The sequence below is a fragment of the Thiorhodococcus drewsii AZ1 genome (genome assembly GCF_000224065.1).
GTDB lineage: Bacteria > Pseudomonadota > Gammaproteobacteria > Chromatiales > Chromatiaceae > Imhoffiella > Imhoffiella drewsii.
The window spans coordinates 1-107,239 of the sequence record NZ_AFWT01000019.1; the positions used below are offsets into that span (position 1 = coordinate 1).

93 protein-coding genes and 1 pseudogene are annotated in these 107,239 nt (G+C 62.4%); 40 read left to right on the forward strand and 54 right to left on the reverse strand.

Annotated features, from left to right (window positions below; genetic code table 11):
* The 4 genes and pseudogenes from THIDRDRAFT_RS24645 to THIDRDRAFT_RS13720 form a co-directional block, all read right to left on the reverse strand.
* Nucleotides 1–139: pseudogene (locus THIDRDRAFT_RS24645) on the reverse strand (transposase); the annotation flags it as partial.
* A 290-nt stretch (nucleotides 140–429) separates the two neighbouring features.
* Complete coding sequence (locus THIDRDRAFT_RS13710; RefSeq protein WP_007041458.1) at nucleotides 430–2,745, reverse strand: hydrogenase maturation protease; 2,316 nt, start codon at nucleotides 2,743–2,745, stop codon at nucleotides 430–432.
* On the reverse strand, nucleotides 2,738–4,255 hold the full coding sequence (locus THIDRDRAFT_RS13715) for a nickel-dependent hydrogenase large subunit (protein WP_007041459.1): 1,518 nt from the start codon (nucleotides 4,253–4,255) through the stop codon (nucleotides 2,738–2,740). Before THIDRDRAFT_RS13715 ends, THIDRDRAFT_RS13710 begins: the two co-directional genes overlap by 8 nt.
* Nucleotides 4,256–4,258: 3 nt before the next feature.
* Nucleotides 4,259–5,194 (reverse strand): NADH-quinone oxidoreductase subunit B family protein, encoded by a 936-nt coding sequence (locus tag THIDRDRAFT_RS13720; RefSeq protein WP_007041460.1) that lies wholly within the window; start codon nucleotides 5,192–5,194, stop codon nucleotides 4,259–4,261.
* A gap of 299 nt (nucleotides 5,195–5,493) precedes the next feature.
* Between THIDRDRAFT_RS13720 and petA the strand changes: the two genes are divergently transcribed.
* Complete coding sequence (petA, locus tag THIDRDRAFT_RS13725) at nucleotides 5,494–6,087, forward strand: ubiquinol-cytochrome c reductase iron-sulfur subunit (protein ID WP_007041461.1); 594 nt, start codon at nucleotides 5,494–5,496, stop codon at nucleotides 6,085–6,087.
* A gap of 9 nt (nucleotides 6,088–6,096) precedes the next feature.
* Here petA and THIDRDRAFT_RS13730 read toward each other — a convergent pair whose 3' ends face one another.
* From THIDRDRAFT_RS13730 to nifE, 11 genes are all read right to left on the reverse strand, one after another.
* Nucleotides 6,097–6,735, reverse strand: a complete 639-nt coding sequence (locus tag THIDRDRAFT_RS13730; protein WP_007041462.1) for a flavin prenyltransferase UbiX — start codon at nucleotides 6,733–6,735, stop codon at nucleotides 6,097–6,099.
* 12 nt (nucleotides 6,736–6,747) lie between these two features.
* Nucleotides 6,748–8,112: a UDP-N-acetylmuramate:L-alanyl-gamma-D-glutamyl-meso-diaminopimelate ligase gene (gene mpl / locus THIDRDRAFT_RS13735; protein WP_007041463.1), complete on the reverse strand. Its 1,365-nt coding sequence runs from the start codon at nucleotides 8,110–8,112 to the stop codon at nucleotides 6,748–6,750.
* Nucleotides 8,113–8,171: 59 nt separating this feature from the next.
* Nucleotides 8,172–8,687, reverse strand: a complete 516-nt coding sequence (locus THIDRDRAFT_RS13740; RefSeq protein WP_007041464.1) for a hypothetical protein — start codon at nucleotides 8,685–8,687, stop codon at nucleotides 8,172–8,174.
* Between the two features lie 93 nt (nucleotides 8,688–8,780).
* Nucleotides 8,781–10,298, reverse strand: a complete 1,518-nt coding sequence (gene lnt / locus THIDRDRAFT_RS13745; RefSeq protein ID WP_007041465.1) for an apolipoprotein N-acyltransferase — start codon at nucleotides 10,296–10,298, stop codon at nucleotides 8,781–8,783.
* A 168-nt stretch (nucleotides 10,299–10,466) separates the two neighbouring features.
* Nucleotides 10,467–10,781, reverse strand: a complete 315-nt coding sequence (gene fdxB, locus THIDRDRAFT_RS13750) for a ferredoxin III, nif-specific (RefSeq protein ID WP_007041466.1) — start codon at nucleotides 10,779–10,781, stop codon at nucleotides 10,467–10,469.
* A gap of 56 nt (nucleotides 10,782–10,837) precedes the next feature.
* On the reverse strand, nucleotides 10,838–11,056 hold the full coding sequence (locus THIDRDRAFT_RS13755; protein ID WP_007041467.1) for a CCE_0567 family metalloprotein: 219 nt from the start codon (nucleotides 11,054–11,056) through the stop codon (nucleotides 10,838–10,840).
* A 101-nt stretch (nucleotides 11,057–11,157) separates the two neighbouring features.
* Nucleotides 11,158–11,631 (reverse strand): NifX-associated nitrogen fixation protein, encoded by a 474-nt coding sequence (locus THIDRDRAFT_RS13760; RefSeq protein WP_007041468.1) that lies wholly within the window; start codon nucleotides 11,629–11,631, stop codon nucleotides 11,158–11,160.
* A 43-nt stretch (nucleotides 11,632–11,674) separates the two neighbouring features.
* Nucleotides 11,675–12,178 carry a SoxR reducing system RseC family protein gene (locus tag THIDRDRAFT_RS13765; protein WP_007041469.1) on the reverse strand — a complete coding sequence of 168 codons (504 nt, stop codon included), beginning with the start codon at nucleotides 12,176–12,178 and terminating at the stop codon, nucleotides 11,675–11,677.
* Nucleotides 12,175–12,606, reverse strand: a complete 432-nt coding sequence (locus THIDRDRAFT_RS13770) for a NifB/NifX family molybdenum-iron cluster-binding protein (RefSeq protein ID WP_007041470.1) — start codon at nucleotides 12,604–12,606, stop codon at nucleotides 12,175–12,177. The genes THIDRDRAFT_RS13765 and THIDRDRAFT_RS13770 overlap by 4 nt, the downstream gene beginning before the upstream one ends.
* Nucleotides 12,607–12,734: 128 nt before the next feature.
* Nucleotides 12,735–14,132 carry a nitrogenase iron-molybdenum cofactor biosynthesis protein NifN gene (gene nifN / locus THIDRDRAFT_RS13775; RefSeq protein WP_007041471.1) on the reverse strand — a complete coding sequence of 466 codons (1,398 nt, stop codon included), beginning with the start codon at nucleotides 14,130–14,132 and terminating at the stop codon, nucleotides 12,735–12,737.
* The gene (nifE, locus tag THIDRDRAFT_RS13780) at nucleotides 14,125–15,597 is read right to left on the reverse strand and encodes a nitrogenase iron-molybdenum cofactor biosynthesis protein NifE (protein WP_007041472.1); all 1,473 of its coding nucleotides are present in this window, start codon (nucleotides 15,595–15,597) and stop codon (nucleotides 14,125–14,127) included. Before nifE ends, nifN begins: the two co-directional genes overlap by 8 nt.
* A gap of 269 nt (nucleotides 15,598–15,866) precedes the next feature.
* On the opposite strand from nifE, the gene THIDRDRAFT_RS13785 reads away from it, so the two are divergent.
* The 3 genes from THIDRDRAFT_RS13785 (at nucleotide 15,867) to THIDRDRAFT_RS25645 (ending at nucleotide 17,374) form a co-directional block, all read left to right on the forward strand.
* Nucleotides 15,867–16,109 carry a type II toxin-antitoxin system Phd/YefM family antitoxin gene (locus THIDRDRAFT_RS13785; RefSeq protein ID WP_007041473.1) on the forward strand — a complete coding sequence of 81 codons (243 nt, stop codon included), beginning with the start codon at nucleotides 15,867–15,869 and terminating at the stop codon, nucleotides 16,107–16,109.
* A complete protein-coding gene (locus tag THIDRDRAFT_RS13790) occupies nucleotides 16,106–16,369 on the forward strand; it encodes a Txe/YoeB family addiction module toxin (protein WP_007041474.1) in 264 nt (87 codons plus the stop codon). Before THIDRDRAFT_RS13785 ends, THIDRDRAFT_RS13790 begins: the two co-directional genes overlap by 4 nt.
* Nucleotides 16,370–16,882: 513 nt before the next feature.
* A complete protein-coding gene (locus THIDRDRAFT_RS25645; RefSeq protein WP_139058740.1) occupies nucleotides 16,883–17,374 on the forward strand; it encodes a hypothetical protein in 492 nt (163 codons plus the stop codon).
* Here THIDRDRAFT_RS25645 and THIDRDRAFT_RS13795 read toward each other — a convergent pair.
* Nucleotides 17,354–18,448, reverse strand: a complete 1,095-nt coding sequence (locus tag THIDRDRAFT_RS13795) for an IS4 family transposase (protein ID WP_007041475.1) — start codon at nucleotides 18,446–18,448, stop codon at nucleotides 17,354–17,356. The genes THIDRDRAFT_RS25645 and THIDRDRAFT_RS13795 overlap by 21 nt on opposite strands.
* A gap of 426 nt (nucleotides 18,449–18,874) precedes the next feature.
* Between THIDRDRAFT_RS13795 and THIDRDRAFT_RS13800 the strand changes: the two genes are divergently transcribed.
* The 3 genes from THIDRDRAFT_RS13800 (at nucleotide 18,875) to THIDRDRAFT_RS13810 (ending at nucleotide 22,300) form a co-directional block, all read left to right on the forward strand.
* The gene (locus THIDRDRAFT_RS13800) at nucleotides 18,875–20,113 is read left to right on the forward strand and encodes an SLC13 family permease (RefSeq protein WP_040844909.1); all 1,239 of its coding nucleotides are present in this window, start codon (nucleotides 18,875–18,877) and stop codon (nucleotides 20,111–20,113) included.
* A 140-nt stretch (nucleotides 20,114–20,253) separates the two neighbouring features.
* The gene (locus THIDRDRAFT_RS13805) at nucleotides 20,254–20,880 is read left to right on the forward strand and encodes a TetR/AcrR family transcriptional regulator (protein WP_007041477.1); all 627 of its coding nucleotides are present in this window, start codon (nucleotides 20,254–20,256) and stop codon (nucleotides 20,878–20,880) included.
* A gap of 43 nt (nucleotides 20,881–20,923) precedes the next feature.
* On the forward strand, nucleotides 20,924–22,300 hold the full coding sequence (locus THIDRDRAFT_RS13810) for an MFS transporter (protein WP_159105415.1): 1,377 nt from the start codon (nucleotides 20,924–20,926) through the stop codon (nucleotides 22,298–22,300).
* 209 nt (nucleotides 22,301–22,509) lie between these two features.
* Here the strand turns inward: THIDRDRAFT_RS13810 and der are convergent, their stop codons facing one another.
* The 8 genes from der to ndk all read right to left on the reverse strand — a co-directional run bounded on the left by der (nucleotide 22,510) and on the right by ndk (nucleotide 30,617).
* Nucleotides 22,510–23,901, reverse strand: a complete 1,392-nt coding sequence (gene der / locus THIDRDRAFT_RS13815; RefSeq protein WP_007041479.1) for a ribosome biogenesis GTPase Der — start codon at nucleotides 23,899–23,901, stop codon at nucleotides 22,510–22,512.
* A 5-nt stretch (nucleotides 23,902–23,906) separates the two neighbouring features.
* Complete coding sequence (bamB, locus tag THIDRDRAFT_RS13820; protein WP_007041480.1) at nucleotides 23,907–25,193, reverse strand: outer membrane protein assembly factor BamB; 1,287 nt, start codon at nucleotides 25,191–25,193, stop codon at nucleotides 23,907–23,909.
* A gap of 20 nt (nucleotides 25,194–25,213) precedes the next feature.
* Nucleotides 25,214–25,840 (reverse strand): YfgM family protein, encoded by a 627-nt coding sequence (locus tag THIDRDRAFT_RS13825; RefSeq protein ID WP_007041481.1) that lies wholly within the window; start codon nucleotides 25,838–25,840, stop codon nucleotides 25,214–25,216.
* A gap of 147 nt (nucleotides 25,841–25,987) precedes the next feature.
* Nucleotides 25,988–27,262: a histidine--tRNA ligase gene (gene hisS, locus THIDRDRAFT_RS13830; protein ID WP_007041482.1), complete on the reverse strand. Its 1,275-nt coding sequence runs from the start codon at nucleotides 27,260–27,262 to the stop codon at nucleotides 25,988–25,990.
* Between the two features lie 51 nt (nucleotides 27,263–27,313).
* A complete protein-coding gene (locus THIDRDRAFT_RS13835) occupies nucleotides 27,314–28,273 on the reverse strand; it encodes a helix-turn-helix domain-containing protein (protein WP_007041483.1) in 960 nt (319 codons plus the stop codon).
* A gap of 14 nt (nucleotides 28,274–28,287) precedes the next feature.
* Complete coding sequence (gene pilW, locus THIDRDRAFT_RS13840; RefSeq protein WP_007041484.1) at nucleotides 28,288–29,082, reverse strand: type IV pilus biogenesis/stability protein PilW; 795 nt, start codon at nucleotides 29,080–29,082, stop codon at nucleotides 28,288–28,290.
* On the reverse strand, nucleotides 29,079–30,176 hold the full coding sequence (gene rlmN / locus THIDRDRAFT_RS13845; protein WP_007041485.1) for a dual-specificity RNA methyltransferase RlmN: 1,098 nt from the start codon (nucleotides 30,174–30,176) through the stop codon (nucleotides 29,079–29,081). The genes pilW and rlmN overlap by 4 nt, the downstream gene beginning before the upstream one ends.
* Before the next feature lie 12 nt (nucleotides 30,177–30,188).
* Complete coding sequence (gene ndk, locus THIDRDRAFT_RS13850) at nucleotides 30,189–30,617, reverse strand: nucleoside-diphosphate kinase (RefSeq protein ID WP_007041486.1); 429 nt, start codon at nucleotides 30,615–30,617, stop codon at nucleotides 30,189–30,191.
* A gap of 271 nt (nucleotides 30,618–30,888) precedes the next feature.
* Between ndk and THIDRDRAFT_RS13855 the strand changes: the two genes are divergently transcribed.
* The gene (locus THIDRDRAFT_RS13855) at nucleotides 30,889–31,848 is read left to right on the forward strand and encodes a hypothetical protein (RefSeq protein ID WP_007041487.1); all 960 of its coding nucleotides are present in this window, start codon (nucleotides 30,889–30,891) and stop codon (nucleotides 31,846–31,848) included.
* 14 nt (nucleotides 31,849–31,862) lie between these two features.
* On the opposite strand, the gene THIDRDRAFT_RS13860 is transcribed toward THIDRDRAFT_RS13855, so the two are convergent.
* The 6 genes from THIDRDRAFT_RS13860 to THIDRDRAFT_RS13885 all read right to left on the reverse strand — a co-directional run bounded on the left by THIDRDRAFT_RS13860 (nucleotide 31,863) and on the right by THIDRDRAFT_RS13885 (nucleotide 40,432).
* Nucleotides 31,863–32,417 (reverse strand): L,D-transpeptidase, encoded by a 555-nt coding sequence (locus tag THIDRDRAFT_RS13860; protein WP_007041488.1) that lies wholly within the window; start codon nucleotides 32,415–32,417, stop codon nucleotides 31,863–31,865.
* Between the two features lie 69 nt (nucleotides 32,418–32,486).
* Complete coding sequence (locus THIDRDRAFT_RS13865) at nucleotides 32,487–33,758, reverse strand: alpha-amylase family glycosyl hydrolase (protein ID WP_007041489.1); 1,272 nt, start codon at nucleotides 33,756–33,758, stop codon at nucleotides 32,487–32,489.
* Between the two features lie 58 nt (nucleotides 33,759–33,816).
* The gene (gene glgA / locus THIDRDRAFT_RS13870; RefSeq protein ID WP_425358442.1) at nucleotides 33,817–35,511 is read right to left on the reverse strand and encodes a glycogen synthase GlgA; all 1,695 of its coding nucleotides are present in this window, start codon (nucleotides 35,509–35,511) and stop codon (nucleotides 33,817–33,819) included.
* Nucleotides 35,512–36,242: 731 nt separating this feature from the next.
* Nucleotides 36,243–37,865, reverse strand: a complete 1,623-nt coding sequence (locus tag THIDRDRAFT_RS13875) for a DUF4214 domain-containing protein (RefSeq protein ID WP_007041491.1) — start codon at nucleotides 37,863–37,865, stop codon at nucleotides 36,243–36,245.
* 174 nt (nucleotides 37,866–38,039) lie between these two features.
* Nucleotides 38,040–39,884: an Hsp70 family protein gene (locus tag THIDRDRAFT_RS13880; protein WP_007041492.1), complete on the reverse strand. Its 1,845-nt coding sequence runs from the start codon at nucleotides 39,882–39,884 to the stop codon at nucleotides 38,040–38,042.
* Entirely contained in the window at nucleotides 39,881–40,432 is a 552-nt protein-coding gene (locus THIDRDRAFT_RS13885) for a DUF2760 domain-containing protein (protein WP_007041493.1), read from the reverse strand. The genes THIDRDRAFT_RS13880 and THIDRDRAFT_RS13885 overlap by 4 nt, the downstream gene beginning before the upstream one ends.
* Before the next feature lie 205 nt (nucleotides 40,433–40,637).
* Here THIDRDRAFT_RS13885 and THIDRDRAFT_RS13890 point away from each other — a divergent pair, with 205 nt between their 5' ends.
* The 6 genes from THIDRDRAFT_RS13890 to THIDRDRAFT_RS13915 all read left to right on the forward strand — a co-directional run bounded on the left by THIDRDRAFT_RS13890 (nucleotide 40,638) and on the right by THIDRDRAFT_RS13915 (nucleotide 49,676).
* The gene (locus THIDRDRAFT_RS13890) at nucleotides 40,638–40,874 is read left to right on the forward strand and encodes a DUF2934 domain-containing protein (protein ID WP_007041494.1); all 237 of its coding nucleotides are present in this window, start codon (nucleotides 40,638–40,640) and stop codon (nucleotides 40,872–40,874) included.
* Nucleotides 40,875–41,308: 434 nt separating this feature from the next.
* Nucleotides 41,309–43,087, forward strand: a complete 1,779-nt coding sequence (locus THIDRDRAFT_RS13895) for a GumC family protein (protein ID WP_007041495.1) — start codon at nucleotides 41,309–41,311, stop codon at nucleotides 43,085–43,087.
* Nucleotides 43,075–43,926: a CpsD/CapB family tyrosine-protein kinase gene (locus THIDRDRAFT_RS13900; protein ID WP_007041496.1), complete on the forward strand. Its 852-nt coding sequence runs from the start codon at nucleotides 43,075–43,077 to the stop codon at nucleotides 43,924–43,926. Before THIDRDRAFT_RS13895 ends, THIDRDRAFT_RS13900 begins: the two co-directional genes overlap by 13 nt.
* Nucleotides 43,927–44,012: 86 nt before the next feature.
* Entirely contained in the window at nucleotides 44,013–46,208 is a 2,196-nt protein-coding gene (recQ, locus tag THIDRDRAFT_RS13905; protein WP_040844897.1) for a DNA helicase RecQ, read from the forward strand.
* Between the two features lie 152 nt (nucleotides 46,209–46,360).
* Nucleotides 46,361–47,518, forward strand: coding sequence for an alcohol dehydrogenase-like regulatory protein ErcA (ercA, locus tag THIDRDRAFT_RS13910; RefSeq protein ID WP_007041498.1), 1,158 nt, complete (start codon nucleotides 46,361–46,363; stop codon nucleotides 47,516–47,518).
* Nucleotides 47,502–49,676: a putative bifunctional diguanylate cyclase/phosphodiesterase gene (locus THIDRDRAFT_RS13915; protein ID WP_007041499.1), complete on the forward strand. Its 2,175-nt coding sequence runs from the start codon at nucleotides 47,502–47,504 to the stop codon at nucleotides 49,674–49,676. Before ercA ends, THIDRDRAFT_RS13915 begins: the two co-directional genes overlap by 17 nt.
* Before the next feature lie 54 nt (nucleotides 49,677–49,730).
* On the opposite strand, the gene THIDRDRAFT_RS13920 is transcribed toward THIDRDRAFT_RS13915, so the two are convergent.
* Nucleotides 49,731–50,621: a phosphoribulokinase gene (locus tag THIDRDRAFT_RS13920; RefSeq protein ID WP_007041500.1), complete on the reverse strand. Its 891-nt coding sequence runs from the start codon at nucleotides 50,619–50,621 to the stop codon at nucleotides 49,731–49,733.
* 140 nt (nucleotides 50,622–50,761) lie between these two features.
* On the opposite strand from THIDRDRAFT_RS13920, the gene THIDRDRAFT_RS13925 reads away from it, so the two are divergent.
* Entirely contained in the window at nucleotides 50,762–52,873 is a 2,112-nt protein-coding gene (locus THIDRDRAFT_RS13925) for an ATP-binding protein (RefSeq protein WP_007041501.1), read from the forward strand.
* Here the strand turns inward: THIDRDRAFT_RS13925 and THIDRDRAFT_RS13930 are convergent.
* The 6 genes from THIDRDRAFT_RS13930 to rsxA form a co-directional block, all read right to left on the reverse strand.
* Complete coding sequence (locus THIDRDRAFT_RS13930; protein ID WP_007041502.1) at nucleotides 52,855–53,568, reverse strand: electron transport complex subunit E; 714 nt, start codon at nucleotides 53,566–53,568, stop codon at nucleotides 52,855–52,857. The two genes, THIDRDRAFT_RS13925 and THIDRDRAFT_RS13930, sit on opposite strands and share 19 nt — an antisense overlap.
* Nucleotides 53,568–54,218 carry an electron transport complex subunit RsxG gene (gene rsxG, locus THIDRDRAFT_RS13935; RefSeq protein ID WP_007041503.1) on the reverse strand — a complete coding sequence of 217 codons (651 nt, stop codon included), beginning with the start codon at nucleotides 54,216–54,218 and terminating at the stop codon, nucleotides 53,568–53,570. The genes THIDRDRAFT_RS13930 and rsxG overlap by 1 nt, the downstream gene beginning before the upstream one ends.
* Nucleotides 54,215–55,255 (reverse strand): electron transport complex subunit RsxD, encoded by a 1,041-nt coding sequence (gene rsxD, locus THIDRDRAFT_RS13940; RefSeq protein WP_007041504.1) that lies wholly within the window; start codon nucleotides 55,253–55,255, stop codon nucleotides 54,215–54,217. Before rsxD ends, rsxG begins: the two co-directional genes overlap by 4 nt.
* Nucleotides 55,256–55,350: 95 nt before the next feature.
* Entirely contained in the window at nucleotides 55,351–56,916 is a 1,566-nt protein-coding gene (rsxC, locus tag THIDRDRAFT_RS13945; RefSeq protein WP_007041505.1) for an electron transport complex subunit RsxC, read from the reverse strand.
* A gap of 15 nt (nucleotides 56,917–56,931) precedes the next feature.
* Nucleotides 56,932–57,501, reverse strand: coding sequence for an electron transport complex subunit RsxB (gene rsxB / locus THIDRDRAFT_RS13950; protein WP_007041506.1), 570 nt, complete (start codon nucleotides 57,499–57,501; stop codon nucleotides 56,932–56,934).
* 11 nt (nucleotides 57,502–57,512) lie between these two features.
* Nucleotides 57,513–58,094, reverse strand: a complete 582-nt coding sequence (gene rsxA / locus THIDRDRAFT_RS13955; protein ID WP_007041507.1) for an electron transport complex subunit RsxA — start codon at nucleotides 58,092–58,094, stop codon at nucleotides 57,513–57,515.
* 495 nt (nucleotides 58,095–58,589) lie between these two features.
* Between rsxA and THIDRDRAFT_RS13960 the strand changes: the two genes are divergently transcribed.
* Nucleotides 58,590–60,710, forward strand: coding sequence for a TonB-dependent receptor plug domain-containing protein (locus THIDRDRAFT_RS13960; protein WP_007041508.1), 2,121 nt, complete (start codon nucleotides 58,590–58,592; stop codon nucleotides 60,708–60,710).
* 54 nt (nucleotides 60,711–60,764) lie between these two features.
* Nucleotides 60,765–61,322, forward strand: a complete 558-nt coding sequence (locus THIDRDRAFT_RS13965; protein WP_139058742.1) for a hypothetical protein — start codon at nucleotides 60,765–60,767, stop codon at nucleotides 61,320–61,322.
* A gap of 330 nt (nucleotides 61,323–61,652) precedes the next feature.
* Here the strand turns inward: THIDRDRAFT_RS13965 and metG are convergent, their stop codons facing one another.
* Nucleotides 61,653–63,698, reverse strand: coding sequence for a methionine--tRNA ligase (gene metG / locus THIDRDRAFT_RS13970; protein ID WP_007041510.1), 2,046 nt, complete (start codon nucleotides 63,696–63,698; stop codon nucleotides 61,653–61,655).
* A 181-nt stretch (nucleotides 63,699–63,879) separates the two neighbouring features.
* Between metG and cysD the strand changes: the two genes are divergently transcribed.
* The 7 genes from cysD (at nucleotide 63,880) to THIDRDRAFT_RS14005 (ending at nucleotide 71,809) form a co-directional block, all read left to right on the forward strand.
* Complete coding sequence (cysD, locus tag THIDRDRAFT_RS13975) at nucleotides 63,880–64,794, forward strand: sulfate adenylyltransferase subunit CysD (RefSeq protein WP_007041511.1); 915 nt, start codon at nucleotides 63,880–63,882, stop codon at nucleotides 64,792–64,794.
* Nucleotides 64,794–66,686: a sulfate adenylyltransferase subunit CysN gene (gene cysN, locus THIDRDRAFT_RS13980; RefSeq protein ID WP_007041512.1), complete on the forward strand. Its 1,893-nt coding sequence runs from the start codon at nucleotides 64,794–64,796 to the stop codon at nucleotides 66,684–66,686. Before cysD ends, cysN begins: the two co-directional genes overlap by 1 nt.
* A gap of 49 nt (nucleotides 66,687–66,735) precedes the next feature.
* Nucleotides 66,736–68,505: an SLC13 family permease gene (locus THIDRDRAFT_RS13985; RefSeq protein WP_007041513.1), complete on the forward strand. Its 1,770-nt coding sequence runs from the start codon at nucleotides 66,736–66,738 to the stop codon at nucleotides 68,503–68,505.
* A gap of 254 nt (nucleotides 68,506–68,759) precedes the next feature.
* Nucleotides 68,760–69,851, forward strand: a complete 1,092-nt coding sequence (gene apbC, locus THIDRDRAFT_RS13990) for an iron-sulfur cluster carrier protein ApbC (protein ID WP_007041514.1) — start codon at nucleotides 68,760–68,762, stop codon at nucleotides 69,849–69,851.
* A gap of 199 nt (nucleotides 69,852–70,050) precedes the next feature.
* Nucleotides 70,051–70,614: a dCTP deaminase gene (dcd, locus tag THIDRDRAFT_RS13995; RefSeq protein ID WP_007041515.1), complete on the forward strand. Its 564-nt coding sequence runs from the start codon at nucleotides 70,051–70,053 to the stop codon at nucleotides 70,612–70,614.
* 88 nt (nucleotides 70,615–70,702) lie between these two features.
* A complete protein-coding gene (locus tag THIDRDRAFT_RS14000) occupies nucleotides 70,703–71,479 on the forward strand; it encodes a queuosine precursor transporter (RefSeq protein WP_007041516.1) in 777 nt (258 codons plus the stop codon).
* Nucleotides 71,480–71,572: 93 nt separating this feature from the next.
* Complete coding sequence (locus THIDRDRAFT_RS14005; RefSeq protein ID WP_007041517.1) at nucleotides 71,573–71,809, forward strand: hypothetical protein; 237 nt, start codon at nucleotides 71,573–71,575, stop codon at nucleotides 71,807–71,809.
* Between the two features lie 38 nt (nucleotides 71,810–71,847).
* Here THIDRDRAFT_RS14005 and THIDRDRAFT_RS14010 read toward each other — a convergent pair whose 3' ends face one another.
* Nucleotides 71,848–73,098, reverse strand: coding sequence for a glycosyltransferase (locus THIDRDRAFT_RS14010; RefSeq protein WP_007041518.1), 1,251 nt, complete (start codon nucleotides 73,096–73,098; stop codon nucleotides 71,848–71,850).
* Nucleotides 73,099–73,181: 83 nt separating this feature from the next.
* Here THIDRDRAFT_RS14010 and THIDRDRAFT_RS14015 point away from each other — a divergent pair, with 83 nt between their 5' ends.
* The 7 genes from THIDRDRAFT_RS14015 to THIDRDRAFT_RS14045 all read left to right on the forward strand — a co-directional run bounded on the left by THIDRDRAFT_RS14015 (nucleotide 73,182) and on the right by THIDRDRAFT_RS14045 (nucleotide 79,783).
* The gene (locus THIDRDRAFT_RS14015; protein ID WP_007041519.1) at nucleotides 73,182–73,586 is read left to right on the forward strand and encodes a hypothetical protein; all 405 of its coding nucleotides are present in this window, start codon (nucleotides 73,182–73,184) and stop codon (nucleotides 73,584–73,586) included.
* Nucleotides 73,587–73,761: 175 nt separating this feature from the next.
* The gene (locus THIDRDRAFT_RS14020) at nucleotides 73,762–74,802 is read left to right on the forward strand and encodes a substrate-binding domain-containing protein (RefSeq protein WP_007041520.1); all 1,041 of its coding nucleotides are present in this window, start codon (nucleotides 73,762–73,764) and stop codon (nucleotides 74,800–74,802) included.
* Nucleotides 74,803–74,896: 94 nt separating this feature from the next.
* Nucleotides 74,897–76,288 (forward strand): phosphate ABC transporter permease subunit PstC, encoded by a 1,392-nt coding sequence (gene pstC, locus THIDRDRAFT_RS14025; protein ID WP_007041521.1) that lies wholly within the window; start codon nucleotides 74,897–74,899, stop codon nucleotides 76,286–76,288.
* Nucleotides 76,281–77,594 (forward strand): phosphate ABC transporter permease PstA, encoded by a 1,314-nt coding sequence (gene pstA / locus THIDRDRAFT_RS14030; protein WP_007041522.1) that lies wholly within the window; start codon nucleotides 76,281–76,283, stop codon nucleotides 77,592–77,594. Before pstC ends, pstA begins: the two co-directional genes overlap by 8 nt.
* A gap of 39 nt (nucleotides 77,595–77,633) precedes the next feature.
* Nucleotides 77,634–78,497 (forward strand): phosphate ABC transporter ATP-binding protein PstB, encoded by an 864-nt coding sequence (pstB, locus tag THIDRDRAFT_RS14035; RefSeq protein WP_007041523.1) that lies wholly within the window; start codon nucleotides 77,634–77,636, stop codon nucleotides 78,495–78,497.
* Nucleotides 78,498–78,518: 21 nt separating this feature from the next.
* On the forward strand, nucleotides 78,519–79,277 hold the full coding sequence (gene phoU / locus THIDRDRAFT_RS14040; protein WP_007041524.1) for a phosphate signaling complex protein PhoU: 759 nt from the start codon (nucleotides 78,519–78,521) through the stop codon (nucleotides 79,275–79,277).
* Nucleotides 79,278–79,495: 218 nt separating this feature from the next.
* The gene (locus THIDRDRAFT_RS14045; protein ID WP_007041525.1) at nucleotides 79,496–79,783 is read left to right on the forward strand and encodes an encapsulin-associated ferritin-like protein; all 288 of its coding nucleotides are present in this window, start codon (nucleotides 79,496–79,498) and stop codon (nucleotides 79,781–79,783) included.
* Nucleotides 79,784–79,856: 73 nt separating this feature from the next.
* On the opposite strand, the gene THIDRDRAFT_RS14050 is transcribed toward THIDRDRAFT_RS14045, so the two are convergent.
* The 4 genes from THIDRDRAFT_RS14050 to ppk1 form a co-directional block, all read right to left on the reverse strand.
* Nucleotides 79,857–81,557, reverse strand: a complete 1,701-nt coding sequence (locus THIDRDRAFT_RS14050; RefSeq protein ID WP_007041526.1) for an FAD-dependent oxidoreductase — start codon at nucleotides 81,555–81,557, stop codon at nucleotides 79,857–79,859.
* A 199-nt stretch (nucleotides 81,558–81,756) separates the two neighbouring features.
* Complete coding sequence (locus THIDRDRAFT_RS14055) at nucleotides 81,757–84,183, reverse strand: ArsR family transcriptional regulator (RefSeq protein WP_007041527.1); 2,427 nt, start codon at nucleotides 84,181–84,183, stop codon at nucleotides 81,757–81,759.
* Nucleotides 84,184–84,205: 22 nt separating this feature from the next.
* Entirely contained in the window at nucleotides 84,206–85,411 is a 1,206-nt protein-coding gene (locus tag THIDRDRAFT_RS14060) for a hypothetical protein (protein WP_007041528.1), read from the reverse strand.
* A 357-nt stretch (nucleotides 85,412–85,768) separates the two neighbouring features.
* Complete coding sequence (ppk1, locus tag THIDRDRAFT_RS14065; protein WP_040844899.1) at nucleotides 85,769–87,991, reverse strand: polyphosphate kinase 1; 2,223 nt, start codon at nucleotides 87,989–87,991, stop codon at nucleotides 85,769–85,771.
* Nucleotides 87,992–88,124: 133 nt separating this feature from the next.
* Between ppk1 and cmoA the strand changes: the two genes are divergently transcribed.
* The 3 genes from cmoA to THIDRDRAFT_RS14080 are packed head-to-tail and all read left to right on the forward strand — an operon-like array spanning nucleotide 88,125 to nucleotide 90,446.
* The gene (gene cmoA / locus THIDRDRAFT_RS14070; protein WP_007041530.1) at nucleotides 88,125–88,856 is read left to right on the forward strand and encodes a carboxy-S-adenosyl-L-methionine synthase CmoA; all 732 of its coding nucleotides are present in this window, start codon (nucleotides 88,125–88,127) and stop codon (nucleotides 88,854–88,856) included.
* On the forward strand, nucleotides 88,847–89,827 hold the full coding sequence (gene cmoB / locus THIDRDRAFT_RS14075; RefSeq protein WP_007041531.1) for a tRNA 5-methoxyuridine(34)/uridine 5-oxyacetic acid(34) synthase CmoB: 981 nt from the start codon (nucleotides 88,847–88,849) through the stop codon (nucleotides 89,825–89,827). Before cmoA ends, cmoB begins: the two co-directional genes overlap by 10 nt.
* Before the next feature lie 4 nt (nucleotides 89,828–89,831).
* On the forward strand, nucleotides 89,832–90,446 hold the full coding sequence (locus THIDRDRAFT_RS14080; protein WP_007041532.1) for a putative molybdenum carrier protein: 615 nt from the start codon (nucleotides 89,832–89,834) through the stop codon (nucleotides 90,444–90,446).
* Nucleotides 90,447–90,460: 14 nt separating this feature from the next.
* On the opposite strand, the gene THIDRDRAFT_RS14085 is transcribed toward THIDRDRAFT_RS14080, so the two are convergent.
* Nucleotides 90,461–90,916: an FUN14 domain-containing protein gene (locus tag THIDRDRAFT_RS14085; protein WP_007041533.1), complete on the reverse strand. Its 456-nt coding sequence runs from the start codon at nucleotides 90,914–90,916 to the stop codon at nucleotides 90,461–90,463.
* A gap of 241 nt (nucleotides 90,917–91,157) precedes the next feature.
* Here THIDRDRAFT_RS14085 and THIDRDRAFT_RS14090 point away from each other — a divergent pair, with 241 nt between their 5' ends.
* Nucleotides 91,158–91,472: a hypothetical protein gene (locus THIDRDRAFT_RS14090; protein WP_040844922.1), complete on the forward strand. Its 315-nt coding sequence runs from the start codon at nucleotides 91,158–91,160 to the stop codon at nucleotides 91,470–91,472.
* A gap of 499 nt (nucleotides 91,473–91,971) precedes the next feature.
* The gene (locus THIDRDRAFT_RS14095; protein ID WP_007041535.1) at nucleotides 91,972–92,535 is read left to right on the forward strand and encodes a hypothetical protein; all 564 of its coding nucleotides are present in this window, start codon (nucleotides 91,972–91,974) and stop codon (nucleotides 92,533–92,535) included.
* A 142-nt stretch (nucleotides 92,536–92,677) separates the two neighbouring features.
* On the opposite strand, the gene THIDRDRAFT_RS14100 is transcribed toward THIDRDRAFT_RS14095, so the two are convergent.
* The 4 genes from THIDRDRAFT_RS14100 to THIDRDRAFT_RS14115 form a co-directional block, all read right to left on the reverse strand.
* Entirely contained in the window at nucleotides 92,678–93,085 is a 408-nt protein-coding gene (locus THIDRDRAFT_RS14100) for a sulfur globule family protein (protein WP_007041536.1), read from the reverse strand.
* Between the two features lie 589 nt (nucleotides 93,086–93,674).
* Nucleotides 93,675–95,237 (reverse strand): AmpG family muropeptide MFS transporter, encoded by a 1,563-nt coding sequence (locus tag THIDRDRAFT_RS14105; RefSeq protein ID WP_007041537.1) that lies wholly within the window; start codon nucleotides 95,235–95,237, stop codon nucleotides 93,675–93,677.
* 640 nt (nucleotides 95,238–95,877) lie between these two features.
* Nucleotides 95,878–98,139, reverse strand: coding sequence for an NADP-dependent malic enzyme (locus THIDRDRAFT_RS14110; RefSeq protein ID WP_007041538.1), 2,262 nt, complete (start codon nucleotides 98,137–98,139; stop codon nucleotides 95,878–95,880).
* Between the two features lie 274 nt (nucleotides 98,140–98,413).
* Complete coding sequence (locus THIDRDRAFT_RS14115; protein ID WP_007041539.1) at nucleotides 98,414–99,055, reverse strand: TusE/DsrC/DsvC family sulfur relay protein; 642 nt, start codon at nucleotides 99,053–99,055, stop codon at nucleotides 98,414–98,416.
* 179 nt (nucleotides 99,056–99,234) lie between these two features.
* Between THIDRDRAFT_RS14115 and THIDRDRAFT_RS14120 the strand changes: the two genes are divergently transcribed.
* Together THIDRDRAFT_RS14120 and THIDRDRAFT_RS14125 are read left to right on the forward strand one after the other, a co-directional pair.
* Nucleotides 99,235–100,095: a LysR family transcriptional regulator gene (locus THIDRDRAFT_RS14120; protein ID WP_007041540.1), complete on the forward strand. Its 861-nt coding sequence runs from the start codon at nucleotides 99,235–99,237 to the stop codon at nucleotides 100,093–100,095.
* Between the two features lie 369 nt (nucleotides 100,096–100,464).
* Entirely contained in the window at nucleotides 100,465–101,388 is a 924-nt protein-coding gene (locus THIDRDRAFT_RS14125) for an FAD:protein FMN transferase (protein ID WP_245535852.1), read from the forward strand.
* Between the two features lie 16 nt (nucleotides 101,389–101,404).
* Here the strand turns inward: THIDRDRAFT_RS14125 and THIDRDRAFT_RS14130 are convergent, their stop codons facing one another.
* Nucleotides 101,405–101,794 carry a DUF4280 domain-containing protein gene (locus THIDRDRAFT_RS14130; protein ID WP_007041542.1) on the reverse strand — a complete coding sequence of 130 codons (390 nt, stop codon included), beginning with the start codon at nucleotides 101,792–101,794 and terminating at the stop codon, nucleotides 101,405–101,407.
* Between the two features lie 45 nt (nucleotides 101,795–101,839).
* Complete coding sequence (locus tag THIDRDRAFT_RS14135; protein WP_007041543.1) at nucleotides 101,840–103,198, reverse strand: tetratricopeptide repeat protein; 1,359 nt, start codon at nucleotides 103,196–103,198, stop codon at nucleotides 101,840–101,842.
* Between the two features lie 445 nt (nucleotides 103,199–103,643).
* On the opposite strand from THIDRDRAFT_RS14135, the gene THIDRDRAFT_RS26520 reads away from it, so the two are divergent.
* A complete protein-coding gene (locus THIDRDRAFT_RS26520; RefSeq protein WP_216725635.1) occupies nucleotides 103,644–103,877 on the forward strand; it encodes a hypothetical protein in 234 nt (77 codons plus the stop codon).
* A gap of 183 nt (nucleotides 103,878–104,060) precedes the next feature.
* Here the strand turns inward: THIDRDRAFT_RS26520 and THIDRDRAFT_RS26200 are convergent, their stop codons facing one another.
* Complete coding sequence (locus THIDRDRAFT_RS26200; RefSeq protein ID WP_007041544.1) at nucleotides 104,061–104,210, reverse strand: hypothetical protein; 150 nt, start codon at nucleotides 104,208–104,210, stop codon at nucleotides 104,061–104,063.
* Between the two features lie 676 nt (nucleotides 104,211–104,886).
* Here THIDRDRAFT_RS26200 and THIDRDRAFT_RS14150 point away from each other — a divergent pair.
* Complete coding sequence (locus tag THIDRDRAFT_RS14150; RefSeq protein ID WP_007041545.1) at nucleotides 104,887–105,882, forward strand: IS481 family transposase; 996 nt, start codon at nucleotides 104,887–104,889, stop codon at nucleotides 105,880–105,882.
* A gap of 232 nt (nucleotides 105,883–106,114) precedes the next feature.
* Here the strand turns inward: THIDRDRAFT_RS14150 and THIDRDRAFT_RS14155 are convergent, their stop codons facing one another.
* The 3 genes from THIDRDRAFT_RS14155 to THIDRDRAFT_RS24655 all read right to left on the reverse strand — a co-directional run.
* Complete coding sequence (locus tag THIDRDRAFT_RS14155) at nucleotides 106,115–106,570, reverse strand: hypothetical protein (RefSeq protein WP_007041546.1); 456 nt, start codon at nucleotides 106,568–106,570, stop codon at nucleotides 106,115–106,117.
* 184 nt (nucleotides 106,571–106,754) lie between these two features.
* Complete coding sequence (locus THIDRDRAFT_RS27330; protein WP_083827490.1) at nucleotides 106,755–107,063, reverse strand: ISAzo13-like element transposase-related protein; 309 nt, start codon at nucleotides 107,061–107,063, stop codon at nucleotides 106,755–106,757.
* 21 nt (nucleotides 107,064–107,084) lie between these two features.
* Nucleotides 107,085–107,239, reverse strand: a 155-nt coding sequence (locus tag THIDRDRAFT_RS24655; protein ID WP_007041547.1) for an IS4 family transposase, incomplete at its 5' end; no start/stop codon positions are given.

The window sequence follows — 107,239 nt, forward strand, 5'->3', positions numbered from 1 at the left end:
AATGCATCGCAGGTCTGTCGCACCAATTCGCGAACCCTCTCCTCTAGTCCCCTCTCAGCACTTTGTAGCGATACTTGGTAACCCAGACAAAGTGGTACTCAATCCGGAAAACCGTGTGGCTACCGTAGCGATAATCCATCCTCTCTCCGCTCGTTGCTCCAGGGGCCAGGATCAACCGTAGCAGCGAGAGGGCTGAAGATGAAATCTGCCCGCCTGAAAGGCGGGGGTTTGAACCCTAGATATCGAAATCAAAATCTTAATTTTAAATGTACTGTACTGAGGTGGTCTGGTTTGGTCATAGTGTTCGGTGCGGGGACGAATCTTTGGGCGATCAAGCAATTTGACTCCGGCCTCGCTCTAAGGGCAAGCCTGCTTCGAGATCCGAATTGCGTCTTGCGATGTTCTCGGGCGACCCGCGAGTGATCGCGTTCAGCCGGTCGTGGTGCGTCTGACGGGTTGGCTGTCAATCGGGGGCGGCGCTAGCCATGTGGCCAGCTTGGCATAGAACGCTGAGGGGTCGAGCGGCTTGGAGATGAAATCGTTCATGCCCGCTTGCTCGCACAGACTGCGGTCGTCGTCGAAGGCATTGGCCGTCGTGGCGATGATCGGCATTCGATGGCCTAGGGCGCGGATGCGCCGCGTTGCCTCCAAGCCATCCATGACCGGCATCTGTATGTCCATCAGGATCAGATCGAAATCCTGCCGTTCGAGCGCTGAAATGGCCTCCGCTCCCTGGTTGGCGAGCGTGACCTCCAGGTCGAGATGGCTCAGGAGTTCCAATGAGACGAGCTGGTTGATTTCGTTGTCCTCGACCAGAAGCAGTCGACTCCCGGCGCGGATCTGATGCTCCTCTTGGTTCGTGCGTTCGACGACCTGTCGCGTGCCGTGCTTCAGCGGTAGCCTGAACCAAAAACGGCTGCCAGCCCCAAGTTGGCTTTCCGCTCCGACCTTTCCGCTCATCAGCAATGCGAGTCGCTTGCTGATTGCCAACCCCAGACCGGTCCCCCCGTATTTGCGGGTGGTTTGGGTCTCGGCCTGTTCGAAGGCGTCGAAGATGCGTTGCAAGGCGTCCTCGGCGATGCCTATTCCCGAGTCCTCGACTTCGAAGTAGACACGGACCCGCTCCGCGTTCCTGTCTTCCAGTCTGGCGCTCAGTTTGACGTAGCCGTGCTCGGTGAACCGAAGCGCATTGCTGACGAAGTTGATCAGGATCTGGCTGATTCTCAATGTATCGCCCAGCAGCGGTAGGTCGATCAGTTCGGGGTCGACATCCTGCTCGAATCGGACCTTATTGGAGCGTGCGCGTTCGGCCATCATGTTGTCGATCTGATCGAGGATGCTCGGGATGTCGACTGCCGTTTCCTCGATCCGGATCTGCTCGGCCTCGATCTTGGAGAAGTCGAGTATGTCGTTGATAATGCCGAGAAGATGCTTTGCCGCACTCAAGATGCGGCCGATCTTTTCCTGATGCGTGGGTTCTTCTATCTCCCGCTGAAGGACATGAGTAAAGCCCAGGATTGCGTTCATGGGGGTGCGGATCTCGTGCGACATGTTCGCCAGGAACGTGCTTTTGGCTCGGTTCGCCATCTCCGCAGATTCCTTGGCAACACGCAGATCTTGGGTTTGGGCCGCGACCAGAGTGGCGAGATTGTCTCGATGCTGGGTGAGTTCTTTCGCCGTCTGTCGTAATTGGCGTTGGTTCTCGCGTAGATCCGATTCGCGGGCCTTGAGCGCGGAGATGTTGGTGGCGACCAGAAGGGCTCCCTCAAGCTTGCCTGATGCGCCGTGGAGGAGGGTTGCGTTGACCAGATAGGGGATATCCTGTGCCCCGCCGCTGTGGCGGAGCCCGATCTCGACGCTGAGATGGCCGCCCCGAAAGCGAATGGCGTCGATGAGCGACGGTCCGCCCGGCAGGTCGGTAGGGAGATCGTCCAGAAGCCGTGCGCCGTCCTCGGCCAGATAGGACTCCAGGGGTGTGCCGAGCACCTCGGTTCTGGCATGGCCCAGCTCCCGCTCCAGCACACCATTGACCTTGAGGATGCGACCGTTCTCATCGAGCAGGACGAAGATTTCGGCCATGGTGTCGATGGCCCGTTCCATGGCGCTGTTGAGCTGGGAGAGCTCAACCGAGCGCTGCCGCAGCTCGTCTTGTTGCACCTCTTGCCGTTCGATCATGAGATCCAGCGTCTCGGCGCTACGGATCAGCTCGGCTTCCAGTGCCTGGTTGGCTTGACGTAGCATCTCCAGCTCATCGGTGAGTTCCCGATCGCCGACCGGTGTCGGGTTCCGTGTGGGTCGCAGCCAGCGGTCATGAATGACATAGACTGCCTCGCCGACGGCGGCGGCGACTTCGAGCGAGAGGCCCGGCGAGAAGGGCGTGCAGCGGGTGATCTCGGCCGCGATGCAGTGGATGGGCGGCAACGCGTCATAGGCCGCGCGGGCGGCGGCAATCAGGTGTCCAAGTCCTGCATCGTGGCTGCCGGGATGCGCGGATTCGAGCGGGATGTCCGAGGCTGAAAGGATTTGGAGTCGGCCTGGCTGGTCGCCTTCAAGCGCATCGATCAGGAGCAGTTCGGGGCTGTCCTCGAAGAGATCCAGCGTGTCGAGCCCACGGGTTCCGCACTCGATGAGGCGCACCCCGTCCGGCAATTGGTGGCGCTGCAGACTCTGGGCGACCGCCGGTCCGAACCCGTCGTCGCCGTGCAGCGGATTGCCGAAGCAGAGGATGCGGAGTCGATCAGGCACAGGGGTAGCGTCTTCTGCCGCGTCCGATGAAGTGAACGGTACAGACCAGGCAGGGATCGTGCGATCGCACGATATGACCCACCTCGACCGGATCCTCCGGATCCTCGACACGAACCCCGATGAGCGATCGCTCCCAGTGTCCGGGCTGACCGTTGCTGTCGCGTGGCGAGGCATTCCATGCGGTTGGCGTGACGATCTGGTAGCCGTCGATGACACCGTTCTCGATCCGCATCCAGTGCCCAAGGGCACCGCGTGCCGCCTCGATCATGCCGTAGCTCTCGCCGTCCGGCCAGTCGCGGATGTTCGGATCCGCGAAGTGTGGTTCGTCCAGCACATCTTTGAGCGCGGTCAGCGTTTCCCTCATGGCGCGGATGCTCCAAGCCGCGCGGCGCAGTCGCGCGAATTGACGCAGCCAGGTGTTGTCGCCCTCCAGCGCCAGTAGATCCGCGATCAGCGGGTCTCCGCCGATGCGTAGTTCTGCGAGCGGGCCGGTCTGTACGACCTTGTCGTCGTAGCGCGGGGCTTTGGACCAGGTGTAACGGTCGTTCCCCGGCATGTAGTCGGGGATGGTCTCTCCCTGCCAGGGATGGCGACCGCCCGGATAATGCTGGAACCAGCTGTGCCGGACGTGCTCATTGATGCGCGATTGATCGAGTGATTCAACCTGGCTCTTGTCGGCGTCATAGAAGCCGGGCCGAAAACCGCCGTAGCTACCGTCGGGGAGTGGATTCACGCCGTAGCTGATCAGGTGCCCGGTGCCGCACCCGAGCTGGTGCAGCCCGACCGAGCGCGCGAAGCGGCAGAATAGCCCGAGTGCGGCGTTTGCGACGGTTGGCGATGACTCCAGCCACTGAAAGAAGTCCTCGGCCCGTTCGATGGTCAGCCAGTGGTCGAGGTCGTCCCCCAGGACGCAGGTTTCCATCCAGTCGCGCGTCCTTGAAACCAGGTCCTGGGCCTCGATCAGACGTGTGCCATTGGCCGGCAGGGTGACGCCACCCGGGATCATGAAGCTTGAATGCGGCCATTGTCCGCCGAAGATTGCCACGATCTCCAGTACGCGCCGTGTGACCTGCAGACATTCGCGCGCCACACGCCCCTTGAAGGGCGTGAATGATGCGGTGATTGCGTCCGCGAGTGGGTGTTTGGCGTATCTGGGATGACAGAAGTCGGGTGTGAAGAAGAGAAAGCTCTGGCGCAGATCGCTTTGCAGATTCTCGGCCATCAGGCAGAGGTTGCGGATATGCGCGGCATGGGTGGGGGGGCGGATGCCGCCGAGTTGTTCGAGCGCGCGGACGGTGGCATAGAGATGGGCGGTTCCGCAGATGCCGCAGACGCGCGGGGTGATGACGAGCGGGTCGCGCGGCGCGCGGCCGATCAGGATCTGCTCGAATCCCCGATAGAGGGTGCCGATGCAGCGCGCGTCCGCGATGACGTCGTCCTCCAGGTCCACCTGAAGTTCTAGGTCGCCCTCAACCCGGTTCAGATCGATGTTGACAGTCACGCGAGCCATCGTTCAAGGCTCCATCTCGCGATTGATGATGCGCTCCGGTGCGGCCGCCTTGGCCAGGTTCTTGTATGCCATGTACTTGGCGCGCGAGACGCCGAGCGGGAGCATCTTGGGTATGGTGCCGATCTTGGGCGTTTCGAAGAGGTCGCGATTCGGCGGAAAGGCGGGGGAGACGCAGCCGAAGCAGGGGACGCCCGCGCGCGTCTTGCTGCTGCGTCCGTTCCATAGATCGACATTGCAGGGCGCTGGGGTCAAGGGTCCCCGGCAGCCGAGGCTGAAGAACATGCAGCCGCGTCCGCCAAGCACATCGTCCTCGGCATCGTATTCGTGATACTCGTTGCGGGTGCAGCCCTGATGCACCAGGCTGGAGAAGAAGGGGGCGGGGCGATTCAGCTCGTCCAACGGAATTGGCGTCCCTTCGAGCAGCATCGCGAGCACCTTGGTCATGGTATTCGGATGGGCTGGGCAGCCCGCGACATTGATGACGGGTTGCCCGCCTCGGCTGCGCCAACCCGGGCCTAGAAGGCCGCCAGGGGTTGCTTGCATGAATTGCATTCCGGTGCAGTCTGTCGGGTTCGGTGGTGCGGCATGCACTCCACCGAAAGCCGCGCAGGTGCCCATGGCGACGACAGAGCCGGCGATCCCGGCCAGTTCGCGCACGATCTCGATCTTGGGGCGCGATCGCCAGGTGTCGTAGAGACCGCTGCCCGAAGGGCCGGTCATGAGGCTGCCCTCGATGCAGAGGATATCGAGCGGTTCCCTTCCGCTGGTCACGGCATCCAGCACGGACCCGAAACGGGTCTCGGCGGTCAGCGACGGGTGCCAGAGCAACCGCGCTCCGGCATGTTCCAGCAGGCTTTCGAGGCTAGGTCGTTCCGCGCACAGCAGCGTCATCGAATCGCCGCTACAGGCGCCGGTTTGCATCCACACCAGATTGGCCATGGGTTCTCCCCTTGGAAGCCTGGACCCGGAGGTCTTCGATATTGATATTGTTATACTCGAAGAATCCTCTCCTTGCTGTGACGGGCAAATCGAATCGGGCTGCCTACTGCCGGTCCGGCATCAGGCATGGCTTTTCATCTCATCGCGATTCCCTCCGATTGATAAATGTCTGGGTATTTTGGTTGGTTTCTGGCGGAAAATACCTCTTAACAGCGACGCAGGGTCGCAGATTCAACCATGACCCAAGCGACCGAAGCAGTCGCTCGGTTGGCGTATCTGCTTTGGTCAGGAGTGAATCCATGAACACAGAGGTTGAGAACAGAGGAAGGCGGCGTTTATTGGTTGCCGCAACCAGTCTGGTCGGTGCCGTTGGGGTTGGTTACGCCTTGGTACCGTTCGTTCAGTCCATGAACCCGAGCGCACGAGCAAGGGCCGCAGGTGCTCCGGTCGAGGCCGATATCGGCAAGCTGGAGCCGGGCGCGCTGCTGCGCGTCAAATGGCGCGGCAAGCCGGTATGGGTCGTCCATCGCACACCCGCGATGCTGGCGGCACTGCCGAGCAACGATCCCAAGCTGGTGGATCCAGAGTCCAGCGTGCCGCAGCAGCCGAGTTACTGTCAGAATCCGACCCGATCGATCAAGCCGGAGTATCTGGTGGCGATCGGCATCTGTACCCATTTGGGGTGTTCGCCGACCTATCGACCCGAGGTGGCCCCCGACGATCTGGGCGCCGATTGGAAGGGCGGCTTTTTCTGCCCTTGTCACGGATCGCGTTTCGACCTGGCCGCGCGCGTCTTTAAGGGCGTTCCGGCCCCGACGAATCTGGTCATTCCGAAGTACACCTATCTGAGCGATACCACCATCCTGATCGGCGAGGATCGCGAAGCCGCCTGATGGATCAGGCTAGGCGCCCTCCGATGGCGTCTCACTCCCCCAAGGCCGCATGAGTTGGTGCGGCACCCCCAGATGATCCAGAACGCGGGCCACCATGAAATCCACGATGGCCTCGACACTGGTCGGCTTGTGATAGAAGCCCGGACTGGCCGGCATGATGATCGCGCCCGCCTGGGTGAGTCGCAGCATGTTTTCGAGATGGATGCTGCTGAAGGGGGTCTCCCGAACCACCAGTAGCAGCGGCCGGCGCTCCTTGAGTGCGACGTCGGCGGCGCGCTCGATCAATGACGAGGAGAGCCCGGCGGCGACGCGTCCCAGCGTGCCCGAGGTACAGGGGCAGATGACCATGGCGTCGGGCGGATTGCTGCCGCTCGCGACCGGGGCGGTCCATTCTTGGCGTCCGAAGACCCGGATGGAGCCGGGTTGGGGGCCGAAATGGGTGCGGAAGAACTGTTCGGCCTCGTTTGGGCGCGAGGGGATTTCGAGGTCGGCCTCCATCTTGAGTACGACCTGTCCGGCCTGGGAGATCAGCAGATCGACCTGGACGCCCGAGGCCGCCAGACAGTGGATCAGCCGCAGCCCGTATTGGGCACCCGAGGCACCGGTGATGGCGACCGTGACCCTGTTGGGCTGGCGCGGATCCTTCATCGATCGCACCGTTCAGTTGGCCGGTTGGCCCTGCAGCGCATCCAGAAGGCGTTGGTGGATGCCGCCGAATCCCCCGTTGCTCATCACCAGGATCTGGTCGCCCGGCCGGCTCTCGGCGGCGATGTGCTCGACCGTTGCTTCGATCGAATCCAACACGGTCACGCGCCCTTGCTGCTCGGCGAAGACGGCGGCCGCGTCCCATCCCAGATCCGGCGGTGCATAGAGAAAGACCTGGTCGGCTTCGGCGAGCGAGGCGGCGAGCTCCTTGTTGTGGATCCCCAGCCGCATGGTGTTCGAGCGGGGTTCGAGCACGGCCAGGATGCGCTGCTCGCCGACCTGACGGCGCAGACCGTCGAGCGTGGTGGCGATGGCGGTCGGGTGATGTGCGAAGTCGTCGAAGATTCGAATGCCCCGGACCTCGCCGCACAATTCCATGCGGCGCTTGACCCCCTGGAAACGCCCCAGCGCATCGATCGCCGTTTCGGGCGGGACGCCGGCATGACGTGCGGCGGCGATGACCGCGAGTGCGTTCTGCACGTTGTGCAGACCCGTCTGTTGCCAGGCGAGGGTTCCGACCTCCTCGTCCTTGAACAGGACCCGGAATTCGGATCCGTCGGCCTGAACGAGCTCGGCGCTCCAGTCGCCGTCCGGTCCGAATGATTCGCGTGGTGTCCAGCAGCCCATGCCCAGGACATGATCCAGTGCCGGCGAGCGGCCCGGATGCAGAATCAGTCCGCTGCCCGGAACCGTGCGCACCAGATGATGGAACTGACGCTGGATCTGCGACAGATCGTCGAAGATGTCGGCGTGATCGAACTCCAGGTTGTTGAGGATCAGGGTCCGGGGACCGTAGTGGACGAACTTGGAACGCTTATCGAAGAAGGCGGTGTCGTACTCGTCCGCCTCGACCACGAAGAAGGGGGCGGAGCCGAGCCGGGCCGAGAGACCGAAGTCGAGCGGAACACCACCGATCAGGAAGCCGGGCTGGAGTCCCGCGTCCTCCAGCACCCAGGCCAGCATGCTGGAGGTGGTGGTCTTGCCGTGGGTCCCGGCGACGGCGAGCACCCAGCGTTCGCGCAGCAGGTTGTCGTGCAGCCACTGGGGGCCGGAGCAGTAGCGCAGGTCGCGGTCGAGCATGGCCTCGATGGCCGGGATGCCGCGCTTCATGGCATTGCCGACCACCACCACGTCCGGGGCCGGGTCCAGTTGGGAGGCGTCGTAGCCCTCCGTGAGCTTGATTCCCGCCGCCTCCAGCTGGGTGCTCATCGGTGGATAGACGTTGGCATCCGAGCCTGTGACCTGGTGGCCTTGTTCGCGCGCCAGCAGGGCGATTCCGCCCATGAAGGTGCCGCAGATTCCGAGGATATGAAGATGCATGTCTGGACCTTTACGAGAACCAGTGGGATTCGTGTCTGGGCGGAGCGGGCCGATGAACCTCAGGCGCCGCCGAATAGGCTGGTCACGAGGGTGACGGCGAAGATCTCGAAGGCGATGGCGATGGCTGCGCCCTGGCCGAGCGTGATGCCGAAGCTGTGGCGCAGGATATGTCCGGTGACCACAACCCCCCAGATGATCAGTCCCAGCAGCAGGAAGGCGCCGAGCGTGGCCAGATCAGTCGTCTCGCTGCCGGTTGGATTGAGGCTGAGCGGAATGAGCGCGATCAGTCCCAGCAGTGTGCCGCTGCCGAGCAGGGCGGTACCGGATTGGACGAAGCGCTGGGCGAGCCGAAGCTGCTTGAGGGTCAGATAGAGCGCTGTCAGCATCAGCGCCACCTCGACCAGGCTCTGGAGGAAACCCTCTATCCAGCTCAGTCCGGCGGTCATGCCGACCAACATTCCGACGATGAGGTCGGTGACGAGCACCATGGCGAGGAGCACATCGGAGGCCGGCAGGTCCTGCGGCGGGCGGCGGAGCAAGCAGAGCTCAATGAAGAACGTGATCAGGGCTTGCACGAGTAGATCCTACACCGGCGAAAGGAGGGACAATGATAACCGCCCACGCCCGGAAAGGGACAATCCGCGTTGTGTTTCACGGGCGGCGGTCGCTCATGTGGCGTTCGATCTGGCGCGGCGGGAGCGCGCGACGGCGATGCCGAGCATCGCCAGAGCGAGCCCGATCGCGAGCTGGTTGTGCAATCGTGCGAATGGCGTCGCGCCTTGGCGCGGCTGGATTTCGGCGCTGGTGGCGCCACGGATGAACGAGGGCAGGGTCGCGGCGAGTCGTCCACGCTGGTCGATGATGGCCGAGACGCCCGTGTTGGTGGCGCGAACCAGAGCGCGACCGTTCTCCAAGGCGCGCATGCGTGCCATCTCCAGATGCTGGTGGGGTGCGAGCGAGTCGCCGAACCAGGCGTCGTTGCTGACATTGATCAGATACTCGGCCTCCGGTAATGCCTCGACCACCTCGCTGGGGAAGGCGTCTTCGTAGCAGATCGAGACCCCGACCTGATACCGGCCCACGGTGAGCAAGGGGCGTTCCGCATCGCCGGGGCTGAAGTCCGACATGGGAACCTCGAAGAGTTCGACCAGCGGGCCGAGCCAATTCTTGAAGGGCATGAACTCGCCGAAGGGGACCAGATGGCGCTTGGCGTAGAGGTCCTCATGGCTGCCGATGCTGAGGAGTCCGTTGTAGTACCGCCGCGTCTCCACATCCAGAACCGGGATGCCGAGCACAATCTCGGTGCCCTCAGCGCGGGCGCGCTCGGCCAGCGGATCGATGAGCGGGGCGCGGAGCTGGTGCAGGAAATCCGGGAGCGCGGTCTCTGGCCAGACGATCAGATCCGAGTCCAGGTGATCGCGGGTGAGTTCCAGATAGGCCTGGGCGATCGCCATGCCTCCCTCGGGCGTCCATTTCATGGACTGCGGGATGTTGGCCTGCAGGACGCTGACCTTGAGCGGCGGTCCGTTCGGGTGGGTCCACTCCACCTGTTGCAGCCCGGCGCCGCTGAACCAGATGGCCGCGAGCGCTGCGCCTGCCAGGGCGCGCGCCCGACCGGACCAGCGCACCAGGGCCCAGAGCAGCCCGCTCGACAGTGCGGCGAGCAAGGTGACCCCATAGACCCCCATGACCGGGGCATAGCCGGCGAGCGGTCCGTCGATCTGTGTGTAGCCGAGGTTGAGCCAAGGGAAGCCGGTGAAGAGCCAGCCCCGCAACCACTCTGTCAGGAGATAGATGGCAGGGAAGACCAGGACTGGGGTGGTCCAGTTTCGGCTGAGATCCAGTCGTCGAATCAGCCAGCCCGCCAGACCGTAATAGAGGGCCATGGCCGCGATGAAGAGCGCGGTGAGCAGCTGCGCGACCCAGGCGTCCATGTTGCCGAACTCGTTCAGGCTGATGCGGATCCAGAAGACCCCGAACCCGAAGAGTCCGACCCCGAACAGCCAGCCGCGCCAGAAACCCTGTCGTGGCGAACTCTCGATCAGTTGGTCGTAGAAGAGCGCGAGGCTCAGGATGGCGATGGGGAACCAGTTGAAGGGTGCGAATCCCAGGACCGTGAGTGCACCGCTCGCCAGCGCGATCAAGGCGGGCCATAGAGGGCCGAAACGCTGAAATAGGGAGGGCATGGAGTCTGTCGACCGAGACTGGTGTGGAGGCGGTGCCGTTTCTAGCAGCCTGGGGCGCGTGGGTCAACTTAGCTGGCAGCTTCCAGCTTCCAGCTTCCAGCCGTCAGCGGCTGGCCGCTGGCCCGAGCCGCCCTGGAGGGGCGGGACTCGGGCACGTACGAAGCCGGATCAGGCGGCTGCGGCCGAGGGCTCGTGGGTCAGACAGCCCTTCGGACAGACGCGCGAACAGGCCTCGCAGCCGATGCAGTCGAGCGTGTCTTTCAGGTTCATGACCATGCCTGGGGCTTCGTCATCGAAATCGTCGTCCATGTCCTCGAAATCGTCATCGTCGTCGAGGTCGTCGCGATCGATCAGCTCGAAGACGTTGCGCGGGCAGACCTTGTAGCAACGGCCGCAGCCGATGCACTTGCCCTGGTTGAGCGCGATGACGAATGAGGGCGTCCATTCGACGCCGCCCCGGGTAATACCTGTGATGACCGACATGTCTGTACTCCGAATGCGACGCCCCAGCGCCGCCTGAGAGGGTTGATGGAAAAGGGTCAGTTGGATGCCGCAGCCTGTGCTGCGGCGAGTTGGGCACTTGCCTCTGCCCATGCCTTGCAAGCGTCGTAGGTCGTCTGCGCGATGACCGGGATTTCCTCATAGGCGCCCGGCAAGCGGTCCTCGACCAGATCGTGCAGCTCGCCGGCCTTTTCGGAGGCGATGCGCTTGGCCTTTTTGACGGACTTTTCGAGGTCTTTGAGTTCTTCGGGTGTCATGGTTGGCGTTCCCTTGGCGAATGTAGAGCGAGGGGCAGGATGCCGTGCCCGCCCGGTCTGTTCGACCGGGCGGGCACGCGGCTCGATCTTTTAGGGGCTGCTCAGAGTCCGGCGACCTTGGAGTGGTTGCCGATGAGCTCCAGCGCGACCGAGAGGATCTTGTCGGCCTCGTCCTTCATCTTGGACAGGCTGGGGAAACCGAAGCGGTGGACGTCGCGCACCGTGCGGTCCATGACCACCAGCTTGCCGACGGTGATGAGCGCGCGGCCGAATCCCTCGTGGGTGAGGTTGACCAGAGGCACGGCCATCAGACCGCATTCGGACTCGATCAGGGCCGAGATGGCGTTGTAGAAAACCTTGACGCGTGCGACCACGAGCTCGTCCGGGTCGCCGATGATGGGGATCTCGCGCTTCTTTTCCTTGGTCAGGATGAAGGGCTCGAGGATCTCCAGTGTGGACATCGCGTCGTAGTGCCCATAGGGGTCGATGGCGCGCATCTGGCGCACCATTTCAACGACGAATGCGGACTCTAGGAGCCCTGCGTTTTCGGTGCTCGCCGTAGCGGTCTCGGTCATGATGGATGCCTCGAAATGGATGTTGAAGCCGTATCGTTCGCGATCAGGCGGTGAAATGTTTGTGATCGTGCAGGGTGCTGCCTTGGGTCAGACTCGCGAGCGAGACCTGGCTGCCAGAGCCGTCGCGTCGGACCAGCTCGGGTCGGTAGCGCGCCTGCCCGGTCGCTCCGCCGGTGAGCAGGCGGGCCAGCAGGAGACCCAGTGCCAATCCGGCGATTCCGGACAGCGCGACCATGCCTTCGCTGAACTGGAGGTGCGTCGCCACTGCGGAGGCGCCGATCAGCGTGATCATCGGCAGCATGTAGGCCATCAGGGCCGCGCGGTTCAGGGTGGCGTCGGCGATGCCGATGACGACCTGCTCGCCGGTTTGCAGTCCGATGGGATCGATGATCTTGAGCCGGTTGCTAGTCGGGCGGAACAATTTGGCCAGGATCGATGTGCCGCAGCTCGCCGAACTCGCGCACTGGGTGCAGGACGAGCGGCGCTGGGTCTCGACCCAGGCAAAGCCGTCGCCGACCTCGACTACGGTGGCGCGTTCCTCGATCATTCGCTCCATCCCTCCGATTCCATAGCGTCGAAACGGTTGGCGCGATCGGGATTCTGGTTCTCGATGGCGCGGGCGAGCCAGGCGCGCGGCCCATCGCGCATCTCGGTCTGGAGCGAGCAGATGGCATGGCTCAGCGGCGTGCCGGGCGTGACCTTGACCGGTTGGATGCCCTTGGGGCGCAACTGGTTGACCGCCGAGGCGCCGATCGCCTGGCAATAGATGGCGATGCAGCCCTGGAGCGCGTCGATCTTGGAGGCTAGCTTGTCCTCGTTGCCATCCATGCTCAGTTGGCCGAACTGCACCACCTCGACCAGATCGGCCGCCTCTTCGTCCACCGAATAGATGGCGAACGCCTCTGCCGTACCGAAGTGCTGATCGATGTGCTTCATGTCGGAGGTCGCGAAGGCCACCTTGATCACTGTACCCATGGGTTTTGCCTCGCTACAGCAATTCAGAATTCTCAGTCGTCGTTCCATTGGTTTGGGACTCCAGTCCTCCCATGAGTGGCGCGGCGCGAGCGCATCGGGTCGATGGGTTTCGCCGCGCTCTACCCATCCTATGCGGCGTGTTTCACGTCGGCATGGCGTTCGTCGTCCGGCCATTGTTTGAGTCGTGAGCGATAGGGATGGATCTCGCCCTTCTCCAGGGTCAGCAGGATGTTGGCCAGCTCGAAGAGCGTGGCGCGCGTCCCCTGATAGCCGATCCAGGTGCGGGTGTAGCCGCCGAGCTGGTCGTACTGCGGAAAACCGGCACGCAGCAGCGGGATGCCCAGCCGCGCGGCGGTATGGACGCCGTGCGAATTGGTGATGAGCACCTCGGCACCGCGTGCGCGCGCGGCGATCTCCAGGTCTTCCAGATCGCCGATCTTGACCTGATCGCAGACGGCCCTTTCCAGTGCCGGCGCGTTGCTCGGAGCGACCGCGACCACCGTCTCGGCGCCGACGCCGGCGAGCATCTGGGTCAGTCCGACCAGAAGGTCCGGGTCCGCAGCGATGGCGAAGCGTGACATGCCGAGCATGAAATGGCTGTCGAGCATGGCGTCCTGAAGCTGGGCGCGCTGGCGCTCGATCTTGGCCGGAACCGGCACGGCGGCCAGCTCGGTCAGGGTCGAGATCAGTGCATCGACGGCGTCGATCCCCATGAGATGGGTGAATCGATGATCCGGTACCCCGGTGCGCGCCTTGAGCGCGTCGGCCGGCGCGTCCATGGAGGGGCCGATCACCAGGGTCGCCAAGGCGTCGCCCACCGTGGCCAGCTCGCTGACGAGCGCGCCGCCGATGGTGAGCGGGCTGAAGTCGCTCTCGGGCAGATGTCCGTCGAGCGAGTCGGAGAGGTCGGGCAGCACCACTGGACGCAGATCGAACGCCTCGATCAGATCCTTGAGGTGCTCCAGGTCGCCCGGAGTCAGATGGGATCCGGCCAGCACGTTGATCTGGCGGCGGCGCTGTCCCGGCTGGGTGCCCGCCTCGGCGGCGGTCGGGACCAGGGATTCGATGATCGCCTTGGTCGCATCTGCGTAACCGGACTCCATGGATCCGACGAAATCGGGTGTCGAGACTGGCACGACCGGAATCCGGTTGAACTCGGGGTGGGTCTGACGGAAGGCGCGTACCGCCATGCGGATGTCGGCGCCCTGGGTCTCGACCAGCCCGGTGGTCGGAAGCCCGATCATGTCGGGGTTGTTCTTTTCGCACAGGGTCTTGAGCCCCTCGATCACCAGATCCTGGCTGCCCATGACGGCGCTGACCTGATCGATGGCGGTCGTCTGCAGCGGGATGGGCTCGCGGAAATGACGCACGAACAAGATCTTGCCGAAGGCGGTACAGCCCTGCGAGCCATGCAGCATGGGGATGGTGCGACTGAAGCCGAGGAAGGCGAGCGCAGCGCCGACGGTCGAGCTGGCCTTGAGCGGATTGACCGAAAGGGCCTTTTTACGTTTGACGATCTCAGGCATGACTGTTGGCCTCCACGGCGATGGGCTCGACCTCTGGGGCATCATCGGCGCTCGACGTGGTCGCGGCGCCTGGAGGGATCGCGGGCTGTGCCTGCGTCCAGGGTGCGGGGCGACGTACCGCCTCCCAGATAGGGCTCTCGACGGTCAGGCAGAGCTGTTTGGCCAGTTCGAGCATGCCCACGTACCCGGCATAGCCGAATTCGCGCTCCTGGTTGATGTCGAGGAAGGGGATACGCGCCTTGAGCGCCGTGTAGAGGTTGCGTCCGCCGGCGATCAGGATGTCGACGTCATTGTCGCGCACCATGTCGATGAGCTTGCGCGGATTGCCCTCGTCGATCATCACCGCATCCTCGCCCATGAGCTCGCGGATGCGCGCCTTGTCTTCCTCGGTCGACTTGCGGGTGCCTGTGGCGACCACGGTCATGCCGAGATCCTGCAGCGCCGAGATCACCGACCAGGACTTCACACCGCCGGTATAGAGCAGCACCTTGCGGCCCTTGAGTCGGGCGCGCCAGGGTTCGAGCGCCTCGTGGATGCGTGCCTCTTCGCGGGCGATCAGCTCCTCGGTGCGGGCGGTCAGGTCGGGGTCATCGATCAGACGGGCGAAGTCGCGCAGCGACTGCGAGACGTCCTGCACCCCATAGAAACTGCCCTCGAACCAGGGCGTGCCGAAGGCGTCCTTGAGCTTGCGGGCGACGTTCACCATGGCCTTGGAGCAGACCATCATGTTCGCCTCGGAGCGGTGCATGGTCTGCACCTCGCGGAAACGGGCGTCGCCGGAGAGGGTGCAGAGCACGCGCAGTCCCAGTTCGTCGAACAACGGCATGACGTGCCAGAGCTCGCCGGCGATGTTGTATTCCCCGACCAGACCGATGTCGTGGACCTTGAATCCTTCCCTTTCGATCCCTTCAGGAACCGGATCCGGCTCGCGTCCGCCGCAGACGTAACGCACCATGGATTCGCCGGCGATGCGATTGCCGAGATTCTTGGTGCCGTAGAAGCCGGCCGCATCGACCGGGACCACCGGCGTGCCCCAACGCTTCTCGGCCTCCTTGCAGACCGAATCCACGTCGTCGCCGATCAGGGCCGGGACGCAGGTGTTGTAGACGAAGACGGCCGCCGGATGATAGCTGTCGATCGCCTGTTTGATGGAGTGGAAGAGCCGCTTCTCGCCGCGCCCCATGATGATGTCCTGTTCGGTCAGATCGGTCGTCATGCCGATCTTGAACAGCGTGGGTCCGGTGGAGCGGGTGCCTCGGTTATCCCAGGAATTGCCGGCACAGGCGATGGAGCCATGCACGATATGGGCGACATCCGCGATCGGCAGCAGCGCGATCTGAGCCCCGTCGAAGGTGCAGCCGCCCGCCGTGGCACCCGGTTTGGGCTTGGCGCAACCGGACTTTTCCTTCTTGTTGTGGGCACAGGCCGGCTCATCGAGCAGTGCTGAGATGTCTTTCTGCTTCATGCAAGGCTCCGAGGCGTTTGCTATAGATACAATCATGCAGAGCCCGTGCCAATAGAAAAATGTCTGTTTTGGAAGGGAAAATGTTCGGTGTAAGGGTGTAGCTTTCCCGACAATCGGATGGATTGCAGCAACCGCGACAAACGCGGTTCGTTTCTGTTGGCTTTGTGACCGCGACCTGCTACCAAGCGTATGCAGCCGAGACGTGCCACTTGATGCGCGTACGCAATAACGTACTATAAGTACATCTAACTCTCGTTGTGAGGTTTGTCATGACTGCAATTACGGCCAGCAAGGCACGCGCTAACCTGTATGGCCTGATCGATGAGGCCGCATCCTCGCATCAGCCGTTGCTGATTACAGGGAAGCGGAACAGTGCGGTGCTGGTTTCCGCAGAAGACTGGGAGGCGATCCAAGAGACGCTGTTCTTGCTATCGACTCCAGGTATGCGCGAGTCGATCCGGGAAGGCATGGAGACGCCTGTTGACGAATGTGCCGAGGACCTGGATTGGTGAAGTGGCAACTGGTCTATACGAAGCAAGCACAGAAGGACGCGAAGAAGTTGGCTTCAAGCGGATTGAAGCCCAAGGCGCAGGAGTTGTTTGCAATCCTCGCAGAAGACCCATTCCAGAGGCCGCCCCCTTTCGAAAAACTCGTTGGCGATCTTGCAGGGGCCTATTCGAGGCGAATCAATATTCAGCATCGGCTGGTATATCAAGTGCTGGAAGAGGATAGGGTCGTCAAAGTGTTACGGCTATGGAGCCATTACGAATAATGCACGGCGCTTCTTTTTTCTGGTGACGAAGCGTCTAATTTGCCACCTGTTCCTCGTTGGCCATTTTAGTATTTGTTCAGACCGCTAACTGCCGGAAGCTTCAGGAGTGCGGAAAATGAGGAGGCATGAAACCCGAACGTCGAAATTGCCCTGATCGAAGTTACGGGCTTAAGATGCAAACTGTATGCGTCAGTCATATCCGTTTGGCATCGGGAGAAGCCTGATTGGCGTCCTCGTTTCCGTCTAGCACGGCGGGTTGCGTTTACGCATAGACGGTGTGAGGCCGTTGGCGGCAGTGTTGGTGCGACATCTTCGGGGTGTACGGAACGGCTCGGATGGACGGGCTCAACTCGGGAGGGAGAGCTAGACAGCATCTGTCTAGCACATAAATTAGAGAATCCGTCTAGCGCAGTAATTATCGATTCTGTCTAATCAACTGTTATGCCTTTGATATGGCATGCAGAGAACTCCAACTATACTGGGTAACCTTTAACCCGCATCAGGAGATGCTAAATGGAAGCTACGAACGAATCTCTCTTTCAGCTAATGCGTTTCAATATTCTAAATTCTGGGCGTTCAGATCTAGATAATTCTCCATTTACATCAGCATATATTTATGCATGGGAGTCCGGCGTATTCCCGGCATTTAACGAAGCAGCAGATTGGCACAAACCTTTTGCTGAACAGTTTGACATTACTGAAGAAGAAGTTTTAGAGCTTGGCAAGCTATTGGATGAAAAGTGGTTGGCGAAGACGCCACTTACATTTTATGAGCTTGAAACACATTATGGCGTAAGTGGTTCCGCTTATTCATCAGGAAGCTGGAATCGCACAAAGTTGGTGGTGACATGTAGATACATGTATTTAAATCGTATGTTTGATGACTCTTTCTGGAGTGCCCTGGCTAAGAACGGCGAATGTCCAAGTGAGGCACCTCAGCACAGTACAAAACGAATAGCTTCCCCAGCTAATACAGCACGCGCCTCATGTCATGTTGGACGTTGAACGGTCGCCCATCGAGCATGAAACCGAGGACGCAGAGCAACTCGGCAGCGAAACTGGCCTGCAGGGTGATGAGGCGCTGAAGGAGGTCGAGTCCATAGCGAAAGAAGCTGAACTGAGGGCGCTCGAGTGTTTTTTTTGGCGAATCGGCTGTTGCTCGTGCGCCCAGACACCGGCATGAACCGCCCACAGGGTGGTCAGCGTCAACAGCGCGAACAGTCGCTCGAGGCGCTCGGGCTTGGTGAGATGGGTCTCTTCGAGGTGGAACCCGTGCGATTTCAAGGCGGCAAACAGGGTTTCAATGGTCCAGCGTTGGGCATACTCCTCAATGGCCTGGCGGCTGAAGGACTCGCTGACGATGAGCAACCATTCATTGGTTTCCAGGCGTTTGGCACTAAGAAAGGCCTTCTGTCCCCAGAGCTGTCGCGGCTGGCGCAGCACCCGTGTGCCCCCGACGGGCAGGGTCTGGAATTCGCGCAGCAGCGGATAGGCCCCCTTGGTGGACGTGAGGTTGACGTTGGCCTTCAGGCGCAAGCGAAATGGCAGCTCGCGTCGCAGGAGATACGCCAGCCAGTCGCGCCCGACGAACTCGCGATCGGCCAACAGGAAGGCCACTGGCTGATCCGGAAAGGTCGCGAAAAAGCGCTCCATCAGCGCGATGCGCTCTTTGGTGTTGGAGTTGCCGGCCTTGGGCAAAGCGGTCCACAGCAAGGGGATCGCCAATCCTCGGTAGGCGACACCGAGCACCAGCAGATTGATCTCGGCACGTCCGAGTTTCCAGTTGGTGCGATCGAGCGTCAGCACCCATGGCTGCTGCGCGGGCAGGAGATCGCCAACCGTGCGGGCGATGTCCGACTGATCAATCGTGAAGGAGCGCATGAAGCGCTGTAACCGGATGTAGTTCGAACTGGGCTTCGCGCGGCTCGAGAGCACCGGCGCCAGGCGGGCCAGGTTGACCGAGCGCACTTGCAGGACGGCCAGGATGAAACGGGCGAGAAAATCGAGACGAGAGCCATGCCAGTCGAGGTGAGTGGCAAGCAGGGTTCGGAGCAGTCTGACAGTGCGGGTTTCGGGCATCGTGACATTGGGGCGGAGTCTCAAGAAGACGCCATTATAATCAAAAGCTTAATTTTAAATGTACTGTACTGAGCCGCCGCGCTTTATTTTCGCCATTTATTTTCAGCGTTAGTCCTCAAAGAGCTTGCGAAGATCAAGGCAGATCTTGGTGCGCCAGGGAAGTTTGGTCGCTTGGAATCGTCAGGCGGAGCTTGGCGTGAAATGACGAGGAGGAGCCCGGCGGGTGATCAGTCCCGCTCGGCAAGGGTTGGCCACCCACCGGAAGCGAGTCTGCTTTGGGCGCGCGGGTCGGCCGGCGCTGCCTGCCCGTGCATCGGTTCCATCAGGTTAGCGGCGGGGTGTTCCCGCTGTTTGCGGCATTGATGCTGACGAAGGTGTTCCGAGTGGCGGTGGAAACTACCGTCGGTGTATCTGGGAGTCCTGGCCTTGACCGCCTTTGTCCTCACCGTCTTCCTGCTGGTCTATCTCGGGCTCTTTCTTGGCCGGCTGCCGTTCCTGCAGCTCGACCGCACGGGGGTCGTGCTCTTGGGCGCGATCGCCCTGGTCGCCACCGAGGTCGTGCCCCTGTCCGGGATCGGCGAAGTGGTCCATCTGCCGACGCTCGCCTTGCTGTTCGCCTTCATGGTGATCTCGGCGCAGTTGCGGCTCGGTGGTTTCTACGACTGGGTGGTCGTCTGGCTGGATCGTCGCGCGCTGGCCCCGCCGGTTCTGCTGGGGGCGGTGATCGCCGTGGCTGCAGCACTCTCGGCCGTGTTCAGCAACGACATCGTCTGTTTGGCGATGGCGCCGGTGCTCGCCCAGCTGTGCCGGGCGCGCGGCTATGCCCCGCTGCCGCATCTGCTGGCGTTGGCCTGCGCGGCCAATCTCGGGTCGGCGCTGACGCTCATTGGCAATCCGCAGAACATGCTGATCGGCGAGGTGCTGCGACTCGACTTCGGCGACTACCTACGCGTGGCGGCGCTGCCAGTGCTGCTCGGTCTCTTGAGCACTTGGGTGATCATCGCTGGGCTCAGCCGCGGGCACTGGCTGGAAGCCTCCGCGTCGCTCCTGCCGTCGGCGCTCGGGCGTGCCGGCGAGGTCGGCGTGCCGCTCGATCGCTGGCAGACGTTCAAGGGTCTGACGGTCGCGGCCCTGCTTTGCGCGGCCTTTCTCTGGGCGCACTGGCCGCGCGATCTGCTCGCTCTGGCCGGGGCTGGATTGTTGCTCACGAGCCGGCGTCTGCATTCACGCCAGATGCTTGGACTGGTCGACTGGCAACTGCTGGTGCTCTTCGTCGGACTCTTCATCGTCAATCATGCCATGCAGCAGACCGGACTGCCGGCCCAGGCGGTCGCCGTTCTGGCCGACGAGGGACTCGATCTGCAGGAACCTGCGCCGCTCTTCGCCGCCAGTGTCCTGCTCAGCAATCTGGTCTCCAACGTCCCGGCAGTGATGCTCCTGCTGCCGGTGGCGCAGGCGCCGGTCGATGGGCCGCTTCTGGCGCTCTCGAGCACCCTGGCCGGAAACCTGCTGCTGATCAGCAGCATCGCCAACCTCATCGTCGTTCAGGCTGCGGCGCGACAGGGCGTCGTCATCGACTGGCGAGCCCATGCCCGGGTCGGGCTGCCGGTGACCCTGGTCAGCCTCGTCATCGCGGCTGCGGCGTTGCTGCCGTGGCGTGCATGAGGGTGTCGTGGCGTCAGACTGCAAGTGCCCGAGGAGACGCTGGTTCGATGATCGTACAGGCTGTCCTCCCGGATCGAGCTCTGGACACTCGACTCGGGATGAGGTTTGCGTGAAATATAAATCAATCATATGATTGATTCATGTCAGATACCAAACCGACCCAACAGTACATTCGCAAGGACGACCGCCGCGAGATGATCGCGGAGGCCGCGCGTGCCCTGATCTTGGAAAAGGGCTACGCCGCGCTGCGCACCCGCAGCGTTGCCGAGCGAGTTGGCATCAACATCTCGACCCTGCATTTCCACGTGCCGAACAAGACCGCGCTTGTCAGGTTGGTGGCGGAAACGAGCCGGGACGCCTTTCTGGCCCTGCTGCCTCCCCGGCCTGACGCCCAGCGCCCAGCCCTTGCGCAGTTGCGGGCCGAGGTTCGGGCCTATCACGACAGTCTGCGCGACCGGCCGGAGTTGGCGGCCTGTTTTGGCCAGCTCACCCAGGTCGCGACTGCGGAGCCGGAGGTTGCAGGGATACTCGATGCCTTCACCCAGGACTGGTGTCGGCGTTATGCGGAGATCGTCGCCATCGGCCGCAGCCAGGGCGTGTTCCGCTCGACACTCCAACCGTTACCCGCCGCGTTGATGATCACCGGCGCATTGGCGTCCTTTGGCCCGCGCGGGCCGAAGGGGTTGGCGATGTTCTGGCCGGTGGTGGACGAGATCGAGCGCTCGCTGCTCGTCCCTGAGTCGAGGGAATGCTCCGATGCCGATTGAGGCGCACTCCTCACCGCACAAAAGGTCTTGGGTGGCGTTAGGCTTGCTTGCAGCGGTCAATTTCCTGGTGCTGCTGGACGTCACGATCATCAACGTGGCGCTGCCCTCCATCCAACGCGATTTGGGCGCCGAGAGCGCTGCTCTGGCCTGGCTGGTCTCGGGCTATATCTTGACCTACGCGCTGGGACTGATCCCCTGCGGCCGAGCTGGGGACCGGCTTGGGCCTGATCGGGTCTTGTTGGCGGGGCTGATGGTCTTTGGTTCGGCATCGCTCCTTTGCGCGCTGGCCCCGGAGATGGCATGGCTGCAACTCGGCCGCGTGGCGCAGGGCGTGGGCGCGGCCATGGTCTCGCCTCAAACGATGGCGCTTGCGCACCGGATGTTCCAAGGCAAGAGCCGCACCACCGCCTTTGCGGTCTTCGGCCTCGTGGCTGGTCTCGCCTCGGTGATGGGACCATTGGCCGGGGGATGGCTGGTCGAGCACGACCTCTGGGGGTTTGGATGGCGGGTGATCTTTCTCATCAATCCGCCGCTTGCGCTGACGCTCGGCGTTTTGTTGTGGCGGTTTCTGCCGCACGCTGAGGGCGATCCCCGCATTCGCTTCGATCTTGTCGCCACAGTGCTGGCGGCCCTTGCCTTGCTGTTGATCCTGGTACCGTTGATCGAAGGCCGTCAATGGGGTTGGCCGCTCTGGGGTTGGGCGATGATGATCGTCGCCCTGCCGACGCTCGCTGCACTCATCTGGTGGGAGCGCCGCCGCGCTCGGTTTGGGCAGAGTCAGCTTCTGCCGCTGTCGCTGTTCGAGGCGGGTGAATACGCGTGGTTCGGGATCGGTGTCGGCCTGTTCTTTGCTGGTCTGCCAGGCTTTTTCATGATCCTCGCACTCTTTCTTCAGACGGGGTTTGGGTTTTCACCTTGGCAGTCGGGTCTGACGGCCTTTCCCCTATCGCTCGGCATCATGGTCACCTCCATGCTCGCCCCGGCCATGCGGGGCCTTTCCGACCGGCTCCGCCTTGTGCTGGGCGCCGGAATCGCGCTGGCGGGTCTGGTTCTGTTGCGAGCCGCCGTGCCGGGATTTACCGGTTTGGCTCAGCAACCGATTGTCATGGCATGCCTGGGGCTGATCGGGCTGGGATTCGGCATGGCGGTCGGGCCGCTCTTCCATCTGGCGCTCGAGCCGGTGGCAGCGGCCGAGGCCGGGATTGCCTCGGCGTTGCTACAGGCATTCCAGCAAGTGGGCGGCGCCTTGGGCGTAGCGCTGACCGGCGCGGTCTTCTTTTCCGGGCTCGACGGTATGACGGAGTCCGCCTTCCGCCATGCGCTGACGGCTGGGCTGATGGTGCCGCTGGCCTGCTTCTCCACCTTTCTTGTCCTGATGCTGGTCCGCTGGCCCTTGGCGAGGGCCCTGGCGTCAAGATAGCCCTGTGAGACCTGGGGCAGATCTTGTTTCTTTTTCAAAAACAAGGCGATGTCTGCGTCGGAAAGCTGTTGTTCGCGGGGGGCGAGGCAGGCGCTTCGGTACCAGAGTCAACAGCTTCCCTGCTGTCGTCCTCCAGCCAGCCGTTTGACCGACCCTCTCGGGATCGGAACGCATGACCGGCGTCGGCGGGATGTCTCTGTCCGCCGGTCTCAGCGCTTGCGGTTGGTGAATTTCTTCAGGCGATCGCGGTGCTTGATCTGACGCTCGGTCAGTTGATTGCGCTTGCCCTGGAAAGGGTTGCTGCCGCTTTTGAACTCCAGTCGCAAGGGTGTGCCGAGTAGGTTGAGTGCCTTGCGGAAGCGGTTGATGAGGTAGCGCCGATAGGTCTCGGGGACGTCTTCGGTCTGGTTGCCGTGGATGACGATGATCGGCGGGTTGCGTCCGCCCTGGTGGGCATAGCGCAGCTTGATGCGGCGTCCCCTGACCAATGGGGGCTGATGCTCCTGAACTGCGGATTCGAGCAGGCGGGTCAGTTCCGGGGTGGCGAGGTTGCGGGTGGCATTGGCGTAGGCCTTGTCGACCTCGTCGAGCAGCAGTCCGACCCCGCTGCCGTGCAAGGCCGAGACCAGATGCAGCTTGGCGAAGTCGAGGAAGGCGAGCTTACGCGAGAACTGTTCGCGGACGTGCTCGCGCTCGTCGGGCTGGAGTCCGTCCCATTTGTTGATGGCGACGACCAGTGCCCGTCCGCTCTCGATGATATGGCCGGCGAGGGTCGCGTCCTGTTCGCCGACACCCTCGTGGGCATCGATCACCAGGATGACGACGTTCGATTCCTCGATCGCCTGCAGCGTCTTGATTACGCTGAACTTCTCGATGGCGTCTTGGACGCGTGCTCGGCGTCGCAGGCCGGCGGTGTCGATCAGGGTATAGCGACGTCCCAGTCGCTCGAAGGGGATGAAAATGCTGTCGCGCGTGGTGCCTGGGCTGTCGAAGGTGACCAGACGCTCTTCGCCGAGCAGACGGTTGATCATGGTCGACTTGCCGGCGTTGGGGCGCCCGACCAGAGCGACTCGGATGCCCTGATCGTCATCGGCGGTCTCATCCGTGTCGATCGGTAACTGGCCGAAGACGTGCTCGATCAGTTTGTTTACGCCAAGGCCCTGGCTGGCCGAGATGGCCCAGGGGTCGCCGAGTCCCAGCCCGTGGAAGTCGGCGACGGCCAGATTGGGGTCCGTGGTGTCGCTCTTGTTGACCACCAGCGCGATGGGCTTGCCGAGGCGTCGGAGTCGCTGGACGATCTCGATGTCTTCCGGTGTGGCCCCGTCCTTGGCATCGACCAGGAAGAGCAGGTGGTCCGCCTCCTCGATGGCGCGCTGGACCTGGCGCTCCATCAGCGCCTCGACGCCCTCGGCAGCGGTGCCGATACCGCCGGTATCCACGATGATGTAGGGGCCGGGGCCGACGCGGCCGATGCCGTACTGACGATCGCGGGTCAGGCCAGGGAAGTCGGCCACGAGGGCGTCCCGAGTGCGGGTCAGCCGGTTGAATAGGGTCGACTTGCCGACGTTGGGGCGGCCGATGAGGGTGATGACGGGTAACATGTGATTTATGGCGCCTGACTCGATGCCTCGGCTGCGCTCGCCGCATCGGCTGGGGAGGCAGCTGTGGGTCGCGAGGTGGCCGCTGGGGTGGTTGGCCGTGTGGCCGAATTCATGGTTTGGCCGATGCGTAGCGCCGCAATGGTGCCATCCTCCGCATAGACGTAGAGGCGGCCGTCGGCATAGAGCGGACGGGCCGTGATGCCCGCCTTGGCGATTCGGGTCCGTCCCACGAGCCGCCCATCGCCCTTGTCCAGCAGATGCAGATAGCCGTCTAGGTCGCCGACCGCGACCAGATTGCCGACGAGCGCCGGGGCGGTGAGTTTGCGATAGCGCAGTTGATCCTGCTTCCAACGCCCGCTGCCGTCCACGAGGTTGGCGCCCCAGATTTGATCCTCGGAATCCGTCACGAAGAGTCCCGTTTGGTCTGCGGTCAGTCCGGCGTGGGCGGACAGGTCGCGACGCCAGAGGACGTCGCCGGTTGCCGTGTCGACGGCGGCCAGATCGCCATGGTAGGAGCCGACGTAGAGCGTTCCGCCGACCAGGATCGGGTCGGCGTCGATATCCGCGATGCGCGCGAGTTCGGAGCGACCGCTCGGTCGGGTGACGACGACCTCCCACAAGGGGATGCCATCTTTGGGGTCGAGCATGACCAGCTTGCCGCCCGAGAGGCCGACGCTGATGCCGATGGGGGTGACCACTGGGGTGCTGCTTCCGCGCAGGGTCAGCACCGGTGCCGGATAGCTGGTTCGCCAGAGCTCCTTGCCGGTGGCGGCATCGATGCCGAAGATGCTGTCATCGAGCGTGTGCACGACGATCCGACCGTCGCCGACGAATCGCGGCTCGGACAGCACCTCGCTCGCAAGCGTCGTGCGCCAGCGCTCCTTGCCGTCGGCGGTGGCGAGTGCGACCAGCAGGCCCTGGCTGGTGCCCAGGATCAAGGTGTCGCCGGAGACGTCGGGTCCGCCGCTGAAATTCAGGCGGGTCTCGATCTTCCAGAGCTCGCGCCCGCTGTCGGCTGCGAGTGCGACCACCCGTCCACGCGAATCGGCGAGATAGAGATGTCCGCCTGCGAGTGCCGGAACCAGATAGAGGCGTCGGCCATCGCTGCCGTGGGTGGGTCGTTCCGACCAGAGACGATCGATGGAGACCTCTTGAACGATTTTGGTCAGCTTGGTTGGGGGCGTCGGGTCCTTCTCCTGACCCAACCAGGGAATGATGCCACAGCCCGTCAGCATGCCCGTTGCCAGGAGGACGCCGAGTAGCGAAGACAGCGATCTGAGTTGGAAGCCCATGGACTGTGCCCCTAATGTGATTAGCTGGCCGAGGGAAGGTTATCGAGCTTGAGACGCACGAGCTGGGACAGCCCAGTGCCCTTGTCGATCGCCTCCTCATAGGCGGCGCGGGCCTTCGCGGTGTCGCCGCGCGCCAATGCCAGATCGCCGCGCACGGCCGCAAAGTCTCCGGCGAAGGCGGGGCTGTCATCGTATTTGTCGATGATCTTCTCGGCTGCGTCGAGCTTGTTCTCGGCCACCTGAATGCGGGCGAGACGCAGCGCAGCGATGCGGGCGATGGCCGGGTCCGGGGCGTCGGCGATCACGCTCTCAAGGGCGGCGATCGCTTCGTCGGTCTTGCCATCCTCGTACAGGGTTTTGGCCGAGACCAGAGATCCCAGTGCGGCATAGGGCGTGGAGCCATAGTCGTCGCGCAGCGTTTGGGCCTGCTTGGCGACCGTCTCGGCGGTGCCGGCCCTGGTTTCGTTCAGGAGCACCTCGAAGGCATTGGAGGCCATGGCCGCTTGGTCTGCTTGGTAGCCGACCCAGTAGCGCCAGCCGTAGATGACGCCAAGGCCGATCACGGCGCCAGCGATCACGGACAGACCATTCTCCTTCCACCATGTCTTGATGGCTTCGACCTTTTCCTCATCGGTTTCGTAAGACACAGACTTCTCCGTCGGGCGAAATCGGCACTGGAGAGTGCCGGGGTCGATTCGGATGCGCGCTGATCGAACCGGTCGGACGATAGGCGCGCACACTATAAGATTCAGAGCCGAGCCGCCAAGACTGGCGGCTCGGCCAGGGGTTCGATGTCAGTCGCGATGCGTGAGCTGCTCGGAGAGAAAGGCCGCGAGCGCCTCGAATCCGAGCTCGCACTGCTCGCTGTCGTCGCGTAGCGGCTTGACGCCGAAGGTGTTGCGCGTCAGCTCATCCTCACCCAGTACGAGCGCGAATCGCGCTCCGCTCTTGTCGGCCTTTTTGAACTGGCTCTTGAAGCTCCCGCCTCCGCAGTGCGTCAGCAGACGCAGTTGCGGGACGGCGTCGCGCAGACGTTCGGCCAGCAGTGGAGCGGCACTCTGAGCGGCGTCACCGACCGCGACCAGATAGGCATCGACCGACGCCTCGGTGCCGTGACCGGCGAGACTCATGAGTTCCACCAGCCGCTCGACCCCCATCGCGAAGCCGAAGGCCGGGGTGGGGCGTCCGCCGAGCTGCTCGACCAAACCGTCGTAACGGCCGCCGGCGCAGACCGTGCCCTGGGCGCCTAGATCTTCGGTGATCCATTCGAAGACGGTTCGGTTGTAATAGTCGAGACCGCGCACCAGGCGGGGGTTGACGCTGTAGGCGACGCCTGCCTCGTCCAGTCCCTGGCGGATGTGCTCGAAGTGGCTGCGCGTTTCCTCGCCCAGATACTCCATCAGGGTCGGTGCGTCGGCGACGATCTGCTGGGTCTGCGGGTTTTTGGAGTCCAGGACGCGCAGCGGATTGGTATGCAGACGCTTGAGGCTGTCCGCGTCGAGCTGGTCGGCGTGGGCGCTCAGATAGGCGATGAGCTGCTCGCGGTAGACGAGTCGCTCGGCGTTATCGCCCAAGGTGTTGATTTCGAGTCTGAAGCTGTCGAACCCGAGTAGGCGCCAGAGGCGCGCGGTGAGCAGCAGCAGTTCCAGGTCGATGTCCGGTCCGGCGAGACCGAATGCCTCGACACCGATCTGGTGGAACTGTCGGTAGCGTCCGCGCTGCGGGCGCTCGTAGCGGAACATGGGACCGCGATACCAGAGGCGCTGCGGCTGTACCAGCAGGCCGTGTTCGATGGCCGCGCGCACGCAGCTCGCCGTGCCTTCCGGGCGCAGGCTCAGGCTGTCGCCGTTGCGGTCCTCGAAGCTGTACATCTCCTTCTCGACGATGTCGGTGACCTCGCCGATCGAGCGCTTGAAGAGATCGGTGACCTCGACCAATGGGGTGCGGATTTCCGCATAGCCGTAGGCGGAGAGGACCTGGCGCGCGGTGTCTTCGAGTCGGTGCCAGAGCGCGATGCGCTCGGGCAGGATGTCGTGCATCCCACGGATCGCTTGGATGTTTTTGCTCATGCTGGATATGTCGAGAATCTATTGGGATGCGAGGATCCGGGTCTAATTCATTTAGGGCGCGGTCGGATCCAGCGAGAAGCGGGCGACATTTCCTCGCGCGCGTGACTCGATATCGAATGGTTTGTCGCCGATCGTCATTCGGGTTGCGGCCGCGTTGCCGATCACGAGCTTGTAGGGCGGCTCTCCGGTAAGGACGCGGCGTTCGCCCTCGCCCATCTCGCCGTTCAGCACGACCTTGCCCTTTGCGTCGCGCACGTCGATCCAGGTGGTGCCCGTGAATTCGAGCGCGACCTCTGGAGGACCGGTCTGTTCGGGCGGTGCCTCTTCCTCCTGGGGGGCGGGCTCTTCGGTGTCGGCTGCGGCCTGCGTCGTCGATTGGGTGGCGGTTGTGGGTTCCTCTGTCGCCGCTGTCGAGGCGGGCGTCGGCTCCAGTGTCCGCAGCGGTATCGTGTCTGGTGGGACCTGCGTCTCGGAGTCTTGCGGCTGTCCCTCTTCCGACTGCGCGCTGGTTTCCGCGTTGTCAGCGGCGGCTGTGTCAACGGCGTTATCGGTGGAGGCCGGGTTTTCCGCTGTGGCCTCGGTTGTCGTCTTCTGTTGGTTTTGCCACCAGAAGAAGGCGCCGGCCGCGCCGCCGCCGATCAGGGCCAAGATAATAATCCATGCCCAAGGTACGCTGGACCGACGTGGCGGGAGCAGGGCACCAGCGGTGCTGGTGTGCTGCACGTAATCAGGGAGACTGGCCCGGTAGGCGGCCACGATGGGCGCCGGATCCGTGCCGAGCAGGCGGGCGTAGTTCTTGAGATAGCCGGCGACGAAGACCGGGGGCGGCAGGTCTTCGTAACGGTCTTGCTCCAACGCATCGACAACGCCGCGTTGAAGGTGCAGTTGGGCGATGACGCGTTCGATCTCGATGCCGCGCGATTCCCGTAGTTCACGCAGTCTGTGGCCGGGTCCCTTGGACAGGTCGGCCGGATTCTGGTTGCCCGATTGGATGTCTTGCGACGGATTCATGACAACTGGTGTTCCTAAAGCTCTTTGGTTTTGGGGGCGACAGGGAAATTCTGCTTGAGCGCCTTTGCGTAGTATCTGGCGCGCTTGTTGTTCCCAAGGCGGCGTTCAACCTGAACCCCGACGGTGAGGGCCGTGTAGGAGGTGCTGGGGGTGCGTATGGTTCCCTTGTCGAAATAGCGGTCGAGATAGCCCTTGGCTGTCTTGGCATCACCCCGCTTGAAGGCGGTTTCGGCCATTTTGACCAATGCCGGTCCGAAGTTCGGATTGGCCCGGATGGCGTCTTGATAGTAGCCCTCCGCCTTTGTGTTGTCCCCGGACGCGCTGGCGCAATTGCCGGCGTTGGTCATGGCTATCCAAGGTGTGGTGTAAAGCGGGTTTTTAAGCGCCTTTTTGAAATAGGTATCGGCCTCGGCATAGCGTTTCTGCCGGCACTGGAAGGAGGCATAGGCGTTTAGGATATCTGAGCTTTTGGGGGCGAGATCTACGGCCTTCTCGTAATGATCCTCGGCGAGGTCTTTTTTGTCGATTTCCTCGTAGAGGAAGGCGATCCACACCTGGGCGCGCGCATAGCGCCGGTCCGCCTCGATCGCCTGCTGGGCGCGGCGGAAGGCGACCTCGATCTGGCCGCGCGCATAATATTCCTCGGCCATGCGCACATAGAGTTCAGCCGGGCTGTCCTGGGGGTCCAGTCCGAGTTCGTCGTCGTGCTGCTGTGTGCCCATGCTCGAGCAGGCGCCAAGCAGCCAGCAGAGGCCGATTACGGCCAGCGGCCTGTGAATCAATCGGGACCTTGCATCCAGCACGCTCATCGCGGGATCTCCATGCGGCCGTCTTCGACCCGGATGCGTCCGAGCCGGCGCGTGCGATCTTCGACGCGTCCGACGAGCTGACCGCAGGCGGCTGAGATCTCGTCGCCGCGCGTCTTGCGCGTCATGGCGAAGATCCCGGCGCGGGTCAGGCGCACACGGAATGCCTCGATGCGCTCCGGCGTCGAGGTTCCGAAGTCGTTTCCGGCGAAGGGGTTGAACGGAATCAGGTTGAGCTTAGAGGGAACGCCTTCGAGTAGCCGGATCAGCTGCTTGGCGTGGGCGATGCTGTCGTTGACGCCGTCCAGCATGACGTATTCCCAGGTTACCTTGCGGCGTTTGTCGTTGGCGATATAGGCCTTGCAGGCGGGGATGAGCTCCGACAGCGGATATTTGCGGTTGATCGGTACCAGCTGATCGCGTAGCTCGTCGTTCGGCGCGTGCAGTGAGACGGCGAGCGAGACGTCGCTGACCTCGCGCAGCCGGTAGATGTTGGGGACGATGCCCGAGGTGCTGAGTGTAACGCGCTGTTTGGCCAGCATGTAGGCGAGATCGTCCTGCATGATGTCCATGGCCTTGACCGCCGCCTCGAAATTGGCGAGCGGTTCGCCCATGCCCATCATCACGACGTTGGTGGGCGCCGTGCCGAGTTGGCGGGCTGCATGCCAGACCTGGCCGACGATCTCGGCGACGCTGAGATTGCGGTTGAAGCCCTGGCGGGCGGTGGCGCAGAAGGCGCACTCCAGTGCGCAACCGACCTGAGAGGAGACGCAGATGGTGCTGCGCTTGCCCTCGGGGATGAAGACGGTCTCGATACGTTGGCCGTCGGCGAGTTCCATCACCCATTTGGTGGTCCCGTCCTCGGACGGATGGTCGGCGATGATGCGCGGCAGATAGATGTCTACCGTGCCGCGCAATGCCTCGCGCAACCGTTTGGGCACATCGGTCATGGCGTCATAGTCGGTGACGCCATGCTTGTGGATCCACTTGAAGAGGTTGCGACCATGAAAGGCCTTGAAACCCAGGTCGACGACCAGCGCCTCGCAGTCGGCGAGGTCGAGATCCAGCAAGTTCGTCCTGGTTTCGTTGGCGATCATGGTGTTTCTCGATCAGCGGGTGCGGGGGCAGAGCCCTTCGGGGAAGAAGAAGGCGATCTCGGTGGCCGCATTCTCGGCGGAGTCGGAGCCGTGTGCCGCGTTCTCGGTGAAGGAGTCGGCGAAATCGGCGCGGATGGTGCCGGGGGCTGCGTCGGCCGGGTTGGTCGCGCCCATGATCTCACGATTCTTGGCCACAGCGTTCTCGCCTTCCAGCACCTGGACCATAACCGGGCCGGAGATCATGAAGTCGACCAGTTCGTCGAAGAAGGGCTTGCCCTGATGGATGGCGTAGAAGGCGGACGCCTGCTCGCGGCTCATGTGCAGCATGCGTGCGGCAACGATGCGCAGTCCGGCCGACTCGAAACGGCCGAGGATGGCACCGATCGCGTTCTTGGCGACGGCATTGGGTTTGATGATGGACAGCGTGCACTCGATAGCCATGGTGGCTCCTGCTAAAGGCGTGATTGGTGAGGGGTGGATATAGGGAGGCGGAGGGATCCCCCCGCTGAGAAATGCGGGTCGGTGGAAACCATCTGCTTCAGTATAAGTCAACCCATAAGTCTAACGACAGCGGCATGCCCCGGCAATGGGACGTTGATCGCGTCCGTCGGGTCGATCGGGTTTCGCTCGCACGAGCGGTTCGTGCCGATCGGCGCCTTGGGCGATAATGAACCGCTTCGATTTCAATCCATCGATACATTCGACACCCGCCATGCAACATTTCGACGTTTTCAATGGGGATGCAGATGGTCTCTGCGCCCTGCAGCAGCTGCGTTTGGCCGAGCCCCGCGACAGCATCCTCGTGACCGGCCCGAAGCGCGAGATCGACCTGCTCGGGCGCGTGCCCTCCGGTGCCGCCGGCAGTGTGACCGTGCTCGATGTCTCGATGGAAAAGAACCGGGCCGCCTTGGATCGATTGTTGGCCGAAGGCGTTTCGGTGACCTACTTCGACCATCACTTCCCGGGCGAGATCCCATCACATTCCGCGTTATCCACGCATATCGAGACACTTCCGGACAAGGGAACGAGTCTGTTGGTGGACGACTATCTCGCCGGCCGTCATCGCGCCTGGGCGGTGGTGGGAACCTTCGGCGACAACTTCGACCGTGCCGCCCGCCGTGCGGCCGAGCCCCTGGCACTGGGGGCGGAGGCGATCGAGCAGCTCCGTCAGCTGGGGATCCTGCTCAATTACAACGGCTATGGGGCCAAGGTCGAGGATCTGCACTATGCACCCGACGATCTATTCGGTCGTCTGCGCCCCTATGCCGACCCGCTCGATTTCGTCGCCGAGGATGCCGCCTTCCGTGCGTTGCTCGATGGCTACCAGAGCGACATGGCAGAGGTCGGCTCGCTACGACCGGCTGTCGAGGACGACGCGCATCGTCTTTTCATCCTACCGGCCGAGCCCTGGGCACGGCGTGCCAGCGGGGTCTTCGCCAACGACCTGGCCCAACAGGAGCCAGGGCGCGCGCATGCCATCCTCACACGGCTCGCCGACGCGTCCTTCCTGGTGAGCGTTCGGGCGCCGATCGCGCGACCGACCGGTGCCGACGACCTCTGTCGTCAGTTCGCGACGGGAGGGGGACGCAAGGCCGCAGCTGGAATCAACCGGCTTCCCGAAGCAGACTACGACCGCTTCGTCGACGCTTTCCAGGCGGCATTTCGGTCCTGATCGCCGTCCGGCCATCATCGGGTTACGGTAACCGGATCCCCGATCTGTAATCGCTCGAAGAAGAATCGGGCGTCCGGTTCTCCGACCCGCACGCATCCATGAGAGTCCGGATAGCCCGGTAGCCAACCTTCGTGCAGAAAGTAGTTGCCGTGGAATTGGATGGCGTAAGGCATCCAGGCCTGCATACCGAGCTGGTTGGTATAGCGCGAGGAGACCTTGTCCTCGTCCTTGCTCAACACCGCGAACTGTCCGGTGGGGGTCGGATATCCGTCCGCGCCGGAGGAGATGGGGCCGGTGCGGACGGTTTCGCCGTCCTCCGAATAGTCAAAGGTTTGATCCGCGAGTGAGATCACCAAGGCACGTTTTTTGACGGTGGAGGGATCCGCTGCCGGTTCGCTCGTGGTGTCCGTTGGGCTGGAAGGCTGGTGGTCTTGAGCGGGTTGCGCAGTCTGCTGGCCGGCGGTTTTGGGAGGCTGTCTCTCCGGGGCGCGGCGCTCGGGAGCACCGGCACAGGCGGCGAGGATCAGCGGTAGGAGAATAACGACGAGCGGGACTTTGCATCGGGGCATGGCGCTCCCTCGGAACGACAACGGATGATCAGACTATAGTCCGGCGTCGGCCCTTGGGGGCGCGATGGGTCAGTCCGCCATGGTGACAAGGATGCGTCCCATCCCCGGGGCCAGGTCGAACTCGAACGGCGTCGGGAGAAAGTCCATCGTCCATTCTGGTGATAGATCCTTCAGGGTGCGCGGCCGCGTAAGGTGGTCGTAGAGATTCTCGACCCGCAGAGACTGACGGTTCCAAGGGTCCTTATTTAGCGCCAGGAGTGCCTCTTCGTCGCCGTCGGTAAGACGCTTGTGCAGCAGCAGGACTGCCGGGTTGGACGTCTCGATCACCGTGATCGGACCCTCGCTGCTCAAGACCGGATGGCTGTCCTTGATATGGTTGATCTGGGTGATGAATGGGGTCAGGTCGATGTTCGGAGACTCCCAGTGATCCGGCTGGGTGTTGACCACGTCGAGTCGGCGGCGAAATCCGTACTCGAACCCCATAGGGATCATGACGCCGGTCGCGAAGAGCGCGGCGAAGAAATAGCGTTGCTGCATGGCGTGCGGATTGTCGCCCGATTCGCTGAACAGACGTTCGGTATCGTGGCTCTCTGGAAAGCTGATCGAGGGAACCTGATCGCGGGTTGCCGCATATTGATCGAGCAGCCAGTTGCCGGAGAAGTCCCACCATTTGGAGCTGTTGAAAATGGCGTTGAATCCGGCCTCTGCGGTGCTGCGCGTCTGCTCGGGCGAGCAGCCCAGCGTTTCGGCGACGAAGACGGTTCGCGGATGCGTGCGTCGGATCCGCGTGATCAGCGTCTCCCAGGTTGATGTGGGGAGCTGGTAGGCCGCATCGCAGCGAAAGCCCGTGAACCCGAGATCGATCAGATGCTCGACCAGTTTGACGCAATAGTCGAGCAGTGCGTCGCGGTTGCGTGAGCCTGCGTGATCGAACTGGGCCAGATCGCGCCAGACGACGCGGGTACCGTCTTCCTCGACGCAGAATGGATTGGCGACCTTCTTGCCGTCGCGCACGAACCAATCGGCGTGCCGTTTCACCAAGGCCGAATCGATCGCGCAGTGATTGATGACCAGGTCGATCATGACCGAGAGACCCTGGCTCTCGGCCTTTGCGATCATGTCCCGCACCTGATCGTCCGGCGATCTGGCGGATGTGGGCTCGATAAAGTCGGGATCGATCGCGAAATAGTCGGCAATCGAATAGAGGCTGCCGGAACGGCCGGTGCGCTGGATCGGGTTGACGAAGATCCAGTCAAACCCCATAGCGGCGGCGCGGCTCAGATGCGGATCCCAGTCCCCGAGAGGTCCGGCGAGACGCGGGAAGAGGTTGTATATCTTCATTGGAAAATGGGGCGCCCTGGTGATTCTGTGTCAGTGTCGAGTGCTGGGCGCGAGGCGCTCAGGCGTCGCGGATATAGTCGTAGATGTTCAGATAATCCTGGCCTGGGATGTTCCACGAATAGTCCGATCTCATGGCGTTCAACATGAGGTCGCGGAAGTGGTTGGGGAAGTCGTTGTAGCAGGCGATGGCTCGGCCCAGTGCCGACTCCAGACCGGCGTTATCGTAGTCCTTGAAGACGTAGCCGTTGCGTTCGTGCAGTGGGCGCGCCGAATGATCCTTGTCGAAGACGGTATCCGCGAGTCCGCCGACGGCGCGCACCACGGGAATGGTGCCGTAGCGTAGAGCGATAAGCTGTGTCAGTCCGCAGGGTTCGAAGCGACTCGGCACCAGCATCATGTCGGCGCCTGCGTAGATGAGATGCGACAGCTCCTCGTCGAATCCGATCTCCAGATGACAGTCCGGGCTGTCGTTCAACATCTGCTTGAGGCCCCAGAAGTCGGCGTTGATACGCGCGTCGGGGCTCGATCCCAACAGCACGAATTGGGCGCCGCGCTCAAGGGTGTTGAAGATGGCGTGACGGACCAGATCCAGTCCCTTCTGCGGATCGAGTCGGCCGATGAAGGCGACGATCGCCTTCTCGTTTTCGGCCAGCATCAGACGGTGGCGCAACGCGCGCTTGTTGTCGTATTTGCGCTCGATGGAATCGAGTCCGTACTGGACCGGGATGTGGCGGTCAATCTCAGGGTTCCAGACGTCGTAGTCGATGCCGTTGATCACGCCGCCGTACTTGATGTGATGGGTGTGAAGGGTGGGCTCCAGCCCGAATCCCTGGCCCTGATCCTTGGTCTCGTAGGCATAGCGGGGCGAGACGGTGGTCACGAAGTTCGAATAGACGATGCCGCCCTTGAGCAGATTGAGCGCTTGGCGGTAACGCTTGTCGCCCATGCGCACCTGGTCGAGGAAATGTTCGGGGCGGTGCAGTCCTGTGGCGGTCAGCACCTCCTTGCCGGTGACGCCCTGGTGAGCGAAGTTGTGGATGGTCAGACAGACGCGCGGGTGCGTCATGCCCATCGGTTGGTAGAACTCGTAGAGGAATACGGGGACCAGCGACGTCTGCCAGTCATGGCAGTGGATGATGTCCGGGTGCTTGCCCGACTTCCAGAGAAACTCCATCGCGGCGCGCGAGAAGAAGGCATAACGCAGGATGTCGTCCTGGAAGCCGTAGATGCTGGGGCGATTGAAAAAATCGTCCTGCGAATGGGGTTCGATGAAGAAGCACTTGCGTTCGTGGACGAATCCGAAATAGACGGTGCAGTGGATGGCAGCGTCATACCAGGGCACCCATAGATCCTTGTAGACCTCATGCAGATCATGGATCTGGTCGTAACGCATGGAGGCGTATTTGGGCAGGATGATCTCGACATGGTTGCCGCGGATCGCCAGTTCGCGCGAGAGCCCGAACACCACGTCGGCCAGACCGCCCACCTTCGCCACGCCAGCCAGCTCCGGCGTGATATGGACGATGAAGAGGCTTGGGCGCGGTGGCTCCTGATAAGCGGGCGGTGCTGGCTCGGGTTCGGGTTCGGGTTCGCGGGACTGAGGCTCCAGTGGGCGCTCATTATCCTGGGACTGAGTCTGATGCTCTTCGGGCTCGGTAGCTGGACTCCTGTTCGCTTGCGATGGCTCCATCGGTTGTTCGGCTGCTTGGGGCGGATCGCTTGGTTCCAGGGTCCGAGAGGATGCTTCGCTCATCTCCTGGCTTACATCAAAGATGTCAGACTCTTTTGATATGGTCTGGAGAGGCTGTCTGACGTCGGACGAAGACTCAGGTGTCTCAGGTGAGTTTGTCGCGTTCGAATCCAGGCTGAGTGTCGCTTGGCTATCCTGTTTGGTCGAAGTCGAGCGTTTGCGCGCAACTGCCTTCTTGGGTGCCTTGGACACCTTGCGCACAGGCTTCTGGCTGGCGGTGTCGTCGATCGGCTCTTGGGAGGTTGGCGCCGCTGATGATGAGGCTGTGGCTTCGGTCGTTTCTTTCCCGGCGTCTCCGGTTGGTTTGCGGGTCTCGTCGGCCACGGCGAGCCGCGCGGTCTGTTTCTCTTTGGATCCAGTCGGCTTCTTCGCCATTCGCTCGATTCCTACAGCTGGGTCGGGTCAGGTGTTAGCACGTCGTCGGTTACGTGCATTCTGCCATGATCCCTCATTTAGGGGGGAGATGATGGACATAGCTTTACCCATATCTTCTAGCGCTTTTTGTGTGCGGCGAGATAAGTGCCTGATTGAGCGACTTGGAGTCATGAGTTGCCAGCTTCGTGGGACGAAAACCGGGTGCCGTAAGTGTCTGAGCGGGAACGCGGACTCGACTTATGGGTAAAGCTATGATGATGGAGGCAGGAATGTGTGGCGCGGCTCCGACTGGGCGTGATGCCGAGTCGGGGCCGTCTATTGAGTCTCCCGCCTTTACAGGTGAGGAGGATAGCAAGTGTTCACAGTTGGTCCAGGAGGCTGGGGATGTTGTCGATCGCAGCCTTGCGAGTGGCTGAGTCGTCCGTCACCGTGGCGAGTACCTCACGACCGATTTGGCGCAGCATGACCTGCTGATCCTCGCTGAGTTGGCTGTAGACGATTCCGCGCTCGGCCTGTTCGGCAGCAAAGGCCAACCCAACCTGAATCCGGTGACCAAAGCGTGCCATATCGCTTGTCGCATCGGCATTGGCCCAACCGCCCTCGATCAAGGCAATAATCATCTGATTACGCTGGACGCGACCGGAATCGAGTTCGGCCAACCAGTACTGGTAGCCTTCTGCATCCGGAGCACGCCCGAAGAGGTTCTCGTAAAGCGCCTCGATGAAGGGGCCGTAACCTTGGTCGGTTGGATACATCTCCTGAACCAGTGGCGCATCAAAAAAACTCTGTGCCACTTCCGTGGGTGTCCAGCCGCCATTCTGGAGATTGGCGACCCAATATTGCAGCCCTTCGTTGTCAGGTGCATAGCCAAGGGTTGCGGTGTAGATCTCGGTCACGAGCCAGGAATCGTCGCGCTGCAGCTCGAGAATCCTTTCGAATGGGAGCAGGTAGCAACCGGAGTTTGCCTCGTCAAGCGGGGTGTAGTTGGGAGAGGACGCGGGGTGCGCATACAAGCTGACCGAGCGAACCCCTACCGGGAGAATGTCGAGATCGAAGCTCGCCTCTAGCGCGCTGCCTTGATAGGCCGATTCGACTGGATAGTCGATATCGAGGTCTTGTGTGGGATCGTACGGAGAGACGACTGTCGTGCGTTCGCCGTCGGCTGTGGCGTAATCGTTGTAGATATAGATTTTGTCTTCGACCTGGCAAAATTGATCCCAGTGATAGTTGAAGCTCAAGTGGTAATGCGAATACTCTTGCGAGGGCGTATGTGGCATCTGGATCGTGCCCTCGACCTGCATCAGGAATCCCATCCGCTCGGCTTCTTCGTCGATGGCGGCATAGACCGCCCGAATGTCGGTCGCACTACTGCCTTCTTGATCATCTGCAGGGTCCGTTATAACGGGTTCAATATCACTCCAGTCGTCCGTTAGACCGTCGACCTGGATCGCTGCAGAGGGTAGGGTCGCGAAACCGGGTCCCTGTGCGCATGGCTCCGGCGCTTGAGTCATCGAGGATGCATAATCGAGCGCCTCTTGGCGGTCGAAAAAATACAAGTCTACATTATCGACTTCATTCTCATACATATAGTGTGTGCGAATGAATTCATCTGTATGGTTGCATGCGATCAGATTGCCTTCGGTCGCATCGCCATCGAAATACAGCAATCCTGTATCATCTACCGCCCAGGTTGCTGTGGTGTCACCCGAGTTCAATAGGCCGCTGATGACTGCTGTACCGTTGGCTTGAAGCTGAACCTCAAGTGCAGCGGGCACGTCATCAAGCTCATTTCCGCTTTCATCTTCACCGCTGCCGAACCACACCAGATAAAATGTCTTTCCGGCAAGATATGCCTCTGAGAACTGCGAAGGTATTGATTCTGTAGTCTTGGTTGAAATAGGGTTGAAGGCGCAGATGCTGGAGCTGAAAATTAGAAGGCTGACTGAAACTGCGACGAAATAAAGTGATTTTTTTTCGAGCATGATTCTTCCTTTAAAATCATGCGTTTTTTGATGGTGTCTCATGAATTGATACCTATAGTCATCCAGTGTGATGTCTCCATGGATCCTCTGTTGGTAAGGATCTGGGAAATCAGATTGCATCAGAGGGCGCACGATTATTACACTGAATGTCTATAGGCTCAATCTATTCGGCTGTTAGACCGTATGCCCCCTTGTGTTGAAGGAAACGTTCCAGTGTTCGCCGCTGCCATCGACAGAGATTGCGGCCAACTCTAGCGTACCCACCTCTGTGACGGCTGCCTGTAACCGCACAGCCACTACCTCTCCTTTTTTGCGGTCCTCGGCGTTCAAGGTGGTCTGAATCTCGTCGAGTTCAGCTAGCTCGTCTTCGTTCCATTCCTCTAACAGTTCGCCGATTTGATCGTCGCGTCTCACGCTGGAGCCGAAGAAGCGGAAGCGGACCGGTTCACCGACCACCAGTCCGAATTCCTGCGGTGGCGCGACCGGGTCGGAGCCTTCTTCCAGGCCGAAGGGGACCAGGCACAGCGCCTGGAGTTCGGGGTCCATGCCCGGAATGGCGGGCATGGTGCTTTCGACGCCGACGTAATAGGTGTGCGAGGTACCGCCCCGGATCCGGATGCCGCCGTGCCGACGGACATGGGCGTAGAAGGCTGCGCCGCGCGCGACGGCCAGATCGAGATCGCGGGATTCCAGCAGACGCGCGGCGGGTGCCTCCTCGGCGTCCAGCCACTGATTGAGAATGTCCAGCACGCGCTCGCGCAGCACCGAGGATTTGAAGACGCCGCCATTGAAGAGCACGGCCGTGGGACGGATGAAGTTGGCGTGCTCCGGTTGGTCCAGGAAGCCTGGCAGGTCGTGGGTTGCACCGGCCTGGCGTCCCAGGAAGGCGGCGAGGTGTCGGGTGACGGCCGGGTCCTGGGCGTACGGGAGACCGACCTTGGTCAGTGCGCCGCGCGAGCGGCTGGCCGGGCGACTGTCCGAGTCCACCTCGGGGAAGAAACCCTCGATCAGGCTTTTGTGTACCTCGTCGCGGGTGAGTTCGGTGCGGATGCTGCCGCCGATCAGGCGCGAGCCTCGGCTCGGTACCACCACCGGCATGCGCTCGAGATCCGGGTCGGCCAGCAAGGCCTCCTTGGCCTGACGGCAGCCGTGGGTGAGCGCCTGCAGCTGCCAGCGATCCAGCTCGACCCCCGTCTGGGCGAGCTTGTTCTTGAGCAGATAGGCCAGGGCCAGGTCCATGTTGTCGCCGCCGAGCAGGATGTGCTCGCCGACGGCGATGCGGGTCAGTTCCAGCGCGCCCTCGTTTTCGGTGACCGCGATCAGCGAGAGGTCCGTGGTGCCGCCGCCCACGTCGACGACCAGGATAACGTCGCCGACACGCACCTGATTGCGCCAGTCGCCTTGGCTGTCGTTGACCCAGCTGTAGAGCGCCGCCTGCGGCTCTTCCAGCAGAACCAGGTGCTCGATGCCGATGGCCTTGGCCGCCTCGGCGGTCAGCTCGCGCGCGGCTGGGTCGAATGACGCCGGTACCGTGACCGTCACTTCCTGCTGGTCGAGCGGTGCGTAGGGATGTAATCCGTTCCAGGCGTTACGCAGATGGGCCAGATACTGGATGCTGGCCTCGAAGGGCGAGATCCGTGGGATCTCGTCCGGGGCCCCGGCCGGAAGGATGGGGGCCTTGCGGTCGACATCGGGATGGCAGAGCCAGCTCTTGGCGCTGGAAACCAGTCGGATCGGGGTGCTCGAGCCCTGACTGCGTGCCAGTTCTCCGCAGATCCGCGTCGAGTCGTCCTGCCAAGGCAGACCCAGATCGGACTGTTTGAATTCGTCCTGATGCGGTAGGTACAGGAATGAGGGCAGCAAGGGGCGCGACTCGACCGCTCCGGCGGAGACGAGCTGGGGGATCGACAGCATCGCCTGGACGATGTTCTCGCCCTCGCTCGTCTGCGAGTCCACGAAGGAGAGTGCGCAATGCGTGGTTCCTAGGTCGATGCCGATGGCGAAGCGTGCTTGGCTCACAGTTCGACCTCCGCGGCAGCAAGGATGCTCAGATCGTGACCGCTGGTGATGTGCGGCAGCCGGGTCTCGACCACGCGCCAGCCTCTGTGGACGAGCGCGCCGCTGAAGGGCGGGCTGCCAACGACGTTGCCGGTCGGGCGGATGGAGGCGGCGTCGAAACCGGCTGCCAGGGTGACGCGGCTACCCTCTGGTTCGTCGCGAACGGGTGCGATTACGAGGCATTCCTGTAGCACGCGCTGGCAGCCCTGATGAATGACCCGAGCGGCTGCGCCGACCTCCTGATCGGAATAGCCCTTGATGTCCTCATGTAGGAAATCGACCAGGCGACCTTCCTTCTGGAGGAGTCCGAGCAGCAGCAGCGCCGAGTCGGGGGCCGATGACGAGGGCGGGGTGGATGCCGGCGCGGCCGGGCGCGACGCGGGATGTGGCGGATCTCCGGCCGCGAGCGACGCGACCGATTGCGCGAAGCTGGGATCCTTGAGTACGCGTCGAAAACAGCGGAAGGCAATGAAGGTCCTTCGAAGGAAGGACGGCGCCCGTGCAGACATGAATGGTTCCTCTTCGAAAACGGGGAAAGACGTGGAATGAGGGTCGAATGGCGATGCGCGATGGCATCCATGTTAACCCGCCAGGCGGCGAGGCTCGACCTGGATCGAGCTGGCGGTTCCGATGGGCATCCTGGTGCGTGGCATAATCCGGGCCCATTCTGAACGTCGGCCTCACCCGATGATGATCAATTGGAGTTACCAAGATATGAACGTGGATCCGAACGACTCGCCGACGCCTGAGCAACGACACGAGATGATCGAGATCGCGGCCTATTATCTCGCCGAGTGTCGAGGTTTTTCTTCCGAGGAAGCGGAGTCCGATTGGTTCGCCGCCGAGCGCGTGATCGATGCCCTAATCGCCGAGCGTCGGCTCGATCGCTCGATGGAGCGCGAGAGACGTAGCGTGGCCATCCGCAACGCCCTGGTCATCCAAGAGTCGTGAGGCGCGAGATCGATTCGATGTGTTGCTGGGTGTGGAAAAAAAGAAGCGCGACAAGCGCCGCGCTCTCAAAATTACCACCAAAGGAGGATGGAGGAGTGTACTGGAGCCGTGAAGCTTCAGTACATAATAAGTTTCTTATTTACTTGTCGATTTGTCAACCGCGTGTATCCCTTTGCTAATGTCGCAGTCCGCGCGTGATCTTCGGCTTGAGGTGATGCCTGCTAGAATGGGCTCCCGGACCTGAGTGTGATTTCCGCGGGTGCTGACCGAGGATTCAACTGGCGGCTCAGTCTATCCGGTTGGTCCGCCAAAGATTCGAATCCATCGTCTTGGGCTGTGTGTCGAATCGGTGGCGCCTGAATGAGTGCGTCGCGCAACGCCTTTGGCGTCTCTAATGATCGCTGGCGCGTCTGTGCGCTATCCAGGGGGCTTGAGTGGACGAACAGTTATTAACGCTTGAAGACTATCTGGCGATTTTGCGGCGACGTAAATGGCAGCTGATCGTACCGATGCTGCTGTTGTCGGTGATCGCGGTGTTGGCGGCGTTGCTGATTCCGGCGACCTATCGTTCGAGCGCGACCATCCTGATCGAGCGTCAGGAGATCCCCGACGATCTGGTGCGTACCACCGTGACGGGCTATGCCGATCAGCGTATCCAGGTCATCAGTCAACGTGTGATGACCACGGCCAATCTCAGTAAGCTGATCGAGCGTTACGACCTCTACCCAGAGATCCGTGCCAAGGAGAGCATCAACATGGCGGTCGAGGAGATGCGTAAGCGCATCCAGCTCGACATGATCAGCGCCGATGTTATGGACCCGCGTAGCGGTCGTCCCCAAGAGGCGACCATCGCCTTTTCGCTCGCGTTCGAGGACGCCTCCCCGGCTGTGGCTCAGAAGGTTACCAGCGAATTGGTCTCGCTGTTCCTGAGCGAGAATCTGGAGCGGCGCACGGCAGCGGCGAACGAGGCGACGACCTTCCTCAAGGCCGAGGCCGACCGGCTCGGACAGCAGATCAGCACGCTCGAGGCGCGTCTCGCGGAGTTCAAGGAGAAGAACGGCGACAACCTTCCTGAACTCATGTCGCTCAACCGCGAACTCATGATGCGCACCGAGGAACGGTTGCGCGACAACACCCAATCCAAACGCACGCTCGAGCAACAGGCCATCTATCTGGAGTCCCAGCTGGCTCAGCTCAGCCCGACCGCAGCCGGGTCCGGTGGCGCCAGTTTGGAAGGGTATCTGGAACAGCTCCAGGCGCAGTACGTGCGCATCAAGGAAAAATACTCGCCCGAGCATCCGGACCGGATTCAGATGGAGCGCGAGATTGCGTCATTGCAGCAGATGATCGGTGATTCGGGCACTGGCGCAATCGAGGCGCGACTGGCCGATCTGAACAAGGAGCTCGCCTCGCTCCGCAAGCGGTATTCGGACGATCATCCGGATGTCGTCGCGCTCAGGCGCAGTATCGACTCGACCAAATCTCAGCTGGCCAAGTCGCGCAAGGCCGCTCTCAACGGCGATACTTTGGCGGCCGCGTCCAACAATCCGGCCTATGTCCAGCTACTTGCCAAGTTGGACTCGACCCGGATCGAAATCGATTCGCTGACCAAGGCGCACGCTCAGCTCGAGCAACAGCTCGCCCAGTATGAGGAGCGGATCAAGGCCGCGCCCAAGATCGAGCAGGAATACCGTGCCCTGACCCGCGACTACGAGAACGCCTCGCGCAAGTATAAAGAGGTTCGCGAGAAATCGTTGCAGGCCGAGCTGGCCCAGGCACTCGAACGGGATCGTAAGGGCGAGCGCTTCTCGTTGATCGAGCCGCCGCTGGTTCCAGAGAAACCCTTCAAGCCGAATCGTCTGGCGATCGCGCTGCTGGGCTTGGTGCTTGCGATCGCCGGTGGAGTCGGAAACATCGCGTTGCGCGAGGGGCTCGACAAGGGGTTGCATGGGCCCCGTGCCATCCAGTCGGTGACCAAGATCCCTGTGCTGGCACTCATTCCTCGGATCGACACGACGCAGGATCGGGAGCGCAGGAAGCGGCGCTTCATCTATTTGATTGGTGGCAGTTTCGCTGCCCTGGTGCTCGGTGCATTGCTCTTCCATTTCCTGGTGATGCCGCTCGATGTCCTCTGGTTTACCCTGATGCGAAGGCTCGATCTCCTGATGCTGTCCGAATCCACCACCTTGGGTGTTGTCTTATGGAACGTTTGAAGAAGGCGATGGAGCGTGCTCGGGCCGAACGTCAGGCCTCGCTGGCAGGGTCCGCTGGGCGACCGGAACGACAGAAGGCCGGTGGCTCGCGCTTCGCCCATCGGACGCAACCCCGGCCGCCGGCGAGTGACGCCAAGGTCGATTACACCCATACCGCGACCCTCGATGTCGACGCCGATGCCATGCGCGAACGACGCGTCATCCTGGCCGATGGCGTGGATCCGATCGCCGATGCCTACAAGGTGCTGCGAACCCATGTGTTGCAGCGCATGCGGGCGAACGGCTGGAAGACGTTGGCGGTGACCAGTCCAGGGATCGGGGACGGCAAGACGATCACCTCGATCAATCTGGCGATCAGTCTTGCCAGGGAGGTCAATCAGACGGTGCTGCTCGTCGACCTGGATCTGCGGCGTCCCTCGATCGGGCGCTATTTCAGCGAGGGGCCGACGCAGGGGATCAGCGATCATCTGACGCATGGTGTCGATCTGGCCGATTTGCTCATCAATCCGGGTATCGATCGACTGGTCGTCCTGCCCGGACACGACTCATTCACGCATTCGTCTGAGATGTTGTCCTCGCCACAGCTCGTCCAACTGGTTCGGGAGCTCAAGGAGCGTTACGAAGATCGCCTCATCCTGTTCGACATGCCGCCGCTTTTCGCCGGGGACGACGTCATCGCCTTTCTGCCCTATGTGGATGCCGTGATGTTGGTCGTCGAGGACGGCAAGGTCAGCAAATCGGAGCTGGAACAGGCGAACCAGCTTCTCGGCGACAAGAATTTCATCGGAATCGTGCTTAACAAGGCCGAGCAGGTCGGCGATGTCTCCGGTTACTACTGATCTCTCGTGCTCGATCGCACCTGGTCGAGCTGCAATCGCGTTCGATCGATACCCGCACGCATGATTCAAGCGTACCTTTTGAGGAGATGACGAGGGTGGTCGAATCCGCGCTGCAGATCCTCGACCGCGTCTTCGGTTACGACCGCTTTCGCGGCGCTCAGGCCGAGATCATCGATCAAGTGGTCGGTGGTGGGGATGTCTTGGTCCTGATGCCGACCGGCGGTGGCAAATCGCTGTGTTACCAGATCCCCGCATTGATCCGCCCTGGTGTCGGCGTGGTGGTTTCGCCGCTGATTGCACTCATGCAGGATCAGGTGGATGCACTGCGTCAGCTGGGCGTGCGGGCGGCCTTTCTGAATTCATCCCTGGCCCCGGATCAGGCGCGCGCGGTCGAGCAAGACATGCTCGATGGCGCCTTGGATCTTGTCTATGTCGCCCCCGAGCGTTTGATGACGGAGCGCTTTCTGGGTCTGCTCGAACGGGTCGAGATCGCGCTCTTCGCGATCGACGAGGCACATTGCGTTTCGCAATGGGGACACGATTTCCGACCCGAATATATTCAGCTTGGTTTGCTCCAGGAGCGTTGGCCTCGCGTGCCCCGGATCGCACTGACCGCGACTGCGGACGCGCCCACGCGCAACGAGATCCTGGCGCGTCTGAGTTTGGAAGGCGCGCGCCAGTTCGTCTCCAGCTTCGATCGACCGAACATTCGCTACAGGATCGTCGAGAAAAACGGTCCGCGCCAGCAACTGCTTGCCTTTCTGCGCCGCGAGCACCCGCAGGATGCCGGTATCGTCTACTGTCTGTCGCGGCGTCGGGTCGAGGAGACGGCGACCTTCCTGCAATCGCACGGCTTCTCGGCGCTTCCCTATCATGCGGGGCTGTCGGCCGAGATACGTCGCGCGCATCAGGCCCGTTTTCTGCGAGAGGAAGGGGTGGTCATGGTGGCGACCATCGCCTTCGGCATGGGCATCGACAAGCCGGACGTCCGCTTCGTCGCCCATCTGGACCTACCCAAGAGTCTGGAGTCCTACTATCAGGAGACCGGGCGCGCGGGGCGTGACGGTCTTCCGGCCGACGCCTGGATGACCTATGGCCTGGGCGATGTGGTGATGCTGAGGCGGATCATCGAGGACTCAGAGGCCGAGGAGCGTTTCAAGCGGGTCGAGATGCACAAGCTCGACGGCATGCTCGGTTACTGCGAGACCACCGAATGTCGGCGCCAGGTCATGCTCAACTATTTCGGCGAGACCCTGGATGCCCCTTGCGGCAATTGCGATACCTGTCTGGAGCCGGTGGAGACCTGGGACGGGACGCTCGCAGCGCGCAAGGCGCTCTCCTGTATCCATCGCACGGGGCAGCGCTTCGGCAGCGCCTATCTGGCCGATGTACTGCTTGGCAAAGATCTGGAGCGCATCCGACGTTTCGGTCACGATCAGGTCAGCACCTTCGGTATCGGCAAGGATCTGAGCGCCGATCAGTGGCGCTCGGTCTATCGCCAACTGGTCGCGGCCGGGCTGATCGAGGTCGACATGGAGGGGTACGGCGCCTTGAAGCTGACCGAGCGCAGCCGGCCATTGTTGCGCGGCGAGACCAGCATCCGACTGCGGCGCGATCCGGAGCGTCGGAAGGCTTCGGGCGGAGGCCGTTCCTCTACCGCGTTTGCGCCGAGCGATCCAGAGGCCGCTGAACTGTGGGAGTCGCTTCGGTCGCATCGCCGCGAGTTGGCCCGAGAGCAGAACGTGCCGGCCTATGTCATCTTCAACGATGCGACCCTGCGCGAACTCTTGACCTATCGTCCGCGCGATCTCGACGAGATGAGCTGTATCAGTGGTGTCGGTCAGGCCAAGCTGGAGCACTTCGGTACTGGTTTCTTGCAGGTGCTGGCCGATCACGAGGTCCGGCATGGCCGCCCATCCGCTGTGCCTCGACTGCCCTCGGCGCCGCGTCGGGCGCTGGCCCGGGACGCGAGCCTCAGCGATACCATTCGGGAGACGGTCGATCTGCTTCGCGAGGGCTTGGATCCAGAGGCGATCGCGAGCCGTCGTGGGCTCAAGCTGACCACCATCTATACCCATCTCTCGCGCTGTATCGAGGAGGACGAGCTGAGCCTCGATGAGGTGGTGACGCTCGATGCCGATGAGCGGCGCCAGATCGAGCATGCCTTCGACCAGTTTGCCGAAGGCACCGTCTCGGCTCTGAAGCCCATCTACGATCTTTTCGAGGGGCGTTACGACTACGGTCTGCTGCGATGCATGCGCGCCGGACTGTGTAAGCGCTAGCCTGTAGCCGATTGCGATGGGCGTGCCGAGCCTGCGGTTCCGTGGGCTGCGGCGAATCCTGCTAGACTCGAAATGTCGATGGCCGACCCTTCCCCCTGACTGCCGCGCGACGAGGTCGGACACCCACTCAGCTTCCCGCCAAGAGGCCTTTCATGCCGCTTTACGAGATGCGCAAATTCGTGGCGCCCGAATTCATCTTCGGTGTTGGATCGCGGAGACGCGCCGGCTATTACGCGCTCAACCTCCAGGCGAGACGTCTGCTGGTGGTGACCGATCCGGGCATCATCGCGGCCGGCTGGATCGACGACCTGATGCCAGTGATCGAGGATATCGGGTTGGAGATCTGCATCTTCAGTGCAATCACTCCCAATCCGCGCGATCACGAGATCATGGCGGGCGTCGACGTCTACCGCCGCGAGGAGTGCGACGTTATCCTCGCCATCGGGGGCGGCAGCGTCATCGACTCCGCGAAGGCTATCGGCATCGTCGTCGGCAATGGCGGACACATTCTGGACTATGTTGGGGTGGATCGCATCTCGCTGCCTGGGCCGCCGCTCATTTGCATTCCGACGACTGCGGGAACCGCTGCCGACATTTCCCAGTTCGTTATCGTCAATGACTTTAAGCGTCGCTGCAAAACCGCGATCGTGAGCAAGACCGTGGTTCCCGACATTGCGTTGGTGGACCCGGAGGTCACCCTGACCATGGATCCCTATCTGACGGCCTGTACCGGGCTCGATGTACTGACCCATGCCATCGAGGCCTTCGTTTCGACGGCAAGCTCGCCGGTGGTCGATATCCATGCGCTCGCGGCCATCGCGCTCGTCAAAGACAATCTATGCCGCGCTGTCTCCGACCCCGACGATCTGGCGGCGCGCGAGAACATGATGCTGGCCAGTCTCCAAGCGGGGTTGGCCTTTTCAAACGCCAGCTTGGGTGCGGTCCATGCTATGGCGCACAGCCTGGGCGGCTTTTTGGATCTCCCGCACGGCGAGAGCAATGCGCTGCTGATCGATCATGTGATTCGATTCAACTACGCTGCCGCCGAGGAACGCTATGTGCGTGTCGCGCAGGCTCTGGGGGTCGCGCAGGAGCGGGAATCCAGCGTCTCTCAGCGGGAGGCGCTTCTGGAGGCATTGCGATCGTTGCGCACCGCTTGCGGTATCGAGGGTGGACTCGCCGAGCGAGGGGTCTCTCGGAGCGATCTCGCCGAGCTGGCGCCGCCCGTGATCCGAGATGCCTGTATCTTCACCAATCCGCGTCGCGCAGTCCTGGCGGACATCAAGGTCATTTATGCTGAAGCTCTCTGAATTGGACGATGAGTTATTGTGGGAGCTTCAGCGCAATCGCATCATCGGGCTCGGTGAGCGCTCGTTCCGCAAGAACTATTATCCGCAGCTGCGCTGTAGCCTCTCGCGGCTCGAACGCTTTCGTGCCCTTCTGGATTGCGCCGGAGAGATGATCCTGCTGGTCGCGTTGCCGAGCGGGCAGGTGATCGACGCCAATGCGGCCGCCGCCGAGCTGTTGGATCTGCCACTGGATGGTGTGATCGGCCAGCGTCTAGACGTGCTCGGTTTCAGCCATGCCGAGGTCATCCTCGCCGAACTCGTCGGCGAACAGGCGTCCGGCGGTTCGCCGTCATTGCATCATGAGGTTGCGCTGCAGGCCGGCGATGCCCCGCGACACCTCGATCTGGTCTGTCGCGCCGCCGATCTCGATGGCGTGCTCTACGGCGTTCTGCTGGGGCGCGACGCGACCCGGCGCGTTGCAGCCGAGTCGCGTCTGCGTCTTGCCGCTCGGGTCTTCGCCGACAGCGCCGAGGGTATCCTGGTTGGTGACCGGCGCGGGCGCGTCGTCGAGATCAACCATGCCTTCGAGGCCATCACGGGATACGCGCGTGACGAGGTGATGGGATGGCCGATGCACGCCTTTGTCAGTTCCAGGCACGATCCAGGATTCTTTCGCTCCGCGCGCCAGGCCCTGAAGGCGGACAATTCCTGGCAGGGCGAGCTCTGGAGCCAGCGCAAGAATCGGGAGATCTATCCCTTGTGGCTGTCGCTCAGCCTGATCCGCGATCATCGGGGGCGGGTGCAGAATTTTGTCGCCATGTTCTCCGACATCAGCGAACGCAAGGAAAATGAGGCCCGTATCCAGCATATGGCGCACCACGATTTCCTGACCGGATTGCCCAACCGTTTTCTGCTGATCGACCGTCTGACACAGCTGCTGGCGACGGCGCGGCGCGACGGTCGGCGTTTCGCCGTGCTCTTCATCGATCTGGATCGCTTCAAGACGATCAACGACTCGCTCGGGCATCGCGTCGGCGACCGTTTGCTCTGTGCCATCGGGGAGCGGTTGCGTGGCCGGTTGCGCACCTCGGATACGGTCGCGCGGCAGGGCGGTGATGAGTTCATCGTGTTGCTCTCGTACATCGAGGGGCCGACCGAGGTGGTGCGCGTCTGCAACATGCTCCTGAGCGCCTTGAGCGAGCCCTGTCTGTTCGAGGGGCACGAGCTTTCGGTCACGCCCTCGATCGGCGTCGCCATCGGGCCGGATGACGGCACGGACAGTGACACGTTGCTCAAGCATGCCGATCTGGCCATGTATCAGGTGAAACGGCGGGGGAGGAACGATTTCGAGTTCTTCCGCAATGAGATGCGCGTCCATGTCACCACCCTGCTGCAACTGGAACGGGATCTGAGGCATGCGGTCGAGCGCGATGAGCTGGAGGTCTTCTACCAGCCTCAGATGGATCTGCGCCGTGGAGGGCTCGCGGCTGTCGAGGCCCTGTTGCGCTGGCATCACCCCGAGCGCGGTCTGGTGCTGCCTGGGGATTTCATCCCGCTGGCAGAGGAGTCGCGGCTGATCGTGCCGATTGGCGAATGGGTTCTTCGCACCGCCTGCCGCCAGCTCGCCGCATGGCGTGCCGGTCAATGGCCCGAGCTGCGCCTGGCGGTCAATCTCTCCCCGGTCCAGTTCCAGCAGGCAGAACTGATCGAGGTGGTTCGCTCCGCCCTGGATGACTCGGGTCTGGATCCCGAGGTGCTCGAACTCGAGGTGACCGAGGGCCTGTTGATGGATAACCGGGATCTCACGCTACAGGCGCTCGCGGACTTGAAGGCGATGGGCATTCGACTCTCGATCGACGACTTCGGTACGGGCTACTCGTCGTTGGTCTATCTCAAGCGTTTTCCTGTCGGGCAGCTGAAAATCGATCGTTCCTTCGTGCGCGACCTGCTCGAAGACAGGGGGGATGCCGCGATCTGCGAGACCATCATCGCGCTCGCGGGGCATCTGGATCTGGAGGTGGTTGCGGAGGGTGTCGAGCAAGTCGAGCAGCTCGATTGGCTGCGCGAGGCTGGATGTGACCGTGCCCAGGGGTATCTCCTGGGGCGCCCGATGTCGGTTGATGCGCTTGAGCGACGCCTATCCGGCGATGCCGGACTGCTTTCGCTCGGATCCGCGTAGCAGGGTATCCGTGCCGAGGGCCGGTTCGGCCCTCGGGCGTTCGTGGGGGCCGGGTTAGACCTTGCGTGCCTCCATCATGCGCTCGATGATCGGCTGGAGAATGATCTCCATCGCCATTCCCATCTTACCGCCAGGCACCACCATGCTGTTGCGCCGCGACATGAAGGAGTCGTGGATCATCGACAGCAGGTAAGGGAAGTCCACCTGTAGCTTTTCCGGATCCTTGAAGCGGATGATGACGAAGCTCTCGTCCGGCGTCGGAATGTCGCGGGCGATGAAGGGGTTTGAGGTATCGACGGTCGGAACGCGCTGGAAGTTGATGTCGGTCAGCGAGAACTGCGGTGTGATATAGCGGATGTAGTCGGGCATACGGCGCATGATCGTATCGACGATGGCCTCCGCCGAATAGCCGCGCTCCAGATTATCCCGGTGGATTTTCTGGATCCATTCCAGGTTGACGATCGGAACCACACCGACGCCGAGATCCACATGCTGCGCGATATTGTCCTCCTCGGTGACGATGAGGCCGTGCAGCCCCTCGTAGAAGAGCAGATCCGTGTTGCCGGGAAGTTCCTCCCAGGGGGTGAACTGGCCCGGCTTGAGATCGGTGTCGAGGCGGGCGTTGTGCTCTTGCGCCTCGTCGTCGCTGTGGATGTAGTAACGCTGCTTGCCGGTGCCGCTTTCACCGTAGTCGCGGAACAGCTCTTCGAGTAGGTCGAAGCGGTTGGCTGCGGGGCCGAAGTGGCTGAGGCTGCTACCTTGTTCCGTGTACTTCGCCATCTCGGCCTTCATCGTCACGCGGTCGTAGCGATGGAAGCTGTCGCCCTCGATGACAGCTGCACTGATGCCGTCGCGATAGAAAATATGCTCGAATGCACGCTTGACTGTGGTGGTTCCCGCCCCGGACGATCCGGTGACAGCGACGATAGGATGTTTTTTCGACATGTTGTCTCCCCGTTCTCTTGCTATTATTCGTATTCTTTGTGTGTATCATTAGATCCCAATGATGGCCTAATATATCATGAACGTCGCGGGCCTAAACCTGTCCTCCGCGCCGTTCAGGTCGGTCGCTTGAGGGGCGTGAAATGGCTTTCGATGTCGCGAGCGAGCGGGTTCGAATCGGCTCCGGACTCAGGGCCGATGTCGTTGCAAATCCCGATCTGCAATCCGCGCTGGTACGCTTGGTCACCTGCGTTCTCGGCGCGGCCTATATCGGCCTTGCGGCCTGGACCCACTACTACCGGATCGATGTCTCGCTCTATCTCACGGTCTTCGGCATCTATCTGTTGACCAGTCTGGCCCTGTTGGTTAGCGTCATCCGGCACCCTGGATGGCGAGTGCGGCGTTATCTGGCGCTATCGCTCGACGTCATCGTCGTCAGTCTGGCGATCTTGATTACCCAGGATGCCATCAGTCCCTTCTATCTCCTCTATATCCTCATCTTCATCTCGGCCGGCACCCGTTTCGGTCGGAGGCACCTGATCTTGGCAACCCTGGTCGCGGTCGTCGCCTACAATTTCGTGTTGATTCAACTCGACGAATGGGAGCGTCATACCTATGAAGCGGCCTTTTTCCTGGTCCTGTTGATCTTGCTACCGCTCTATCAGTCTTCGCTGCTGCGTCAGATCCAGGAGGCCCGTGATCAGGCCCAGCGGGCCAACAAGGCGAAGAGCGATTTTCTGGCTGTCATGACCCATGAGCTGCGCACCCCGCTCACCGGGCTTGTCGGCATGGTGGAACTGCTGAAGACGACGCGCCTCGACGCGGAGCAGCGCGAGCATCTCCGTGATATCGACACGGCTGCGAATGCGCTCGCCATGCTGGTTGGCGACATCCTGGACCTGTCCAAGATCGAGGCGGGCAAGCTGGTGCTCGAACGCATTCCATTCGATCCGCGCGACCTGGTCCGTCAGGTGTGCGGCGTCGTTTCCAGCAAGGCACTGGAGGCTGGGCTCGAACTCGTGTGCCGCGTGGAGAGCGAGGTGCCGCGATCCGTCATGGGCGATCCCTTGCGGGTGCGTCAGATCCTCTTCAATCTCGTGGGGAATGCGATCAAGTTCACGCCGCAAGGCCAGGTGCTGCTGCGCCTGAGTCTAGAGTCGCCCGAGGCGGATCGGATGGGGGCGCGGCTGCTGTTCGAGATCGTTGACAGCGGGATCGGTATCTCGGCCGACAAGCTCGACACACTCTTCGAGCGTTTTACGCAGGTCGATGATTCGACCACGCGCCGTTTCGGCGGCACGGGTCTCGGTACCACGATCGCGCGCGATCTGTCCGGTCTGATGGGCGGTTCGATTGAGGTCGCAAGCGAGGAGGGTCGGGGAAGTCGGTTCTCGGTCCGGCTGCCGCTGGTCGAAGTCGATGACCTGCCGCTGGCGCCGGATGTGGATTGGGGTCTTGCCGGATTGCGCGTGCTGGTGATCGAACGCAATGACCTGCAGCGTGCTTGTGTCCAGGACGCCTTGGAGTCGGCCGGCTGTGTGTTATCGAGTGCGGCCGAGTCCCAGAAAATTGCGCGCGGGGCAGGGGGTTGCGATCTGCTCGTGATCGGCGATCCGCCGACCGGGTGCGATCTCGCGTCGGAGTTGTCCGAGGTCCGTCGGGCGTTGGCTGCCGAGCCGCCCTGTCTCTTGCTCACCTATGCCGGTCGTCGTCCCATTCCTCGCGCGGATACGCTGAGCTACTTGAACAAGCCGTTTCTGGCCGAGGATCTGCTGCGGCGCGCCAGTGCATTGATGGGGCGTCTGCCGGAGAGCGTCATGGCTCGGGATCGGGACATGCAATCGGCCTTGGTCGAGACCGAGTCGGCGGGCGGCATCCGGGTCCTGGTCGCCGAAGACAACCCGCTCGCGGCCAAGGTGTTGACCGCCTTTCTCTCCCGGATGGGGTTTCCATACGCGCGTTTCAGCGATGGCGAGACCGCGCTGAAGGAAGCACTGAAGGGCGTCTACGACATCGCGATCGTGGATCTGAACATGCCTAAGCTGGGTGGAATCGACTTTGTCCGACGCTATCGGGCCGAGCGCGCCGACCATCCTCTGCCGATCGTCGCCCTGACGGCGAGCGCCTCGGAAGAGGTCAGGCAAGACTGTCTGGCGGCTGGAATGGCGGGCTTCCTGGTGAAGCCCGTCAGTCCGGAGGCGCTACGCCAGACAATTGAGCGTCTGGCGCTGGTCGCTCAGCCGGTGGCGGGCTGAGTTGGCTGCGTCGTCGAGGGGACCGGTCGGGCGCGGCGCAGACCGGAAAGGCGCTTGGCCAGTTTATCGATGACGTTCTTCAGCGCGATCATCATTCCCAGTCCGATAAAGGCGCCCGGCGGGAGGATGGCGATCAGCGCGCCCTGATAGTCGTCGCTCAGGTAGAGGGTCAGATGCTTGCCGGCTTCACCAAGCAAGAGGTCCGCCTGGTTGAAAATGGTACCTTGTCCGACCAGCTCGCGTAGTGCGCCGAGCGAGGTCAGGACCAGCGTGGCACCGAGTCCGACCGCCAGTCCATCCACCAACGCGCGGTCGACGCTGTTTTTGGAGGCGAAGGCCTCAGCGCGACCGATGATCATGCAGTTGACCACGATCAGCGAGATGAAGAGCCCGAGCACCAGGTACATCTCGTAGAAGAAGGCCTGCATGATGAGCTCGACCAGGGTGACGAAGGAGGCGATCACCAGTACGAAGACCGGAATGCGGATCTCGGGCCGGACCAGGTTGCGCACCAGTGAAACGGTGGCGTTCGAGCAGACCACGACCACGGTCGTCGCCAGTCCCATGCCGAGTCCGTTGGTGGCCGAGGTCGTGGTCGCCAGCAGCGGGCATAGCCCGAGCAAACCGACCAGCATCTGGTTGTTGCTCCAGACCCCTTCTTCGACGAGCCCGGCGTAACCTTGCGAAGCCTTCATCAGTCTTGGCCTCCAGCGATCTGTTGCGGCGTTTCGGCGGCTTGCTCGAACAGCCGCTCGCCCTGTTCTTGGACGTAGATGAGCGTATTCTTGACCGCGTTCACCACCGATCTCGGGGTGATGGTGGCACCGGTGAATTGGTCGAAGGCGCCGCCGTCGCGTTTGACGCCCCATTGTTCCAGCGGCGGATCGTTCAGCGATTTGCCCTTGAAGCCGTAGACCCAGTCGGACTTGAGCTCCTCGATTTTATCCCCTAAACCAGGTGTCTCGTGGTGCGAGAGAACCCGCACGCCGCCGAGCGTGCCGTCGTGCATCACGGAGACCAGGAGTCTGATCGGACCTGCATAGCCGTCGGGCACCACGGGTTCCAGGACCACGGCGACAGGGTCTTGTCCGTGGCGGACCCGATAGACTTGGGTGGCATCGCTGCCGAGCAGATCTTTGGCCTCGACCTCGATGTGATCGCGTAGCGGGTCGTTGTCGGAGGCCCCTGCTGGCAGGATGGCGGTGAGCTTGCGCTGCATCGCCTGATACTGGTTGTCGGCGATGCGGTCGGTCACCGCCTCGTGCGTCACGGCGACCACTGTGACGCCACCGACCGCGAAGGCGCCGAGTACGGATCCGGCAAGCAAAATGGTCTTGGTCTTCATCCGCGTTTTCCCCCATGCCCAAAGACGCGTGGTTGGGTGTAGTGGTCGATCATCGGGGCGGCGATATTGAGCAGCAAGACCGAGAAGGCGATCGCGTCCGGATAGCCGCCCCAGGTGCGGATCACGTAGACGAGCGCGCCGATGCTGGCTCCGAAGATGATCTGTCCCCGTGTGGTGGTGCAGGCGGTGACCGGATCCGTCGCGATGAAGAAGGCGCCGAGGATGGCCGCCCCGCTGAATAGATGGAAAGCCGGGAAGGGATGGGTCTGTGGTTCGATGGCCCAGAAGAGGGTGGCGCAGACCAGCAGGCTCGACAGCAGGGACACAGGGATGTGCCAGGTGATGATCCGCTTCCACAGCAGATAGATCCCGCCGAGCAGGAACCAGGCCGCGACCCATTCCCAGCCGCGTCCACCGAAGGCGCCCCATAGCGGGCTCTGACGGATCTCACCCATGGTCAGGTTGCGATCCAGTTTGCCGCGCATCTCGTCGAGCGGGGTGGCCGAGGTCACGGCATCCCAGCTCAGACCCTGGGGGAGGGATCCGTCGAGGATGATTCGCAGCGACTCCGTAAAGGATAGATGGTGCTCGGTCAGCATGGTCGGGGTGAGCCAATTGGTCATGGCGACCGGATAGGACACCAGCAGGAAGACGTAGGCGGCCATGGCTGGATTGAAGGGGTTGTAGCCCATGCCGCCGTAGAGTTGCTTGACCAGCACGATGGCGAACAGCATACCCAAGAGCGTCATCCACCAGGGCAGGATGGGCGGCACCGAGATGGCGAAGAGCACGGCGGTGACGACGGCGCTCAGATCGGCGATGGCCGGGAGCGGCGAGCGTCCCCGTGCCAGGATGACGGTGCATTCGGCGGCGACGGCGAAGGTCACGGCGAGCAGGATGTTGATCAGCAGCCCCCAGCCGAAGAACCAGATCATGGCGAGGATGCCCGGCACGAGGGCCAGCAGGACCTGCAGCATGATGCTGTCGACCCGGTTGACCCGTGCGACGTGGGGAGAGGAGGCGATGAATGTCTTCATGGATTCAACGGAGGGCATCGTCGGCGAATAGGGTCTGTGTCACCGGAAAGTCAGTGGGATCCTGGGGGCGTTCCGCGTATCCGGCCGCCCGGGTCTCAGGAATCGTTTGCGGTCTCGGTTGGCGAGGCGGCGCTGGCCTGCTGCTTCGCGGCCGTCTCTGGCTTGGCCTGGGCCTTGGCCTTGGCGGCGAGCGCCTCCTTTTGCTTGCGCAGCTTGGCCTGACGCTCCTGCTCCTGGCGTTCCAATCGGGCCTGCTTGGCCGCGTGTCTGGCGCGCGCTTGCTCGGACTTGCGTTTTTCCTGCTCGCGGGACCAGATCTCGGTCTTGGCGTAGCGATAGTACTGGACCAAGGGGATGTGGCTCGGGCACACCTGGGCGCAGCAGCCGCACTCGATGCAGTCGAACAGGTTGTAGTCTTGCACCCGATCCAGGTCCTTGGCGCGGGCATGCCAGTACATCTGCTGTGGCAGCAGATTGGCCGGGCAGGCCTGGGCGCAGCGTCCGCAGCGGATGCAGGCAAGCGCGGGACCCGGGGCCGGACTTTCCTCCGGGGTGAGTGCCAGGACGCAGTTGGTCGCCTTGGTGATCGGGGTGTCGGCGTCACGCAGCGCGAAGCCCATCATGGGGCCGCCGCACACCAGTTTGCGGGGTGTTTCGCGATAGCCGCCACAGTGCGCGATCAGGTCGGAGGCCGGGGTCCCGATCGGAACCTCCAAGTTGCGTGGATTGGCGATGGCCCGGCCGGTTACCGTGACCACGCGCGAGACGAGCGGACGACCTTCCAGCACGGCATCCGCAACGGCTGCGGCCGTGCCCACGTTTTGGCAGACGATGCCAACCTGGGCCGGAATGCCCTTTGTCGGAACCTCCTTGCCGGTCAGGATGCGGATCAGCTGCTTCTCGCCGCCGCTGGGATAGAGCGTCGGGATGGGCACGATCTCCGTGTAGGTGTGCATGTCGGTCTCGGCCAGTGCGAGCCGCATCTCCTCGATCGCCTCGGGCTTATTGTCCTCAATCCCGATCAGCACCTGCTTGACCCCGAGCAGGTGGTGCATGATGCGTACACCCTCGAAGATGTGCCCCGAGCGTTCGCGCATGAGGCGGTCGTCGCAGCTGATATAGGGCTCGCATTCGGCCCCATTGATGATCAGGGTATGGATGTGGCGGTCTGTGCCCGGACTCAGCTTGACGCTGGTCGGGAAGGAGGCGCCGCCCATCCCGACCACGCCGGCCCAGCGGATGCGTTCGCGGATGAGCTCCGGATCGAGTTGCGGATAGTCGGTCATCGGAGGAGGCAGCTCGGCCCAGGCGTCCTCGCCGTCGGTTTCGATGATGGCGCAGGGAGCCATCAGCCCCGAGGGGTGCGGGATCGGATGCGACTCGATCGCGACCAGTGTTCCAGAACTCGGCGCATGCACGGGCGCGCTCACCAGTCCGGTGGGTTCGGCGATCATCTGGCCCTTCAGAACCCGTTCGCCGACTGCGACGATCACGCGGGCCGGGGCGCCGATGTGCTGTTGAAGCGGAACGACGAGACGAGACGGAAGCGCGATGGGCGCGATGGGCGCGCCATTCGACAGGGATTTCTCGTCCGGGATGTGAATACCGCCGTGGAAGGTCCAGAGACGGCGGTTCGCGATCAGTGAATGTGCAACGGCCAATCGGGTTTCCTCGCGTCAGGCGGCGGCGCGTTCGGGCTGGGACTTGGCGGTTTCTTTGAGCGGGGTGCTCGGGAAGGGCCAGCGCCAGCCGGAGATCTCCTCGGTGACCGGGACCATGCTGATGCAGTTCACCGGGCAGGGCGGCAGACAGAGTTCGCAGCCGGTGCATTCCTTCGAGAGGATGCCGTGCAGCTGCTTGGCCGCGCCGACGATGGCGTCCACCGGACAATTTTGCAGACAGAGTGTGCAGCCGATGCAGCGCTCGGGGTCGATGAAGGCGACCGCAGGCAGCTTTTCCTCGGCGTCCAGCGCCACTGGCTCGCGTCCAAGCAGATCCGCCATCGCCAGGATGGTCGCCTCGCCGCCTGGGGCGCATTTGTTGATGTCGTCATCGCCGCGCGCGACCGCCTCGGCGTAGGGGCGGCAGCCTGGGTGTCCGCATTGTCCGCATTGGGTCTGCGGCAGCAGGCTGTCGATCTGGTCGGCGATGGGATCGCCCTCGACGTGAAAGCGGATCGCCGAATAGCCGAGCATTAGACCGAAAAGGACGGCAAGTGCGGCGATAGCCAGGATAGCGGTCAGCATGAAACGTGGCCTCAGTTCGCGACCAGACCGGCGAAGCCCATGAAGGCGAGCGACATGAGTCCGGCGGTGATCAGGGCGATCGCGCTTCCCTGAAAGGGCTCTGGCACATCGGCGACGGCCACCCGCTCGCGGATCGCGGCGAACAGCGTCAGCACGAGCGAGAAGCCGATCGCGGCGCCGAAACCATAGAGCGCCGATTCGACCAGGGTGTGCTGCGACTGCTGATTGAGCAGGGCGACCCCGAGCACGGCGCAATTGGTCGTAATCAGGGGCAGGAAGATTCCAAGCAGCTGATAGAGCACCGGACTGGTCTTGTGCATGACGGTTTCGGTGAACTGGACCACCGAGGCGATCACCAGAATGAAGGCGATGGTGCGCAGATAGCCGATACCCAGGGGTTCGAGCAAATACTGGTTGACCACCCAGGTGATGACGGATGAGAGCGTCATCACAAAGGTCGTCGCCAGGCCCATTCCGGTCGCCGTTTCCAGTTTCTTGGAGACGCCCATGAAAGGGCAGAGTCCGAGAAACTTGACCAGCACGAAATTGTTGACCAGCACGGTGCCGATCAGGATGAGTGCGTATTCAGTCATGCGGACACAGGCGTGAGTGCGGAGGGCGTTGAGTGGTTGACGATATCGCTCCGGCGATTTCGCTCGGGGCTGGCCGGATTGCTCAGGACCGCGAAGGATACGCCCAGTGCACCATGGCTACAACCGAGATTCCGTAGGGTTATCCGTGATCCTGCGTGTTTAACTCAGAAAGCAGGCATTGTCTCTCGAACCCCAATGTTCGAGCGCCCTAGAGCGTCATGGAGGGCTGGTACATCGGTGCCCAGAGTCTGGGACGAGGCTTGCGATTCTGTGCGTCTATATGTCCGGTTTGGATGCTTGTTGCATTGAAAATCATCAATCGCAAATGATAATGGTTGTGATTTAATGCGCGCTGTCCGTTTCGGATATCACCCCTGGGGGTTTGCTCCAGCCCCGTTCGACGGGGGATTGGGCTGGTCCGGAACGGTCCGATCAGCGTTCCGCTCGCGCATGTCTCGGCGGCCGTGACCTAATCTGGCATCCGGAGAATCCTCAATGAAGTCTTCCTCGTCTATCTCCATCGGTGATCGGCCGAGCGGCGCCCTTGCGTTGCTCGCCATGGGGTGTGTCTGGCCAGCCCTCGCCGATGCCGAGGTCGAATCAGTGGCTCTGCCGACCGTCTATGTGACGACCGCGACCCGGACCGAGCACGCTCTCGCCACTACGCCCGCGCCGACTCAGGTCATCGATGAGGCGGATATCCTGTCATCGGGGGCCACTACGCTCCGCGGCGTGCTGGATTTGGCCCCCGGACTCTATGTCAGCCCCTCGGGGGGCAATCTCCAGATCCGCGGTCTCGGTGGCTCGGACACCCTTTATCTGCTTGACGGTCGTCGCATCCAGGGCGAGTTCAGCAATACCTTCGAGCTGGAGCGGATCTCTGCCTCCATGATCCAGCGCATCGAGATCGTGCGCGGTCCGGCCAGCATGCTCTATGGTGCCGATGCGCTAGGCGGTGTGGTCAACATCATCACCAAGCGGCCGACGACAGGGCTGGAGGGCAGCGTCGACATCCAGTATGGCGCCAATGATCGTGGCGATGGCGAGCGCGCCAATTTTTCGGCCGATCTGCGCGGAGGGGGCGAGCAGTTCGGATTCAGTCTCTATGCCAGCCATCTGAATCGCCAGCCCTATTCCGAGCGCGAAAGAGCGTGGGTCAAGGTGCCGCGATCCGGGTCCCTGATTTCGCCGTCCTCGCATCCGAACGGGATGATCCGTAAGGGACTCCCAGACAGCTACGAGGTCGACGTCGATTACCGTGACCAGGCGGACGTCGACACCGTTGGCGGTACCCTGGAATGGCGCTTCAACCCCGATCTCAAACTGACCCTCGACCTCAATGCCATGCACGAAGAGCGCGAGGGCACCTATGTCAGTAGCCGTTACGCGACCAACTACCGCGCTGCGGGCAAGCGCATCCAGGCGGCCAGCATTCCGGCCACTCAGTTCGACGACAACGATCGGATGGATACGGCCGTCACGCTGGATTGGTCGGTCATGGAAGGGTTGGATCTGAGCTATCGACTGCATTATGGCCGTTACGAGAAGGATCGCGTGGTCTACGCCGTCCACTATGCTGATCTCGGCTATTCCACGCGGGATGCATCGGCGAGTTCGGTGAACCGCTCGACCATGACCCAATGGACCAACGAGCTGACCGCCGTCTGGCGTCCGAATGCCGCTCACACCTTGGTCGGTGGTCTTGAGCACCGGGACAAGGAGGTCGACTCGACCGCGATGGACCTCGATACGCGCACCTTCGATTCCGTCTTCCTGCAGGATGAATGGCAACTCTTGCCGAGTCTAAACGTTGTCTATGGGACGCGTTACGATGACGACTCGGTGGGTGGCTCGCACCTGTCCTTTCAGGCCGGCGGGGTTTGGGCGCTCTCGCCCTTGGCCCGGATTCGCGCGAATTTTTCCCAGGGCTACAAGTCCCCGGATGACCGCAGCCTCTATGTCAATCAGGTGAACCCGCAGGGCGTGCCGATGCTCGGGGCCGAGGTGATCGCCCCTGATCAGGGCAAGACCAGCGCCCATACCTTGGACCCCGAGTCCAGCGACACATTCGAGGTCGGGATGGCCGGCGGAACCACGCGCTGGGACTATGGCGTCACGCTCTTCCAGACCAAGGTCGAGGACCGTATCGAGAGGGTGCGCGAGCGTACGGGTCTCATGATCTACAACACCTTCCGCAACATCAGCGAGGCGCGCATCCGGGGTGTCGAGGCCGAGGGCTCGATCGGTTTGACCGATGATCTGAGGGCGCGTCTTGCTTTCACCCATCTGGATACCGAGAACCGCAGTACCGGCGATCCGTTGCTCGATACCCCGGAAACCCTGGCCAACGTAACGATGGATTATTCCCCTGGAGCCGATTGGCTGCTGCAGGCGATCCTGACCTATACCGGCGAGCAGCGTTATTCGGGAACCGACGGCATCGAAACGGTCGCCGGCTACACCTTGGTCCATCTCAAGGCGAGCTATAATCCGCCGACGCTGCATGGGGTGGAACTGTACGGCGGTATCGACAATCTGCTCGACGAGAAGATCGATACCGCGCTGGGGTCTGATCCCGGCCCCTATGCCTATCTAGGTGCGCGCTACCGTTTCTGAGGGATTCGACCCCGTATCATGATTCGCTTCCAAATCCTCCGCGAGTTTTCATTCATGACAGAACATCCCCGCAGTCTGCGGCTCGCGGCCGTTGGCGCCACGGTGCCGGCCATGGTGGCGCTTATGTTGGCTTTGGCTCCGATGATGCCGGCTCGGGCCGCATCCGACGGTCGTGCGCCTATCGTGCTGCCGGCCGAGGATCGCGACCATCTGCTGGAGCAGATGCGCGACTACCTCGTCTATTCCAGCTCGACCCTAGGTGCGCTCGCCGAGCACGACATGGCAAAGGTCCAGGGATTGGCCGAGGCCGTTCGACCGCCGTTGGTACGGGCCAAAATGCTGGCCGGGGATGGCGCGCCAGCGTCCGCAGAGCAGTCGTCCGGGCCGCTGTTGCCGGGGCAGAATCCGGCCCGTTTCCAGCGCATGCGAAGCAATCTGCCCCAGCCATTTCGCCTCATGATGCTGCAGATGCGTCAGGGGATCGCCGAGATCGCCAGCGATGCCGTTGCGGTCTCCGACCCAATGCATACGCTCGGACAGCTGAGCCGTGTGCAGCAGGTCTGCATTGCCTGCCACGCCACCTATCGATTGGAGACGAAAGATGGATCTTGAATCACTGATGTGATGCAGCCTCCGTCAATCGCCTGAGCTCGCCGAAGGCATGCTGAAGTCGTGCTCTTTATCTGTCTGGCTCAACGCCACCAGCCGATTCTCCTTGAGACGCGCTACGAAATAGCCGGTCCTCGGCCTTCTGCGTAACATGAGAACAGTCAGTATGGCTGGGTGCTCGAGATTGGGGGGCACGCCGACCGGAATCGGTCGGCGTCGCTGTCGAATCGAACCCCGTGGTCGACCCGGTCGGACCGGGCGACCGGGTATCGATCGAGGTTCGGTTTGAAGGGGCTGCCAGTGAGCCCCAGGGCGCTGTTTTCGGACGTTGACCTACTTGACCTTCATCCCCGGCTCGGCACCTGAGTCGGGGCTCAGGATGAAGAGATCCTTGCCGCCCGGCCCGGCGGCCAACACCATTCCTTCCGAGACCCCGAAGCGCATCTTGCGCGGAGCCAGGTTGGCAACCATGACCGTCAGGCGTCCTTCCAGATCCTTGGGGTCATAGGCCGAGCGGATGCCGGCGAAGACGTTGCGGGTCTCGCCGCCCAGATCCAGGGTGAGCTGGAGCAGCTTGTCGGCGCCCTCGACCTGTTTTGCCTCGCGGATGAGCGCCACGCGCAGGTCGGTCTTGGCGAAGGTGTCGTAGTCGACCGTCTCGGCGATGGGGTCGCGGGTCAGGTGCGGGTTGGGCTCCGCAGTGGCGGCTGGCGTGCTGTTGGCCGCGCTCAGATCCTCTTTGGATGCCTCCAGCATGGCCTCGATCTGCTTGGGGTCGACCCGGGTCATCAGCGGCTTGAATCGGTCGATCTCGTGCCCGAGGAGCGGCTCGGCGAGTGCGTCCCAGGTGAGCGGCTCGATGCGCAGGAAGGCTTCCGACTCGGCGGCGGTGGCGGGCAGGATGGGACGTAGATAGCCGATCAGGACGCGGAAGAGATTGATGCCCATGGAGCAGATGTCCTGCAGCTCGGCATCGCGTCCCTCCTGCTTGGCGACCACCCAGGGGGCCTTCTCGTCGATGTACTGATTGGCGCGGTCGGCCAGGGCCATGATCTCGCGCACGGCGCGGCTGAATTCTCGCTTTTCGTAGGCGGCGGCGATCGAGTCGCCTGCCGCGACGACGTCGGCGAACAGCTGTGGCTCGGCCAGCGTCGCGGACAGACGTCCGTCGAAGCGCTTGCCGATGAACCCGGCGCAGCGGCTGGCGATGTTGACCACCTTGCCGACCAGATCGGCGTTCACCCGCGCCGTGAAGTCCTCCAGATTGAGGTCGATGTCGTCGACCCCCGAGCCCAGCTTGGCCGCGAAGTAGTAGCGCAGGTACTCCGGGTTGAGATGATCCAGATAGGTGCGCGCCTTGATGAAGGTGCCGCGCGATTTGGACATCTTCTGGCCGTCGACCGTCAGGAAGCCGTGGGCGAAAATGGCGCTCGGCACGCGGAATCCCGCGCCCTGCAGCGTGGCCGGGAAGAAGAGCGAGTGGAAGTAGATGATGTCCTTGCCGATGAAGTGGTACAGCTCGGCCGTCGAATCCTTGCCCCAGAAGCGGTCGAAGTCCAGCCCCTCGGTCTTGTCGCACAGGTTCCGGAAGCTCGCCATGTAGCCGATCGGGGCATCGAGCCAGACGTAGAAGAACTTGCCCGGATGATCCGGGATCTCGAAGCCGAAATAGGGCGCGTCGCGCGAGATGTCCCATTCCTGGAGCCCGGCCGCGAACCACTCGTCGAGCTTGTTCGCGACCTCTTTCTGCAGGCTGCCGCCGCGTGTCCAGTTCCGGAGCATCTCCTCGAAGTCGCCCAGCTTGAAGAAGTAGTGATCGGACTCGCGCTGCTCGGGCACTGCGCCCGAGATCGCCGAGCGGGCATTCTTCAGCTCGGCCGGCGAATAGCTGGCGCCACAGACCTCGCAGTTGTCGCCGTACTGATCGGCGGCACCGCACTTGGGGCACTCGCCCTTGATGAAGCGGTCCGGCAGGAACATCTGCTCGACCGGGTCATAGGCCTGGGTGATGGTCCGCTTGGCGATGTGTCCGCCGTCGCGGTTACGCTCGTAGATGAGCGCCGAGTAGTGCTGGTTCTCGGTCGAATGGGTCGAGTGATAGTTGTCGAAACCGATGCGGAAGGCGGCGAAGTCGGCCTGATGCTCCTCGGAGACGCGCGCGATCAGATCCTCGGGCGTGATGCCCTCCTGGCGCGCGCGCAGCATGATGGGGGTGCCGTGGGCGTCGTCGGCGCAGACGAACCAGCAGTTGTGGCCGCGCATCTTCTGAAAGCGCGCCCAGATGTCGGTCTGGATGTACTCGACCAGATGGCCGATATGGATCGGGCCGTTGGCGTAGGGCAGGGCGCTGGTGATGAGGATGTCGCGGGGCTGGCTCATGGAAGTGCTCGGATGATCTCGACCAAATTGGCGAAGTATCTCACGAGCGGGGATTCGGCGGCGACGTTGGCGAGCGGCGAGAGGATGAGCCCCTGCCCTCCGCTCAGCCTGATCAGTAAGACTTATTAGGTCATAACGCGAGCTTTGTCTGCGTGACCTATTTATACTTCGCAGGACGTCCATGGACCATTTAAGGATCAAGGTATCGCCCATGCTCGCGCTCGAAGCGGAATCCATCGAAATCATCCGCGAGGCCGTCGCGACGGCTCGCAATCCCGTGATGCTCTACTCCATCGGCAAGGACTCGTCGGTGATGCTGCATCTGACCCGCAAGGCGTTCCATCCCGCGCCGCCGCCCTTTCCTCTGATGCACGTGGATACCGGCTGGAAGTTTCGCGCCATGTACTCCCATCGTGAGCGCATGGTGGCCGAGAGCGGCATGAAGCTGATCAGCTATACCAATCCTCAGGGTGTGGCCGAGGGCGTGGGGCCTTTCACCCACGGCAGCAACTATCACACCGACCTGATGAAAACCCAGGCGCTCAAACAGGCGCTCGACACCCACGGGTTCGACCTGGTCTTCGGTGGGGCGCGGCGCGACGAGGAGAAGAGCCGAGCCAAGGAGCGCATCTTCTCCTTCCGCGCGCCTGGACACCGCTGGGATCCCAAGGCGCAGCGTCCCGAGTTGTGGAACCTCTACAACACGCGTATCCGCGAGGGCGAGACGATCCGGGTGTTCCCGCTCTCGAACTGGACCGAGTTGGATATCTGGCATTACATCCACGCCGAGAACATTCCGATCGTGCCGCTCTACCTGGCCGCCGAGCGTCCGGTCGTGCGTCGTGGCGGGCAGTGGATCATGGTCGACGACGATCGCTTCCCTTTCGCCGAGGGTGAGCGGGCGGAGATGCGCCGTGTGCGTTTCCGCACGCTCGGCTGCTGGCCGCTGACGGCGGCCATCGAGAGCGATGCCGACACCTTGGAGGCGGTGATCGCCGAGACCCTGAACGCGCGCGACTCGGAGCGTCAGGGACGCCTCATCGATAGTGACGAGCCGGGCTCGATGGAGAAGAAGAAGCAGGAGGGCTATTTCTGATGACGACGCTACAGGCCACGGACATCTCCACCTTCATCGCCGGTCAGCACGGCAAGGAGACGCTGCGCTTCATCACCTGCGGCAGCGTCGACGACGGCAAGAGCACCCTGATCGGGCGTTTGCTGTTCGAGAGCAAGAGCATCTTCGACGATCAGCTTCAGTCGCTTGAGACCGACTCGCGTCAATACGGCACCCAGGGCGAGCAGGTCGATCTGGCGCTGCTGGTCGACGGGCTGCAGGCCGAGCGTGAGCAGGGCATCACCATCGACGTTGCCTACCGTTTCTTCGCCACCGATCGCCGCCGCTATATCGTGGCGGACACGCCCGGTCACGAGCAGTACACGCGCAACATGGCGACCGGTGCCTCGACTGCCGATCTGGCTGTGATCCTGATCGACGCGCGCAAGGGCGTGCTGACCCAGACACGCCGCCACACCCGCATCGCCGCCATGATGGGCATCCGGCATGTCGTGCTGGCGGTCAACAAGATGGACCTGATCGACTGCGACCGCGCGCGATTCGAGGCCATCGTTGCCGACTATCGCGCCTTTGCCGACGGGCTTGGCTTCGCGAGCCTTCAGTCGATTCCGGTTTCGGGGCTGGATGGTGACAATGTCCTGCATCCCAGCGCGCGTATGTCCTGGTACTCCGGGCCGACCCTGATGGGCTATCTGGATCGCGTCGATGTCGGTCGCGAGGGCGAGCGCTCTGCCTTCCGGCTTCCGGTGCAGTGGGTGAATCGGCCCAACCTCGATTTTCGCGGCTTCTGCGGACGCATCGCCGAGGGTCGCATCGGTGTCGGTGCGGCGGTTCGGGTGCTGCCATCGGGGACGGTGACGCGGGTCAAGGAGATCTGGCTCGGCTTCGACAGTGTCGATGAGGCGGGGCAGGGCGATGCCGTCACCCTGACGCTCGTCGACGAGGTCGATGCCAGCCGGGGCGACGTGCTGGTGGCCGCCGAGGCCCCGGCCGAGGTTGCCGATCAGTTCGAGGCGCGTCTGTTGTGGATGGCCGAGCATCTGATGTCGCCGGGTCGGCAATACCTGATGAAGCTCGCCTGTCGCGAGGTCACGGCGACCGTCACCGAGATCAAGTATCGCGAAGACGTTAACACCGGCGTCCATCTGGCGGCCAAGACGCTCGGCCTCAACGAGATCGCCACGGTCAATCTCTCGACCAGCGCCCCGCTGGTGTTCGAGCCCTATCGGCTCAACCGCACTCTGGGCAGCTTCATTCTCGTCGACAAGCTCAGCTTCGAGACCGTCGGCGCGGGCATGATCGACTTCGCCTTGCGTCGTGCCAGCAACATCCATTGGCAGGCGTTGGAGGTCGACAAGGCCAGCCGGGCACATCTCAAACACCAGACGCCGCGCTGTCTCTGGTTCACCGGGCTGTCCGGCTCGGGTAAATCGACGATCGCCAATCTGTTGGAGAAACGCCTGCATGCCGAGGGGCGTCATACCTATGTGCTCGATGGCGATAACGTGCGACATGGGCTCAATCGCGATCTCGGTTTCACCGAGGTCGATCGGGTCGAGAACATCCGGCGCGTCGCCGAGGTCGCTAAGCTGATGGTCGATGCCGGATTGATCGTGATGGTCAGCTTCATCTCGCCCTTCGTCGGCGAGCGGCGCATGGCTCGGGATCTTTTCGCGCCCGGCGAGTTCGTCGAGGTCTATGTCGACACCCCGATCGAGGAGTGCGAGCGGCGCGACGTCAAGGGGCTCTATGCCAAGGCGCGCGCCGGTGCGCTGAAGAACTTCACGGGTATCGATAGCCCCTACGAGCCGCCCGAGTGTCCCGAGGTGCATCTGCGTACGGCGGAGCAGGGGATGGAGGATTGCATCGATCGGTTGATGGTACTCATCGGCGATTCGGCTTCCGAGCGCTGAGTATGCCGAGCCGGGATGGTTTGACAGTGCCTGTGCGGAGACGCGTGCGATGACATGGGATGCCTGGCTCGCGGTGACGGTGGTCGTCTGCGTGATCGGATCGCTGGCGCTCACCCGTTGGTCGGCCGATCTGGTGCTGGTCGGTGGTGTGAGTCTGCTGCTGCTCGCCGGTGTGCTGACCCCGGCCGAGGCCCTGCACGGGTTCTCGAATGCGGGCATGGTGACGGTCGCCGTGCTCTATGTGGTCGCGGCCGGTCTGCGCGAGACGGGCGCCATCGGCTGGTTGGTGCAGGGTGTGCTGGGACGACCGCGCACCTTGGTGCGCGCCCAGATGCGCCTCATGACGCCGGTCATGGCGATGAGTGCCTTCCTCAACAACACGCCGGTCGTCGCCATGTTTCTGCCGGCGGTCAACGACTGGGCGCGCCGCAACCGTCTGCCGCTCTCGAAGTTGCTCATCCCCTTGAGTTACGCCTCGATTCTGGGCGGGACCTGTACCCTGATCGGCACCAGTACCAATCTGGTCGTGAATGGTCTGATGGGGGCGCACGGTGATCTTCCGACCCTTGGCATGTTCGAGATCGCCTGGGTCGGTCTGCCCTGCGCTCTGGTCGGCATCCTGTATCTGCTGACTGCTGGGCGCTGGCTCTTGCCGGATCGCCGTCCGGTGATGAGCGATCTCGACGATCCGCGCGAATACACGGTCGAAATGCTGGTCGAGCCGGCCAGCCCACTGGTCGGGCGCACGATCGAGGAGGCCGGGCTGCGCCATTTGCCGGGCGTCTATCTGCTCGAATTGGAGCGCGATGGCGAGATCCTGCCGGCAATCGCGCCCCACCAGCGGTTGCAGGCGCGCGACCGCTTGGTGTTCGTCGGGGTGGTGGACTCGGTCGTGGATCTACAGCGTTTTCGCGGCCTGGTGCCGGCCAGCGATCAGGTGTTCAAGCTCGATGTTCCGCGTCCCGAGCGCTTTCTGACCGAGGCGGTGGTTTCGGATACCTGTCCGCTGGTGGGCAAGAGCATCCGCGAGGGGCGCTTTCGCGGGCGTTACGATGCCGCCGTGATTGCCGTGGCGCGCAACGGTGAGCGGCTGCCGGGGAAGATTGGCGACATCGTACTGCGGGCGGGCGACACCCTGCTCATGGAGGCCGACCCAGGTTTCGTCGAGCGCCAGCACAATTCGCGCGACTTCTTCCTGGTCAGCCAGATCCCGGATTCGCATCCGCCGCGCCAGAATCGGGCGCTGACGGCGGTGGCCATTCTGGTAGGCATGGTGACGCTGGTCGCGCTCGGTTGGCTGCCCATGCTGCAGGCCGCGCTGCTGGCGGCCGGGTTGATGCTGGTGACCCGCTGCATCGGTTCCCAGGCCGCGCGGGCTGCGGTCGACTGGAAGGTCCTGATCGCTATCGCCGCCTCCTTCGGGCTCGGACGGGCGCTGGAAGTCACGGGGGCGGCCGGTTTCATCGCCCAATATCTGGTCCAGCTCGCTCAGGGCGATCCCTGGGTGACGCTGGCTGCGATCTATCTGGTGACCATGCTGTTCACCGAGCTCATCACCAACAATGCCGCCGCCGTGCTCATGTTCCCGATCGCGCTCTCGACGTCGCAGACGCTCGACGTCCATTTCATGCCCTTCGCCGCAGCCATCATGATGGCCGCCTCGGCGAGCTTTTCGACTCCGATCGGCTATCAGACCAACCTCATGGTCTATGGTCCCGGAGGCTATCGTTTCTCGGACTATTTCAAGGTTGGCATTCCGCTCAATCTGCTCATGGCGAGCGTCACGATCGGTCTCGCCCCGCTGGTCTGGGGATTTTGAGTTGGCTTATCCTTGCCGTTTTCGTTCTTCGACTGCCCCATTTGCGGCTTGGCGTGCTTGCGGTTAATTCCCTTGTTAAAAGGTCGGTTATCTGTGATAGAGTGCGCGTTTCAGGGTTGAATTAGCATTCGCTAATGCCAAGCTAGCCACGACCCGACGATCTCTCCCATCGGCCGGATCCGCGACGCCAGTCCAGCGTCGGCGGCGTCTCCGACCCGATGGAGCACCAAAACACGTCAACGGAGTTTTGCCACATGTCTGACATCACCAAAGAAGCCGTTGAAGCGGCGATCAAGGGCTATAAGGAGCCCCATCTCGGGCGCGATCTGGTCGCCGCGCATGCCGTCGAGTCGATCGACATCAATGGCGATGCGGTTCGGGTTCAGGTGCGGTTGGGCTTTCCTGCCCAGGGTGTCCAGCAACTTATCGCCGACGCGGTGAAGGCGTGCGTCATGGGCGTGCCCGGCGTCGCCACGGCCGAGGTGAAGGTCGACTGGGACATCAAGGCCCACTCGGTGCAGAAGTCGCTCAAGCCGATCGACAACGTCAAGAACATCATCGCCGTGGCCTCCGGCAAGGGTGGCGTCGGCAAGTCGACCACCGCCGTCAATCTGGCCCTGGCGCTCGCGGCCGAGGGGGCGCGCGTGGGGCTGTTGGACGCGGACATCTACGGACCCTCGCAGCCGCGCATGCTGGGGATCACCGGCAAGCCCGAGTCCAATGATGGCCGCACCCTGGAACCCATGAACAGCTACGACCTCCAGGCCATGTCGATCGGTTTCCTGATCGAGGAGGAGACGCCCATGATCTGGCGTGGTCCCATGGTCACCCAGGCGCTGGAGCAGTTGCTCAACGATACCAACTGGTCCGACCTCGACTATCTGGTCATCGACCTGCCGCCGGGTACTGGCGACACCCAGTTGACCCTGGCCCAGAAGGTGCCGGTTTCGGGTGCCATCATCGTCACCACGCCGCAGGACATCGCCCTGCTCGACGCCCGCAAGGGGCTCAAGATGTTCCAGAAGGTCGAGGTACCGGTGCTCGGCATCGTCGAGAACATGAGCACCCACATCTGTTCCAACTGCGGTCACGAGGAGCATATCTTCGGTCAGGGAGGCGGGGTCTCGATGTCGGACCAGTTCGGTGTCGATCTGCTGGGTTCGCTACCGCTGGATATCCACATCCGCGAGGAGACCGACAGCGGCAAGCCGACCGTGGTCGCCCAGCCGGATTCGCGCATCACCGCCATCTACCGCGAGATCGCCCGCAAGACGGCGGCCAAGCTGTCGCTCCAGGCCAAGGACTACGCCTCCAAGTTCCCGCGCATCGTCATTCAGAACACCTGAGGTAGGTCGCGCCTCGAATCCCACCCGACGGCGCCTTGCGGGCGCCGTTCTGGGTTCTGGGGGGCGTTGCGCCCAGGCCCAAATCCGTTGCCTGGGATGCCTTGCGGGCGGTGGGTCGAGTGTCGATCGGATCGCGGATTTTGCGGGCGACCCCCGCCGCGTTGTATGCTCGCGCGTTATTTTTGTGCGAGGCTACCCGATGGCCATCAAATCCGACCGCTGGATCCGCCGCATGGCCGGACAGGGGATGATCGAACCCTTCGAGCCCACCCAGGTTCGCGAGGGCGATGCTGGGCGCGTGATCTCATACGGTACGTCGAGCTACGGCTACGACGTGCGCTGCGCCGACGAGTTCAAGATTTTCACCAACATCAACTCGGCGATCGTCGATCCCAAGAACTTCGACTCCAACAGCTTCGTCGACCTCAAGTCCGACGTCTGCATCATTCCGCCCAACTCCTTCGCGCTCGCCCGCACGGTCGAGTATTTCCGCATCCCGCGTAATGTTCTGACCATCTGTCTGGGCAAGAGCACCTATGCGCGCTGCGGCATCATCGTCAACGTGACCCCGCTGGAACCCGAGTGGGAAGGGCACGTGACCCTGGAGTTTTCCAACACCACGCCGCTGCCGGCCAAGATCTACGCCAACGAGGGCGTGGCCCAGATTTTGTTCCTCGAATCGGACGAGGTATGCGAGACTTCCTATAGAGACCGTGGCGGGAAGTACCAGGGCCAACGTGGTGTGACCTTGCCCAAGTCCTGAGTGTCGCGGCGCGGTTTGCGCATGGGTTCGGGTTGGCGAAGGTGGGGCGCGTCCGTTCGGACCTGACAGGGAACACCGAGGGAAACCCATGAGGTTCGATCGGCCGACCAAGCTCTTCGTCGTTCTCGGCGGCTTCTTCGTCTGCAACGCGTTGATCGCCGAGTTTCTCGGCGTCAAGATCTTCGCGTTGGAGGATACGCTGGGGCTCGCCCCGCTCGACTGGAATCTCTTCGGTCAGTCCGGCTCGCTGAACTTCACCGCAGGCGTGCTGCTGTGGCCGGTGGTGTTCATCATGACGGACATCATCAACGAGTATTACGGTCGGCGCGGCGTCCGGTTTCTCTCCTATCTGACCGTCGGGCTCATCATCTATGCCTTCGGCTTCGCCTATCTGGCGATCGGTCTGGTTCCGGCCAGCTGGTGGGTCGGGATCCAGTCATCGCGGGGCGTGCCGGACATGCAGGCCGCCTACAGCGTCATCTTCGGTCAGGGGATGTGGATCATTGCGGGCTCGGTGATCGCCTTTCTGGTCGGTCAGTTGCTCGACGTCATCATCTTTCACCGGATTCGACGCCTGACCGGCGAACGTTACGTCTGGGCGCGTGCGACCGGATCGACCCTGATTTCGCAGTGTATCGACAGCTTCGTCGTCCTCTATATCGCCTTCGTGCTGGGGCCTCAGAAGTGGTCGATGGATCTCTTTCTGGCGGTCGGAACCGTCAACTATCTCTACAAATTCATCGTCGCCATTGCCCTGACCCCAGTCATCTATCTGGGACGCTATTTGATTCACGCCTATCTGGGCGACGAGACCGCGCGGACCCTCGCGGATCGTGCGGCCGGGCATGGCCACCCGGATTCGTGACGCACATCTAAAAGACGGATCATTCACGATGATTACGCTTGGTCTTTGCGCTAGAGTGGCCTAAGAGCCAGATTTACAAGCGAGGTTAGGGTCATGATGATTTCGAGCGCCTTACAATCGGGGCTCGCCGGCATGTCGGCCGGCATGAATGGCATGAGTCGCGGCGCGGCCGAGATTGCGAGCAGCCAGCAGATGAACGGGACGGCCAGTCGCGACGTCGCCGAGCCGCTCGTGGAGCAGACGCAGAGCGTGCGTCAGGTCGAGGCGTCGGCGAAGGTCGTGGCTGCCTCCGATGAGGTGCTCGGCACCCTGATCGATGTGATGGCCTGAATGGCCTTTTCGGCTTCCAGCATGCGGGCTGGTTCGAATCAGCCGGCTTGAGTCTGTGTGAGTTCAGGAGCCGATGGCTGGCCCTGCTCTTCCGAATGGGGGCGGTTGGCTGCGAGCGCCGGGTGTCCCTTGCCGCGTCCCTTCTCCACAACCTCTTCGTAGAGTTCGAGCATCCGGTCGGCCAATACCGGCGACGACCATGAGCGCGCGTGTTCCACCGCCTCGACCGAGAGTCGCTCGCGGAGCGATCGGTCGGTGAGAAGACGGATCGCCTTGTTGGCGAAATCCTCCTCGTTTTCCTCGGCGATGAGCGAACCGCGACCGTCTCCCAATACCTCCTTCGTGCCCATGACCGCCGTCGAGACGACCGGCACGCCAAGCGCCATCGCTTCGAGCAGGACCAATCCCTGGGTCTCGGTGCGCGAGGCGAAGATGAAGGCCGAGCCGGCGCTATAGCAATCCTCCAGCGAGCCATCCCGGTCCAGATAACCGGTGAAGAGCGTGTTGTCTTTGAGCCCCAGCTGAACGGTTAGCCGTTCGAGCGGCTGTTGGGCGGGGCCTTCTCCGGCGATTGCCAGCAGCGCGTTCGGGACCTGTTTCACGACACGGGCGAAGGAACGCAGGACGAATTCGATGTTCTTCTCGAATGCCAATCGACTGACATGGACCAGCATGGGCCGCTCCGGCGGAATGCCGTAGCGCTCGCGAAAGCGGCTGCCGTCGCCCCGGCTGAACTGAACCAGTTCGATCCCGGTCGGGATGACTTGGGCGCGGGTCTTGACGCCGTAGCGCGCGAGCACGTCGAGCATCGCCTGCGAGGGTATCGCCAGCGCGTCCACCGCATTGCACTGGGCGGTCGAGAAATAGCGCGCGGCGCCCCGCAGCCAGCGGGACGGAACGAAAGAGACGTAGTGGTGCAGGTACTGCTCGAAGAAGGTGTGATAGCTCTCGACGACGGGGATACCCAATCGCTTTGCCAGTGCCAGACCCGAATAGTGGGCGATGAAGGGGGTTTGAATGTGCAGCAGGTCGAACCCTCGGCTGGCGAGCGAGGCGGTAAGTCCCCGGATTCGGAACGGCTGCAGGATGCGGTCCTCCGGGTCGATCGGCAGGTAGCGCGAGGGTACGCGGATGATCTCGAAAGGTTCGTGTGCGCTGCTGCCATAATCGGGCGCGATGAGGGTGACCTCGTGTCCCTTGGCGACGAACTCGCGTGCAAACGTCTGTATCGACGTCGAAACGCCGGTGACGCGAGGAAAATAGACATCCGAGATCATCAGGACGCGCATAGCGGGATTGACCGGCAGCCGAAAAATCCGCTGATGATACCCTCACCGCCTTCCTATTCGCATCTCGATTGAGGTTTCCCGACATGTCCCATGCTTCTTCAACTTCTGTTCTTCGGTTCGCCTGTCTGGCGGTGGCCGTCCTCTGCGTCGCACCGGTCGCCTGGGCGGAACGCGCCGAGACGGCTCCAGCGCTCTGGGGATACGGCGTCAAATCCTGCTCCGCGTTCCTGGCCGTGGTGCCTCGCGCGGATATCCCGCCCGAACTGATCGACGAGGAGTATTTCCGTTATCGCGAGTGGCTGTCCGGGATGGTCAGTGGATTGAATCTGGTCACTGGGCGCGATGTGCTGCGGGGAGCCCAGATCGATGCCGCCATGAGCCGTATTCGCGCGACCTGCGAAGACGATCCCGGCGATGACTTCTTTAATGCCAGTCTGCGTTTGGTGCGCTCGCTTGGTCAGCTCAAGGATCGGTCTGTCACTGAATAAGTCGTCGAGGCGCGAGCATGAACGATGCTTATTCGTCGAGACGTCTCGAATCGGTTGAGTCGCATGTACCTTTGATCGACGAGCTGTCACGGAATCGTCATTAGTCCTTCATAGAATATCCACGGGCAAAGCAGAGAATATCGGTACCTTTTTTGTACCTATTAGGATTTTCGCTATGAAGAAGACGATGATTGCCGCAGCCGTTGCGTTGGGCGTGGCCTCCCTCTCCACGCAGGCGATGGCCCGCGACAGCATTTACATCGTCGGCTCCTCGACGGTCTTCCCCTTCTCGACCGCTGTGGCCGAGACCTTCGGGCGGACCACGAGCTTCGCGACGCCCAAGGTCGAGTCGACCGGTTCCGGTGGCGGTCTGAAGCTGTTCTGCGCCGGTGTCGGTGTCGACCATCCGGACATCACCAACGCCTCGCGTCGCATGAAGGGCTCCGAGTTCGATACCTGCCAGGAGAACGGCGTCAAGGACATCACCGAGGTCAAGATCGGGTTCGATGGTATCTCCATCGCCAACTCGAAGGCGGCTGGACGTTACAACCTGACGCTTCGCGAGATCTTCCTGGCCCTGGCCAAGGACATCCCGGACGGTAAGGGCGGCTTCATGGCCAACCCGAACCAGACCTGGCATGACGTCAACCCCGATTTCCCGAGCAACAAGATTGAGGTGCTCGGTCCCCCTCCGACATCCGGTACCCGTGACGCCTTCGCCGAGTTGGCGATGGAAGGTGGCTGCAAGACCTTCCCCGAGATCAAGGCGCTGAAGAAGACCGACAAGAGCAAGTACAAGGCGGTCTGTCACGGTCTTCGTGAGGACGGTGCCTATATTGAAGCTGGCGAGAACGACAACCTGATCGTCCAGAAGCTCATCGCCAATCACTCGGCGCTCGGCATCTTCGGTTTCAGCTTCCTCGACCAGAATGGCGACAAGGTGCAGGGCTCCAAGATCGAGGGTGTCGAGCCGACCTATGACTCGATCTCGGATGGTTCCTATCCGATCTCGCGCTCGCTCTATTTCTATGTGAAGGACGCGCACGTCGGCACCATTCCCGGTATCGAGGAATACATCGCCGAGTTCACCAGCGAGAAGGCCTGGGGTCCCGAGGGTTATCTCGCCGACAAGGGCTTGATCGCCCTGCCCGACGCCGAGCGCGCCAGCGTGGCCAAATCGGCCAAGGCGCTCACTCCGATGTCGAAGCCCGAGTAATCCGGGCGCCCGTTCCTGCGGGGCAGGGACGCCTCGCCAGTCGCCGATGGCTCCATGGGCCATCGGCTCTTGTCTTTACGTCACCTGGATACTGATGAACGCCTGGACTCTCATTCTTTTGTTGCTTGCGGTCATGGCCGCAGCCTATAACTTGGGCCGCAAGCGCGCCATTTCGGGCGCCGGTGGTATCGCTCAGATCAAGACGCTGCATTCGCTGCCGGTCTATTACGGTCTCTACGCCGCGCTCTGGGCCGGTATCCCTGCATTGTTGCTGCTGGGGCTCTGGTCGGGGTTTCAGGATCAGATCATTACGGCCCTGGTGTCTTCGTCCCTGCCTCCCGATATCGTGAACGGCTTGTCCGAGGGGCGGATTGGTCTCCTGATCAACGACATCAAGAATCTGGCCACCGGCAATATCGTGTCCTCGACCGTGACCCCGGAGATTCAGGCGGCGGCGGATCAGTTCGCTCGACTCGAATGGATCGCAAGCGGTGCCAAGTGGCTGGTGGTGCTGGCGGTCGCGATCGCTGGTCTGGCCCTCGCGCTTTCACAGACCGCCCCCAAGATGCGCGCGCGCAACCGCGTGGAGACCATCGTCAAGGGCATCATGATTCTCTTTTCCTCGATTGCGATCCTGACGACCCTGGGTATCCTGTTGTCGGTGGTGTTCGAGTCGCTACGCTTCTTCCATAGCATCCCGCCATTGGATTTCTTCCTCGGCATCAACTGGAGCCCGCAGATCGCGCTGCGTGCCGATCAGGTTGGCGCATCGGGCGAGTTCGGAGCCATCCCGCTCTTCACCGGGACCCTGATGGTGTCGGTGATTGCCATGCTGGTCGCCGTCCCCATCGGTTTGATGGCGGCTATCTATCTGTCCGAATACGCCTCGCGCAAGGTGCGCGCGTTCGCCAAGCCGGTGATCGAGGTGTTGGCCGGCATCCCTACGGTGGTCTACGGATTCTTCGCCGCGCTGACCGTGGCTCCATTCGTGCGAGAGCTGGGTGAATCCGTCGGTCTGCACGTCGCCTCCGAGAGCGCTCTGGCGGCGGGGCTGGTGATGGGGGTCATGATCATTCCCTTCGTCTCCTCGCTGTCCGACGACGTTATCAACGCGGTTCCCCAGTCGATGCGCGATGGCTCCTTCGCCCTGGGCGCGACCCAGTCCGAGACCATTCGCCGCGTCATCGTGCCGGCGGCCTTGCCCGGAATTGTCGGCGGGATCCTGCTCGCCGTCTCGCGCGCCATCGGCGAGACCATGATCGTGGTGATGGCCGCCGGAATGTCCGCCAATCTCACGGCCAATCCGCTCGACAGCGTCACGACTGTCACGGTGCAGATCGTCACCCTGCTGACCGGCGATCAGGAGTTCGACAGCGCCAAGACCCTGGCGGCCTTCGCATTGGGTTTGACTCTGTTCATGGTAACCCTGGTCCTGAACGTCATCGCCCTGACGATCGTGCGCAAGTATCGAGAGCAATATGACTAATCCATCCACTCCTTCGGATTCTGTCACGCCGAGGCGTGCTGCCGACATCGTCAATGCCTCGCTGAAGCGTCGCTACGCCAAGGAGCGCCGTTTCCGCTTGATCGGAGCCGCAGCGGTCGGTCTGGGCTTGACCTTCGTGCTGCTTCTCTTCGGCGACATCATCAGCAAGGGCTACACCGCCTTCCAGCAGACCTATATTCAGCTGCCGGTCACCCTGTCCGAGGATTTGATCGACCCCGAGGGCACGCGCGATCCAATGACTCTGGCTCGCGCGGATTACATGACGCCGATTCGCCAGTCGCTGCGCCAGTTCTTCCCCGAGGTGAAGGACCGCCGCACGCGTCGTCAGCTCAACTCCATCATCAGCGTCGGTGCACCTCAGCTCCTCGGGGAAGAGGTGGTCGCGGATCCGGCTCTCGTCGGGACCACCCATGAGTACTGGATCCTGGTCGATGACGACATCGACATGCTGGTCAAGGGCTACATCGACCGCAATGCCCCCGAGTCCGACCGGCGCGTCAATGACCAGGTCATCGGGTGGATCGACCGTCTGGAGCAGGAAGGTCGGGTCGCCAAGCGCTTCAATACCATCTTCTTCACCCATGGCACCTCACGCGAACCCGAGCTCGCGGGAATCGCCGGGGCGCTGATGGGATCCTTCTACACGCTGATTCTGGCGCTGACCCTGTCGTTCCCGATCGGCGTGGGCGCCGCACTCTATCTGGAGGAGTTCGCGCCGAAGAATCGCTGGACCGACCTCATCGAGGTCAACATCAATAACCTCGCCGCAGTTCCGTCCATCGTCTTCGGTCTGCTCGGTCTCGCCGTCTTCATCGGCTTTTTCGGCGTGCCGCGCTCGACGCCGTTGGTTGCCGCTTTGGTGCTGACCCTGATGACCCTGCCCATCATCATCATCTCAAGCCGCGCGGCCTTGAAATCCGTTCCGCCCTCGATTCGCGAGGCGGCGCTGGGTGTGGGCGCTTCCCCCTTGCAGACCCAGTTCCATCACGTTCTGCCGCTGGCGATGCCCGGCATGCTGACTGGAACCATCCTGGGTATGGCGCACGCCCTGGGCGAAACGGCCCCGCTGCTCATGATCGGCATGATCGCCTTCATCGTCGACGTTCCGGGCGGCTTCACGGATCCGGCCACCGTGCTTCCGGTGCAGATCTTTCTCTGGGCCGACAGTCCTGAACGCGGATTCGTCGAGCGCACGTCGGCGGCCATCATGGTTTTGCTGGCCTTCCTATTCCTGATGAACCTGGCGGCAGTTCTACTGCGTCGCCGGTTCGAGCGTCGCTGGTAAGACCGGCGCCGATACACAGAGTTTTGAGGCTTTAGATTTATGAGCACGGTGGTTGAGGTAATGGAAAAGACGACTGGAGCCATGAGCTCCGCCGAATTGGCGGGCGAGCAGCATTCCAGGGCGACGGTTGGCGATTTTACGGTTGCCGACGCACGTATGGCCTGTCGCGAGGTAGAAGTCTGGTATGGCCCGAAAAAGGCGATCAACGGGGTGAGTCTGGATATCGGGAAGAATGAGGTTCTCTCGATGATCGGGCCGTCCGGTTGCGGCAAGTCCACCTTTCTGCGCTGTCTGAACCGCATGAACGACACCATTGATGGCTGTCGGGTTACGGGCTCCATCCTGCTAGATGGGCAGGACATCTACGACAAATCGTTGGATCCGGTGCCGTTGCGGGCCCGTGTCGGTATGGTGTTCCAGAAGCCCAACCCCTTCCCCAAGTCGATCTACGAGAATGTCGCCTACGGTCCGAAGATCCACGGTCTGACCAACAACCGGGCCGAACTCGATGCGCTGGTCGAGAGCAGTCTGCGCAAGGCAGGGTTATGGGATGAGGTCAAGGACCGGCTCGATCAGGCCGGCACCGGGCTCTCAGGCGGTCAGCAGCAGCGTCTCTGCATTGCGCGCACCATCGCCGTGTCTCCAGAGGTCATCCTGATGGATGAGCCTTGCTCGGCGCTCGATCCCATTGCCACGGCGATCGTCGAGGAACTGATCGACGAACTGCGCTCCCAATACAGCATCGCGATCGTCACCCACTCGATGCAGCAGGCGGCGCGTGTTTCGCAGCGCACTGCCTATTTCCATCTCGGCGACCTGATCGAGATTGGAGAGACCAACGATATCTTCACCAGCCCCAAGCACCGGTTGACCGAGGACTACATCACCGGGCGCTTCGGGTGAGTCTTGCGGCGCGGAGTTGAAATGACTGATGAAAATCCTCCCAGAGCCGCCTCCGACCTTGCTGGCGGGCATACTGTCCGTCGCTATGACGAGGAACTCGCCAAGCTGCGCGCCATCATCCTGGAGATGGGCGAGCATGTGGTCGGACAGGCCCGATCCGCCGTGATGGCGCTGGTGGATCGCGATGACAGTCAGGCCTATCGGGTTCTGGATCGCGAGCCGCAGATCGACTATCTGTCCCTGGACGCCGACGAGGAGGTCTTCCGGGTCATCGCGCGGCGCCAGCCGACTGCGGTCGACCTGCGTATCGTGCTGGCGCTTTCCAAGATCGCCAGCGATGCGGAGCGTGCCGGGGATAAGGCAAAGATCGTCGCCGAGCAGGCGCTTGAGCTCAAGAAACTGAGCGGCGACTCGGATTATCTGCGCGATGACCTGAGAGCCGCGCTCGGACGGCTTGAGGACGCGGCCTGCTCCATGTTCGAGCGCAGCATCCGGGCCGTCGTCAATTTCGATGTTGCCCTCTCGTTGGCGATCTTCGAGGACGAGCCGCGTCTGTCCGATGCCTCGACGGAGGTTCGTCATTTGCTTGGCGAGGATGACCAAAAGGGATTGAGTCAAAGGCAGGTCGTGTGCCTGCTCACCTGCGCCCACGGTTTGGTGCGCATTGGCAATCATGCCTCCAACATCGCCGAGCAGGTGATCTACGTCGCCTTGGGGCAGGACGTACGCTATCGCAATCGCGAGATTCTCATCGAGACGTTGCATCACCAAGGATACTAAGGCGATTCCCCTCGTCCCCAGGTGACGCTGGGGGATGCAGCCAGGAAGCGCTGCTGCCCGAGCCGCCGACAACGCTAGCCAATGACCACGATCAAGCTGGGCGCGCAAGGCATGAGGATAAGCGGCTTGAGTTCTCCGCCACTCGACCAGACAATGCTCCTACTTTCACATGTGCCTGATTCCTTGGCGCATCCATTCCCAATAGAGGAGTGTTCTCCATGTCTAGTGAAGGCTATCACGAGCCGATCGATGAATTGTCCGACGAGACCCGCGACATGCATCGGGCGATCGTCTCGCTGATGGAGGAACTGGAGGCCGTCGACTGGTACAACCAGCGTGTCGACGCCTGTAAGGACGAGGATCTAAAGGCGATCCTCGCCCACAATCGGGATGAAGAGAAGGAGCATGCGGCCATGGTGCTGGAGTGGATTCGCCGCAAGGATTCGACCTTCGACAAGGAACTCAAGGACTATCTCTTCACCGAGAAGCAGATCGCCCACCATTGATTCACGGCCGCCAGCCACCAGCCGCCAGCACACTCTTGCTGGTAGCTGGTAGCTGGTAGCTGGTAGCTGGTAGCTACTTCTCTCGCGGATAGGGCCAGGCCATGATGCCGCCTTCCATCACCTTCACCTGCGTCCAGCCATGCGCCTGCAGGATGGCCGCCCCCTCATAGCCGCGCAGCGAGATCTTGCAGTAGAGGATGATCTCTCTGTCCTTGTCGGCCGGCAACTCGTCCAGTCTGCCGCGTATCGCCCCCAGAGGGATCAGGGTCTCGCCGATTCCGAGTCGCATCTCCTCGAATTCCTGCGGACTGCGGGTGTCCAGGATGAAGCAGTTGGACCCGCTGTCGACCCGTTGCTTGACCTCCGTGACCGAAACTCCCTTCATGTGTCCGAGCAGCTTGTTCTCTAGGACGTGCGCGGACACGATCACGTGGTCGAGTGCGAGCGAGTAGGGCGGTGCGTAGGGCAGGTCGGCATTGGAGAGGTCATCCACGGTCAGATTGCCTCGGATCGCCATAGCCACAGTGGCGATGCGCTTGCTGCCGTCGCCTGGGCCGATGCACTGGAAGCCCAGCACCCTGCCGCTCTTACGGTCAGCGATCATCTTGCTGATGAGCAGCTTGCCCTGCATGTAGCCGGGGATGTCGAGACCCGAGACGGTCGCCGTTTCGATGTCGAATCCGGCCGCGCGTGCGGCGGCCTCGCTCAGTCCGGTGAAGCCGACGGTGAAGTCGAAGATCTTGCAGATCCCTGTGTGGATGATGCCGGGGAAGCTCGCGCTGCCGGGCTCGATCAGGTTCCGGCCGATCACGCGTCCCTGCAGGTTCGCGATGTCGCCAAAGGGTGCGCGGAGCATCTCTCCGGTGATGAGCGAGCGGCATTCCACGCAGTCGCCTGCGGCATAGATGTCGGGATCCGAGGTCTGCATCTGGTCGTTGACCGCGATGCCGCCCTTGGCGCCGATCGTGAGTCCGGCCTCGCGCGCCAGTTCAATGTTGGGTCGCACGCCGACCGCGATTACCGCCAGCTCGCAGGGCAGCTCGGTGCCGTTGTCGAGCTTCACGCCCGACAGCTTGCCGTTTTCGCCGAGGAAGGCGGCCACGCCGTTGTGTGTGATGATGTCCGCCTCCTTGGAGCGGACATGATTCTCGACCAGCTTGGCCAGATCCGGGTCCAGGAAGGGCAGGATCGACGCGGTCTTCTCGATGACCGTGGTCTGGATACCGGCCAGGTGCAATGCCTCGCACACCTCGAATCCGATCAGTCCACCGCCGACCACGACGGCCTTGGTCACCTTGCCCGCGTCCCGCACCGCGCGCAGCGCATCCGCGTCGCCCAGGCTGTGGAGCGTGCGGATGCCCTCGAGGTCGCTGCCCGGTACTGGCGGATAGAGCGGCGAGGCGCCGGTTGCGATGACCAGTCGGTCGTAGGGCAGGGTTTTGGTCTCGCCGCTCGGCAGATGGCGGCAAGTGACGGTCTTGGCGTCGCGGTCGATCGACAGGGCTTCGGTTTGCACCAGCGCCTCGATCCGCTTGGCCTTTTCAAAAAAATCGGGGTCTCGAACGATACCGGCCGGGGTGCAGATGAGCTGGTTGCGGTCGTCGAAGAAGCCGCCGATGTAATAGGGGTAGCCGCAGGAGGCCATGGAGAGGTCGGCTTCCTTTTGGATCAGCGTGATGGAGGCGTGCTCGTCCATGCGGCGTGCCTTGGCGGCGGCCTTTGGACCTGCGGCGGAACCGCCGATGACGAGGATTTTGAGGGGTTGCGAGGGCATGGAGGGAATCCTTGTTCGAAGCGGAAATGGGAGATGCCGCCGATGATTGCGGGGTGCGCGACCCTGATCGGCGGCATCCCCTAGTGTGCGGCGATTGTCGCTGGACTGATTTGAAGATTCGCAAGATTCATCGTCAAGCGTCCCGACATTCGTGCGTGTCTTGAGGGCTAGCGTGCACTTTGCCTCTGGAATTTCCTGCTCAGGGCGATGGTTCCAGGTCGAACAGCTGCTCCAATAGCGCACGCTCCTCTTGATTCAGATCCAGCAGGATGCTCGGATCCGAGCCGGCGGCCTTTAGGAAGTCGATGCCGGTGCGGAAGATGCGCAGCGGCAGCCGGAAAGCGTCGCTGTCCTGGCCCGCCTCCTCCCAGGCCGAGGCCCAGGTCTCCAAGTTGTCCGGGCTTGGCAGGTCGGGCGTGTTGGCATGCAGTTCGCCCAGATGTCGCACGAGGGCATCGCCGAGCTGGCTGATGGCGTCGGCATCGCGGTAGATCTGGAACAGATCGCGAATGCGTTCGCGACGCATTGTGGGTTGCAGGCTGCTGTCAAAGAAGGCGTGGATGATGCGCGTGGAGTCGCCTCGATAGGCTGGTGTTACGCTGATGCCGACCCGCAGGCCATCGCGCAATGTGGCGATGGCTTGATCCCATCGCCCCGTTGCGACTCGGAGTGCCGCCAGCGTAAGGTGTGATTGAACAAGACTTTTCGGCGCAACTCCTTCCACGCGCAGCACTGCCTCGACGTCTCTTTCAGCGGACGCTGTGTCGAGTCGGATGGAATAGATTAAACCCCGGACTAATAGCGCCATTGCTACGAGCTCTGCAGGCGCGTTTGGTAGCTCGATAATCGTGCTTAGATCGTCGGTCGCCTTGTCGAGGTCTCCCAGCTGTACATAGGCCATCCACCGTCTGAGGTATGCGAAGGTGATCAACTGGGCCGGAGCCTGCGGTATCTCGACAGCGGCACTGTAGTCCGTGATTGCCTTGTCGAGATTTCCGAGCTGTTCATAAGCGCCCCCCCGACTGACGAGGACCCTGGCGACATCCTTGGCAACCATCCGCGATTGCGCCAGAGCAGCGTCGAGCTGTCTTATCGCCTGAACCGGATCTTTTTTCTTGAGATGAACCTCAGAGGCGAGAAGCCGGGCAGAGACCTTGATTCCGATAGACTGACCACTGTTCTCATCAGTGATCTCTTCAAGGGTACGCAGCGCCTCGGAATCCTCGCCCTTCGCCCAATATCCGCAGGCCAGTGCCAGTTCCTCGCACTCCTCGGCATAGGTCTCGATCCGCCCTCCCCATTGCGCCCTCCCCGCCTCGTCCAGTTCGGCATGGAATGCGTCCACCAGTAATCGCGCGCGCAGATTGCCCTTGGCGGCGTTCGCCGCGATGGCGGACGCGAGATAGGTTCGTGCCATCGAGTCGGTCTTGCCGTCGGCGAGTCTGGCGTTCAGTTCGCGCCCGTCGTACCAGACGCGCAAGAAGTCCACCAATATCCTCAACGGACCCTGGTTCTGGTTCTCCTTGACCTCGACGCAGATGCGCATCATCGGCTCGGCGATCTCGTACAGCGATTCGCGCCCACGCTGGGCGGACTGGACGTAGCCCTTGCCGCGCAGATCCTTGAGCTGGCTGGAGACGGTCTGCTGGCTGGCGAACAGCCGGCGGGCGATCTGCTTGACCGGGGTGGGTCGGTCCTGGGTGCAGAGGAATTCGACGATCTTGCGCTGCTGGGCCGGCAGCCAGCGGATGCGCTCCTGATAGTAGGGCGTCATCTCATCGACCATCTTGGCGAAAGGCTCCACCAGTGCCTCGATGCTGTCGCGATTGATGAACTGGGACAGGACGATGTAGATGCGGTGTTTGCCGCCCGAGAGATGATGCAGTGCGCGGATGCGCGAGCGACCGGTCGCGCTCTTAAGGAAGGAGACGACGTCGCTCTGACCATTGAGCTGGGCGATGTTCTGGAGCAGCTCGCGGGCCTGCTCGATCGACAGGGGTTTCAGGTGCTCGGTCTGGAAGAAACCGAAGAAGGCGCTTTGGCGTTTGGCGATATCGTCGACGAGACGCTGGGCGGTGGCCGCCAGCGAGAGCACCGGGTGCTCCTGGATGAAGCCGCGCAGTTGCTGTTGACCGGCCTGGCCCAGCCCCTCGAAGAGTGCGTCTAGGTTTTCTACCAGGACCAGCAGAGTGCGCGCTTGCAGGGTCGTCAACAGCAGTTGGGCCAGCGCGCCTTCAGCCTCATTGGGCGTCAGGTCGAACAGAGGCTCCAGCGCTTCGGGTGTGAATTCCTCAGGGTAGCGTTTGCTCAGGGCCTCGTAGACGCGACGCAGCAGCTCCAGCAGGCTGGTGCTGGTCTCGTCCTCGTTGAGCCAGGCGATGCGCAGCCGATCGTCCAGGGTCCGGTCCTGTCCGAGACGATGGGCCAGCAGCGTGATCAGATGGGTCTTGCCAGTACCTCGCGGCCCGACGAAAAGCAGATGGTGTTTGCTGCCCGTGGTGGCGCTCTCGCGCACGCGTTCGACGGCATCTTCGATCAGCGCCTGACGCTGCACCGTGATGGCCTCCAGATCCTCCGGCGACGTACGGCTGGGGGTGAAGACGGACAAGAAGGCTCGGTCGTTCATGGCATGCGGCTCCGGTGCGCCATCAGAGTCCGCGCGCCAACCGCCACCAGCGCTGCAGCAGCGGGAAGCGGAAGCGGTAATGGCCGTTGGAGTCACGTGACAGATAGTGATCCTGCTCCATGAGTCGGAGCAGATCGATGAGTCGCTCGCGGTCATCCAGAGTGCCTGCCGCCCGGCCTTCGGCCAGCAGATCATTGATGGAGACGGCGATGGGTTCCGCGCCTGAGGCGCGGGCCGCGATGCCGTCGAGGATTCCGAGCACTGCCCGCTCCAAATGGGCGCCGTAGTAGTCGGGGATTCGGCTCCTGTAGTGACCGAGCTCCCAGGGGTCGTTGGCGTCGAGCACCTGACTGACCACGACCTGCTCGGCGAGTGCCGGGTCCGCTGTCGCGGCGCCGGGAGCGCGCTTCAACGCCTTGACGATATGGTGGATATAGAAGGGGAAGCCGTCGGCGAGCTGGGCGATGGCTGCAGCCGTTTCATACGGAGATGGCGCGCGGATCCGTTCGCCCTCGATCAGTCTGGCCGCCAGTTCGTGTGCCGGCTCGGCATCCAGCGGGGGCACCTCCAGCGGGTAGGTGTCGTTGAGCGGGGAGTTGCTATAGCTCTGACGCTTGAGGGCCGCGATGACGTGGTGCAGACCGATGGAGCCGGTCAGCACCATACGCAGACCTGCGGCACCGTGCGTTTGGCGGAGCGCGCGCAGGTTGTCCAGCACGGCCATGGCAACCGGCTCGCCTTCCTGCTTGCGGATGCTGTCGAGCATGAAGGGCATCTCGTCCCAGAGGAAGAGCGGGCGCTCGTCGTTGCGCGCTCGTTCCTGCACCAGGTCTTGAATGGCGCAGTTGAGAATGTCCTGCCAGGGTGCCTCTGCTCCGAACTCCGGAAGCTTGAGAATGCCGCCCACTTCGGTTCCGCCGAGCGTTTTGAGGAACGCGTGGCTCCGTCGGGCGATTCTCTCGCGACCGGACAGAAACCGATCCACCTCGCGGTAGACCGATAGCGCGAATTCCCGCGCGCTGTGATAGCGCTCCAGATCCTGAAAGATAGGCACCCAGCCGGACCGTGGCTCCGCACGCATCTTGAGGATGATGGTGGTCTTGCCGATGCGCCGCTCGGCGGTCATGCGTATGGATTGTTGCTCCAGCGTGTCCCAGATCTGCTCGATCAGTAGATCACGCCCGACGACCTCCGCGAGGTCGATTTGGCCGCCTGGATTTGCCTTCATGCCGAGATCCTGTTTGGATGAGCTGCGGCAATAGTACGTCAAAAAAAACGTACGTCAATTTTTACGTATGTTTAGGTGTTCTTGCCAGCCAAGGCTGGGCAGTCTCCAGAACACAGCTTTGCCGTCTGATGTGCGTCGTTACTCGTCGCGCCACGATAGGTTGGTTCGTTCGAGGAAGTCGCCTGGAGAGACCTGGTCGGACGCGCATCGGGAATCGATTGTCGGTCGGTTGCAACGCGAGGATTCCCGTTTGCGTCTGTCGGTTGAGGGTACCCCTGGTTCGGATGACGCCCTCGTGTCATCCGAACCAGGGGCTGGAGCTGATCAGTGTCGCGCGCACTGCGCGCGAATGCGCGCTCAGAGATTCTTATCCCTCAGACGCCACTGGAAGTGGCTGAGCAGGCGTGAACGCACCTTCTTCTCCTTGTGCTTGGCGGCGGCAGCGAGCCGTTTCTCTGCGACGCCGATCAGGGTCTCCTGGGCGCCCTTTTTGCTGTCGTCCTCGGGGGTGCGTTGGGTGTAGTCGCCGTTGGCGTCCATGTCCCAGGCCGAGCGCGAGTCTGCGAACTGGACGTCCAGGATGAGCCTCAGTTCTTGGCGCAGCTCGGGGTTCTCGACCGGCGCGTGCACCTCGACCCGGCTGTCCAGGTTGCGGCGCATCATGTCCGCCGAGCCGATGTAGTACTCCTCGTCGCCGCCGTTGCGGAAATAGATGATGCGCGCATGCTCCAGGAAGCGTCCGACGATGCTGACCACGCGCGCGCGCTCGCTGATGCCGGGCAGTCCGGGGCGGAAGCGGCAGGTGTCGCGGATGATGAGGTCGACCTGTACGCCGGCGCGGCTCGCCTTGTAGAGGGCGCGGGTGATGTCGGGGTCCTCCAGCGCGTTCATCTTCATCTGGATCAGACCGTTGTCCTCGCGCTTGTGGTGCTCGATCTCACGGTTGATCTTGTCGATGATGGCGCGTTTGAGGTTGTAGGGCGCAGCCAGAATCTTGCGATAGCTCGGTGGTGGCGAGTAGCCGGTCAGATAGTTGAAGAGCTCGGTCAGGTCCTGGCCGATATCCTCGTCGCAACCGAGCATGCCGAGATCGGTGTAGAGCTTGGCGGTGCCCGAGTGATAGTTGCCGGTGCCGATGTGGTAGTAGCGACGCAGCTGGGAGTAGTCGCGGCGGACCACGAAGATCAGCTTGCTGTGGGTCTTGAGTCCCATGACGCCATAGTTGACATGGATTCCTTCGGCTTCCAGTCGTCGCGCCCACTTGATATTGGCCGCTTCGTCGAAGCGCGCCTTGAGCTCGACCAGGACCGCGACCTGCTTGCCGTTGCGTGCGGCCTGGATCAGCGAGTCGAGGATGGCGCCGGCCGAGGTGCGGTAGAGCGTCATCTTGATCGCCAGCACCTTGGGGTCCTCGGAGGCGGTGCGCAGGAAGCGCTCGACCGAGGTGCTGAAGGGCTGATAGGGGTGCTGCAGCAGGATCGGCCCGTTCTCGCGGATGATGTGGAAGATGTTGCGTCGGTCGTTGGCGAGCAGTGGATGATCGACCGGACGATGCGTCTTGTCGTGCAGTTCGGGTCGGTCGATGGAGGCGATCTCGAACAGGTTACTCAGGGCCATCATGCCCTCGGCCTCGATCACGTCCTCCTCTTCGTTCAGACCCAACTCGGCGGCCAACATGCCGCGGTGTACCGGCTCCATGCCGGGCTGCACTTCAAGACGCACGATGGGGGCAAAGTGACGTTCGCGCAGTTCGCTCTCGATCATTTCGAGCAGGTCGTTGGCCGCCTCGACGTCGGGCTCCACGATGGCGTTGCGGGTGATGCGGAACAGGGCGCAGGAGACGATCTCCATCCCCGGGAAGAGCATGTCGAGGTTGTTGACGATCAGGTCTTCCAGGGTGACATAGGTGTGGGTTCCGTCGACCGAGATGAGCCGCTTGGAGACGTCCTTGTTGACCGGCACCTTGACGCGGGCCATGTAGACCTCGTTGCCGCCCGGATAGCGCAGGGTCACGAGTAGATTCAGCGTCAGGTTCGAGATGAAGGGGAAGGGATGCGCCGGATCCATTGCCAGGGGCGTCAGCATGGGGAAAATGTTGGCGCGGAAATGCTCGCGTAGCCGTTCCCGAGCATCCTCTTGCAGGTCGGCGTGGCGTGCGATGCGGATGTCGTACTCGTCCAGGGCCAGCATCAGCTCGCCGTAGATGCGCTGTTGCTCGCGGATGAAGCCGCGCACGGCCGATTGGCACTCGTTGAGCTGCTGCAGCGGGGTGCGGCCGTCCAGGCTCGGCGTATGGACGCCGGCGGCGATCTGCTGCTTGAGACCGCCGATACGCTTCATGAAAAATTCGTCGAGATTGTTGCTTACGATGGCGAGGAATTTGATCCGTTCCAGCAGTGGATTGCGCGGATCCTCGGCCTCGCGAAGCACTCGCCGGTTGAAGGCGAGCCAGGTCAGCTCGCGGCTGAGGTAAAGAATGGGATCGTCGAGATCGATGTCGTCGGGAATGGGCGGCGTTACGATCGTTTGATTGCTGGGCGTGTCGTCTTCGACGGAGTCCTGGACTTCGCTTGGGGCCATGGGGTAGTCAGAGTCCTTGGTTTTCGTAAGCAATATATCTCTCCGATTCTAGCAATCAGTTGCGATGATTTTATGACGTTTTGGCGTGTCTTCCGCGAGGGTGTGGCTTGGCACGTTATAGAATGCACAGGATATGATCGATACAGAGCCAGATGATTTGTTCGACCGGCCCAGCGGGCCGGTCCGCCCGTTCGAATTCGACGCGGATGTCGCCCGCGTCTTTCCTGACATGGTGCGTCGCTCGGTGCCCGGTTATGCCGAACTGGTGGGGCTTTCGGGCCTCGTCGCCCGGCGTGTGGCGCGTCCGGGGACGCGATGCTACGACCTGGGCTGCTCGCTCGGCGCTGTGACCCGATCCATCCTACGCCAGGTGACGGGCGAGGTGCGGGTGGTCGCCGTCGACAATGCGCCGGCCATGATCGAGGGACTGCGTGCCCGGCTCGCTGACGTGCCCCATTCGGGCCGGGTCGAGCCGGTATGCGCCGATGTGCGGGAGGTCGCCATTGAGAATGCCTCGCTCGTGGTGCTCAATCTCACGCTGCAGTTCATTCCGCGCGACGCGCGCCTTGAGTTGCTGACGCGGATCCGCCAAGGGCTGGTGCCGGGCGGCGTCTTGATCCTGGCCGAGAAGATCCAGGTTTCGGACGATCGCGGCGGTCGCTTTCTGACCCAGTTGCATGAAGACTTCAAACGCGCCAATGGCTACAGCGAGATGGCCATCAGCGGCAAGCGTGCGGCCCTGGATCGCGTCCTGGTGCCCGAGACGATCGAGGCGCACGAGGCTCGATTGAGCGCGGCGGGTTTCGTCGGTGTCGAACGTTGGTTTCAGAGTCTCAACTTCGTGGCCTGGATCGCATGGACCTGACACCGTTCAAACCCTTTTTCGATCAGTTGGACCGGACCGCTTTGGCTGCATGGCGGTCCGCGCTCGAAGCGGCGGTGCTGGCACGGCTCGGCCCCGGTGCGCATGGCGATCTGCCCCAGTGGGAGGCCGCGCTGACCGAGCTGCCGGATCTCCCCGAGTCCACCGCTGTGCTGGACGCGTCCTGTGTGGGTCTGCGAGGCGCCGATCCGCTGTCTGAGGCGATGGAGGCCCAGCTGCGCGAAACGCTGATGCGCCTGCACCCCTGGCGTAAGGGACCCTTTTGTCTGCGGGGGCTGCATCTGGATACCGAATGGCGTTCGGACTGGAAATGGGATCGTCTTGCCGAATCGCTAACCCCTTTGAAAGACCGCCTGGTCCTGGACGTCGGCTGCGGCAATGGCTACCACGCCTGGCGCATGCTCGGCGAGGGAGCGCGTCTGGTGATGGGGATCGATCCGACGCTGCTCTATGTGGTCCAGTTCCAGGCGATCAATCGCTATCTCGGCCGCGACTGTCTGTCCGTATTGCCGCTCGGGATCGAGGACCTGCCTAAGGGCATCACGGGGTTCGATACGGTCTTTTCGATGGGGGTCTTCTATCACCGTCGCTCGCCGATGGATCATTTGCTCGAACTGGGTCGACTGTTGCGCCCCGGCGGCGAGCTGGTCCTGGAGACGCTGGTTCTGGAAGGGGACGGCGAGCGTGTGCTGGTGCCGCCTGGGCGCTATGCGAGCATGCGCAATGTCTGGTTCATTCCTACACTTGAAGCATTGGAGGTTTGGCTCGCTCGCTGTGGGTTCGTTGGGGTGAGAGTGGCGGATGTCACTCGGACCAGCCGGGAAGAGCAGCGCTCGACCGACTGGATGCGGTTCCAGTCGCTCCCGGACCATCTTGACTCCGAGGACCCAGACCGAACCATCGAGGGGCTTCCGGCCCCGACCCGTGCCATCCTGATCGCACGACGAGGTTGATGTCATGACGGGATTCGTCGATAGACTCAAGCTGAAGGAGCAGGCCGAGGAGGATATCTATTTCGCGCGCCGCGACCGCGAGCTGCTGGGTGCGCTCCATCGTCACCAAGAGGTCGAAGGGGTGATCGAGGTGGTCTCCGGCGGTCAGACAGGGGTCGATCGCGCCGCCCTGGATGCCGCGCTGGAGCTGGGTTTGACCGTTCGAGGCTGGTGCCCGAGTGGGCGAAGGGCCGAGGACGGTCCGATCGCGGATACCTATCCGCTGACGGAGACGCCAAGCCGCGATTACGCCGAGCGCACCGAATGGAACGTCCGCGACTCGGATGCGACTCTGATTCTCTATCGTGGAGCGCTGACGGGTGGGACGCGATTGACCACCGATCTCGCCCGCCGACTCGGCCGACCGCTCTGCGCCTTCGATCTGGCCCTTCGTTCGGATTCGGAAGAGATCCTCTCCTGGCTGTTGACCAACAGGATTCGCGCACTCAACTGTGCCGGTCCGCGCGAGTCGGGTGCGCCTGGTATCCAGGGCGAGGCGTTCGTCCTGCTGCGCGGGCTTTTTGCTAGATGGGGCGAGCGACGCGCCGAGATGTCCCATTCCCACGCTGCTCGCCCTTGAGGGCGGAGGGCGCTTCAGAATTTGAGGCCGATCGCCAGCCCGGCGAAGAAGGATGCCGCGCTGGAGAGGTTTTCGGCGGCGAAGTCCAGGAAGGCGGATCCAGTGATCCTCAGGCCGTGCGCGAAGTTGTCGTAGTGGGGTTCGAGTCCCGACCAGTTGATGTCGATAAACCCGTAGAACTGGAGTGCGAAGAGGGAGATCGCCAGGAATCCCAGTGCCAGCAGGGCGATCTTGAAGGCCACCTTGAGGGCGAATCCCATCGCCAGGCCGATCATGAACGAGAACCCCAGCCTCAGGAAGAACGCCTCCGAGAAGAGTTCGCTGGCGACGCCGGTCAGCGGGTCGCCCGTTCCAGGCGATCCCTGTGGTGTATCGAGTGGGGCGGCCGCCAAGCGTGTCGAGAGCAATGGGGTTGCGGCGATCAGCGATTTGAGGCCGACGGAAGGCGCCGGGTCTCTTGGATACAACATGGGGGCAGGCTCAATTGATCTTTTCGATGAAAGAGGGTGCCAGGTTTCATTGGGATTGTCATTGGGCTCGCTTCGTCATCGCGCCTGGCAAGGCGCTGCTTCGGTGCTAGACTCGGATGGCACTGCTTGTCCAGTGCGTCGTCGCTGTGCGTCGTCGTCTCGGCGGGCTTAGGTCGGAAGAGTCGGTCGTAGCACTCGTCCCCCGCGCATGCGGGTCATCAAAACGGGGAATTTGGACGCCATGAAATGTGCAATGCTCATCACCGGAAGTGGGCCGGTCGTGATCTTGACGTCGTATGACTCGCTCGAACATCAGGATCTGCTTGAGCGGCTGGCCAACAAAGGCATCCCCAAATTCATGGCCTATGAGATTCCGCTCGCCCTCGCCGAGGAGCGTTATGGCGGCCATTTCAACAAGGTCTTGAACGGATTCACCGAATCGAACGACCTCCGTGTCCTGGACCACAACGGCCACCGCGCCTTCAACCTCTTCAGGTTTGATGAGCTCGCAGCGCCGCTCATGCACGAAGGACTGCCCGAGAGCTACCACCACTGATTCCTCCCCGAACCGGATAGCGCGGGGACGCGCTATCCGAGCTGCGCTCTCCGCGTTGAGTGCCGCGATCCCTCGCTGCCGGCTGTAGGCTGCGGCTATCCCGCCCATTTGGCTTGGCGATTTCATCTGCGTTGTTCGCGATCAGCGCCGGGTTGCGCGGATCTTTTTCGGGACGCCGCTCTCGACCCTGTCCCTTCTTATGACGCCGCTGCTTGTTCAGCGCCGTCATTAGGTGGCATCGGTTTTGCTAAACGTGGCTGTGCGCATGTGGCTCAGTCTGCCGATTCGTTGTCCACAAGCGCCTGATATTTACCCTGCCGACTTAAGACCCTATTGCTATTCGGGTCTTATTGATGGACAGGGGTGAATGGCCACGTCGGCGACGGTTTGTCCCTTTGTAGTGAAAGCAACAAACGGCGTGGTTTTACGACACGCGATCGACCGTGAGGGCTCGGCGGTTGACGTGATGTGCATACCCATACCTGGAGAATCTTCCGCGATGCTGCTCGATACCTATCAACAACAAGAACGCTTTTGGCTGACAACCCTGTTCGGAGGCACGACCAAGTCCGACCTGCAGGCGTTTCGTGGTGAGTTCACCATTCTCGAAGGCGAGCTGAAGGCCGTCGCCGGTAAGCGCACGCCTCCGCGCGCACTGCTCAAGCAGGCGATTCTGCTTGCGACCGCCGACAAGCTCCTGATGGTCGCCGGCAGCTTCGAGAGTGTCGACGAACTGTCCGAGTTCATCTCGCTCTTCAAGAGCGACCTGGATCCCTCGTGCGTTCCGGTCTTTTTCATCGAGAACCTGGCCGAGAGCTGTCAAATCGAGGTTGAAGGCAACCGCTACGTGTTGATCCAGTATCGCGAGGGTGTGGTCTGGAACGAGGTGTCCGAGTTCTATTACATCGACAAGCACGACCTGAAGGGTCTGTCGAGTGAGGATAAGGTGCTGAAGCTCTATGAGGCGGGTAAGGACTACAAGCCGAGCTTCCCGGTCAAGACGCTTGAAGAGGTGCTGGCCACCAAGACCGATGCCAAGCGTGAGGTTTGGGGGGCCGTCTGAGTTCGCCATGGCGGCGTAGAGAGGATGTCGCTCGCGGGAAGACGGGCGCAGGGATGGTCGAGGGTGCTTCTCCGACGCCGCAGACGCCCGGTTGGTGGGCGTCTGCGGTGCCTTCAGCCCGTTGAAGGCTGAATCGGCGCGATTATTGAGCCGGTGCTGCCTGCTGGGGAGCCGGCATCTGCTGAGGCGCGGCTCCATAAGGAGCGCCGTACCCATAGGGTGCGCCATAGCCATAAGGAGCGCCGTACCCGTAGGGGGCGCCATAACCATAAGGTGCGCCATAGCCATAGGGTGCGCCGTAGCCATTGCCATAGCCGTAGCCATTGCCGCGTCCGTAACCGCGGCCATATCCACGGCCGTTGCCGCTGGCATTCATGCCCATGTTGAAGTTGCCGGTGCCATCTCCAAACATGTCTCCCATGTTGTCCCACATGCCGTTACCGTTTCCATTGCCATAGCCGGGGCCGCCCCACCAGGCGCTCGCTGTGAAGGAGACGCCAGCCAAGCCGACGAGTGCCGCAAGGCCTGCATACTTAATCGATTGCTTCATGCTGATTACCTGTGTGTCGGGAACATTGCGGAGACGCTTTTCATGTAACGTCTTCCATGGGGCAGGATTGCCCCGGTGGCCACGGCGAACGAGGCGCCGAGGGTCGAGCGGTTCGAGAATACATGCTTGTTCTCGAACCTCAAGCAATTTCGAACTGGCCGAGGTACGAGCCAGAATGGATCTCCCGCTGAATGATGCGGGGATGGTGATCGTGGGGGCTGCATCCTGAACCCGGAGCGCGTGCATCGCTAAGCGGCACGGTCTTCGACGGGGCGTGAGGCAGAGCCTGGTTGGTCGGAAGAGCGGTTTTCAGGGACATCTCGCTCAGGGTGCGAGCGGATGTCGTTATTGAGAATTATCAGTCGAGTATAGGCGTTGGTATTCGGAATACGCAATCGATATTTGCTAATTTTCTAACATACCTTGTGTTTAACCCCTTCGGAGCATGGGCTCCGAGCCGCGTTTCGTGTGCGTTTTCCGTTCCAGCAGGGGAGGGTGAGCTGGAACGCCCGAGCGAGCGTTCCAGGCGAACCAACTCTCGCACGCGGAGTGCGCGTCGATGCCTCTGTCGCCGACTGAGCGGTTCGAGTCAACGCGAGCGAGACGTTTCATCAATGGCGAGCTGCCTGCCCGCCAGCCAGACCAGCCCGATCACGGGCACGCCGATCAGGCTGGTGAAGATGAAGAATCCCGTATAGCCGATCCCGTCGACGATGGAGCCGGAATACCCTCCCAGCAGCTTGGGCACGAGCGTCATCAGCGAGCTGAAGATGGCGTACTGAACGGCCGTGAAGGAGACGTTGGTCAGGCTCGAGAGAAAGGCGACGAAGGCTGCGCTGGCGAGCCCGCCGGCCAGGTTGTCGGCGCTGACAGCGGCGTAGAGCAGCGGCAGGTTGGCTCCCACTTGGGCGAGTGCCACGAAGACCAGGTTGGTCGCCGCCACGATGATGGCGCCCAGCATGAGAATGCGCATCACGCCGTGGCGGGTCGCCAGCAATCCCCCGAGTACTCCGCCAGCGATGCTGACGAAGACCCCGAAGGTCTTGACCGCGGTCGCGATCTGCGGCTTCGTGAAACCGAGATCCTGGTAGAAGACGTTGGAGATGACGCCCAGCGCGATGTCCGAGATTCGGTAGAGACCGATGAGGGCCAGCAGCAGGAAGGCGGTCTTGAGTCCGTAGCGTGCGAAGAAATCCCGTATCGGCTCAACCCAGGTTTCACGCGCCATCTGGCGGTTGATGGCGCCCAGGCTCACCAATAGCCAGACGGTACAGGCCGCCGCACCCACCGCCAGGGCGAAGTGCAGCATCTCGATCAGAAAATGCATCAAGGCTCCACCGCCAAGCGTGGCCTTGATCGAGGCAAAGAGACCGCTGCTGAGGAAGAAGGTGGCGGCGAAGGTGAGCGCGGTGACGAGAAAGACCGTGAGCAGCCGCAGGTAGTCAGTGGGCGAGTAGGCGTGCTCCGCTATGCGGTTGGTCTTGGGTTCCGAGATCGAAAGGGTCGTGATCAAACCGACCAGCATGGTCGCGGCCATGGCGATGTAGGTGTTGCGCCAGGCGAGGTAGCTGTAGTCGTCTGCGGTGGAGCCGAATAGCGCCGCCAGATAGAGCGCCCCGGCACCCGAGACCACCATTCCGATGCGATAGCCGGCGATATAGGTCGACGACATGAGAGCCTGTAGGCGCGGCGCCGCAGCCTCGATGCGGAAGGCATCGATCACGATGTCCTGTGTGGCGGCGGAGAAGCCCAGCAGGACGGCGCCGAGGGCCATGCGGGTCAGGCTGTCCGGTCCGGAGGCCGGATCCGTGATGCCCATCAGCAGGATGGCGGTGGCGATGCCGATTTGGGCGACCAGCATCCAGGCGCGGCGGCGTCCCAACCACCGGGTTAGAAGTGGAACGGGCAACCGGTCGATCAATGGGGCCCAGACGAACTTGAAGGAGTACCCCAGTGCGGCCCAGCTGAAGAAGGTGACCGCATTGCGTTCGATGCCTGCCTCACGCAGCCACAGCGAGAGCGAGGAAAAGATCAGGAGCAGCGGAATCCCGGCCGAGAAGCCTAGAAACAGCATGCTGATGACGTGGGGGTTAAGAAGTTCGCGGCTGGTCTGAGCCCAACCCTGGGGTTGGGTTTTCTCGGTGTGCGTCATGGGAACCCGGCTGCTGGTAGAACCCTTGGGCGAGAGTGCCGACGGCGAGTCCTCAAGGGGCGACCCGAGACGGGTCGAAAGGCGCCGAGAATACAGTGGGGTATTCGATCGCTCAATAAGAAGACGCCATCGTGAACCCTTGGGTCACACGATGGCGTTAATTCGGGGAGACGAGGAGGAGCCGAATCCCCGATGGCTGCTCTGACCATGCTGATCGAACTACACCGACTCATGGGTTACGTGTGGTTCACACGCGATTGCCATGTTAAGCGGCATCCTTGCAGGCCACGGACCGGTCGCGGCCTCTCAATGTCCTGAAGTCTCTATCGGCGTTCCTGGGTGAAACTTGATTCCCTGATGAATTAGGGCTGTGCCTAGAGGAACATCGCTGCCATGTCTTCAAGAACGCATGGTGCGTGCCAGTTTGTCGCATTCATTTGAATCAATGGCTTGCGTGGTTCTGGATTGGAACGTGACGCCGTGCGTTGTCAAGAGGTGACACCGTTGGTCCATTTTGGAACAGTGGGTGCCGCGAGATGCGTCAGGGTCCACGGTGTGTGACGCATCCGGGCGTCCGTGCCCGGCCTCGCGTCGGGGCGAGCGTCCTATTCGAGGGCGCTCGCCGCCGAACAGACATCGATCAGCCGGCTTGGACGGCGGCCAGTGCAATCATGTTGAGCAGGCCGCGAACCGAGGTGCTGGGCGTGACAATGTGGGCGGCGTGTGCCGTGCCGAGCAGGATGGGGCCGAAGGCTCCGCCCTCGTTCATCGTCTTCAGCAAATTGAAGGAGATGTTGGCTGCGTCCTGATTGGGCATGATCAGCAGATTGGCGCGCCCTTCGAGCCGCGAATCGGGGAATCGCTCCCGACGTCCGATCGCGTCGAATGCCAGGTTTGAGTGCATCTCTCCCTCGACCTCAAGCTCTGGATCCTGTTCGCGCAGCAGGCGCACGGCCTCCGTCATCTTGGTCGCGTTCGGGGCGTCGTGGCTGCCGAAGTTCGAGTGCGAGACGAAGGCGACCTTGGGCTCCAGGCCGAAGCGCTTGATCTCGGCGGCGCACAACCGGGCGATCTCGGCCAGATCCTCGGCGTCGGGATCCGCCTGCACATAGGGGTCGGCGATGAAGAGCGGACCCTTGGGGAGGACCACGGCGCTCATGGCGGTCAGGCGCCGCACGCCCGGAGCCGTTCCGATGGCCTCCTCCACATGCTTGAGATGACGGATGTAGCGACCGACGATGCCGCAGATCATGGCATCGGCATCGCCACAGCGGACCATGGTCGCGGCGAGCACCGTGGGGTCGTTGCGGATGTATTCGCGGGCCTCGTCCGGGGCGTAGCCACGGCGTTTGACCTGATCGTAGAAGGTCTGCCAGTGGTTCTCGAAGTTGGGATTCTCGCAGGGCACGATGAGATCGAAGTCCCGGTCGGGACGGATACTCAGACCCAGGTCCTTCAGTCGATTGCCGATCACCTCCGGGCGGCCGATCAGCATGGGACGCGCGATGCCCTCGGAGACCGCCTGCTGGGCGACCTGGAGCACGCGCTCGTGCTCGCCCTCGGCGAAGACCACCCGCTTGGGTGCGAGTCGCGCCTGATCGAAGACCGGCTTCATGGTGATGCCGGTGCGGTAGGCGCGGTGATGCAGGCGCTGGCGGTAGGCCTCCAGATCCTCGATCGGCCGGGTCGCGACGCCACTCTCCATCGCGGCTTGGGCGACCGCCGGGGCCAGATGCTCCATGAGGCGCGGGTCGAACGGCTTGGGGATCAGGTATTCGGGGCCGAACTGGAGCTGATGTCCGCCATAGGCCGCGCGCACGATGTCGGACGGCTCGGCCATGGCCAGGTCGGCGATGGCGTGCACGCAGGCGACCTTCATCGCCTCGTTGATCTCGCTGGCGCCGCAGTCGAGTGCGCCACGGAAGATGAAGGGGAAGCAGAGGACGTTGTTGACCTGATTGGGGAAGTCCGAGCGACCGGTGGCGATGATGGCGTCGGGACGCGCCTCGCGTGCCAGGTCGGGCATGATCTCTGGAACCGGGTTGGCGAGCGCCATGATGATGGGGTGTTCCGCCATGCTCGACAGCCATTCCGGCTTGAGCACGCCGGCCGCCGAGAGTCCGAGGAAGATGTCCGCGCCCTCGATGGCCTCGGCCAGGGTTCGCTTATCGGTGGCGATGGCGTAGCGGCCCTTGTAGGGATCCATCTCCTCGGGCCGACCCTCATAGACGACGCCGGCGATGTCGGTCAGGGTCACGTTTTCCTTCGGCAGACCCATCGCTACCAGCAGGTCGACGCAGGCGAGCGCCGCAGCGCCGGCTCCGGCCGTGACCAGCCGGACTTGGCCGATGTCCTTACCGACCACGCGTAGCCCGTTCAGGATCGCCGCGTTCACCACGATGGCCGTGCCGTGCTGGTCGTCGTGGAAGACCGGGATCCCCATGCGCTCCTTGAGCGCGCGCTCGATGATGAAGCAGTCCGGGGCCTTGATGTCTTCCAGGTTGATGCCGCCGAAGGTGGGCTCCAGGCGTGCGACCGTTTCGATGAAGGCCTCTGGATCGCGCTCCTCGATCTCGATATCGAAGACGTCGATGTCGGCGAATTGCTTGAAGAGGACCGCCTTGCCTTCCATCACCGGCTTGGAGGCCAAACCGCCGATCGCGCCCAGGCCGAGCACGGCCGTGCCGTTGCTGATGACGGCGACCAGATTCCCGCGAGAGGTGTAGTGCGTGGCGGTGAATGGATCCTCTTCGATCTCGCGGCAGGCCGCTGCGACCCCGGGCGAATAGGCCAATGCCAGGTCGCGCTGGTTGGCGAGCGGTTTGGTCGCCTTGATCTCCAGCTTTCCAGGTTTGGGGTAGCGGTGATAGTCCAGTGCGCTCTGGTTGAACTCTTCCGACATCTAGGTCTCCGGTGGTGATGCTTGCGCGTTGGGCCGAGACCGACCCTTGGCGGTTGGAATCGACCATTATGATGCGGCGCAACCACTTCCGGCAAAATATGCAAGTGAAATTTGGCTGGCGCGTGCGCGGACGACCAAAAAGAAGGTGCGAATCCGAGCGCGAGGACGGGAATGGACTGAAGACGGGAGGTGGAGACCATCGCGCGTTTGGGCCGTGATGCCGGTCGAACGGCGGGAACGCTCCCCGCCGCGACATGAATCGCCAACCCGGTCGTCAATGCTCGCCCTTGGTCCTCAGCAGCCCGGCCAGACGATTGCCCTGCTTTTGCGGTCCGCCGCGCGGAAAGATCTGATGGAGGTAGCGATTGCTGCCGCGCTCGCGCCCCCAGACGTTGCGGAAGTGAACGATCATGTCGCGCACCGTCGCCTGGGTGCCCTGTCGGGCGAAACGCGCCCGCAGATACCGGATCACGTCCCAATGCTCATCGGTCAGGACCAACCCCTCCTGGTCCGCCAGGGCGCGTGCGAAATCCTCCGACCAGTCCGAGGGGTCGACCAGATAACCCTCGCTGTCGGTCAAGACGGCACGCTCGCCGACCTGCACCGCGCAGGTCGTCATGCTCGGGTAGGCGTTGCTGCCCGCCGGAAATTCGCCGGGGAGTCCGCGCGAGTCACGTTCGGATTGTGTGATGGACCAGAGTTCGATCGGGATTTCGCCGTCGAGGCGGCCCTCGTAGCGCGCCACCCCGGAGACCAGGATCGTACCGCTGGTCGGCGGCAGGTCGAAGCGCGCCAGGCCGGCGCGGTCGGTCAGCACCGGCGGGGTCTCGCTTCCGTCCGCGTCCAGACGCAGCACCACCGGGGTGCGTTTCAGGGGCTCATGGGTGGCCTTCATGGAAATTCTGACAGCAATCATCGTCTCATCTCCGGCGTTTACGACATCCCGTGGCTCGGTGGGCGGCGATCCGCCTCGAATTCACACTGGCTCAGATGAGATCAAAATAATGACGAACATGACCAAAGAAAAACGAAATTGATCGCTAGTTGGTATCGGGATCTTCGATACAATCAGGCGCCCGACCTTGAGGGCAGCGCATGGACATCGACCAGATCAAGACCTTTCTCGCGGTCGTTGCTCACGGGAGCTTTCTGGAGGCCGCCGAGCGGGTGCATGTCACCCAGTCGACCGTCAGCGCACGCATCCAGAACCTGGAGCAGGGGCTCGGCGCCCGGCTGTTCGTGCGCAATCGCGCGGGCGCCAGCCTGACCCCAGCCGGCCAACGCTTTCTGCGCCACGCCAAGACCCTGCTGCTCACCTTCGAGCAGGCGCGTCACGATGTCGGCCTGCCGAACCGCTTTCGCGCCAGCCTGACGATCGGCGCGCGTATCGCGCTCTGGGACGACTTCCTCCCGCGCTGGACCGGGCGCATGCGCGCCTCGGCACCGGATATCTCGCTCAATACCGAGATCGGATTCGAAGAGGATCTGATGCGCCGTATCATCGCCGGGACCATAGACCTGGCCTTGATGTACAGCCCTCAGCAGGGGGCCGGCATCCAGGTCGAGCACCTGTTCGACGAGACCCTGATTCTGGTCGGTAGCGACCCGGACCAGCCTGCGCTGGACGACGGTTACGTCTATGTCGACTGGGGACCGACCTTCTACGCCCAGCACCGCAAGGTCTACCCGGACCTGGAGCGGCCTGCCCAGACCGCCAACATCGGCTGGCTGGGATTGCAGTTGATCCTCGCCAACGGCGGTAGCTGTTTCGTGCCCGAGCGGGTCGCCTCCAGCTACCTGCGTGGCGGTTGCCTGTATCGGGTCGACGGCAGCCCGACCCTGACCCTGCCGGCCTATGTCGTCTATCCCGGCGACAGCGATTCCATCGAGTTCACGACTGCGCTCGACACGCTGCGCGCGCTGGTGGCCGAGGGCGCAGCCCTCGGTGCTGCGTGAGGCTGGCGCAGACTCGGAAACCTGGGGTCGGCTGGAGGTCTTGTCGCTGTTGATCCGGTTCAGTCCGCAGTTTTGGCGCACGTAGCCTTTCCCCGCGTCTTCGAGGCAGGGGCCCAACGGCGCGCAAGCTGGGACCCTCTGGACTCGCCCTGCGATCTGTTACATCGTGCCGGCCTGTCCAATTCAACGACTCAGGTGTTCAGCATGTTCGGTTCAGGATTCCGGTTTCGGCAATGGATCGCGAGGGTACTCAGGCCCGGTCCCGGTGTTCGCTCAGCGTTCGCGCGGCGCTCTTTGGTGGCGGTCAGCCTATTGGTCGGCGGTTGCGCCCAAAGCGAGGATCCGCAGATCGTTTTCGATGGTCCCACCATGGGGACCTATTATTCGGTCAAGGTCGCGCGCCCTCCCCAAGGCATGAGCGCCGAGTCGCTCCAGCCCCAGGTGGCCAAGGTGCTGGATGCCGTCGTGGCCGAGATCTCGACCTACGACCCCACGTCCGAACTGTCGCGCCTCAACCGGAATCCGAGCACCGATTGGATCCCCATCTCGGCCGAGCTCTACCGCGTGGTCGCCGAAGGGCAGCGCATCTCTTCCCTGACCGATGGGGCCTTCGACATCACCATCGGTCCGCTGGTGAACCTTTGGGGCTTCGGTCCCGAGACGCGACCGGCCAGGCTGCCGAGCGAGCAGGAAATCGCCGCCGCCAAGGCCCGAGTCGGTTGGCGCAAGCTGGAGCTGAGGGCCGATCCGCCGGCCCTGCGCAAGGCGCGAGGCGACATCTATATCGATCTCTCGGCGCTCGGCGAGGGCTATGGTGCCGACCGGGTCGGCGTCTGGCTGGAATCGCAGGGAATCACCGACTACATGGTCGCCGTCGCCGGCGCCATCCGGACACGTGGCAATAATGCTAAGGGCGAGCCGTGGGCCATCGCGATCGAGGAGCCCTTGCCCGATCGGCGCAGCGTGCATCGCATCATCCCGGTCTCGAATCGTGCGCTCTCGACCTCGGGCGACTATCGCAACTTCTTCGAGGAGAACGGCAAGCGCTACTCCCACGAGATCGACCCTATGACAGGCGAGCCCGTGGATCGGAGGCTGGGATCGGTCACCGTCGTCGACGATTCGGCGATGGTCGCCGACGGCTGGGCGACGGCGCTCATGGTGCTAGGGGATCGGCGTGGTCCGGAAGCGGCCAAGGCACAGGGACTCGCGGCCTATTTCATCGTCCGCGACACGAACGACCAGCCGCGTGGATTCGGTTCTCCAGCCTTCGAGTCCATCATGCAGCGCTGACGGTCATCGGCTCGGCTCAGGGAATCTGCTCCGTGACCTGTCCCGGCATGACGACGCTGATGACGCCGCCCCAGGTGCACATGAGCTTGGAGCTGTCGTTGAGCGCCGGCATGCCTCCCAATAGCACGGTCGGCGAGCCCGGCGTCCATGGGGCGGCCGTGACCGGGACGCAGGGCATGGGCGTCAGCACCCCCATGGCCGCTGCCGTGGCTGCCGCGACGGTTGGATTGGCCGGGCAACTGCACATCCCGAAGGGCATGATATTGACCATGGGGACGTGATCCATGATGTTGGCCGCCGGCATCGAGCTGGTCAGCATTCGATTGAGCGGAAGCACCGTCAATGTGCTGGGAGCGACACCGAAGGAGCATTGCAGGACGGCACCTGAGCAGACGTGCATGGACATGGTCGTGTTCCTCGATTCGACTCCGAGCGCTCGGGGCGCCTGGGGTCATTGGTTTGCGATGCGGTGCGAGCGCTGGGCGATCACCACCCAGCCCATGACCTGGGTTCCGCCTTCGAGACGCAGCGTCTCTCGGTCCATCGCGCGCAGGTCGAAGCCCCGCTCCAGCAGTGTCCTCTCCAGGTAGGTCTTCGAATGGGCGTAACGGCCGTTGGGCTGGAGCCGGTAATCGTCGGATGTTCCCTCCAGTGCCTCGACGGAGAATCCCAGATGGCCGCCGGGCCGCAGGCTGGACGAGGCGGCCTCCAGGACCGGTCCGATCTCGCCGAAATACACCAGGGTATCGGCCGATACGATGAGGTCGAACTCGGCTGGACGCCGCCGGATGAAATCCGTCAATTCCGCATGGTGCAACGCATCGTAGAGCGTGCGCTCCCTGGCCTTCACCAGCATGCCTTGCGACAGATCGACGCCGGTCAGGCGTTTGGCATAGGGCGCGAGCAGGGGACCGCAGAGACCGGTTCCGCATCCTGCATCCAGGATGTCCAGTCGGGCGGCGGGTTCGAGTCCCAGGTACGCCACCGTCTTGTCCACGATCAGCTTGGGTGCCTGATATTCCAGCACCGCCAGCTTGGCGTCGAACGAATGGGAGAAGCTGTCGAAGACGCTCTGGATATAGGCGTCCGAGGCACGCTCCGGGACGTCCTGACCCGTGCAGGCGGCCAGATGGTGGAGCGCCTTGGGGTTGTCCGGTTCGTCCTCCAGCCAGTCGCGGTAGATCCCGATCGCATCATCCAGCTGCCCGGCCCTGGCGTAGGCGTAGGCCAGCACCTCTCGGGTTGAGGCGTTTCCCGGATCGCGCTTCATCGCCTCCATGGCCTGGGCGATGGAATCCTCCGTCCGTCCCATCCGCACATAGAGCCGGGATAGGTTGTTGCGGGCGTCGATGAAATCGGGTGACAGATCGATCGCCTGCAAGAAGTGTTGCTCGGCCTCATCCAGCCGATTCTGTCCCTTGCAGAGAACGCCCAGGTTGTTGAGTACCTCAGGGCGCTCCGGAGACAGGGACAGGGCCTCGCGATACTCACGCTCGGCCTCCTCGAACCGCGCCCCGTCGAAGAGCAGATTGCCGAGATTGGTGTGGAAGCCGGCATGCTGGGGAACCAGCTCGACCGAGCGTCTCATCAGCCGCAGCGCCGCCTCGTTTCGGCCTTGCTGATGTTCCAGGACACCCATGAAATGCAGGGCGTCCGGATGCTCGGGCTCCAGTTCGAGGACGCGCGAATAGAGCGTTCTGGCGTCCTTGAGGTGGCCGTTGCGATGCAGATTGGAGGCGAAGCTGACCGCATCCTGGATGGACAGCTGTTTGGGCGCGGATGCATCGGAAGAATCTGTTTCTGTGCTCATGGCTTCGGTGCCCCCAGTCTGATGAGCCGGATGCCGTCGATCGCATCTCGAGAAAGGATGAGGGGGTTTACGGCATTTTCCAGACCATCCCGGATCCCTGCCCCGCGACCCGACGGACGTGACCCATGTCGGCCGCGATCGGCCTTGGATCGGGATCGGATTGGTTCGAGGGTGGGCCTGAATGAGCCGCTTGGGTCATATTGAACCGGTTCGGCCTCGGTTCGCTGAGCTGCGATGACCTGAAGTCCCGGTTTTTCCACTATTTTGGTTTGGCATGCTTTCTGATTATTTTTCGGTCAGGGGTTCGCACGTACGCTCGGACCGAGGCGCTCGATCGACACCCCCCGGTCGATCCTGGGCACGAACCGATCCGGCTGGCGACTCCCTTTCTTCAGGTGGGACTGTGTCCAAAAGGTCGGATCGACCCTTGAGGACACACCCGGCTTTGGCTGCGGTGATGTGGATGGAGCCGATGGAGATGGGATTCCTTCAAGATTACTTTGGTTCAGTGCGGTTTTCCGCCAAACCGGAGCAACATGCGATGCACTTGATCTGGGATTGCCTTCTCTGCTTGGTTTGCGTCACCGCAGTCTTTTTCTTCTACGCGATCATCCATCCCCGCGCCCGGCGCTGTGTCGAGAGGCGTGCAGAGGTTGAAAGCGGCGATCGAGAGCAATGATCGTTCGCCTGATTGCAGACCGAAGGCCGATGCGTTTGCGGCGCACGTCCGGTGTGCTACTTGACCGAATCTCGCGGATGGAACGCGGGGCCGTTTGCAACCGGCGCGTCTCGATCGATGAGATGCCGGTTGCGCGAGACGGGTTCGGCTAGACGCAGACCTTCAAGTAGGGCGTGAGCTCTCTCAGGAAGAGTGCATTCCTGGTGATGTCCTGGCTGGCCGGCGGCTTCCTCTGACCTTCCCGTAGTTCGCCTTGCCCGGTCCGACCTTGGCGCCCACCGAATAGAAGAGCAGGCTGCGCGGGTTGTTCTCGATCAGATAGGCTCTGGCCATGGGCCATCTCTAGGATGGAAATGCCTTTTCCGATAGCGACCGGGCCGGCCGGCGAGGGCGTCCTGCGCCGGCAAACTCTGCGTGCGGCGGTCTCCCAGGCGCGTCAATCAGGTCGGCTGAGCCCCCAGATTGGTTCGGGTGGCGCCACCGTCGTTGGGCGAAAAACGATAGACCTGGCCCTCCCAGGCCCCCGGCTGATAATGATGACTGCCTCTTTGGCGATCGAATATCCGCATCGACCATGCCAGTTTGTCTGGTGGTCGGACTCCGTGAGATGTTGGTGAGATGGGGCCAGATGCGAGCCGAACGGCGGTCGATTGGGGCAAGCCTGTCTCCAAGGTTGCGGGTCGTTTTGGCCCGGCCGGTCCGGATCGAACCGCGTCATCTACGATTTCTTGTGGCCGTCCGTTCCTCTGTATTTGCAGGTTCGAACAGAACAAACCCCGCATATTGTTTCATCTCACGGAGACGCTCTGGCGAGGCGAAAAATCCGAGAATGCGCATAAAAAATCTTGTGACGAGAGGAAACGGGGCGGGACGACGCAACTGTTACGTCCCGTGTGATTATCTGCCTCGACGGAGCTATCCTTTGTTCCGAGCCCGCGAGGTGCTAGAGCACATGGTCCACAAAGCCATCGCTCGCGGAACAGCCCACAGCCTGGGAGCCTGATTGCCGATGGAAATCCGCCTGCACAAAAACGCCCGCACCACCCCAGCGATTCGTCGCGATTTGCAAGCATCCACGTTGCCGAACAAGGTCCTCGCCGCCCAGTACAACCTCTCGGTGCAGACGGTGAGAAAGTGGCGGCGACGCACGGTGGTCGAAGATGCCTCACACCGCCCACACCGGCTCTCAACGACGCTCTCGCCCGAGCAGGAAGTCCTCGTGGTGGCCCTGCGTGAAACGCTGTTGCTGCCGTTCGACGATCTGTTGGCGGTTACCCGCGAATTCATCCACCCCGAGGCCTCGCGTTCGGCACTCGATCGGTGCTTGCGGCGCCACGGGATCTCCAACCTCAAGTCCCTGATCCCGCAGGAGGCGGACACCGCGAAGCGTCCGGTGAAGACCTTCAAGGACTACGCCCTCGGCTTCGTCCATGTCGACGTCAAGTACCTGCCCCAGATGCCCGATGAAGACCGCCGAAAATACCTCTTCGCGGCGATCGACCGTGCCACCCGCTGGGTCTATGTCGAGATCCTCGACGACAAGTCGGCGGCCTCGGCCAGTGGGTTTCTCGAGCGCCTGATCGCCAAGGCGCCATTCACCCTCACCAAGATCCTCACCGATAACGGCAAAGAATTCACCGACCGTTTCTGCGCCACGGGCGAGCGCTCGCCAACCGGGCAGCATCGCTTCGATCAGGTCTGCGCCCAGCACGTCATCGAGCATCGCCTGACCAAACCCAGAACTCCACAGACCAATGGCATGGTCGAGCGCTTCAATGGGCGCATCGCCGAGGTGCTGACCACGACACGCTTCGACTCTTCACAGAGCCTGGAGCAAACCATCACCCGCTACGTCCAGGTCTACAACCAGCACATTCCGCAAAAAGCACTCGGGCATATCGCCCCGATTCAAGCCCTCAAGGACTGGGCTGAGAAACGCCCCGAACTATTCAAAAAACGCGTATATAATCTTCGGGGACTTGACAACTTCCTTAGTTCTGAATAACGACCAAGCTGTGCGGCGCTGTCAAGTCCCCGATCGGCGCATTGCGGGGGCAGCGGTGATGTGACCGGCGGACACGGTTTGATCTTATACCCGGGCATAGAGAGGGGCAATTAGAGGCTCACGGTTCAGAGATCTGGCGCCGCAGGCCGGGTCAGATTGCCAGTCCAGGGGTGGGCGAACCCTGTAGATTTGTGACGGAAGATTCTTGGAAACGACAGGATTACCCGTGGGATCAGGTTCCGGGATCCTCGGGGCTTTCATGGATAGATTGCACGCTGCGTTCGAGCTGCGCCGCCTCGTCCAGTGCTTCGACATAGAGGCTATCCAATATCCGAAGGACGGCATTGCCGGCTTGTCGGTTGGCGGATTCCAGCATTGGACACAGACGATCCGCATCGGATGTGGCCGAGACGGCCACCTTGAGTCTCTTGCCCCAGAAGAGCGGGTCTCTGGCGTCGCACCAGGCTCGTGCGGGCTGGCCGGGGATTCCCCAGATCACGCCATCGGCGGCCCGGCCGAGCAGAGTCAGCATTTCGGTGCTGCTCGCGGCGTCGACCGGGGGACGCCGCGAGAGAGCGGCCTTCGCCAGCCCCCAGTTCGCCCGGCTCATGCCGCTGTCCTCCGCCTTGAGCAGCTGGATGGCGTCCAGCGTGGTTTCGGCCAGGACGGCCGTCAGGCGATGGGGCATGGGGGGATGAGCTGTCTCGGTTCCTGCGGGCTGTGTCGGAGCGGGCGGATCGCCGATTGGAGGGGCGGGAATCCCGGGCGGTCTCGCACAATCCCGAAGCATCGCCGCTTGACGGTTCAGCAGTCTGCGGCACTCGCGTCTGACCTGCTCGAGCAGGTGCAGTCGCGCGTTAAGGGACCGTCCACTAACTATTTCCCGATTTATTCGGCCTGATGGTGTAGTTTAGATTGGGGCAGAGGCGTCGCCGTCGCATGTTCAGTGCCGCCATGTCTTGCAAGCTGATTTTGATCCCTTTGGCGTACACCGTCGTATCGAGGATGGCTTTGATCTGTAGTCGCGTCGTAGTGGTTGTGCCACGGATGAGTGCCAGCATGGTGTCGAGCGAACGCAGCGGATGGCCGGCCCAATTGCGGCTGATCTGACTGAACAGGCGATGTTCGATGGGGTTCCATTTGGAGGCGCCGCTGGGGTAATGGCAGACGGTGACGCTCAGGCCATCTCATTACACACATCTTCATAAGTCATGAGATTCTTTGGCGTATTTGATCCCGGCTGCCACGTCTCTGATGCGCTGCAGTCCGAGCCAAATGCTCTTCACACCAGGCTCGCCATCGCCCTTGCGTCCGAGAAATCCGCCCTGGCGGGCGATCAAGCGCAACACATCGTTGA

Bases quoted from the DNA above. Each gene is read 5' to 3' on its own strand.
- THIDRDRAFT_RS14105 (WP_007041537.1), bottom strand. From the start codon at position 95,237: ATGACGCACACCGAGAAAACCCAACCCCAGGGTTGGGCTCAGACCAGC.
- THIDRDRAFT_RS14155 (WP_007041546.1), bottom strand. From the start codon at position 106,570: ATGCCCCATCGCCTGACGGCCGTCCTGGCCGAAACCACGCTGGACGCC.
- THIDRDRAFT_RS13785 (WP_007041473.1), top strand. From the start codon at position 15,867: ATGACTGCAATTACGGCCAGCAAGGCACGCGCTAACCTGTATGGCCTG.
- fdxB (WP_007041466.1), bottom strand. From the start codon at position 10,781: ATGTCGGTCATCACAGGTATTACCCGGGGCGGCGTCGAATGGACGCCC.
- recQ (WP_040844897.1), top strand. From the start codon at position 44,013: ATGACGAGGGTGGTCGAATCCGCGCTGCAGATCCTCGACCGCGTCTTC.
- THIDRDRAFT_RS25645 (WP_139058740.1), top strand. From the start codon at position 16,883: ATGGAAGCTACGAACGAATCTCTCTTTCAGCTAATGCGTTTCAATATT.
- THIDRDRAFT_RS14130 (WP_007041542.1), bottom strand. From the start codon at position 101,794: ATGTCCATGCACGTCTGCTCAGGTGCCGTCCTGCAATGCTCCTTCGGT.
- THIDRDRAFT_RS13730 (WP_007041462.1), bottom strand. From the start codon at position 6,735: ATGAAGGATCCGCGCCAGCCCAACAGGGTCACGGTCGCCATCACCGGT.
- THIDRDRAFT_RS13860 (WP_007041488.1), bottom strand. From the start codon at position 32,417: ATGCCCCGATGCAAAGTCCCGCTCGTCGTTATTCTCCTACCGCTGATC.
- glgA (WP_425358442.1), bottom strand. From the start codon at position 35,511: ATGAGCGAAGCATCCTCTCGGACCCTGGAACCAAGCGATCCGCCCCAA.
- THIDRDRAFT_RS13885 (WP_007041493.1), bottom strand. From the start codon at position 40,432: ATGTCTGCACGGGCGCCGTCCTTCCTTCGAAGGACCTTCATTGCCTTC.
- nifN (WP_007041471.1), bottom strand. From the start codon at position 14,132: ATGCCTGAGATCGTCAAACGTAAAAAGGCCCTTTCGGTCAATCCGCTC.
- THIDRDRAFT_RS14100 (WP_007041536.1), bottom strand. From the start codon at position 93,085: ATGAAGCAATCGATTAAGTATGCAGGCCTTGCGGCACTCGTCGGCTTG.
- THIDRDRAFT_RS14055 (WP_007041527.1), bottom strand. From the start codon at position 84,183: ATGAACGACCGAGCCTTCTTGTCCGTCTTCACCCCCAGCCGTACGTCG.
- THIDRDRAFT_RS14045 (WP_007041525.1), top strand. From the start codon at position 79,496: ATGTCTAGTGAAGGCTATCACGAGCCGATCGATGAATTGTCCGACGAG.
- lnt (WP_007041465.1), bottom strand. From the start codon at position 10,298: ATGCCCTCCCTATTTCAGCGTTTCGGCCCTCTATGGCCCGCCTTGATC.
- mpl (WP_007041463.1), bottom strand. From the start codon at position 8,112: ATGCATCTTCATATCCTCGGAATCTGCGGCACCTTCATGGGCGGAATC.
- pstA (WP_007041522.1), top strand. From the start codon at position 76,281: ATGACTAATCCATCCACTCCTTCGGATTCTGTCACGCCGAGGCGTGCT.
- THIDRDRAFT_RS14010 (WP_007041518.1), bottom strand. From the start codon at position 73,098: ATGCGCGTCCTGATGATCTCGGATGTCTATTTTCCTCGCGTCACCGGC.
- rlmN (WP_007041485.1), bottom strand. From the start codon at position 30,176: ATGATCGCCAACGAAACCAGGACGAACTTGCTGGATCTCGACCTCGCC.
- THIDRDRAFT_RS13920 (WP_007041500.1), bottom strand. From the start codon at position 50,621: ATGTCGAAAAAACATCCTATCGTCGCTGTCACCGGATCGTCCGGGGCG.
- THIDRDRAFT_RS13930 (WP_007041502.1), bottom strand. From the start codon at position 53,568: ATGAAGGCTTCGCAAGGTTACGCCGGGCTCGTCGAAGAAGGGGTCTGG.
- THIDRDRAFT_RS14095 (WP_007041535.1), top strand. From the start codon at position 91,972: ATGCTGCTCGATACCTATCAACAACAAGAACGCTTTTGGCTGACAACC.
- THIDRDRAFT_RS13835 (WP_007041483.1), bottom strand. From the start codon at position 28,273: ATGAATCCGTCGCAAGACATCCAATCGGGCAACCAGAATCCGGCCGAC.
- THIDRDRAFT_RS14120 (WP_007041540.1), top strand. From the start codon at position 99,235: ATGGACATCGACCAGATCAAGACCTTTCTCGCGGTCGTTGCTCACGGG.
- dcd (WP_007041515.1), top strand. From the start codon at position 70,051: ATGGCCATCAAATCCGACCGCTGGATCCGCCGCATGGCCGGACAGGGG.
- nifE (WP_007041472.1), bottom strand. From the start codon at position 15,597: ATGAAGCAGAAAGACATCTCAGCACTGCTCGATGAGCCGGCCTGTGCC.
- pilW (WP_007041484.1), bottom strand. From the start codon at position 29,082: ATGAGCGTGCTGGATGCAAGGTCCCGATTGATTCACAGGCCGCTGGCC.
- THIDRDRAFT_RS14050 (WP_007041526.1), bottom strand. From the start codon at position 81,557: ATGCCCTCGCAACCCCTCAAAATCCTCGTCATCGGCGGTTCCGCCGCA.
- ercA (WP_007041498.1), top strand. From the start codon at position 46,361: ATGCCGCTTTACGAGATGCGCAAATTCGTGGCGCCCGAATTCATCTTC.
- THIDRDRAFT_RS13960 (WP_007041508.1), top strand. From the start codon at position 58,590: ATGAAGTCTTCCTCGTCTATCTCCATCGGTGATCGGCCGAGCGGCGCC.
- THIDRDRAFT_RS14125 (WP_245535852.1), top strand. From the start codon at position 100,465: ATGGGGACCTATTATTCGGTCAAGGTCGCGCGCCCTCCCCAAGGCATG.
- rsxD (WP_007041504.1), bottom strand. From the start codon at position 55,255: ATGAAGACATTCATCGCCTCCTCTCCCCACGTCGCACGGGTCAACCGG.
- ppk1 (WP_040844899.1), bottom strand. From the start codon at position 87,991: ATGGCCCCAAGCGAAGTCCAGGACTCCGTCGAAGACGACACGCCCAGC.
- THIDRDRAFT_RS13915 (WP_007041499.1), top strand. From the start codon at position 47,502: ATGCTGAAGCTCTCTGAATTGGACGATGAGTTATTGTGGGAGCTTCAG.
- THIDRDRAFT_RS13900 (WP_007041496.1), top strand. From the start codon at position 43,075: ATGGAACGTTTGAAGAAGGCGATGGAGCGTGCTCGGGCCGAACGTCAG.
- THIDRDRAFT_RS14115 (WP_007041539.1), bottom strand. From the start codon at position 99,055: ATGATTGCTGTCAGAATTTCCATGAAGGCCACCCATGAGCCCCTGAAA.
- hisS (WP_007041482.1), bottom strand. From the start codon at position 27,262: ATGAGCAAAAACATCCAAGCGATCCGTGGGATGCACGACATCCTGCCC.
- rsxA (WP_007041507.1), bottom strand. From the start codon at position 58,094: ATGACTGAATACGCACTCATCCTGATCGGCACCGTGCTGGTCAACAAT.
- THIDRDRAFT_RS13985 (WP_007041513.1), top strand. From the start codon at position 66,736: ATGACATGGGATGCCTGGCTCGCGGTGACGGTGGTCGTCTGCGTGATC.
- THIDRDRAFT_RS14080 (WP_007041532.1), top strand. From the start codon at position 89,832: ATGACGGGATTCGTCGATAGACTCAAGCTGAAGGAGCAGGCCGAGGAG.
- phoU (WP_007041524.1), top strand. From the start codon at position 78,519: ATGACTGATGAAAATCCTCCCAGAGCCGCCTCCGACCTTGCTGGCGGG.
- der (WP_007041479.1), bottom strand. From the start codon at position 23,901: ATGTTACCCGTCATCACCCTCATCGGCCGCCCCAACGTCGGCAAGTCG.
- THIDRDRAFT_RS13865 (WP_007041489.1), bottom strand. From the start codon at position 33,758: ATGAAGATATACAACCTCTTCCCGCGTCTCGCCGGACCTCTCGGGGAC.
- rsxG (WP_007041503.1), bottom strand. From the start codon at position 54,218: ATGAAGACCAAGACCATTTTGCTTGCCGGATCCGTACTCGGCGCCTTC.
- THIDRDRAFT_RS13715 (WP_007041459.1), bottom strand. From the start codon at position 4,255: ATGGCTCGCGTGACTGTCAACATCGATCTGAACCGGGTTGAGGGCGAC.
- THIDRDRAFT_RS14085 (WP_007041533.1), bottom strand. From the start codon at position 90,916: ATGTTGTATCCAAGAGACCCGGCGCCTTCCGTCGGCCTCAAATCGCTG.
- pstC (WP_007041521.1), top strand. From the start codon at position 74,897: ATGAACGCCTGGACTCTCATTCTTTTGTTGCTTGCGGTCATGGCCGCA.
- cysN (WP_007041512.1), top strand. From the start codon at position 64,794: ATGACGACGCTACAGGCCACGGACATCTCCACCTTCATCGCCGGTCAG.
- THIDRDRAFT_RS13760 (WP_007041468.1), bottom strand. From the start codon at position 11,631: ATGACCGAGACCGCTACGGCGAGCACCGAAAACGCAGGGCTCCTAGAG.
- cmoB (WP_007041531.1), top strand. From the start codon at position 88,847: ATGGACCTGACACCGTTCAAACCCTTTTTCGATCAGTTGGACCGGACC.
- THIDRDRAFT_RS13795 (WP_007041475.1), bottom strand. From the start codon at position 18,448: ATGCCCGAAACCCGCACTGTCAGACTGCTCCGAACCCTGCTTGCCACT.
- cysD (WP_007041511.1), top strand. From the start codon at position 63,880: ATGGACCATTTAAGGATCAAGGTATCGCCCATGCTCGCGCTCGAAGCG.
- THIDRDRAFT_RS14020 (WP_007041520.1), top strand. From the start codon at position 73,762: ATGAAGAAGACGATGATTGCCGCAGCCGTTGCGTTGGGCGTGGCCTCC.
- THIDRDRAFT_RS14015 (WP_007041519.1), top strand. From the start codon at position 73,182: ATGTCCCATGCTTCTTCAACTTCTGTTCTTCGGTTCGCCTGTCTGGCG.
- pstB (WP_007041523.1), top strand. From the start codon at position 77,634: ATGAGCACGGTGGTTGAGGTAATGGAAAAGACGACTGGAGCCATGAGC.
- THIDRDRAFT_RS13890 (WP_007041494.1), top strand. From the start codon at position 40,638: ATGAACGTGGATCCGAACGACTCGCCGACGCCTGAGCAACGACACGAG.
- THIDRDRAFT_RS13875 (WP_007041491.1), bottom strand. From the start codon at position 37,865: ATGCTCGAAAAAAAATCACTTTATTTCGTCGCAGTTTCAGTCAGCCTT.
- petA (WP_007041461.1), top strand. From the start codon at position 5,494: ATGAACACAGAGGTTGAGAACAGAGGAAGGCGGCGTTTATTGGTTGCC.
- THIDRDRAFT_RS14090 (WP_040844922.1), top strand. From the start codon at position 91,158: ATGAAATGTGCAATGCTCATCACCGGAAGTGGGCCGGTCGTGATCTTG.
- THIDRDRAFT_RS13720 (WP_007041460.1), bottom strand. From the start codon at position 5,194: ATGGCCAATCTGGTGTGGATGCAAACCGGCGCCTGTAGCGGCGATTCG.
- THIDRDRAFT_RS13925 (WP_007041501.1), top strand. From the start codon at position 50,762: ATGGCTTTCGATGTCGCGAGCGAGCGGGTTCGAATCGGCTCCGGACTC.
- THIDRDRAFT_RS13765 (WP_007041469.1), bottom strand. From the start codon at position 12,178: ATGATCGAGGAACGCGCCACCGTAGTCGAGGTCGGCGACGGCTTTGCC.
- bamB (WP_007041480.1), bottom strand. From the start codon at position 25,193: ATGGGCTTCCAACTCAGATCGCTGTCTTCGCTACTCGGCGTCCTCCTG.
- THIDRDRAFT_RS13755 (WP_007041467.1), bottom strand. From the start codon at position 11,056: ATGACACCCGAAGAACTCAAAGACCTCGAAAAGTCCGTCAAAAAGGCC.
- THIDRDRAFT_RS14150 (WP_007041545.1), top strand. From the start codon at position 104,887: ATGGAAATCCGCCTGCACAAAAACGCCCGCACCACCCCAGCGATTCGT.
- THIDRDRAFT_RS14110 (WP_007041538.1), bottom strand. From the start codon at position 98,139: ATGTCGGAAGAGTTCAACCAGAGCGCACTGGACTATCACCGCTACCCC.
- metG (WP_007041510.1), bottom strand. From the start codon at position 63,698: ATGAGCCAGCCCCGCGACATCCTCATCACCAGCGCCCTGCCCTACGCC.
- rsxB (WP_007041506.1), bottom strand. From the start codon at position 57,501: ATGCTGACCGCTATCCTGGCTATCGCCGCACTTGCCGTCCTTTTCGGT.
- THIDRDRAFT_RS14000 (WP_007041516.1), top strand. From the start codon at position 70,703: ATGAGGTTCGATCGGCCGACCAAGCTCTTCGTCGTTCTCGGCGGCTTC.
- ndk (WP_007041486.1), bottom strand. From the start codon at position 30,617: ATGGCTATCGAGTGCACGCTGTCCATCATCAAACCCAATGCCGTCGCC.
- THIDRDRAFT_RS26200 (WP_007041544.1), bottom strand. From the start codon at position 104,210: ATGGCCAGAGCCTATCTGATCGAGAACAACCCGCGCAGCCTGCTCTTC.
- THIDRDRAFT_RS13855 (WP_007041487.1), top strand. From the start codon at position 30,889: ATGCAACATTTCGACGTTTTCAATGGGGATGCAGATGGTCTCTGCGCC.
- THIDRDRAFT_RS13965 (WP_139058742.1), top strand. From the start codon at position 60,765: ATGACAGAACATCCCCGCAGTCTGCGGCTCGCGGCCGTTGGCGCCACG.
- THIDRDRAFT_RS14005 (WP_007041517.1), top strand. From the start codon at position 71,573: ATGATGATTTCGAGCGCCTTACAATCGGGGCTCGCCGGCATGTCGGCC.
- apbC (WP_007041514.1), top strand. From the start codon at position 68,760: ATGTCTGACATCACCAAAGAAGCCGTTGAAGCGGCGATCAAGGGCTAT.
- THIDRDRAFT_RS14135 (WP_007041543.1), bottom strand. From the start codon at position 103,198: ATGAGCACAGAAACAGATTCTTCCGATGCATCCGCGCCCAAACAGCTG.
- THIDRDRAFT_RS13805 (WP_007041477.1), top strand. From the start codon at position 20,254: ATGTCAGATACCAAACCGACCCAACAGTACATTCGCAAGGACGACCGC.
- THIDRDRAFT_RS13770 (WP_007041470.1), bottom strand. From the start codon at position 12,606: ATGGGTACAGTGATCAAGGTGGCCTTCGCGACCTCCGACATGAAGCAC.
- THIDRDRAFT_RS14060 (WP_007041528.1), bottom strand. From the start codon at position 85,411: ATGAAGGCAAATCCAGGCGGCCAAATCGACCTCGCGGAGGTCGTCGGG.
- cmoA (WP_007041530.1), top strand. From the start codon at position 88,125: ATGATCGATACAGAGCCAGATGATTTGTTCGACCGGCCCAGCGGGCCG.